Origin of the sequence: Cumulibacter soli (genome assembly GCF_004382795.1) — a bacterium.
In the GTDB taxonomy this organism is placed as follows: Bacteria; Actinomycetota; Actinomycetes; order Mycobacteriales; family Antricoccaceae; genus Cumulibacter; species Cumulibacter soli.
The window spans coordinates 115,344-230,686 of the sequence record NZ_SMSG01000005.1; the positions used below are offsets into that span (position 1 = coordinate 115,344).

98 protein-coding genes, 3 tRNA genes and 2 pseudogenes (2 of these 103 cut by a window edge) are annotated in these 115,343 nt (G+C 63.4%); 59 read left to right on the forward strand and 44 right to left on the reverse strand.

Translation table 11 applies throughout. The annotated features are described in order from the left end of the window. The 8 genes from E1H16_RS12010 to E1H16_RS12040 all read left to right on the forward strand — a co-directional run. Nucleotides 1–402, forward strand: partial view of a hypothetical protein gene (locus tag E1H16_RS12010; protein ID WP_134324124.1) — the 3' portion only. 387 nt of this gene lie to the left of the window's left edge; only the last 402 of its 789 coding nucleotides appear in the window; the start codon falls outside the window, past its left edge; it ends in the stop codon at nt 400–402. 41 nt (nt 403–443) lie between these two features. Continuing rightward, the gene (locus E1H16_RS12015) at nt 444–1,118 is read left to right on the forward strand and encodes a hypothetical protein (protein ID WP_134324125.1); all 675 of its coding nucleotides are present in this window, start codon (nt 444–446) and stop codon (nt 1,116–1,118) included. A gap of 302 nt (nt 1,119–1,420) precedes the next feature. Next, the gene (gyrB, locus tag E1H16_RS12020) at nt 1,421–3,355 is read left to right on the forward strand and encodes a DNA topoisomerase (ATP-hydrolyzing) subunit B (RefSeq protein ID WP_243837836.1); all 1,935 of its coding nucleotides are present in this window, start codon (nt 1,421–1,423) and stop codon (nt 3,353–3,355) included. A gap of 222 nt (nt 3,356–3,577) precedes the next feature. Beyond that, nucleotides 3,578–6,061, forward strand: coding sequence for a DNA gyrase subunit A (gene gyrA / locus E1H16_RS12025; protein WP_243837837.1), 2,484 nt, complete (start codon nt 3,578–3,580; stop codon nt 6,059–6,061). Then, complete coding sequence (locus tag E1H16_RS12030; protein ID WP_243837838.1) at nt 6,062–6,781, forward strand: DUF3566 domain-containing protein; 720 nt, start codon at nt 6,062–6,064, stop codon at nt 6,779–6,781. A 154-nt stretch (nt 6,782–6,935) separates the two neighbouring features. Continuing rightward, nucleotides 6,936–7,009, forward strand: a tRNA-Ile gene (locus tag E1H16_RS12035). Nucleotides 7,010–7,038: 29 nt separating this feature from the next. Next, the gene (locus E1H16_RS18800) at nt 7,039–7,158 is read left to right on the forward strand and encodes a DLW-39 family protein (RefSeq protein ID WP_243837839.1); all 120 of its coding nucleotides are present in this window, start codon (nt 7,039–7,041) and stop codon (nt 7,156–7,158) included. A gap of 8 nt (nt 7,159–7,166) precedes the next feature. Further along, nucleotides 7,167–7,239 (forward strand) — tRNA-Ala (locus E1H16_RS12040). Between the two features lie 110 nt (nt 7,240–7,349). Here the strand turns inward: E1H16_RS12040 and E1H16_RS12045 are convergent. From E1H16_RS12045 to E1H16_RS12055, 3 genes are all read right to left on the reverse strand, one after another. Then, on the reverse strand, nt 7,350–8,198 hold the full coding sequence (locus E1H16_RS12045) for an NmrA family NAD(P)-binding protein (protein ID WP_134324127.1): 849 nt from the start codon (nt 8,196–8,198) through the stop codon (nt 7,350–7,352). Beyond that, nucleotides 8,195–8,761 (reverse strand): TetR/AcrR family transcriptional regulator, encoded by a 567-nt coding sequence (locus E1H16_RS12050; protein WP_134324128.1) that lies wholly within the window; start codon nt 8,759–8,761, stop codon nt 8,195–8,197. The genes E1H16_RS12045 and E1H16_RS12050 overlap by 4 nt, the downstream gene beginning before the upstream one ends. 87 nt (nt 8,762–8,848) lie before the next feature. Further along, the gene (locus E1H16_RS12055) at nt 8,849–9,781 is read right to left on the reverse strand and encodes a restriction endonuclease subunit S domain-containing protein (RefSeq protein WP_134324129.1); all 933 of its coding nucleotides are present in this window, start codon (nt 9,779–9,781) and stop codon (nt 8,849–8,851) included. A 936-nt stretch (nt 9,782–10,717) separates the two neighbouring features. Between E1H16_RS12055 and E1H16_RS12060 the strand changes: the two genes are divergently transcribed. Both E1H16_RS12060 and E1H16_RS12065 read left to right on the forward strand, forming a co-directional pair. After that, entirely contained in the window at nt 10,718–11,965 is a 1,248-nt protein-coding gene (locus E1H16_RS12060) for a LamG domain-containing protein (protein WP_134324130.1), read from the forward strand. A gap of 45 nt (nt 11,966–12,010) precedes the next feature. Continuing rightward, nucleotides 12,011–12,919, forward strand: coding sequence for a ribokinase (locus tag E1H16_RS12065; protein WP_134324131.1), 909 nt, complete (start codon nt 12,011–12,013; stop codon nt 12,917–12,919). Nucleotides 12,920–13,178: 259 nt separating this feature from the next. Here the strand turns inward: E1H16_RS12065 and E1H16_RS12070 are convergent, their stop codons facing one another. Then, nucleotides 13,179–13,787, reverse strand: a complete 609-nt coding sequence (locus E1H16_RS12070; protein ID WP_134324132.1) for a hypothetical protein — start codon at nt 13,785–13,787, stop codon at nt 13,179–13,181. A 109-nt stretch (nt 13,788–13,896) separates the two neighbouring features. On the opposite strand from E1H16_RS12070, the gene E1H16_RS12075 reads away from it, so the two are divergent. The 6 genes from E1H16_RS12075 to E1H16_RS12100 all read left to right on the forward strand — a co-directional run bounded on the left by E1H16_RS12075 (nt 13,897) and on the right by E1H16_RS12100 (nt 19,505). Continuing rightward, nucleotides 13,897–14,589, forward strand: a complete 693-nt coding sequence (locus E1H16_RS12075) for an LppX_LprAFG lipoprotein (protein WP_166741745.1) — start codon at nt 13,897–13,899, stop codon at nt 14,587–14,589. Further along, nucleotides 14,570–16,381 (forward strand): MFS transporter, encoded by a 1,812-nt coding sequence (locus E1H16_RS12080; RefSeq protein ID WP_134324134.1) that lies wholly within the window; start codon nt 14,570–14,572, stop codon nt 16,379–16,381. Before E1H16_RS12075 ends, E1H16_RS12080 begins: the two co-directional genes overlap by 20 nt. Nucleotides 16,382–16,458: 77 nt before the next feature. Beyond that, nucleotides 16,459–17,424: a L,D-transpeptidase family protein gene (locus E1H16_RS12085; protein WP_134324135.1), complete on the forward strand. Its 966-nt coding sequence runs from the start codon at nt 16,459–16,461 to the stop codon at nt 17,422–17,424. Between the two features lie 40 nt (nt 17,425–17,464). Beyond that, on the forward strand, nt 17,465–18,049 hold the full coding sequence (locus tag E1H16_RS12090; protein WP_134324136.1) for a DUF2020 domain-containing protein: 585 nt from the start codon (nt 17,465–17,467) through the stop codon (nt 18,047–18,049). Nucleotides 18,050–18,191: 142 nt separating this feature from the next. Continuing rightward, the gene (locus E1H16_RS12095) at nt 18,192–18,713 is read left to right on the forward strand and encodes a peptidylprolyl isomerase (RefSeq protein WP_134324137.1); all 522 of its coding nucleotides are present in this window, start codon (nt 18,192–18,194) and stop codon (nt 18,711–18,713) included. A gap of 213 nt (nt 18,714–18,926) precedes the next feature. Continuing rightward, nucleotides 18,927–19,505, forward strand: a complete 579-nt coding sequence (locus tag E1H16_RS12100; RefSeq protein ID WP_134324138.1) for a rhomboid family intramembrane serine protease — start codon at nt 18,927–18,929, stop codon at nt 19,503–19,505. A 48-nt stretch (nt 19,506–19,553) separates the two neighbouring features. On the opposite strand, the gene E1H16_RS12105 is transcribed toward E1H16_RS12100, so the two are convergent. Together E1H16_RS12105 and E1H16_RS12110 are read right to left on the reverse strand one after the other, a co-directional pair. Continuing rightward, nucleotides 19,554–20,054: a CinA family protein gene (locus E1H16_RS12105; RefSeq protein ID WP_134324139.1), complete on the reverse strand. Its 501-nt coding sequence runs from the start codon at nt 20,052–20,054 to the stop codon at nt 19,554–19,556. A gap of 145 nt (nt 20,055–20,199) precedes the next feature. After that, nucleotides 20,200–21,351, reverse strand: a complete 1,152-nt coding sequence (locus tag E1H16_RS12110; protein ID WP_134324140.1) for a MalY/PatB family protein — start codon at nt 21,349–21,351, stop codon at nt 20,200–20,202. Between the two features lie 117 nt (nt 21,352–21,468). On the opposite strand from E1H16_RS12110, the gene E1H16_RS12115 reads away from it, so the two are divergent. The 5 genes from E1H16_RS12115 to E1H16_RS12135 all read left to right on the forward strand — a co-directional run bounded on the left by E1H16_RS12115 (nt 21,469) and on the right by E1H16_RS12135 (nt 26,263). Beyond that, nucleotides 21,469–22,179 carry a rhomboid family intramembrane serine protease gene (locus E1H16_RS12115; protein ID WP_134324141.1) on the forward strand — a complete coding sequence of 237 codons (711 nt, stop codon included), beginning with the start codon at nt 21,469–21,471 and terminating at the stop codon, nt 22,177–22,179. A 132-nt stretch (nt 22,180–22,311) separates the two neighbouring features. Continuing rightward, a complete protein-coding gene (locus E1H16_RS12120) occupies nt 22,312–23,463 on the forward strand; it encodes a thiolase family protein (protein ID WP_134324142.1) in 1,152 nt (383 codons plus the stop codon). Between the two features lie 97 nt (nt 23,464–23,560). Further along, nucleotides 23,561–24,322, forward strand: a complete 762-nt coding sequence (locus E1H16_RS12125) for a 3-hydroxyacyl-CoA dehydrogenase (protein WP_134324143.1) — start codon at nt 23,561–23,563, stop codon at nt 24,320–24,322. A 95-nt stretch (nt 24,323–24,417) separates the two neighbouring features. After that, nucleotides 24,418–25,197 (forward strand): enoyl-CoA hydratase, encoded by a 780-nt coding sequence (locus E1H16_RS12130; protein ID WP_134324144.1) that lies wholly within the window; start codon nt 24,418–24,420, stop codon nt 25,195–25,197. A 154-nt stretch (nt 25,198–25,351) separates the two neighbouring features. Continuing rightward, nucleotides 25,352–26,263 carry an LLM class flavin-dependent oxidoreductase gene (locus tag E1H16_RS12135; protein ID WP_134324145.1) on the forward strand — a complete coding sequence of 304 codons (912 nt, stop codon included), beginning with the start codon at nt 25,352–25,354 and terminating at the stop codon, nt 26,261–26,263. 179 nt (nt 26,264–26,442) lie between these two features. On the opposite strand, the gene E1H16_RS12140 is transcribed toward E1H16_RS12135, so the two are convergent. Then, nucleotides 26,443–27,243: an SDR family oxidoreductase gene (locus E1H16_RS12140; protein WP_134324146.1), complete on the reverse strand. Its 801-nt coding sequence runs from the start codon at nt 27,241–27,243 to the stop codon at nt 26,443–26,445. A 128-nt stretch (nt 27,244–27,371) separates the two neighbouring features. On the opposite strand from E1H16_RS12140, the gene E1H16_RS12145 reads away from it, so the two are divergent. Then, nucleotides 27,372–28,145, forward strand: a complete 774-nt coding sequence (locus E1H16_RS12145; RefSeq protein ID WP_134324147.1) for an N-acyl homoserine lactonase family protein — start codon at nt 27,372–27,374, stop codon at nt 28,143–28,145. A 63-nt stretch (nt 28,146–28,208) separates the two neighbouring features. Here the strand turns inward: E1H16_RS12145 and E1H16_RS12150 are convergent, their stop codons facing one another. The 3 genes from E1H16_RS12150 to E1H16_RS12160 all read right to left on the reverse strand — a co-directional run bounded on the left by E1H16_RS12150 (nt 28,209) and on the right by E1H16_RS12160 (nt 33,332). After that, complete coding sequence (locus E1H16_RS12150) at nt 28,209–30,152, reverse strand: sigma-54-dependent Fis family transcriptional regulator (protein ID WP_134324148.1); 1,944 nt, start codon at nt 30,150–30,152, stop codon at nt 28,209–28,211. Nucleotides 30,153–30,420: 268 nt separating this feature from the next. Next, nucleotides 30,421–31,578 carry an LLM class flavin-dependent oxidoreductase gene (locus E1H16_RS12155; protein ID WP_134324149.1) on the reverse strand — a complete coding sequence of 386 codons (1,158 nt, stop codon included), beginning with the start codon at nt 31,576–31,578 and terminating at the stop codon, nt 30,421–30,423. A 176-nt stretch (nt 31,579–31,754) separates the two neighbouring features. Beyond that, nucleotides 31,755–33,332, reverse strand: a complete 1,578-nt coding sequence (locus E1H16_RS12160) for an ABC transporter substrate-binding protein (protein WP_134324150.1) — start codon at nt 33,330–33,332, stop codon at nt 31,755–31,757. Nucleotides 33,333–33,696: 364 nt separating this feature from the next. Here E1H16_RS12160 and E1H16_RS19040 point away from each other — a divergent pair, with 364 nt between their 5' ends. Then, a complete protein-coding gene (locus tag E1H16_RS19040; protein ID WP_424948526.1) occupies nt 33,697–34,101 on the forward strand; it encodes an Abi family protein in 405 nt (134 codons plus the stop codon). 634 nt (nt 34,102–34,735) lie between these two features. Here the strand turns inward: E1H16_RS19040 and E1H16_RS12170 are convergent. Continuing rightward, nucleotides 34,736–34,972: pseudogene (locus tag E1H16_RS12170) on the reverse strand (recombinase family protein); the annotation flags it as partial. Between the two features lie 493 nt (nt 34,973–35,465). Between E1H16_RS12170 and E1H16_RS12175 the strand changes: the two are divergent. Both E1H16_RS12175 and E1H16_RS12180 read left to right on the forward strand, forming a co-directional pair. Beyond that, entirely contained in the window at nt 35,466–35,693 is a 228-nt protein-coding gene (locus tag E1H16_RS12175; protein WP_134324151.1) for a hypothetical protein, read from the forward strand. 314 nt (nt 35,694–36,007) lie between these two features. After that, nucleotides 36,008–37,489, forward strand: a complete 1,482-nt coding sequence (locus E1H16_RS12180; RefSeq protein ID WP_166741746.1) for a PepSY-associated TM helix domain-containing protein — start codon at nt 36,008–36,010, stop codon at nt 37,487–37,489. Nucleotides 37,490–37,581: 92 nt separating this feature from the next. On the opposite strand, the pseudogene E1H16_RS12185 reads toward E1H16_RS12180, so the two are convergent. Next, a pseudogene (locus tag E1H16_RS12185) lies at nt 37,582–38,621 on the reverse strand (IS256 family transposase); the annotation flags it as partial. Between E1H16_RS12185 and E1H16_RS12190 the strand changes: the two are divergent. After that, entirely contained in the window at nt 38,582–39,106 is a 525-nt protein-coding gene (locus E1H16_RS12190) for a hypothetical protein (protein ID WP_166741730.1), read from the forward strand. The pseudogene E1H16_RS12185 and the gene E1H16_RS12190 overlap by 40 nt on opposite strands. A 141-nt stretch (nt 39,107–39,247) precedes the next feature. Here E1H16_RS12190 and E1H16_RS12195 read toward each other — a convergent pair whose 3' ends face one another. Genes E1H16_RS12195 through E1H16_RS12205 form a run of 3 tightly spaced genes read right to left on the reverse strand, consistent with a single transcriptional unit; the run spans nt 39,248 to nt 41,098 of the window. After that, a complete protein-coding gene (locus E1H16_RS12195) occupies nt 39,248–39,943 on the reverse strand; it encodes a hypothetical protein (RefSeq protein ID WP_134324154.1) in 696 nt (231 codons plus the stop codon). Nucleotide 39,944: 1 nt separating this feature from the next. Further along, the gene (locus E1H16_RS12200; protein WP_166741747.1) at nt 39,945–40,760 is read right to left on the reverse strand and encodes an ATP-binding cassette domain-containing protein; all 816 of its coding nucleotides are present in this window, start codon (nt 40,758–40,760) and stop codon (nt 39,945–39,947) included. Continuing rightward, on the reverse strand, nt 40,757–41,098 hold the full coding sequence (locus E1H16_RS12205) for a PadR family transcriptional regulator (RefSeq protein ID WP_134324156.1): 342 nt from the start codon (nt 41,096–41,098) through the stop codon (nt 40,757–40,759). The genes E1H16_RS12200 and E1H16_RS12205 overlap by 4 nt, the downstream gene beginning before the upstream one ends. 155 nt (nt 41,099–41,253) lie before the next feature. Between E1H16_RS12205 and E1H16_RS12210 the strand changes: the two genes are divergently transcribed. The 3 genes from E1H16_RS12210 (at nt 41,254) to E1H16_RS12220 (ending at nt 42,778) form a co-directional block, all read left to right on the forward strand. Continuing rightward, entirely contained in the window at nt 41,254–41,706 is a 453-nt protein-coding gene (locus E1H16_RS12210; protein WP_134324157.1) for a hypothetical protein, read from the forward strand. A 23-nt stretch (nt 41,707–41,729) separates the two neighbouring features. After that, nucleotides 41,730–42,275 (forward strand): hypothetical protein, encoded by a 546-nt coding sequence (locus E1H16_RS12215; RefSeq protein ID WP_134324158.1) that lies wholly within the window; start codon nt 41,730–41,732, stop codon nt 42,273–42,275. A gap of 176 nt (nt 42,276–42,451) precedes the next feature. After that, a complete protein-coding gene (locus tag E1H16_RS12220; protein ID WP_134324159.1) occupies nt 42,452–42,778 on the forward strand; it encodes a hypothetical protein in 327 nt (108 codons plus the stop codon). Nucleotides 42,779–42,874: 96 nt separating this feature from the next. Here the strand turns inward: E1H16_RS12220 and E1H16_RS18410 are convergent, their stop codons facing one another. Beyond that, a complete protein-coding gene (locus E1H16_RS18410) occupies nt 42,875–43,051 on the reverse strand; it encodes a glycine zipper domain-containing protein (RefSeq protein WP_166741731.1) in 177 nt (58 codons plus the stop codon). A 123-nt stretch (nt 43,052–43,174) separates the two neighbouring features. On the opposite strand from E1H16_RS18410, the gene E1H16_RS12225 reads away from it, so the two are divergent. After that, complete coding sequence (locus tag E1H16_RS12225; RefSeq protein WP_134324160.1) at nt 43,175–43,525, forward strand: hypothetical protein; 351 nt, start codon at nt 43,175–43,177, stop codon at nt 43,523–43,525. Nucleotides 43,526–44,037: 512 nt separating this feature from the next. Here the strand turns inward: E1H16_RS12225 and E1H16_RS12230 are convergent. Further along, on the reverse strand, nt 44,038–45,186 hold the full coding sequence (locus E1H16_RS12230; protein WP_134324161.1) for an RsbRD N-terminal domain-containing protein: 1,149 nt from the start codon (nt 45,184–45,186) through the stop codon (nt 44,038–44,040). Between the two features lie 210 nt (nt 45,187–45,396). Beyond that, nucleotides 45,397–45,666: a cell division protein CrgA gene (locus E1H16_RS12235; RefSeq protein ID WP_134324162.1), complete on the reverse strand. Its 270-nt coding sequence runs from the start codon at nt 45,664–45,666 to the stop codon at nt 45,397–45,399. 65 nt (nt 45,667–45,731) lie between these two features. On the opposite strand from E1H16_RS12235, the gene E1H16_RS12240 reads away from it, so the two are divergent. Then, the gene (locus tag E1H16_RS12240) at nt 45,732–46,520 is read left to right on the forward strand and encodes a DUF881 domain-containing protein (RefSeq protein ID WP_134324163.1); all 789 of its coding nucleotides are present in this window, start codon (nt 45,732–45,734) and stop codon (nt 46,518–46,520) included. A 19-nt stretch (nt 46,521–46,539) separates the two neighbouring features. On the opposite strand, the gene mgtE is transcribed toward E1H16_RS12240, so the two are convergent. Beyond that, nucleotides 46,540–47,898, reverse strand: a complete 1,359-nt coding sequence (mgtE, locus tag E1H16_RS12245) for a magnesium transporter (RefSeq protein ID WP_134324164.1) — start codon at nt 47,896–47,898, stop codon at nt 46,540–46,542. A 409-nt stretch (nt 47,899–48,307) separates the two neighbouring features. Here mgtE and E1H16_RS12250 point away from each other — a divergent pair, with 409 nt between their 5' ends. From E1H16_RS12250 to E1H16_RS12255, 3 genes are read left to right on the forward strand one after another with little or no spacing between them, the layout of a single operon-like run. Continuing rightward, nucleotides 48,308–49,087 (forward strand): class E sortase, encoded by a 780-nt coding sequence (locus E1H16_RS12250; protein WP_134324165.1) that lies wholly within the window; start codon nt 48,308–48,310, stop codon nt 49,085–49,087. A gap of 1 nt (nt 49,088) precedes the next feature. After that, entirely contained in the window at nt 49,089–49,244 is a 156-nt protein-coding gene (locus E1H16_RS18415) for a hypothetical protein (RefSeq protein WP_166741748.1), read from the forward strand. A 20-nt stretch (nt 49,245–49,264) separates the two neighbouring features. Next, on the forward strand, nt 49,265–49,948 hold the full coding sequence (locus E1H16_RS12255) for an anthranilate synthase component II (RefSeq protein WP_134324166.1): 684 nt from the start codon (nt 49,265–49,267) through the stop codon (nt 49,946–49,948). A 237-nt stretch (nt 49,949–50,185) separates the two neighbouring features. Here E1H16_RS12255 and E1H16_RS12260 read toward each other — a convergent pair whose 3' ends face one another. From E1H16_RS12260 to E1H16_RS12295, 8 genes are all read right to left on the reverse strand, one after another. Beyond that, nucleotides 50,186–50,860: an HpcH/HpaI aldolase/citrate lyase family protein gene (locus E1H16_RS12260; RefSeq protein WP_134324167.1), complete on the reverse strand. Its 675-nt coding sequence runs from the start codon at nt 50,858–50,860 to the stop codon at nt 50,186–50,188. A gap of 96 nt (nt 50,861–50,956) precedes the next feature. Beyond that, nucleotides 50,957–52,912: a Stk1 family PASTA domain-containing Ser/Thr kinase gene (gene pknB, locus E1H16_RS12265; RefSeq protein ID WP_134324168.1), complete on the reverse strand. Its 1,956-nt coding sequence runs from the start codon at nt 52,910–52,912 to the stop codon at nt 50,957–50,959. After that, nucleotides 52,909–54,468, reverse strand: coding sequence for a protein kinase domain-containing protein (locus tag E1H16_RS12270; RefSeq protein WP_134324169.1), 1,560 nt, complete (start codon nt 54,466–54,468; stop codon nt 52,909–52,911). The genes pknB and E1H16_RS12270 overlap by 4 nt, the downstream gene beginning before the upstream one ends. Then, complete coding sequence (locus E1H16_RS12275; RefSeq protein WP_134324170.1) at nt 54,468–55,946, reverse strand: peptidoglycan D,D-transpeptidase FtsI family protein; 1,479 nt, start codon at nt 55,944–55,946, stop codon at nt 54,468–54,470. Before E1H16_RS12275 ends, E1H16_RS12270 begins: the two co-directional genes overlap by 1 nt. Continuing rightward, nucleotides 55,947–57,596: an FtsW/RodA/SpoVE family cell cycle protein gene (locus E1H16_RS12280; RefSeq protein ID WP_243837840.1), complete on the reverse strand. Its 1,650-nt coding sequence runs from the start codon at nt 57,594–57,596 to the stop codon at nt 55,947–55,949. A 2-nt stretch (nt 57,597–57,598) separates the two neighbouring features. Beyond that, nucleotides 57,599–59,065, reverse strand: coding sequence for a PP2C family protein-serine/threonine phosphatase (locus tag E1H16_RS12285; protein ID WP_134324171.1), 1,467 nt, complete (start codon nt 59,063–59,065; stop codon nt 57,599–57,601). Continuing rightward, the gene (locus E1H16_RS12290; RefSeq protein ID WP_243837841.1) at nt 59,062–59,550 is read right to left on the reverse strand and encodes an FHA domain-containing protein FhaB/FipA; all 489 of its coding nucleotides are present in this window, start codon (nt 59,548–59,550) and stop codon (nt 59,062–59,064) included. The genes E1H16_RS12285 and E1H16_RS12290 overlap by 4 nt, the downstream gene beginning before the upstream one ends. After that, nucleotides 59,547–60,467, reverse strand: coding sequence for an FhaA domain-containing protein (locus tag E1H16_RS12295; RefSeq protein ID WP_243837842.1), 921 nt, complete (start codon nt 60,465–60,467; stop codon nt 59,547–59,549). Before E1H16_RS12295 ends, E1H16_RS12290 begins: the two co-directional genes overlap by 4 nt. Nucleotides 60,468–60,837: 370 nt before the next feature. Between E1H16_RS12295 and E1H16_RS12300 the strand changes: the two genes are divergently transcribed. Both E1H16_RS12300 and E1H16_RS12305 read left to right on the forward strand, forming a co-directional pair. Then, nucleotides 60,838–62,094 carry an ammonium transporter gene (locus E1H16_RS12300; protein WP_134324172.1) on the forward strand — a complete coding sequence of 419 codons (1,257 nt, stop codon included), beginning with the start codon at nt 60,838–60,840 and terminating at the stop codon, nt 62,092–62,094. Between the two features lie 403 nt (nt 62,095–62,497). Beyond that, a complete protein-coding gene (locus tag E1H16_RS12305) occupies nt 62,498–63,754 on the forward strand; it encodes an MFS transporter (protein WP_134324173.1) in 1,257 nt (418 codons plus the stop codon). A gap of 40 nt (nt 63,755–63,794) precedes the next feature. Here the strand turns inward: E1H16_RS12305 and E1H16_RS12310 are convergent, their stop codons facing one another. Continuing rightward, nucleotides 63,795–64,427, reverse strand: coding sequence for a TetR/AcrR family transcriptional regulator (locus E1H16_RS12310; RefSeq protein WP_134324174.1), 633 nt, complete (start codon nt 64,425–64,427; stop codon nt 63,795–63,797). 144 nt (nt 64,428–64,571) lie between these two features. Here E1H16_RS12310 and E1H16_RS12315 point away from each other — a divergent pair, with 144 nt between their 5' ends. The 3 genes from E1H16_RS12315 (at nt 64,572) to E1H16_RS12325 (ending at nt 69,432) form a co-directional block, all read left to right on the forward strand. Further along, nucleotides 64,572–66,365, forward strand: coding sequence for a flavin-containing monooxygenase (locus E1H16_RS12315; RefSeq protein WP_134324175.1), 1,794 nt, complete (start codon nt 64,572–64,574; stop codon nt 66,363–66,365). A gap of 122 nt (nt 66,366–66,487) precedes the next feature. Then, a complete protein-coding gene (locus E1H16_RS12320; protein ID WP_134324176.1) occupies nt 66,488–68,287 on the forward strand; it encodes a flavin-containing monooxygenase in 1,800 nt (599 codons plus the stop codon). After that, on the forward strand, nt 68,287–69,432 hold the full coding sequence (locus E1H16_RS12325) for a serine hydrolase domain-containing protein (RefSeq protein ID WP_134324177.1): 1,146 nt from the start codon (nt 68,287–68,289) through the stop codon (nt 69,430–69,432). Before E1H16_RS12320 ends, E1H16_RS12325 begins: the two co-directional genes overlap by 1 nt. A 60-nt stretch (nt 69,433–69,492) precedes the next feature. Here E1H16_RS12325 and E1H16_RS12330 read toward each other — a convergent pair whose 3' ends face one another. Beyond that, nucleotides 69,493–70,626, reverse strand: coding sequence for a hypothetical protein (locus tag E1H16_RS12330; RefSeq protein WP_134324178.1), 1,134 nt, complete (start codon nt 70,624–70,626; stop codon nt 69,493–69,495). Between the two features lie 360 nt (nt 70,627–70,986). Between E1H16_RS12330 and dctP the strand changes: the two genes are divergently transcribed. From dctP to E1H16_RS12345, 3 genes are read left to right on the forward strand one after another with little or no spacing between them, the layout of a single operon-like run. Next, on the forward strand, nt 70,987–72,072 hold the full coding sequence (dctP, locus tag E1H16_RS12335) for a TRAP transporter substrate-binding protein DctP (RefSeq protein ID WP_134324179.1): 1,086 nt from the start codon (nt 70,987–70,989) through the stop codon (nt 72,070–72,072). A gap of 44 nt (nt 72,073–72,116) precedes the next feature. Continuing rightward, a complete protein-coding gene (locus tag E1H16_RS12340) occupies nt 72,117–73,448 on the forward strand; it encodes a TRAP transporter large permease (protein ID WP_134324180.1) in 1,332 nt (443 codons plus the stop codon). Nucleotides 73,449–73,452: 4 nt separating this feature from the next. After that, on the forward strand, nt 73,453–74,034 hold the full coding sequence (locus tag E1H16_RS12345) for a TRAP transporter small permease (RefSeq protein ID WP_134324181.1): 582 nt from the start codon (nt 73,453–73,455) through the stop codon (nt 74,032–74,034). An 87-nt stretch (nt 74,035–74,121) separates the two neighbouring features. Here the strand turns inward: E1H16_RS12345 and E1H16_RS12350 are convergent, their stop codons facing one another. After that, nucleotides 74,122–75,174 (reverse strand): lysylphosphatidylglycerol synthase transmembrane domain-containing protein, encoded by a 1,053-nt coding sequence (locus E1H16_RS12350; protein WP_134324182.1) that lies wholly within the window; start codon nt 75,172–75,174, stop codon nt 74,122–74,124. A 220-nt stretch (nt 75,175–75,394) separates the two neighbouring features. On the opposite strand from E1H16_RS12350, the gene E1H16_RS12355 reads away from it, so the two are divergent. The 7 genes from E1H16_RS12355 (at nt 75,395) to E1H16_RS12385 (ending at nt 83,973) form a co-directional block, all read left to right on the forward strand. Then, complete coding sequence (locus tag E1H16_RS12355) at nt 75,395–76,669, forward strand: NAD(P)/FAD-dependent oxidoreductase (RefSeq protein ID WP_134324183.1); 1,275 nt, start codon at nt 75,395–75,397, stop codon at nt 76,667–76,669. Then, nucleotides 76,663–77,418, forward strand: a complete 756-nt coding sequence (locus tag E1H16_RS12360) for a DUF1365 domain-containing protein (RefSeq protein WP_134324184.1) — start codon at nt 76,663–76,665, stop codon at nt 77,416–77,418. Before E1H16_RS12355 ends, E1H16_RS12360 begins: the two co-directional genes overlap by 7 nt. Nucleotides 77,419–77,602: 184 nt before the next feature. After that, complete coding sequence (locus tag E1H16_RS12365) at nt 77,603–79,147, forward strand: molybdopterin-dependent oxidoreductase (protein WP_134324185.1); 1,545 nt, start codon at nt 77,603–77,605, stop codon at nt 79,145–79,147. 171 nt (nt 79,148–79,318) lie between these two features. Continuing rightward, nucleotides 79,319–79,999: a fasciclin domain-containing protein gene (locus E1H16_RS12370; protein WP_134324186.1), complete on the forward strand. Its 681-nt coding sequence runs from the start codon at nt 79,319–79,321 to the stop codon at nt 79,997–79,999. 21 nt (nt 80,000–80,020) lie between these two features. Beyond that, complete coding sequence (sigK, locus tag E1H16_RS12375) at nt 80,021–80,632, forward strand: ECF RNA polymerase sigma factor SigK (RefSeq protein ID WP_134324187.1); 612 nt, start codon at nt 80,021–80,023, stop codon at nt 80,630–80,632. Continuing rightward, a complete protein-coding gene (locus E1H16_RS12380) occupies nt 80,629–81,492 on the forward strand; it encodes an anti-sigma factor domain-containing protein (protein ID WP_134324188.1) in 864 nt (287 codons plus the stop codon). The genes sigK and E1H16_RS12380 overlap by 4 nt, the downstream gene beginning before the upstream one ends. 537 nt (nt 81,493–82,029) lie before the next feature. Further along, a complete protein-coding gene (locus E1H16_RS12385) occupies nt 82,030–83,973 on the forward strand; it encodes a VaFE repeat-containing surface-anchored protein (RefSeq protein WP_166741749.1) in 1,944 nt (647 codons plus the stop codon). On the opposite strand, the gene E1H16_RS12390 is transcribed toward E1H16_RS12385, so the two are convergent. Both E1H16_RS12390 and E1H16_RS12395 read right to left on the reverse strand, forming a co-directional pair. Beyond that, nucleotides 83,970–86,354: a sensor histidine kinase gene (locus tag E1H16_RS12390; protein ID WP_134324190.1), complete on the reverse strand. Its 2,385-nt coding sequence runs from the start codon at nt 86,352–86,354 to the stop codon at nt 83,970–83,972. The two genes, E1H16_RS12385 and E1H16_RS12390, sit on opposite strands and share 4 nt — an antisense overlap. Before the next feature lie 304 nt (nt 86,355–86,658). Continuing rightward, nucleotides 86,659–87,333: a response regulator transcription factor gene (locus E1H16_RS12395; protein ID WP_134324191.1), complete on the reverse strand. Its 675-nt coding sequence runs from the start codon at nt 87,331–87,333 to the stop codon at nt 86,659–86,661. A gap of 467 nt (nt 87,334–87,800) precedes the next feature. Here E1H16_RS12395 and E1H16_RS12400 point away from each other — a divergent pair, with 467 nt between their 5' ends. Both E1H16_RS12400 and E1H16_RS12405 read left to right on the forward strand, forming a co-directional pair. Continuing rightward, nucleotides 87,801–90,446 carry an Ig-like domain-containing protein gene (locus E1H16_RS12400; RefSeq protein WP_134324192.1) on the forward strand — a complete coding sequence of 882 codons (2,646 nt, stop codon included), beginning with the start codon at nt 87,801–87,803 and terminating at the stop codon, nt 90,444–90,446. A gap of 211 nt (nt 90,447–90,657) precedes the next feature. Further along, nucleotides 90,658–91,662: an aldo/keto reductase family protein gene (locus E1H16_RS12405; protein WP_134324193.1), complete on the forward strand. Its 1,005-nt coding sequence runs from the start codon at nt 90,658–90,660 to the stop codon at nt 91,660–91,662. A 75-nt stretch (nt 91,663–91,737) separates the two neighbouring features. Here the strand turns inward: E1H16_RS12405 and E1H16_RS12410 are convergent, their stop codons facing one another. Then, on the reverse strand, nt 91,738–92,376 hold the full coding sequence (locus E1H16_RS12410) for a TetR family transcriptional regulator (RefSeq protein WP_134324194.1): 639 nt from the start codon (nt 92,374–92,376) through the stop codon (nt 91,738–91,740). A 64-nt stretch (nt 92,377–92,440) separates the two neighbouring features. On the opposite strand from E1H16_RS12410, the gene E1H16_RS12415 reads away from it, so the two are divergent. The 3 genes from E1H16_RS12415 to E1H16_RS12425 all read left to right on the forward strand — a co-directional run bounded on the left by E1H16_RS12415 (nt 92,441) and on the right by E1H16_RS12425 (nt 96,629). Then, nucleotides 92,441–93,349: an ABC transporter ATP-binding protein gene (locus E1H16_RS12415; RefSeq protein WP_134324195.1), complete on the forward strand. Its 909-nt coding sequence runs from the start codon at nt 92,441–92,443 to the stop codon at nt 93,347–93,349. Next, nucleotides 93,346–94,989, forward strand: coding sequence for an ABC transporter permease (locus tag E1H16_RS12420; RefSeq protein WP_134324196.1), 1,644 nt, complete (start codon nt 93,346–93,348; stop codon nt 94,987–94,989). The genes E1H16_RS12415 and E1H16_RS12420 overlap by 4 nt, the downstream gene beginning before the upstream one ends. Before the next feature lie 86 nt (nt 94,990–95,075). After that, the gene (locus tag E1H16_RS12425; protein ID WP_134324197.1) at nt 95,076–96,629 is read left to right on the forward strand and encodes a molybdopterin-dependent oxidoreductase; all 1,554 of its coding nucleotides are present in this window, start codon (nt 95,076–95,078) and stop codon (nt 96,627–96,629) included. 75 nt (nt 96,630–96,704) lie between these two features. Here the strand turns inward: E1H16_RS12425 and E1H16_RS12430 are convergent, their stop codons facing one another. The 3 genes from E1H16_RS12430 to E1H16_RS12440 form a co-directional block, all read right to left on the reverse strand. Then, entirely contained in the window at nt 96,705–97,241 is a 537-nt protein-coding gene (locus E1H16_RS12430; RefSeq protein ID WP_134324198.1) for a hypothetical protein, read from the reverse strand. Between the two features lie 146 nt (nt 97,242–97,387). Then, entirely contained in the window at nt 97,388–99,403 is a 2,016-nt protein-coding gene (locus E1H16_RS12435) for an ABC transporter ATP-binding protein (protein WP_134324199.1), read from the reverse strand. Continuing rightward, complete coding sequence (locus tag E1H16_RS12440; protein ID WP_243837853.1) at nt 99,403–101,124, reverse strand: ABC transporter ATP-binding protein; 1,722 nt, start codon at nt 101,122–101,124, stop codon at nt 99,403–99,405. The genes E1H16_RS12435 and E1H16_RS12440 overlap by 1 nt, the downstream gene beginning before the upstream one ends. Nucleotides 101,125–101,577: 453 nt before the next feature. Between E1H16_RS12440 and E1H16_RS12445 the strand changes: the two genes are divergently transcribed. After that, nucleotides 101,578–103,554, forward strand: coding sequence for a glycoside hydrolase family 15 protein (locus tag E1H16_RS12445; protein ID WP_208379033.1), 1,977 nt, complete (start codon nt 101,578–101,580; stop codon nt 103,552–103,554). A gap of 237 nt (nt 103,555–103,791) precedes the next feature. On the opposite strand, the gene E1H16_RS12450 is transcribed toward E1H16_RS12445, so the two are convergent. Beyond that, the gene (locus E1H16_RS12450; RefSeq protein ID WP_243837843.1) at nt 103,792–104,253 is read right to left on the reverse strand and encodes a MarR family winged helix-turn-helix transcriptional regulator; all 462 of its coding nucleotides are present in this window, start codon (nt 104,251–104,253) and stop codon (nt 103,792–103,794) included. A 62-nt stretch (nt 104,254–104,315) separates the two neighbouring features. On the opposite strand from E1H16_RS12450, the gene E1H16_RS12455 reads away from it, so the two are divergent. After that, a complete protein-coding gene (locus tag E1H16_RS12455) occupies nt 104,316–105,767 on the forward strand; it encodes an MFS transporter (protein WP_208379034.1) in 1,452 nt (483 codons plus the stop codon). Nucleotides 105,768–106,381: 614 nt separating this feature from the next. Then, nucleotides 106,382–106,467, forward strand: a tRNA-Leu gene (locus tag E1H16_RS12460). 575 nt (nt 106,468–107,042) lie between these two features. On the opposite strand, the gene E1H16_RS12465 is transcribed toward E1H16_RS12460, so the two are convergent. Genes E1H16_RS12465 through E1H16_RS12495 form a run of 7 tightly spaced genes read right to left on the reverse strand, consistent with a single transcriptional unit; the run spans nt 107,043 to nt 114,118 of the window. Further along, nucleotides 107,043–107,885, reverse strand: a complete 843-nt coding sequence (locus E1H16_RS12465) for a MaoC family dehydratase (protein ID WP_134324201.1) — start codon at nt 107,883–107,885, stop codon at nt 107,043–107,045. A 35-nt stretch (nt 107,886–107,920) separates the two neighbouring features. Next, the gene (locus tag E1H16_RS12470; RefSeq protein ID WP_134324202.1) at nt 107,921–109,468 is read right to left on the reverse strand and encodes a class I adenylate-forming enzyme family protein; all 1,548 of its coding nucleotides are present in this window, start codon (nt 109,466–109,468) and stop codon (nt 107,921–107,923) included. Further along, a complete protein-coding gene (locus tag E1H16_RS12475) occupies nt 109,458–110,537 on the reverse strand; it encodes a branched-chain amino acid ABC transporter permease (protein ID WP_134324203.1) in 1,080 nt (359 codons plus the stop codon). The genes E1H16_RS12470 and E1H16_RS12475 overlap by 11 nt, the downstream gene beginning before the upstream one ends. Beyond that, nucleotides 110,530–111,387, reverse strand: coding sequence for a branched-chain amino acid ABC transporter permease (locus E1H16_RS12480; protein ID WP_134324204.1), 858 nt, complete (start codon nt 111,385–111,387; stop codon nt 110,530–110,532). Before E1H16_RS12480 ends, E1H16_RS12475 begins: the two co-directional genes overlap by 8 nt. 4 nt (nt 111,388–111,391) lie before the next feature. Further along, nucleotides 111,392–112,627, reverse strand: a complete 1,236-nt coding sequence (locus E1H16_RS12485; RefSeq protein ID WP_134324205.1) for an ABC transporter substrate-binding protein — start codon at nt 112,625–112,627, stop codon at nt 111,392–111,394. Between the two features lie 22 nt (nt 112,628–112,649). Then, the gene (locus E1H16_RS12490) at nt 112,650–113,369 is read right to left on the reverse strand and encodes an ABC transporter ATP-binding protein (RefSeq protein ID WP_134324206.1); all 720 of its coding nucleotides are present in this window, start codon (nt 113,367–113,369) and stop codon (nt 112,650–112,652) included. Beyond that, a complete protein-coding gene (locus tag E1H16_RS12495) occupies nt 113,366–114,118 on the reverse strand; it encodes an ABC transporter ATP-binding protein (protein ID WP_134324357.1) in 753 nt (250 codons plus the stop codon). Before E1H16_RS12495 ends, E1H16_RS12490 begins: the two co-directional genes overlap by 4 nt. A 116-nt stretch (nt 114,119–114,234) precedes the next feature. On the opposite strand from E1H16_RS12495, the gene E1H16_RS12500 reads away from it, so the two are divergent. Beyond that, on the forward strand, nt 114,235–115,122 hold the full coding sequence (locus E1H16_RS12500; protein ID WP_134324207.1) for a TetR-type transcription factor C-terminal domain-containing protein: 888 nt from the start codon (nt 114,235–114,237) through the stop codon (nt 115,120–115,122). Between the two features lie 3 nt (nt 115,123–115,125). Then, nucleotides 115,126–115,343, forward strand: the 5' end (the start) of a protein-coding gene (locus tag E1H16_RS12505) for an SDR family NAD(P)-dependent oxidoreductase (RefSeq protein WP_134324208.1). The gene runs 505 nt beyond the window's last position; 218 of the gene's 723 nt are visible here — the first part of the coding sequence; its start codon is at nt 115,126–115,128; its stop codon lies beyond the right edge, outside the window.

The following is a 115,343-nucleotide window of genomic DNA, read 5'->3' on the forward strand; positions in this document are numbered from 1 at the left end:
TTCGTGGCCTTCGATGCTCTGGATGATTCCCGGCTCGGGCGAACCGTGGGGCATTGCTTCACCGCAGTACCCACGATGGTCGAGTTGCCGCCGCTGCGCGTGTTGCCGGCGCGATACATGACCGGGCCGTCGCGCGGTATGCAGGTGTTCCCGACTGTCGACCCGATCTTCGATGCGCGATTCAAACTGCTTGCCGCCAATGGTGACGACGAATTGGCGGCATTCACGATGCTGATGACGGATGAAGTTCGCTCGGTGTTGAGTGCGGGCGACGATCGCGAAGAGATCTGGACGATCGAAGGGCATGTGGTCGTCAGCACGTCGCGTGCGCACGACGAAGAACTGCTTGCCCGCCATCTGGAGATCTGCGGCGCGATGTTACGAGCAATTCGGGGCGCGTGATGGTGTTCGGCGGACCCTCGTTCGGCGGCCCAGGTTTCAGCGTGGGTCGCGGACCGCGGTACGGACGCCGACGGCGCGGAGCTAATTGGGGCTCGCGGTATGACGTCGACCAAAGCAACGTTCCGCACTATCGGCAGGATCGCCACGCGACGACGTCGCTGAGTGAGATGGCGCGATCGAACAACTGGCAACTGTTGCAGACGATGCCGGCGTACGACGATGGCAGCGCGCTCGATCTGTCCGGTGGCCCGTTTGCGCCGGGCAGGTACACGCCGATTCCACCCATCGTGCAGGGGCAAGCCGGGTACTGGGTGTTTTGGGCGGCCACCGTGCGGGCGATGACACGCGGCGCACAGATGCGGCCGTACGCCTTGACGTTCATGCAACTATCAGGGCTCGTGCCATACGTGCATGTATATCCGGAGTCGTGGCGGGCATCGATCACCTCCGTCACGCCCGAGGTTCACCTGGAGTCGGGGCTATTCAATGACCGGTTCGCGACGTTTAGTGATGACCCGCAGTCGGTGTACGCGCTGTTGAACCCGAGAGCGATGCAAATGCTGATCGATTCGCCGCCGATCGACGAGATCTGGACTGCTGGGCAGTTCGTGTGCATTTCGCGGGTTGATCCTCACCATGGCGAGGCACTTGGCGCCCACCTGACGTTGCTGACCGCGATCGCCGGCGGTATCCCGACCAGTCTGTTCGAGCGGTGAGCGATCGCTAATTGCGGCGTTCACGGCCGCACCCGAGTGCCGGGCTACTGATCGCGGCCGTCACGGGCCGTTTTACGGCATTTTGCGGCGTCAACCTGTGGAAAACCGGGGCATATCCCACGGCTTCTGACTCAGTAGGCATAGAATAAGTAGGTCCGCGGGCTTAACTTTGGCCTGAGAGCCTCACTGAGCGACGTTCAGTGCTTCGCCCTACCTGACCCGCCGCGCCGAGATGCGCAATGTGGCGTCAGCCGGACCGGTCGCTCGTCGCGGCCGACGCGAGACGAAAGGCGCACCCCAGCGTGGCTGAAGCGAAGAAGAACTACGATGCATCGTCCATCAAGAAACTTGAGGGACTCGAGGCGGTTCGCAAGCGCCCCGGAATGTACATCGGCTCGACGGGTGAACGCGGTCTGCATCACCTCATTTGGGAGATCGTGGACAACTCCGTCGACGAGCATCTCGCAGGATTCTGTAATTCGATCCACGTCACTTTGTTGGCGGACGGCGGGATCCGCGTGGTCGACGACGGCCGTGGTATCCCGGTCGGCACCGCGAAGGGCCAGACGAAGTCCGGTGTCGAGATGGTGCTGACGGAACTGCACGCGGGTGGCAAGTTCGACGGTGAGACCTACGCCGTCTCCGGCGGTTTGCATGGTGTGGGTGCGTCCGTGGTGAACGCGCTGTCGACCTCGCTCGATGTCGAGATCAAGCGCGACGGATATGTGTGGACCCAGACGTTCGTGAGCGCCAAGCCGTCTGCGCCGTTGAAGAAGGGCGCCGCTACCAAGGAGACCGGTACGACGATCACGTACTGGGCGGACGGCGAGATCTTTGATTCACTGCACTACTCGCTGGAGACGATCACCCGCCGCATGCAGGAGACCGCCTTCCTGAACAAAGGTCTGTCGATCACTGTTCGCGATGAGCGACACGAAACCCCCGAGGAGCAGGTGTACCACTACCCGGGCGGCCTGCGGGACTTCGTCGCCCATATCAACGCATCGAAGCAGCCGATCCACAAGACGATCGTGCACTTCGAGGCCGAGGAGAAGGGCATCGCCGCCGAGGTGGCGATGCAATGGAATGAGTCGTACGGCGAATCCGTGCGTACCTTCGCAAACATGATCAACACGGCCGAGGGTGGCACGCACGAGGAAGGCTTCCGGGCGGCGCTGACCACGGTAGTCAACCGGTACGCACTGGATAAGAAGCTGCTGAAGGAGAAGGACAACCGCCTGTCCGGCGAAGACATTCGCGAGGGCCTGTCGGCGGTGGTTTCGGTGAAACTGACCGAACCGCAGTTCGAAGGACAGACCAAGGCGAAACTGGGTAATGCCGAGGCAAAGACGTTCGTACAGCGGGTGTGCAATGACTGGCTGACGGACTGGTTCGAGCGCAATCCGCAGGAAGCCAAGACGATCATCGGCAAATCGGCGGATGCTGCTCGCGCCCGACGGGCAGCGCAGGAGGCTCGCAAGCTTGCACGTCGCAAGTCGGCGATGAACTCCAGCGGAATGCCGGGCAAGTTGATGGACTGCCGCAGTAACGATCCGACCAAATCGGAACTGTTCATCGTCGAGGGTGACTCCGCGGGTGGTTCGGCTCGGTCGGGTCGCGACTCCTTGATCCAAGCAATTCTGCCGATCCGCGGAAAGATCATCAACGTTGAGAAGGCACGCATCGATCGCGTGCTCAAGAACAACGAGGTCCAGTCGTTGATTACGGCGCTGGGTACCGGGATCCACGATGACTTCGACATCTCCAAACTGCGCTATCACAAGATTGTGTTGATGGCGGACGCCGATGTCGATGGACAGCACATCCGTACTTTGCTGTTGACGCTGCTGTTCCGGTTCATGCGTCCGCTGGTCGAGGCCGGGCACGTGTACCTGGCGCAGCCTCCGCTGTACAAGTTGAAGTGGGGCGGCAAGGTCGGTGAGGAGTACGCGTACTCCGATCGCGAGCGCGATGCACTGATTCAGAAGGGATCCGAGGAGGGTCGCCGTGCGCTGAAAGACGGCGACATTCAGCGTTACAAGGGTCTCGGCGAGATGAATGCGAAGGAATTGTGGGAGACCACGATGAACCCGGAGACCCGGTTGCTGTTGCAGGTGTCGCTGGAAGACGCTGCCACCGCGGACGACTTGTTCAGCGTATTGATGGGTGAGGACGTCGAAAGCCGCCGCAACTTCATCAACCGAAATGCCCGCGACGTGCGTTTCCTAGACATATAGGGCGAATGTGGGAGCGTGAGCGGCCACATGAGCCTCGCAAGCGGTCGTCGAGCAAGCGACACCGTGACGGCGGAGCCCGTGCAGACGTCGCAGGCCGAGATTGTCCCGGCCACGATCCTCAACCGACGGGCACGTTGCGAGTTGAGAACCTCGCGGCCGCAACTACGTTCCGCACGTCGACAAACTGACTCAAGCAAGAACATGACTCCGGAGATATAACTCGTGACTACACCAACGTCAGACGGCTCGCGCGTCGATATCGTCGACATTCAGGACGAGATGCAGCGCTCGTTCATCGACTATGCGATGTCGGTCATCGTGTCTCGTGCGTTGCCCGACGTCCGCGATGGACTCAAACCGGTGCATCGTCGTGTCATCTATGGCATGTACGACGGTGGTTATCGGCCAGATCGCCCATATGTAAAGTGTTCGCGCATCGTCGGTGACGTGATGGGTAACTTCCATCCGCATGGCGACTCGGCGATCTACGACGCGCTCGTACGTCTGGCGCAGCCGTGGTCGTTGCGTTCGCCGCTAGTCGACGGGCAGGGCAACTTCGGATCGCGCGGTAATGACCCGGCGGCGGCGATGCGGTACACCGAGGCACGGATGTCGCGTCTCGCGATGGAAATGGTCGCGGGCATCGACGAGGACACCGTCGACTTCATGCCGAATTACGACGGCAAGGTCAAGGAACCGACGGTGTTGCCGTCGCGGTTCCCGAATCTGCTGGTCAACGGATCGGCCGGGATCGCTGTGGGTATGGCCACGAACATGCCGACCCACAACTTGCGCGAGGTCACCGACGCGATTGTCTGGTACCTACAGCATCCGGACGCCAGCGAGGAAGAACTGCTCGAGGAGGCGATGAAACGCATCCCGGGTCCGGACTTCCCGACGGCTGCACTCATCGCCGGCCGGCAAGGCATTGAGGACGCGTACCGCACCGGTCGCGGTTCGGTGCGCATGCGCGCGGTGGTGACGGTTGAGGAGGGCAGCAAGGGCGGCACGGAACTCATCGTGACCGAGTTGCCCTACCAGGTGAACCCGGACAATCTGAACGAATCGATCGCCACCCAGGTGCGCGACGGCAAACTTCAGGGCATCTCCGACATCAGTGATGAAACTTCCGACCGCATCGGGATGCGGATCGTCATCAAGCTCAAGCGTGACGCGGTCGCAAAGGTCGTGCTGAACAACCTGTTCAAGCACACTCAACTGCAGACGACCTTCGGCGTGAACATGCTGGCGATCGTCGACGGCGTACCGCGCACGTTGCGCCTGGACCAGTTGATCTCGTACTACGTCCAGCACCAGATCGAAGTTATTCAGCGCCGCACGCGGTACCGGTTGATGAAGGCCGAGGAACGCGCCCATATCTTGCGCGGACTGGTGAAGGCCCTCGACATGCTGGACGAGGTCATCGCGTTGATCCGCCGCAGTCCCACCGTGGATGAGGCGCGTACCGGATTGATGGAGCTGCTCGACGTTGACGAGATCCAGGCCAACGCGATCCTGGAAATGCAACTTCGGCGCCTGGCCGCGCTCGAGCGGCAGAAGATTATCGACGAGTTGGCCGAGATCGAGAAGATCATCGCCGAGTTGAAGTCGATTCTGGAGAGCGAAGAGAAGCAGCGCCAGATCATCATCGACGAACTCAGCGAGATCGCAGAGAAGTACGGCGACGACCGACGTACCCAGATCGTGGCGTACGACGGCGAGGTATCGATGGAAGACCTCATCGCGAATGAAGAGGTCGTCGTCACCGTCACCCGCACCGGTTACGCCAAGCGCACGAAGAGTGATTTGTATCGCTCACAGCGACGCGGTGGCAAGGGTGTGCAGGGCGCGTCGCTGCGCCAGGAAGACGTCGTCCAACACTTCTGGGTCGGAAACACGCACGACTGGATTCTGTTCTTCACGAACAAGGGACGCGTGTACCGCGCGAAGACCTACGAGCTGCCAGAAGCGACGCGGAACGCGAAGGGTCAGCACGTCGCGAACATCCTCGCCTTCCAACCGGACGAGGAGATTGCCCAGGTCATCCGAATCAAGGACTACGACGCGGCGCCGTACTTGGTGCTGGCGACGAAGAACGGCCTGGTCAAGAAGTCGAAGCTGACAGACTTTGATTCGCCGCGAAGCGGTGGTCTGATCGCGATCAACCTGCGCGACAACGACGAGTTGGTCGGCGCCGCGCTCATCAACGCTGACGATCAACTGCTGTTGGTGTCGAAGAAGGCGCAATCGATCTGCTTCACAGCAGACGACGATTCGTTGCGTCCGATGGGGCGCGCGACGTCCGGTGTGATCGGTATGAGGTTCGGCGAGGAGGACGAACTACTCTCGATGATCGTCGTACGCGATGGGCTGGATGTGCTCGTCGCCACGGAGCATGGATACGCAAAACGAACGGGGATCGAACACTATCCGGTGCAAGGTCGTGGGGGGAAGGGCGTTCTGACGGCCGATCCCAAGTCGCGCAAGGGCAACCTTGTCGGGGCGCTCGCGGTCGATCTGGAGGACGAGCTGTACGCGATCACCTCTAGCGGTGGTGTGATCAGGACTCCAGTAAAGGGTGTTCGGCACAATAACAACCGTGCGACCATGGGGGTCAAGTTGATGAATTTGCCCGCGGACGTCACTATCGTTGCTATCGCGCGTACGACTGAAGAAGACGCCGACATCGAGGAGCCGAAGAAGTAGATGACCAAAGCCAAGGACACCGCCAGCGACGACTGGTTGTCGGCTCCCGTCGGCAACTCCGGTGCGACCGGGTCGGCGGTCGGGTCGGGCGGCGATGCGGCGACCGAAATGGCGCCGGCTGCGGCCTCGGCTGGGAACTCAGTTTCGGAGTCGGTGACGAGCACGGGATCGAAGTACAAGTCATCGTTCACCAAGAACCTCGCTGGAACTTCCGGATCCCTCTACCCGGGGGCGACAGCTGGCGGCGCGTCCCCCGCGCTCGATGCCGAGCAAGGTCCGGGTCCGGCTACGTCCGTAGGTTTGGGCTCGGCTCCGTCCGTGACCGCGACCGCAGCACCGAGTTCGAAGAAGTCGCGCCGTGCGGCCGCCGGCCCTCGCCGGGCAAAGTTGCAGATTCGCCATATCGACCCGTGGTCGACACTGAAGTTGTCGTTGGTATTGGCGGTGGCGTTCTTCTTCGTCTGGATGATCGCCGTCGCGATCCTGTACGGCGTGCTGTCGACGATGGGCGTATTCGAATCGGTGGACGAGATGTTCGCCGAGCTCGGCGGCGATGCGACGAACATCGTGACGCCAAAGATCGTCTTTGGCGGTGCGGCTTTGATTGGAGCCATCAATATCGTGCTGTTCACTGCCTTGGCGACGATCGGTGCGTACATCTATAACCTGTGCGCGGACCTCGCCGGCGGCCTGGAAATCACCTTGGCCGAGCGACGCTGATCCGTTCGGTCTTCAAAACGCCCCGGAGCGATCCGGGGCGTTTTGCGTTTCGGCGGTCCTCGGGTAGCCGGGGCGATCTATGTCACCCGGACTTTCCCCGGGCGAGCTGCTCTGTGTACGATGGAGCGGTTGTTCCGAGCACAGAGATGCTCGAGCGCCTGTAGCTCAGTCGGTTAGAGCGCATCCCTGATAAGGATGAGGTCGGAAGTTCGATTCTTCCCAGGCGCACGCACAATCCCGCTCGAGAGGGGCACCCGATGGGCAAGTTCATGCTCGCATTGCTGGCCATCGGTGGGGTGGTCTTCGCCAAGCGGCAGCAGGAAGCGAAGAAGGACGCCAAACTCTGGAGTGAGGCGACCGGCGGCGCAGTAAGTTAGTATCACGCGGGGCCATAGCTCAATTGGTAGAGCGCCTGCTTTGCAAGCAGGAGGTCCGGGGTTCGATTCCCCGTGGCTCCACAAATATCGCAGGTCAGAGACCCTTTTCGGATGACGAGAAGAGTCTCTACTCGTATGTCGGTGCGTTCGGTCCGGGTGGATCTACCGGGACGGTTCGTCGCAGTGCGCCGTCACTCACTGCGAAAGGCGGACGAGTTCTCCCTCGCGAAATCACGGAAACTGCGCGCCGGACGGCCGAGTAGATCCGGTACTGCTGACGACACAGCCGCGGCTTCACCTCGGGCGTAGTGCGCGTAGTCCTCGAGCAAGCCTTCGACCTGCCAAGCAGGCAGGATTCCAGTGAGCATCTCGCCGAACTTATGTGGCGGGATGTCCTCGAAGCGGACCTCGGTACCGGACGCCTCGGACAGGCTTTCGGCTAACTCGAGGTGCGTCAGCGACTCGGGTCCCGTGAGCGTCTGAATACCCAAGGGGGTATCCGAGGTCAGGGCCGCGGCGGCTATGTCGCCGATGTCCTGGACGTCGATAAGGCTTACGCGGGCGTTGCCGATCGGCGCGGGCAGGATCCGTGCCGACCGCACGATGTTCGAGACGGCAAGCATGCCCTGCATGAATAGGTTCGGTCGCAAGGCGGTGATCGCCAGCCCGGACGCGAATGCATGCTGCTCCACGGCGGCGTGGTAGCGCAGGAAGCGTACTGGGGAATCAATGACGGATCCGAGTTGCGACAGCAATACGAGGTGCCGTACGCCGGCTTCGGCCGCGAGATCAATGAACCGCTTCTGTTGGTCCTCCGCGTTCTGGGTCGAGGGTGTCACCAGGTATGCGGCACGTACGCCGTCCAGGGCCGTTCGTACACTGGCCGCGTCGTCGAGGTCGGCTCGTACTGCGAAGTCCTCGGTTGACGGGTGTCTGGACATGGGACGGAACGGTATCCCGCGTGCGGTGAGCGCGGCAGCGGTCGCGCGACCGGTTGCTCCCGTGGCGCCAGTGAGGAAGATCGTGGGCGTGGTCGTCATTTCTTCCCTTTCGCCGCGTCGGGGTGGCGTAGACCGTCGGTGAGAATTCGAGCCCATTCATCGTCGATATCCGTGATTGCTGACGTCACGACGAGATGGCAGAGCTGTCCGTAGGCGATGAACCGCTGGACGTCGCCGTCCTCGGCCCCGGAGCGTTCCTTCACGAAGTGGGTAATGCGCGCGAGCCCATCGCGCAATGCGTCGCCAATGGCCGGGATCGAGGCAACCGACTGCGCGTGCACCTGAATCTGTAGCAGCGTGCGGTCCGCGATGAGGTCGGCGTACGCGCCGCCCATGGCATGGAGGGTCTCGGCGGGCGTCTCGCGTGTTCCGACCGCGGCGAGTGTGTGCTCGATCCGCTCGAAGCATTGATTGAGTGCTGCGACAAAGAGCGCTTCCTTGCCGCCGAACAGTTTGAGCACGTAGGCGCTTGATATCCCGGCTTCGCGCGCGATGTCGCTGATCGTGGTTCCTGCATAACCGCCTCGCGACAGCGCCGTGAGTGCAGCGTCCACGATTACGGGCCGGCGGCCGGCCGCGGTGGAAAGCGAACGTGGTGTCATGTGAGTGACTGTACACTCACTCTCGTGCGTGTTGTCAGAGTGCGTGTTGACGAGCTGGCTCGCCAATCAGGAAGAGAGCGTCTCTGTCTACGGCAGCGGCTTATCGAATACCGACTTCAGCAGCGCATCTGCCTCGTTGGCTCGCGCGCGGAGGGCATCCCGTGTCGACGTGAGTTCGGCGATGGCGTGGAGCAGTTCCGCGGTGGGGACTGGCACCGGGAGATTCCGCGAAAACCTTGGGCCGGCGTCGCCGCTGCTGCCTCTTGCGGCCCGGTCCGATCGGAAGAATGAAATGTAGAAGTCGCGTTCAGCGCGCTCGAACGGTTCTCGCTCGCGTAGTACGAAGACGCCGCGGCCTGCTGCAACGCCCGCGTGGGCATCGTCTACTTCGATAACGCACCAGCCCTGGTCGCTTCGGTGACCTCTAGCCAGGAGGAGGTCGCCGCTCTTGAGCGGGACAACCGCGCGTTCACTCCTGGTGGCGCTGGCGGGATCAGGGTCCAAGATCTCGAAGGCGACGTCCTCGCTCGTCAACGCTGGATCACAGGAGATGTCGAAGTCGGCGGAATGGGTGAAGCCGGTGCGAGGGCGCGCGACCAAGATCTGAAATAGGTCATCGAGTGGGACTGACGTGTCGTGGTTTGCTATGTCAGCGCGGGTCGGTGGGTAATACGTCTCGGCGCGCCAGTCGCGGGTGAACGAGTCGCGTGCGACGAACCCCCAACTCGTGGTGCCGTTACTGGTCTTGAGCAACTTATCGAAGTCGGATAGGACGGCGCGGTGAACCACCGGCGAGTGGTCGTACGCCGAAGCATCAGCAGGGATAGCAAAGTAGCGACACGCAACTATTGGACCGTCACTCGATCGCGGCACCAACGACACCATGGCGAGCTCCGCAGAAGCACCGTGTCCGGGAATGGATGCCGTACCGGTGATCACGGTTTCGGGCACCCATCGTTGCGCCAGTTGAAATAGCCCGTCGGGTCGTGCCCGTCTCAGGCGCAAGGCTTGCTTGGGCACGATAACGATGAGCTGGACCCTGTCGGCGGCCCAAGTTTGCACCCTACCGAGATCGCGTGCGGACGGAGGCGACGGCCACCGCGAGGGAGGGCAAACGATGGCAGGCTCGACGGGCTGGCACTCCTCGAGACCTGTCTCGAACGGGATCGCGCGGGCGGTTGGGAAAGATGACGTCGCCTGGGCGTCGACGCTGTCCGCGGCGGCTACGTAAGCGATGTCTGAATAGTTCTTCGTCGATACAAAAGCATCAATCAGCTTTAGGAACAGCGCGCGATGGGAGTTGTCATGCCGCATCTCACAAGCCTAGATAGTCGCGCTGGGAGCGTAAACCGCACAAACGACGGCAACGACCGTGGCATTCGCCCGGGTATGGAAGCACGCTCCCGGATTTCGATGGTGTCGACGTCGATCTGATCTGGATCCCGGGTGGAGGCGACGGCGGTACCGATGCCCGGCGGTGCGCGACGCGTCAAATGCGCCGCTGCCGGTTGGTGTAGTCCCCGGGTTGGCGTCGATGGGTGAGCCATCTTAGGAAGCCGTCGACGTGCTGATCCACTCCGCACCCCACCGTCGCGGGCATACTCGAGGACGACCGCGACGACCTCCACGCATTCGTGGAGTTCCCGCGCATTGTCTGTAGCTGCGGGAAATCACCCACGCTGCGCGGGATTGCTTCCGCGCACCGGGCCCAAGCCGGAACAGGTCAGTGCAATCGCCCCCGCGACATCAAGCCCGACCTGGATGATTGATTCGGTTTGGTGACCATCGGCGTTCGCGCCGGGTTAGGCGGAGACGACTTGGCCGGGAGGTTCCCGACGAGGGCGATCGCGCGGACGTGCGATCGCGGTGTGGGCGACGCGCCCGTTCGGTAACAACACGTCAACAGGTGGGCCGAACACGCACCGAATCGGCGCGAACTGGTCAAGAATCGACTCCATGAGTTCGGATGATCCGCAGACGCCTGATGACCACCGGGGCGATGCCACCGAACTCGAGGCGGATTCCCCCCAGGACGGTGCTCAAGTCCAGCCCGATAGCGGCGAGTCTGGCGACGGCACGAATGAGCGCGACGTCGATGCCGATCGCGTCGATGCCGATCGCGATGATGCCGAGAACATTGATCCCGGTGCCGTGGTTTCTGGTGCGGACAGTTCTGGTGCGGTCTATTCCGGTCTCGACCAGGCGGACGGCTCTGGTGCGTTTGACTCCGGTCTTGACGAAGACGCGGACGATGAAGACGAGGACGACGACGATGATTCGTTGTGGATCTCCGATGAATCGGACCAGGGCGGCTACGTGGAGATCAGCCGGTCAGGCCCAGGTTGGGCGATGTCCCGCTGGATCATCAGTGCGGCAGTCGCCGCCGTTGTCGTGATCGGGTGCTTTGTGCTTATCCCGCGCATGTTCAGCCCGAGCGACTCGCCAGCGAACGCTGGAAAGTCAGGCGCGCCGGCGAGCGAGGGTTCACTGTCTGCTGCGCCGAGTTCGGCGGCGCCGACGCTGACGTACCCGGAGGTCGTGGCGCAGTCTGGACCCGTGCATTACTGGCAGTTCGAACTAGAGGATGCCGGCGGCGATTCCGTCGGCGAGGCTCAACTCGAAATAGGTGCCGAGGCCGCCGTACTCGGTTCTTCGGCGTACGTCGGTGGATCGGGATCGGTCGATTGCAGTGGCACCTGGGGATCACGCGCGCCATCGACGCTCGCCGAGACGCCAGCCGGTGATTTCACGATCGAGGCGTGGATCGACACCATTTCAAACCGCGGCGGGCCGATAGTCACTTTTGCGAACCCGATCACCGGCATGATGCCGGACCGCGTGCTGTACGTCGGTGCCGACGGTCGCGCGTACTTCGGCGCGCTCGATCAGTTCGGCACGCCGTACTTCGCGATGAGTCCCGACACCGTGAACACAGGTTCCTGGCACCACCTGGTCGCCACCATGTCGAGCACCACCGGACTCACCCTCTACATCGACGGAAATCCGGTGGCCAACGAGCCTGCTGGAACCACCGTGAACAGCGTCGAGGGGTACTGGACCATCTGCGGTGACGCGCCGTCAGGATGGCCCTCCGACACCGGTCAGTCGGCATTTACCGGCACCGTCGATGACGTATCGGTGTATTCGAAGGCGCTGTCGCCGGAAGAAGTTAAGGCCCATTACGACGCCGCCGAGACCTCCTAGGTACGACGGGCCCCCTGGCGAGGACCGTCCTGCTAGGTTCGCGGGATGAGCGTGGTCGTCCTTGGTAGCGCGAATGTAGACGTGGTGATCGAACTCGATCGAATTCCGCGCCCCGGCGAAACAGTGATCACCGAGCGCTCCGCGCGCGGTCGAGGCGGTAAGGGCAACAATCAGGCAGTCGCGTCAGCTCGGGCAGGCGCCAGCACCACCATGATCGCCAGCGTGGGCGACGACGACAGCGGCGATTTTCTCATCGATGGAATGCGCGATGCCGGGGTGCACACGAGTTTGGTGCGACGCGTGCCGGATGAGACCAGCGGAACGGCGTACGTCATGCTCGATACGGAAGCCGAGAACGCGATCGTGGTTGTCGCTGGGGCGAACGCCGAGATGACCGAATTGCGCGAGGCCGAACAGCGAGCAATCGCCGATGCAGACGTCCTACTTATGCAACTGGAAATCCCAATGGCTACCGTCGTGGCCGCTGCGCGGCTCGCGCGGACGCACGGCACGTTCGTCGTCCTCAATGCCGCGCCCTACGCAGAGCTGCCGGATGAGCTCGTTGATGCGCTGGACCTGTTGATCGTGAACGAGCATGAAGCCGCGCTCGCCGCTGGCTCGTCGGGTCCTGCCGAGCAACTGGGCGCGAAGATCAACGAGCGCGTGAACGCGGTCCTGATCACGCTCGGTGCCGCTGGATCAATGCTGTGCCGATCTGGCGAGGAGCCGGTGAACGTCACTGCGCTGAAGGTAAACACCGTGGACACGACAGCCGCCGGCGATGCGTTTGTCGGCGTGTATGCGGCGGCGAAAGTGGCCGGTCACCACGAACGCAAATGTATCGAGCTCGCCTCCGCCGCTGCGGCGCTCGCCGTACAGCGCGAAGGTGCGGTGGCGTCGATACCGTCCCTTCCAGAAATTCTCGCCGCCGCGGAGCGCTACCCCACCGGCTGATGTGCCTACCCGCGTGGTCGCAAAAGACGCAGGAAAATCGGGTAGGCATCGCGCAGAGGCGGATGCCTAGCCATTTTCTCTGCGTTTTTTGCGGAGGTACGCCCGGGACCCAGACTTAGCGGAGGGGGCAACCCGGTAGGCGTCAGATCCGCGGCCGAGCGGCTGTTTGGCGTCAGGTACCGCGGCCGTGCGGCTGTTTTGCGTCCGATTCCGCGGCGGAGCGGCCGCGGATACTCGTCGATGAAGTTGGTTGGCGTGCTTAGTTTCCGTCCGCGTCGTCCTGGTTGGGCAGGGTGCCGTTCTCGCCCGGGAACCCCCCACCGTTACCGCTCGTGGTGCTCGCGTCGTCATCCCCGCTGGGTGCGTCCGAATCATCGGTTGTCTCGTCATCGTCGGTGGCGTCACCACCGCCGGTGCCGCCCTGGTCGCCGCCTTGGTTCCCACCCTGATTCCCGCCTTGGTTTCCGTCCTGATTGCCGCCTTGCCCGCCACCGTTCTGGTCACCGCCGGAGGGCGCATTGGGCAAGCTGGGGAACGGAATACTTCCCTGACTGGGGCCCGGTTCCGTCGTTTCGGTTCCTAAACCACCGCCGTCGGTGCCAGGTTCGCTGTCGGTGGTCTCCTCAGATGAGGATTCAGACGACTCGGACGACGAGGAGTTCGACGGTGGCGGCGCCGGGTCGTCCTCGGTGAGTTCGGTGACCAGTAGGTAGCCGCCGCCGATCAGTAACAAACCCACGACGAGACCGATCACCAGCGCCGCCCAGGACGGCAGTCCGGCACCCTTCTCCTCGCTGGGAGGTTGCTCGTCCTCGCCGGCGTCGACGCGCACGGGCGGCATCGAGCGCGTCGGGTCCTGGTTGTCCATGGTCAGCGTCCTTCTGAAGATGAGTGATCGGTTCTGCAGTTGCGAGCGATTGCGGCGTCCCAAGGTTCCCTGCACACCGATCCGTGAGCCGACAGACTACGCTGACCTTATGCGACGGCGATCCCTATTGATGGGTGTTCCGGTAGTCCTCGTACTGGCCGCCTGCAGCGGTAACGACGACGGATCGGTGCCGGACGGCGATCCGAACGAACTGGTTGCACAAGCCTCGACGTTGTTCGCGGACGCCGGATCGGTCGCGTTCAGCCTCAGCAGCGAGGACGTGCCAGACGATGTCAACGGCGTCAGCGCCGCCGAGGGATCGGGTGTGATCGATGCGCAGGAGCCGAAGTTCGCCGGCACGATCACCGGGCGGATCCAGGGGGTCAACGGAACGGTCGACATCATCGCGATCGGCACCGATACCTGGGCCAAACTCTTCACGCCTTCCTACGAGCCGATGGATCTCGTGGATCTAGGTGCACCGAACCCGGCGATGTTCTTCCATCCCACCGACGGGTTGCCGTCGCTGTTGGAGGCAACCACCGACCTTGCGATGGCGAAGCAGATCCGGGACGGGTCGGCGATCCTTACCCAGGTGACCGGCGCGATCGACGCGGCGCCAGTACATGACCTGCTGTACCTCGGCGATGACGACGGCGAGTACGACATCACCTTTGGCATTACCGAGGACGGCGATCTACGCACGATCACGTTGGTCGGTGACTTCTACGGAGATGGTGATTCGACGTACGCGGTAACGATGACCGACTACGGCGAGCCCGTTGACATCACCGAGCCGTAACGCGCTGCTGGCGACCGCGTCGATCGCGGTCGCACTGGCCGCCGCGGACACCTACGTCGTGGTGCTCGCGCTCACCGACATGATGGCCGGCGTCGGTATCGGCATCGATGCCTTGCAGCGTGCGACACCGATCATCAGCGGATTCCTGCTCGGCTACATCGCTGCCCTTCCCCTGATCGGGCGCATCAGCGACCTCATTTCCCGTCAGCGCGTGTTGCTGTGGTGCATGGCGATCTTCATAGCCGGATCGGCGCTGACTGCGCTCGCCCACGACTTACCTACGCTCGTTGCAGGACGGGTGATCCAGGGCGTTGGTGGTGGTGGTTTGATCCCGGCAACCCTGGCGATCGTGGGTGGGCTATGGCCGGCCGAGCGTCGGGGTGTGCCGCTCGGGATCGTCGGTGCCGTGCAGGAACTCGGCAGCGTGCTGGGGCCGCTGCTGGGCGCTATCGTCCTCGCCGTTGCCGACTGGCGAATGATTTTCTGGCTTAATGCCGTCCTTGGGGTCGCGCTCGCCGTCGTGATGGCGCTCCTCGGCGGCGTCGGGCGACGTGCCGCCGGCTTCGCCCCGGACTCCGCCGGCGGCGCAACCGGCCTGGACTGCACCAGTGCGGATGCCGACGCGGACTCGGCCAACTGCGGCGCTGACCTGGACTCCGGCAGCGGCGATGCTCGGCGCCATAGCGAACGGCGAGTCCTCCGGTGGATTGCGGCGATGCTGTGGCTCGTGGGCTGCGCGATCAGCATGCTCGCCTTGATCGCGCCCGAGTCGCTGGTGACCTCTGTCGCGTACGGCGCCCCCTTTGTTCCATTTGGCGACGCGGACGCGCGGCTACTCACCCCGATCGGCGTGGTGGGCATGGGTGTGCTCGCGATCGCGGCACTCGTGACGGCAATCGGCGCGCGGCGAGTTCTGGCGCGCGCCGACATCGTCGGCGCGCTCTTGATCGGAGGCGCGCTGGGCTGTGTCATCCTCACCTTCGCCACCGCCGAGCCCGAAACCGAGATCGTCTCCGATACCGGATATGCCTTACTTCCGGTAGCGGTGTTGCTGGCGCTTGGTTACCTTCTGCATCAACGCCGCGCGGCGAACCCTGTTGTTCCACGTGAAACGTTCACCCGCCGCACTGTGCTGGCGCTGCTGGTGAGTTTGTTGGTGGGCGTGGCATTGGTTGCGGTCGTGGTTGATGTCCCGCTACTCGCTCGCCTTGGTTACACCGACGACCAGGTCGCTGCGGCTCTCGTGCTGTTGCGGTTCTTGGTTGCGGTTCCGGTGGGGGCACTTATCGGTGGTGTATTCGTGCGCCGCTTCGCGGACGGTGTGGTGATCGCTCTGGGGCTCGTGATTGCTGCGGGATGCTTGTTCGCGATGACAGCGTGGAGTGCCGAGACGTTGGCTACCGCTACCTCGTACGTGGTCCTCGTGCTTCTCGGACTGGGCATGGGCCTGACTCTCGCGCCGATCAACAACATTGTGCTGGCCCGTACCGCGCCAGAACTGCACGGGACGGCGTCGGCCATGGTCGTGGTCGCGCGGATGGTCGGCATGGTCGTCGGACTGGCTTTATTGACCGGGATCGGGCTGAATGCCTACTACCGCGAAGTCGCCGCGTTGCCCGATGCCACTGATGCCGATGCGCTACTGGATGCCGGGCTGGTGCAGGTCCATGCGGTCCTGTTCGGTGCCGCCATTGCGGCAGCGGTGGGTGCTGCGTTGGCCCTCGTCATGGGCGTAAGAAGCCAACGGCGCGGCGATTCCGAACCGGACGTCGTTACCGCCTCCATGCTGTGACGTTGCCATTTCGTGCTTGTCGTCGAGGCAGCGGTGTTGTTGCATGAACATGACTACTTAGCACAGGAGCCACATTCATGACAGCCACCCGCTCTCGCCTTGCGCGGCTGACCGCTACTTTCGGCACGATCGCCGTACTGCTCGGCGCGAGCGCGTGCGCCACTGACGCACCACAGGAGAACGCGGCTCCGAGCACCACGAGCAGCGCCCCCGCGCCGACGACGAGCGAGCCGGCGCCGACGACCTCTTCAGCGCCGAAGACGTCGGAGAAGAAGTCCGAGACGAAGAAGTCTGAGGCGCCCAAAGAGACTGTCACCTATATCGGTGGGCCAGAGTCGATCGGTCCGGGTGAGGAGGCTTACCTGTCGTTCACGGTCGAAACCCCGCACGAGGGTGTGCCGAACGGGAAGCTCACGTTGATCGTGGACGGTAGCGAGTACGCCACCGAAGCTCTCGACGATGGCGGCAACCTTACCTTCGCCGTCACCGACCTCGGCCCTGGCGAGCACACGTATCAAGGCAAGTTCCAGGGCAACAAGGCGTACAGCGCGAGTGACAGTAACACCGTCAGTTTCACCGTGCTGACCGCCGAGGAGGTTGCTGCGGCCGAGAAGAAGGCGGCCGAAGAGCAGGCAGCCAAGGAGGCCGCGGAGAAGGAAGCAGCTGAGTCCGCCGCGAACAACCCATGCCCACCGACCGCTGACGCCTGTGTCGATTTGACGAACAACACCACCTGGCTGCAGGAGAACGGCAAGATCACCGCTGGTCCGTACGCGCAGATCGCCGGGCGGGAAGGTCACCGCACGCCGCCGGGAAGTTTCACCGTGTTCTGGAAGAACATCGACCACAAGTCGACATTGTTCGACGATGCGCCGATGCCGTACGCGATCTTCTTCAACGGCGACATCGCGTTCCACGTTGGCGCGCTCGATGTCCCCTCGCACGGGTGCATTCACCTCAGCGAGTCCGCGGCGGTCACGTACTGGGATGCGCTGCAGGAAGGCGACACCGTGTACGTCTTCGGCGAAGCGCAGACCTACTAATCAACAGCGCATACCCACCAACTAGCAGAGACCGACAACCTTGAGCATCAACACGCGGCGTCTGGTGTCGTTGCTGCTACCGGTCGCCGTTTTGCTCGGTGCCTGTAGCAATGCCGACGATGCCACCGAGCCGTCCGATTCACCCGCGTCCGATTCACCCGCGTCCGCGTCATCCGGCGCCGCCTCGTCCGACGAGCAGTCGACCGAGCAGGCGTCGCCGACCGAGGTGCAGACCTCGACCGCGGCCGGTGAATGTCCGTATCTGTCGACTGAGGATGTCGCGGGCATCGTCGGTCAAATGATCCTCGAAACACTCGTCACCACGACAACCCCACCGACCGGACCGCTGCCCGGATGCACGTTCCGGACGTACGACGACGAAGCGGCGGCAAGCATCGAAACGCTCACTATTGAGGCCGGGACCGGACTTGAGCGCGCCCTCGAACTCGTGCCCGGCGGCAATCCGGTGGACGTCGGAGAAGGCGGGTCGGTACTGGTGCACCAGGGCCAGGCACAGACTCAACTCGCGGCGTTCGCCGGTACGACGATGGTCACGGTGACGATCAATCAAGAGAGTTCGCTCGAGGCCGAGGAACTGGCCAAACTCGTGCTCGCCGCCGGGTAAGCAACGCCCGGTCGTACCCCTTGAGCGAACATCTGCGGCGCGCAGTCGGCGCCCGTGCAACGATGGACCCAGACGCCGGTAGCGCTGCCCCCGGCCTGCTACGTGATCGTGCGTCGAAGAATCCAACACCGAAAGGCGACATATGTTCGCAACTCTGCACACTTCAGCTGGCGATGTCCGCATCGAGTTGTTCCCGAACCACGCTCCGAAGACCGTCAAGAACTTCGTCGAGCTCGCTGAGGGCGCCCGTGAATGGACCCATCCCGAGACGAACCAGAAGACCAGCGACCCGCTGTACAACGGCGTCATCTTCCACCGCATCATCAAGGGCTTCATGATCCAGGGTGGTGACCCGCTCGGTCAGGGCTTCGGCGGACCCGGGTACACCTTCGATGATGAGATCCACCCGGAGTTGCAGTTCAACAAGAAGTACCAGCTCGCGATGGCGAACGCCGGCAAGCAGGGTGGCCGCGGCACGAACGGCTCGCAGTTCTTCATCACCACCACGGCCCCAGACTGGCTCAACGGCAAGCACACCATCTTCGGTGAGGTTGCCGATGACGAGTCGAAGGCCGTCGTCGATGCCATCGAGGCAGTGCCGACCGGTGCTAACGATAAGCCGCTCACCGACGTGGTGATCAACTCGGTGACCATCGAGAAGTAGGTGTCACAACCGCCGTCTGCTCCAGCGCCGGGACCCGCTGAGGTTCCCGGCGCTGGCACGGTTTGCTACCGGCACCCGGATCGGCACACCGGTCTGGCCTGCACTCGTTGCGGTCGTCCGATCTGCCCCGATTGCCTGACCCCGGCCCCCGTCGGATTCCACTGCCCAGCGTGTGTGGCCGAAGGTCGTGCCTCGGTACGGCGTCCTTCGGCCATGCAGTTGCTGCGTCCGCGCTCGCGACCGGTCGTCACGTACGTGCTGATAGCGCTGAACGTGCTGCTCTACGTGATCACGGCCGCGCAGGCGAGCAGTTTGACCAGCAACCAGAACTCCGAGGTGTTCGTCGACCTGGCGATGCTCGGCATCCTCGTGGAGCACGGGGACTACTGGCGGCTGATCACCGCCACGTTCTTGCACTTCGGCTTAACCCACCTTGCGGTCAACATGCTGTCGTTGTATCTGATGGGCTCCAGCGTTGAGCAGGCGCTGGGCCGATGGCGCTATCTGGCCGTGTACCTCGTGTCGGGATTGGGCGGTTCACTCGCCGTACTGCTGTTCACCCCGAATGTGTGGTCTGCCGGTGCGTCCGGTGCCGTGTTCGGTCTGTTGGGTGCAGCGGCCGTGCTGATGATCCGTAACAAGCAGAATCTGAATGCGTTGATCGGAATCTTGGTGCTGAACCTGGCGATTTCGTTCATGCCCGGCATTTCGATGGCGGCGCATCTCGGTGGCTTGGCGGTAGGTGCCGCGCTTACTTATGGATTGGTCGCAGGTAAGAAGCTCCGCCGTTAGTTTCCGAGCGGGCAGCGATGATCCCGGGTCGTCCTCAGTCGGCGCGTCTCATGCTGCGCGGTGCCGTTGCCACTGCGCGGTGAGGCGTCGTCGTACCAATGTCAACGCATACGCCGTGACGTGACTTGCGACGTCGGGACCAACGAGGTGACGGGACTCGGCGAGCACGCCATCCTTATCCGCGACCGCGAAACACACCCGTCCCGACGGGTGGCCTAACGAGTCCCGCGCGCCGGTGACCGCCACGCAGAGGTCGCCGGCGAACAACGTGCGGGCGGCGGTGGCCATCTCGCGAGCGGCCTGTTCGCTGACGACAGACGAGGCGCGTACGCCGAGCACCTGCCGCTTGACCTGCTCGGTATCGGCGACGATCCCGCCGACATACCAATCCTGTGCGTGCCGCGAGTTGCCCATCCGCGACGAGATCCGTCCGTTGGTGAGGCATTCTGCGCTGGCGACTCGCACGCCGAGTCGCCGCGCGAGATCGCTGACCAGAGCCGCGAGGTTTATCTCCTCGCGCTCGCGTAATTCGTTGTCCACAGTGTTCATCGCGAACCGCCTTACCTTGGCGATCAAGGTACCCGCGATCGACGGTAAATGTAACCACCATCACAACCTGGTTCAATTCGAACCCAGCACGACCCCCGGCGTGCGTCGTCCGGTGACGTCGGTGGTCATCAGGTGGGTGAAGTTCTCAGGTGATGGACCCAATGCGGCCCATGGCTTCGCGCAGCACCTGCGGCGAGCACGCGAAGTTTATGCGCACACAGCCGCGCCCGGTCTGTGGTCCGAATCGCGGCCCGGCGTTCAGGGCTACTCGGGCGTCGGCGAGGATCCGCTGGTTTGGCGAGTCCCCCCAGCCGTACGCCGACACGTCCAGCCACGCCAAGTACGTCGCCTGCGGGGCGATATACCGCGCAGCCGGCAGGTGTTCGGAAATCAAGGAACCGAGTAGGTCGCGGTTCGCTGATAGTTCGGCGACAGCCTGATCGAGCCAGGTGCCACCCTCGTTCCACGCTGCGATCGACGCGAGCTGACCAAGGTGACCGGTCGACTCGAAGGTGTGCACGTGGATCTTGCGCACGGCGGAGTGCATCCGCGAACCCGCGGTGACAATCTGCGCGCACTTCAGCCCAGCGAGGTTCCAACCCTTGCTAGCGGCCAACACGCTGACGCCGACTTCTCGAGCCGCCTCGCTCACGGTCAGGAACGGCACGAACTGCGCGCCATCGAGCGCCAGCGGTGCGTGAATCTCGTCGGCGATCACCAGGACGCCGTACTCGGCGGCGATTTCGGCCACCGCGCGCAATTCGGCGATGTTCCAGGCACGCCCGACCGGATTCGCCGGATTGCAAAGGAGGAATGCGCGCGCGCCGGCGGCGAAGGCAGAGCGCAACCCGTCGAGATCCAGCCTCCACGACCCTTCCCCGCGCACCAGGGGCACGTCGACCAGTTCGCTGCCCACCGCGCCGGTCCAGATGTAGAACGGTGGATACACCGGTGAGCAGACGACGACACGGTCGCCGGGTTCGATGTTCTGTCGCAGCACTTCGGTCATGCCGACGCCGACGTCGGCCGCGGGATGGACTTGGGCGGGGTCGATCTGCCATCCCCATCGCGCGGCGGCGTACGACGCGAGCGCGTCCGGGAGTTGGCGATCCAGCGTGGGATAGCCTGTGTCGCCGATCCTGATTGCCTCGGCCAATCGCGCCGCGATCGGGGGCGCGAGGGCGCAATCCATCTCCGCAACCCACAGCGGCAGCACATCCGCGTCGTACTGCTGGTATTTCACACTTGAGCGGGAACGTAATTGCGGTGAATCGAGGTCGAAAATCGCGCTACTCATAACCCCATCATCGCGCGAGTGTTCGCCCGACGACGCACCCGGCGGGTGTCGTGCGCCCCTCGGCGGTGTGGGCCGATAGAGTGAACCGAGCACATTTACCGTGAGCAGGACGCCTGAATGACCTCCGCCGAACATCGCGTGGTCCGTAATGAGACCCGAAACTGGCTGCATCGGCCATGGATTCTTTCCGTTTCCACCGCCGTTGTGCTCACCATCATTTATGTATGGAACGCGATCTCGGGGCACTCGACGGTTAATGATCTGACCCCCGCGCCTGCCCTGTCGCGCTTTGCGTTGGTGCCCGAACGGGTGATCAACGGCGAGGTGTACCGGATGTTCACCGCGAACTTCCTGTACTCGAGTGTGTGGTCGTTGCTGGCCTCGGTGCTCACCCTGCTGGTGGTCGGCACTGCGGTCGAAGCCCGGTGGGGCGTACGCCGGTTCATCGGATCGGCATTCATCGCCTGCCTGGGCGCGACGATCCCCGTGCTCATCTTCGAGCCGACCGTCTCGCGGTGGGCGACCGGCAACGGCGCGGTGATGGCGCTGATCGGTGCGGCACTCATGGTGGCCTCGCGGGCCGGATACAACCGGTGGGCGATCATCATCGTCGCGCTGGTCGACGCCGTGGTCTACGTCTGGTTCACCCCGGAGTCGAGCGTGTTCGCGCCGCTCGGCGGCGTGTTGACCGGCGCGATCATTGCCGGCCTGCTGATGGCTGCCCCCGACGATCGGCGGCGCAACAAGATCCAGGCGATATCTATGGTGTCGTTCGGGCTCCTGCTGTGCATCATCACCTTGGTGTTCATCCTGACCGTCGACGCGTGAGCTGCCCCCGCGCGCAGTGACGTCGGTAGTGTCCCGCGTCACGTTGCCACGATATAGGGCCTATTGGTGAACATGACACACGTGTCATATAGTCGCGAGTGGATCTCTATTTCCAATCTGGAGGCACCTGTCATGCGTGACGCCGTCATTGTTGAATCTGTCCGTACTCCGGTCGGGAAGCGCGGCGGGGGTCTCTCCGGCGTCCACGCCGCCGACCTGTCCGCCGTCGTCCTCAAGGCCGTTGCTGAGCGCAGCGGCGTGAGCCCCGAGCTCATCGACGACGTCATCTGGGGTTGTGTTTCGCAGGTAGGCGAGCAGACCGCTGACATCGGCCGCAACTCGGTGCTGACCGCCGGCTGGCCCGAGTCGATCCCCGGCGTGACCGTGGACCGTCAGTGTGGTTCCTCGCAGCAGGCGCTCGCGTTCGCTGCGGCCGGTGTCATCGCCGGCCACTACGACATCGCCGTCGCCGGTGGCGTCGAGATGATGTCGCGTGTGCCGATGGGTTCGACCGCCGTGAAGGAGTTCGGCCAGCCCTACTCCCCGGCCTACCTGGACCGCTACGACCAGACCCGCCCGAACCAGGGCATCGGCGCTGAGATGATCGCCGAGAAGTGGAACCTGAGCCGCACCGAACTCGACGAGTTCTCGATCCGCTCGCACGAGAAGGCCGCCGCCGCGCAGGACTCCGGCGCCTTCGAGTCGCAGATCATCCCGGTGGAGACTGCCGATGGCATCGTCAAGGCTGACGAGGGCGTACGCCGTGGGTCGACCGTCGAGAAGCTCGGTCAGCTGCCTGCAGTATTCAAGGAGGACGGCGTGATCCACGCCGGTAACTCCTCGCAGATCTCCGATGGCGCATCGGCCATGCTCGTGATGACCAGCGAGAAGGCCAAGGAGCTGGGCCTGAAGCCGCTCGTTCGCGTGCACACCACCGTGCTCGCCGGCGGCGATCCGATCATGATGCTGCACGTGCCGATCGCCGCGACCCACAAGGCGATCGAGCGCTCCGGCCTGTCGGTCGACCAGATCGGCGCCTTCGAGGTCAACGAGGCGTTCGCTCCGGTTCCGATGGCGTGGCTGAAGGAAACGGGCGCCGCTGAGGAACGCCTGAACCCCAACGGTGGCGCGATCGCTCTGGGTCACCCGCTGGGTGGCTCGGGTGGCCGCCTGATGGCGACCCTGGTGCACCACATGGTGAACAACGACATCCAGTACGGCTTGCAGACCATGTGCGAAGGTGGCGGCCAGGCTAACGCCACCATCCTCGAGCTCATCAAGTAACTTTCGATCCGCGGCGGGCGCGGGCCGGCTATTCGCGAGATAGCTATCCCGCACCCACCGCAGATCGCCAGTAACACTCACTACGCCAAGGAGAAGTATGGATATCAACGGGAAGGTCGCCGTTGTCACCGGTGGCGCGTCGGGTCTCGGCCTGGCGACCACCAAGAAGTTTGTGTCGCTCGGTGCCAAGGTCGTCATCATCGACGTCCAGGACGATAAGGGCGCCGAGGCCGTTAAGGAACTGGGCGACGCCGTCCGTTTCGTGAAGACCGACGTCACCAAGGAAGACGACGTCAAGGCTGCCCTCGACGTTGCTGACGAGCTCGGCGAGCTGCGCGTCGCGATCAACTGCGCCGGCATCGGTGGCTCCAAGCGCACCGTCGGCAAAGAGGGACCGTACCCGTTCGACCACTTCAAGCGCGTCGTCGAGGTCAACCTGATCGGCACCTTCAACGTCATCCGTCTGGCTGCTGAGCGCATGCTCAAGCACGATGCGATCGACGGCGAGCGCGGCGTTATCGTCAACACCGCTTCGGTTGCGGCGTTCGAGGGACAGATCGGCCAGGCGGCGTACTCCGCATCCAAGGGCGGCATCGTTGGCATGACGTTGCCGATCGCCCGTGACCTGAGCTCGATGATGATCCGCGTGAACACCATCGCTCCGGGCCTGTTCCTCACCCCGTTGCTGATGGGTGCTCCGCAGGAGCTGCTCGACTCGCTCGGCAAGCAGGTACCGCACCCGCGTCGCCTCGGTGACCCGAAGGAATACGGCATGCTGGCCTCGCACATCGTTGAGAACGCGATGCTCAACGGCGAGACGATCCGCCTCGATGGCGCGATCCGGATGGCGCCGAAGTAAATAGCACTCACGATGGGCAAGTCCTCCCCGGACTTGCCCATCGTCGCTAACTAGCCTTTTCGACCTGCTGTTACTCCCCTGCGGAAGGAACCGACATGTCCGAGACCGTCCTGACCGGCATCGCCGACGGCATTCTCACCATCACGATCAACAAGGCGGACCGCCTGAACGCGCTCGACGCGGCGACGGCCCGGACCATCTACGAGGCGCTGCTGGATGCCGACACGAACCCCGACGTACGCGTTGTCGTACTGACCGGCGCCGGTCGCGGCTTCTCCGCGGGCGCGGACCTGCAGCGCGACAAGGACGCCGAGGCTGATCCGAGCCTGGGCAACCTGCTCGATTACTGCAACCTGACCACCACGCTGATCAGCCGCCTGACCAAGCCGGTCATCTCCGCGGTGAACGGCGTTGCCGCCGGCGTCGGAGTGTCGTACGCGCTCGCTGCTGACATCACGATCGCGAAGGAGTCGGCGAGTTTCTTGCTGGCGTTCAGCCGCATCGGTCTGATGCCGGACGGCGGCGCGAACCTGTGGGTCGCCGCCAACATCGGCCGCGCTCGCGCGATGGATATGGCTCTGCTGGCCGAGCAGATCCCGGCACCGCAGGCGCGGGACTGGGGCATGATCTCCCGTGTCGTGGCGGACGACGACTTCGAGGCCGAGGTCGCCAAGGTCGCCGCGAAGTTGGCGAGCGGACCGACGCGTTCGTACGCGCAGACCAAGGCCGCGATCAACAAGGCGGCGCTGACTCAGCTCGACGTCACGATCGAGCGCGAGGTCGCCGGTCAGACGCAGCTCCTGCAGACCAAGGACAACGCTGAGGGTGTGGCTGCGTTCCTGGAGAAGCGTCCGGCGAAGTTCACCGGTCAGTAGGTTTTAGTCGTGCGCGCGGCGTACTCGGCGGGCAGGTCCCGTCGGGTGCGCCGCGTTCGTCTTGCCTGTGGATAACGCAGAACTACACGTCTGTAGTTATCCACCGTAGTTATCCACAGTGTGCATAACTACAGCAATGTAATTCGGGGGATTCATGAGGATTGGCATCACATTCGGCCGGGATCAGGACCGGACGGCGATAGAGGCGGTACGGGCCGAGGAGGCCGGGTTTGACCTGGTTGCCTCTGGCGAGCACATGTTCTTCCATGGCCCTGTCGCCAACGGGCTGATTCAGCTCGCAGCGGCCGCGGGAGCGACCTCTCGGATCCGGTTGCTCAGCGCGCTGACGATCGCGCCGCTGTACCAGCCCGCCGTACTCACCAAACTCGTGACCACTCTCGATCAGGTCTCCGGTGGACGCTTCGACCTGGGCATCGGCGTCGGTGGCGAGTACCCGCCGGAGTTCGAAGCCTCGGGGGTGAACGTCAAACAGCGCGGCTCGCGCACCGACGAGACGCTCGAGTTGATGCGGAAGCTGTGGAGCGGGGACGAGGTCTCCTTTGACGGCCGTTACGTGCAGGTCCCCGGCCTGCGGTTGCAGCCCGGCCCGGTGCAGCCCGGTGGGCCGCCGATCTGGCTTGGCGGCCGCAAGGAGGCAGCGATCCGTCGCGCGGCGCGATACGCCAGCGTGTGGATGCCATACATGTACTCGCCGGAGCAGTTGCAGCGTTCGTTGCAGCAGGTGCGAGAGGCGGCCAGCGAGTACGGCCGGTCGCCGTCCGCCGTCGCTGGTGCGGTGTACCTGTGGGGCGCAGTGGATAACGACGGCTCGCAGTCGCGACAGTGGGCCATCGACTACGTGAGCAAGGCGTACCAGCAGGACTTCACGCCGTTGGCCGACAAGTACCTGGTGCACGGATCACCGCAGCAGGTCACCGACCGGATCGGGCAGTACCTGGACGCCGGCGCCGAGACCGTCATCTTTGCCCCGGTCGGGGACGAAGCGTTGCGCTCGCAGATCGTGGACACCTTCGCCGAGGCTGTCGTCCCCCACCTACCCCGCTAATCCCAACCATCCGGATAACCCCGAATCATCCGGTCGCCGAAGGCGACTGGATCGGTCGTCGAGGGAGCGAGTAGAGCCACCGCAGGCCGAGCGTGTCCGTTATTCGCGCAGGAACCCGCGCGCTTCTACCCCGAGTACGGGGCAAAAGCGCGCGGGTTAATGCGCGAACTGGTGATCGACTAGTTGCCGCTGGCCTTGGCCTGCAGCCGGCGCATACCGCGCAGCCAGCGCTCGCGGTCGTTGGCCTTGCGCGCCATGTATTCACCGACCTCCGGGTGCGGCAGGATCAAGAACTGTTCGTCATTGACGGCCTTCAGCACGATGTCGGCGACGTCGTCCGGCTCCAGCACCGCGCCGGCGCCGGTGACGACGCGCGCGCCGACCGACCCGGACTCGGAGTCCTGGTTAAGCATGGCGGTGTTGACGCCTTGCGGGCAGAGGCAGCTGACGCCGATGCCGCGGTCGCCGTACGTGATGGACATCCAGTCGGCGAAACCCACGGCCGCGGCCTTCGTGGTCGAGTACGCCGCGGCACCGATCTGACTCAACAAGCCTGCCGCCGATGCGGTCGCGATGAAGTAACCGGAGCCACGCTCCAGCCATTCCGGCACCAGGAGGCGGGCCGCGCGCACGTGCGCGAGCGTGTTGACGTCAATGGTGCGCAGCCAGTCCTCGTCGGAGTCGCCGAGATCGCGCGGGCCGATAATGCCAGCGTTGGCGAAGTAAAGGTCGACCGGGCCGAAGGTCGTGCGGGTGTGCTCGATCAACTCGGCGATCGCCTCGCTGTTGCTCACATCCGCGGTACGGCCCGATACGCGGTCCGCCTTGTCACCGAGGTCGGCGATGGTGGCGGCGACGCCGGCTTCGTCCAGATCGACGGCCGTCACGCGCGCGCCGGAGGCGACCAGTTTGCGGGTGAGGGCGGCACCGATGCCACTGCCCGCACCGGTGACGATAGCGACCTTGTCCTTGACGTCCATTCGTTCAGCTCCTCATCTGCCCAACTCCGGGCTCCTGGCCGTACGTGCTGAACCTACGGTAAGCCGTAAGGCGAGCGAAACCCCGGTACGCTGCGCAGCATGAGGTCTGCTCGAGAGGGGTACGGCGGATGCGACTGACTTCCCTGCATTGCGGCACGATCACCAGCACTATGGGCGATCCACCCGACCCGCTTCAGTTGCCGATCATGGCGTTCGTCATCGAAACCGGCGGCGAGGTGGTTCTGTTCGACACCGGTATGCATCCGCACGTGCGCACCCATCCGATCGACTATTGGGGGCGCATCGCCAAACGTCGACTGGTTCCTGATCTACCCGAGGGCGCCGACGTCGTGAGCCGACTCGCCGAGGCTGGTTACGGCCCGCAGGACGTCACCGTGGTGATCAACTCGCACCTGCACAACGACCATGCGGGTATGAACCGATTCTTTCCGCATAGCCGCATCGTCGTCCGCCGGCGGGAGTGGGACTACGCGATCACCCAGATGGACGCCGATTCCAGTGGGTTCGTGCGTAACGACTTCTTCGATGAGGGCGCGCCCCCGGAGTTCATCGAGTACGACGATGAATGCGATCTGTTCGGGACCGGTGATCTGGTGCTCGTGTCGACTCCGGGCCACACGCCAGGGCACCAGAGCGCGAAGATTCGATTCGGCTCGGGATCAACCCACGTGTTGACCGGCGATGCGGTGTACGCGTACGACGACATCGCGTTACGCCGTCCGCCGGGGGTGACGACCGATCGGGAGGCCGCTATTGCGTCGATCGATCGGTTAGCCGATCTAGAAGCCGACGGCGCCCGCATTCACGTGTGTCACGATGCCGGCCACTGGGCGCACGTGCAGCCGACCGCCGTCGTGCACGAAGAGCCCACCACCAGCTAGTCGCCCGCCAGTACGGAGTTGACGTCTCGGCGCGATCGGACCGCGCCCGTCGCGCTGCGCGGATCAGAACGCGGGGGTGCTGTCGATCTTCAGCGCGCGTAGTTTGCGATACAAGGTCGAGCGGGCGAAGCCGAGCGCAGCCGCTGCGGCGAGTTTGTTCCCGTCGGCGTCCGCCAGCGCCGCGAGGATCGCCTCGCGTTCTGCGCGTTCGATCGGCGTCAGTTGGCCCACGGATTGCTGCAGCGACTCAGGCAAATGACGTTCGAGAAGTTCGGATCCGATACACGATTGTGCGGCGAGCGAGAGGGTCATCTGCAACTCGCGGACGTTCCCGGGCCAGTCGTGGCGTTCGAGTGCAATCGCCGCCGCCGGATGTAACCTCAGCCCGCGATTCGGTGCGATCTTCGCCAGCAATTCAGCGGCCAACTCGCGCACGTCGTGTGGGCGCGAGCGCAGTGGGGGTATCGCGACCGCATCGCCGAACACGCCCGCGAGCCGCGCCGGGTCGGCTGCGGTGGCCGCCAGCGGAATGCCTGTGGCCTCGGCAATCTCGACCACGTGACGCAGCGCGTGAAGTGTCGCCGCCGTCGCTTCATCACAGTGCCGCACCAACACCGCACGCCCGCCGGTGATCGCCGAGTTCGCGAGTTGGTCCCAGCCTGCAGAGGTCGCGTCGAGCAGAACGGGTACCGCGTCAGGCGCTCGAAGGTTCAGCACCGCGAGCGCGGCCCGGCGTCGTCCGCTGCCGGGTTCGCCGGTGATCACCACGGAGCGACGCGTGGCGACGACTCGCGCGAGTGCATCGCGAGCGGCGAGCGCCGGCGCTGACCGGCCGGTCACGCAGGTCGCGGACGAACTGCCCTCTTCGGGTGGGGGCTTATTGGGTCCGCGCTTGTCCGATCCAGTGCCGGCGGCTCCGGGTCGTGTGGATCGCAGTCGTGTGGATTGCAGTTTTGTGGATCGCAGCTGTGCGGCGTGGGGTTTGGGGGCTTGGGGTTGTGCGGATGGGGGTTGCGTGGCTTGGGGCTGGGCGACCTGGACGGCTGCCGCGATGTCGTGAGAGGTGCTTGATATGTCGCTGGGCATGGCGTCGAGGACAATCAGCGCGCCGGCGGCGCGCCCGCGCTCGCCGATCCGGGCTGCGTTCGCCCGTACGACCTGACCGTCGGTGAGAGTGAGCCGCTCGCTGACGGAATCGTGGGCTTGCAGCGCCGGCGCAGCCCAGAACCACAGCAGGTCGCGATCCGCGCGCTCGAGCAGCGCGGAGGCGGCCGGGTTGCAGATGAAGACGTCCACCCCGACAGCGACCAGCGGGCGGGAGGTCCGTTTCGAGCGCGAAACGAAACTGTCCAACACCATCCGCTCGGTTTGCGATGCGGCCTCGCGCAGTCGTTGCTCGATGTCGTGGATAGCGCGCGTGAGCACTGAGCGCGCGAACGGGCTGTATTCGTCGAGACTGCACGTGAGGTTCAGGCCGCCCTCGATCGTGTTGTGCACGGGATGACGAATGGGCGCGGCGATACACACGAACGATTGCAGGCTGTCGCGGAAATGCTCAGCACCGCGCACCTCGAACAGTCGCTCCTCCTCAAGGGCGCACCCGATCCCGTTGGTGCCGACGTACTCCTCAGCAAACACGAATCCGGGTGCGACATTGTGCCGATCGAGGTTGTGCATCCAGGAACGCGTTCCGACGCGGCGGTCGACGATCCGCGCGTCGCTGTCCGCGAGTAGCACCGTGCCGTTCGTATCGGCCAACTCGTCGGCGAGCGCATCGAGGATCGGGCTGGCGGCAGCAAGCAGGCGTCGTTTGGTCGGGCCGTCGGTGACGTACGGCAGGTCGATTCCGGTGGGCTGTACGCCGCCGAGGAGCGAACGCTGCCAGGAGTTGACGATGTCCGGACGAGGCAGCCGAGGGTGCCGTGCCTCGCGATCACGTGTTTGGAAGTCGCGTGCTGCGAGGTCCTCGAGCAAGAATTGTTCGCGTGTCCTCCGCATGTCGTTCATATGCGTTGGTCCTCGGATCTCAGGGCGCGCACATCTCAGGGGCTATACAGCCGGGAGCGCGCTAATGTGATCGGCATCATACCTCGCTGGATGTCGTTCCGAAGCCTTGCGAGCAGGACGGTGCCGATGATGAGCGATTCCCGCGCGGTTGTGCCCCGACTACGGGGCTGAAGGGCGCTACTTAATGCGCGAACAAGTATCTGCGTGTCGTGCTCGGTGGGCCGCTGGGTGAGCGATGCGCTCACCCAGCGCGCCACTTCTATGCCGACTATTCCTTCTTGCCGAAGTGCCGTTCGCTGGCCGCCGCGAGTGCCTTCTCCACCCGTCCGTCCAGCGACTCCCAGTCACCAATAGCTCGTTGCTCGGCCTGCACCAGCCGACCGGCGGTGCCCTGAAAGACGGGTTTGACGTGGTTGGCGATCAACTCGTAACTGCGTTTCATCGCGTCCGGGCGGGCCCACTCGTTGTGCATGATCAGGTAACTACCGAACCCGCCGTTGGATTGCTTCTGCAATCGCTCGATCTGGGCAATCGCGTCGTCCGGTGTGCCGATGACGCCGAGGCCGGTCTCATTAACCCACGCGATTCGTTCCTCGAAGGTTTCACCAGCCGCGCGGAAGTGCGGTACGGCGAGGATTTTCTGCGTGTAATGAGCCCAGTCCATCAGCCCGTACCTGACGTCCTCGATCGCCTGTTCCTTGGTCTCGGCGATGTGCATAGGTCCGACTAGGCGCCAGCGGGAACGGTCGGCGACCGTACCGAACTCCTTCGCGCGTTCCTCCACGACGTCCCAGTGCATAGCAAGCATGTCGAATCCGGCGGCCGCGGTCGCACCGACAGACAGCATCCCGAGGCCGTGCTTGCCGGCGATTCGTGGGCCGGTGGGAGAGGCGATGGCCGCGACGCCGATCTCGAAGTCGGTGTACGGCGTGTACTGCGATTTCGCCTCCCGCAATCGGTACCGGGGGGTTTCGACGGTCAGCGGCTCATCGCTGCGCAGCAGGTGCATCAGGACGTCGGTGTCGTCCTCCAGAGCGGTGCGCTGCTCCTCGATCTCGATCCCGATCATCTGTGCGTCGCCGGGTAGCGCGCCGGGGCCGAGGCCGAGCATGAACCGCCCGCGGGTCAGGTTGTCCAGGAAGATGGCGCGATCAGCCACCCACAGAGGGTTGTGGTACGGCAGCGACAGCACGCCTGTGCCCAGGTTGATGTGGCGGGTCTGAGTTGCGCAGTGCGCGATGAAGATCATCGGGTCGGGAATGATCTCGGTACCCGCCGAGTGGTGTTCGCCGATCCACGCCTCCTCGAAGCCGAGTCGATCGAGGTGCTGGATCACCTCGAGATCACGTTGGTAGGCGCTGATCGGATCTTGACCGGCCAAGGGGTGGAACGGCGCCATGAAGATGCCGAACTTCATTCGTGACATGAGCGGAAGCCTTTCGCGAGACATCGATAGGCCAATGGTGAACGCTCGGGAACGCGCGAGGTGTCCGATTTTGAGTCACACGTCACAACCGGTGCGGTGACGATACGTGGGCAAGAACGACGGAATGGACCGCTCGCGAGGCGAGCGATCCATTCCGTAGCAGCAAACTGGGTGGCCTACGCTGCGAGTGCAGCGTGACGCAGGTCGAGTACGCCATCCGGCAGCATTTGGACGCCCGAGATGTCAGGGCTGACGGCGGCGGCCATGTGTGCGATGCAGATCGGGATGACGTGCGGTGGGTTCGCCACCCACGCGTCCCAGTACTTCTCGTAAAGCGGCTTACGCTCCGCCGGATCCAGCGGCTCCGCCGCGGCGGTCGCGGCCGCATTCAACTCGGTGAAGTCGACCTCACCCGGGTTCAGCAGCGCATCCGGCGTCAGCAACCGCCCGTGTACGGCTTCCGGGTCGTTCAGCACGGTTGCCTGCGACACCCATGATTCGACTGATTTCTGGACGGCGAACTCTTCGACCATCTGTGCCGGGGGCTTGGGCTCGATATTCATCGTCAACCCGACTTCGCCGAGTTCCTGCTGGATCACCTCGGCAATCTTCTGGTAGATCGTGATGTTCGGCGGCACGGCCGTGAACTCGGTACCGGTCGCGCCGGCGTCCTCCAGGATCTTTGCCGCGGCCTCGGGGTCGTAGCCGAATACCTCGGAGCCGTCGCCCAACTTCTCGCTGTAACCCGGGCTCGTAGATCCGAACATCTGCACGCTGGGCGTGCAGTGTCCGTCGTAGATGCCGTCGGAGATCGCCTTGCGATCGATCGCCATATTCAGCGCCTTGCGAACCTCCGGGTCATCGAATGGGGGCTTCGCGGCGTTCACGATCATGTAGAGGAACAGCGGGCTTTCGCGGACGACGACCTGCATCCCGGCACCCTCTGAATCATTCAGCTGGTCGGGGTTGATCTGCGCGACGTCGATATCACCGGACTGCAGTGCGTTGAACCGGGATTGATCGTCGGCCATCAAGGTGTAGGTGATGGAGGCGACGTTCTGTGCCTGCGGATCCCAGTAGTCGGGCGACTTCTCCAACTCGACGGTGGCGCCGGGATTGATCTTCGTCGCCTGATAGGCGCCGATACCCACGGGCTTGGTCGCGAGCGTGCCGGCGTCGGCGGCCTTGGGCGAGACCATGATGCCGCCGCGGGACGCCAGCGACACCGCGAGCGTGCCTAGGCCTCCGTCGACATGAATCTTCACCGTTGACGCATCCACGACCTCGACGGAGGAGATCATGTTGAGTTCACCGGCGATCGCGCTGCCCTCCGCGATATTGCGCTCCAGGTTGAACTTGACGGCGTCCGCATCGAATGGCGTCCCGTCCGAGAACGACAAGCCCTCTTGCAATGTCAACACCATCGCGCCGTTGTCGTCGGCGGGTTCGAACGATGTCGCGAGCATCGGCTCGACGGCGCCGTCATCGCCGGTCATCAGCAGACGGTCGTAGACCGCGGTGTACGTCGTGAAGTCGGCGTTCGTCGTGCTCTCGGTCGGATCCCAACTCTGCGGAAGAACCGTGAACCCGGCATCGAGATGAGCGTCCGGATCGAAGTCAGCGGCGAGGTCGATCGCGTGGGGATACTCCTGGGTGCTCTTGTCCGGCGTCTTACTGTCAGCTCCGGAACAGGCAGTGAGCAGCAGACTCACCGCGGTGAGTGCAGCGAGCGGTAGGGCGGCACGAATCCGCATGGGGCCTCGTTTCAATACGACTGCGACGCGCGCTCAGGCGTCGGAGCAACTGGCAGCGATGTCTGGCCAACATCGCCGGTCGGCGCTCCGCAGAAGGGGCGCACCACCGGCCGCGCCGTCCGAAATGCGGAGTACGCGCAGCCTGTAGCAACGCTAGCGCCACGGCGTACGGCGCCGACATTGACAAACTCGAAAAGTTCCTCCGGCCAGCTTGGTGAAATCCACCGACAGGTTGATCGACCACCCGGCAGGCGATCCTCCGCCACCGGACCCTCGCCGGCTAGTGCGTCTCCACCGGCCGTTGATCGACATGTTGGCGATTTTGTCAAGTGGGCAGGGGTGAGGCGCCCGCTCTCGGTAGCGAATCGGGAGTGGGTGCCTCGGCCAAGGATCATCGACCGATCGAGGGGAGGAACGAACCCGAGCGCGCGGGCTCAGAGCGCCGCAGCTGACGAGCTGGCTCAAGGCGTTGTATCTTGTGCGCAACACTTGTGCTCATCACGGGCGGTTGTTCAATCGCGTTCACACGATCGCGCCGAAGCTTCCCAACCTGGGGCTCCATCCCGACCTCGACGCGGCTTCGACGGAATGGAACCGTACTTTCGCCCGACTTACCCTCGTCCAGTTCCTGTCGGACCGACTGGGCGTGGGGCGAAGCAGGATGCTCCCCGCTGTCGTGAAGAGCTTTCCTGCGGTGACGATCGTCCCGATCGCCCATATGGGGGTCCCTGACGACTGGCGGGCAAATCCACTCTGGGCAACGACCTGAGAGTGGTGTGAGCCAGACCGCCCTACGTGTGGCGACGTGGTGGAGTTCCGCCGCAACGTGCGACCTCGACGACAGATGGAGGATTCCCTGTGACCCATCATTCCGACTTGCCCGCGAGCGGGAGACGTCTGGGGGTCTGCCGTCCGGACGAGGTACTTGCGTCTCGCAGACGTCTCCATGATGAGACGAGAACCGACCACCGGCTCTGCACCGGTGATCGGGTCTCAGAATCTCTGTCTCGTTCGGCTGAGTCTCAGCAGGGGGTTTCTGCGATTCCTGGCTCTGTGTCGTCGAGGATCTCGAAGACTCGCTGTCCCGTCAGCGTGCCATGCTCGAGCAGCTCTTCGGCGTCCGCCGCGGGGCTCTGGTCAGCGGAAGCCGAGTGGCGGTAGGTCAGCTCCACGAGAAGCCCGCACACGGTGACGACCGCCAGGGGTAGGCCTCGTCGAAGTCCCAGTTCCGGTACAGGACGGTGAGGCCGTCGAAGCCGGACGTCCGCGGGCGCAGCGTGGTGTGCCGGAAGCGGCGCCTCATCGTCCACAGGCCCCAGCAGTACCCGGCCTCGTGATGGGCGCGGATGCAGTCCTAGCTCGGTCCCTCGTAGGTCATGCTGACGCCCACTGACGGTAGTAGGTCACCTTGGACCAGCAGACGGTCTTGGCCGCCTCGGCGACGTCAGTCCCTCGGTCTCGACCAGGTGCTGCACGGTGCGGACCCTTGCACGGACCTCGTCAAGGTCCACCGGTGGCCTGCCAAAGTGCACCCCGTGCGCCCTCGCTTCATCGACGCCGGCCTGGACGCGCTCCTGAATGAGTTCGCGCTCGTACTCGGCAAATGTCGCCATCAGGTTGAGCATCAGCCTGCCCTCGCGGGTGGACGCCCGGCAGGAGGTGCTCGAGTAGCGTGTTGTGGCGGTCCCTGAACCTTCTGGACTACTATGCGTTGCCTATTCTCGCACTGTGGGCTCAGAAGTTGGCGCCGCACGAGACGCCGCCGTCGCGAGCGGTTCACGACGTGCTCGTCGAAGCGGGTGCATGTCGTGCGCAGGCTTGCGGGTGAGAAATCCACCTCGGGTCCCTTGCTCACTCGCGTGCAGAACACTGGTCCGAATTCTGGATCGTGGACGTCGATCATCGGGGAACTTGACATACCCTTTCCAAGGCGCCACCGCGATCCTGGCGAGTCAGGTTCGGCAAGTTCTATTCGACTATCCAGCCTATTAACTGTAGTTACGCCGCAGCGGAAGTATTCGCCATACAGTTCGACGTGGCACTGTCAGAGTCAAGCGGTCGTGTCGTGTACGTAATAGCTGGACCAGCAGTGCCGGCTTTAATCGCAGCGGGAGCCTGGAACGTCCCTAGAGGGTGGAGTCGCTCGGCGTCGAGGTCGACTCGGAGTCCGATGTCGTTTCCTGGGTAGCGGTCGGTTTTCGTCACGTCGCACGCGATGAAGACCAGGGACCGATGGAGGCCCACTGGCAAGGATTCACCCTGTTACCGCGGGACCTCACCGCGCAACGCATCAACCCACCAGACGGGTACGCAGATCTCAACGGCAAACCAGTCGAGTCATGGCAACTACCTGGGGCTTAGGACAGGGCTGCAAGTCGGCGATGATCCGCAGCCGATAGTGGCCGGAGACGAAATGGATCGACGGTGGCTCATGAACTCAGGCTTCTCCTTGTCCTGATGTGCAGGTCAATGCTTGGCACTCCTGGTCTCAGCGCTGCGCACGGCAACCCGTGCCGATCTAGGCATTCTCCGATACTTCGATGATGCAGCGATCGGTCAATCCCTCTTCCCGGGAACTAATGCGCTGTCGGCGTCGACTGTCTTTGTGACGCCAGCACCGATCAGGCCCTTCCCAGATGCTGCCGAAGGTGCGCTTTGACCGAAGGACGTGCCCGTTGAACGATTCCAGTCCCGCACGCGCCGGCTCCACTGGTGGTTTGTGGCCGCTTGTTCGCCGGATTCACTTCTATGCGGGGATGTTTGTCGGACCGTTCATTTTTATTGCGGCGCTAACTGGTGCCGCGTACGCGCTCTCGCCGACGATCGAACGCATCGTCTACGCGGACCTACTCACGGTCGACAGCGTCGAGGACCCGGCACCGCTCGAGGAGCAGATCAATAATGCCCAGGCTGTACACCCGGATATGCCGATCGCTCAGGTGTGGCCGGCGACGGAGCCGGACGATTCCACCAGGGTCCTGCTGGTAGACGAGTCCCTTGAGGACGGGCGACTGCAGAGCGTTTTCGTCGATCCCGCATCTGGTGACGTTATTGGGGATGAAGCGAGCTACTCCGGTTTGGGGGAGCTTCCGGTACGGAAGTTCATTTCCGAGACTCACCGAGATCTGCGCCTCGGTGAGCCGGGACTGCTCTACACGGAGTTGGCCGCTTCCTGGATGTGGTTCGTTGGCCTCGGCGGACTGATCCTTTGGGTCGGTCGCACTCGCTTGCGCCGAGCACTGATCGGCGTACGTACATCTCGCCGGGACCGTGCTGCTCGAAAGGCAGCTCGGGCTGCGGGTGGAACAAAGTCTGCCAGCCGCAAACGCTTCGTCAACCTGCACGGTGTCACCGGTACATGGCTACTCGTTGTGATGTTGGGAATTTCTGCCACCGGTCTCACGTGGTCTACGTATGCGGGTAAGAACGTCACCACAACCATCGATGCCCTCACCGAAGAACCGCGCGCGATCAACACGTCGTTAACCGGAGCCCAGGATCATTCCGACGGCGGCGAGCACGCGAACCATGGGCCCGCCTCCGGCGATGCAGCGGCCCCGGTGCCATCGCAGGACATCGCCGCCGAAGCACAGACCGTCCTAGACACAGCACGCGAAGAAGGGTTAACAGGGCCGCTGATCCTGTATCCACCGGCCAGCAGCGACCAGGGGTGGCAGGCCAGTGAGCGTTGGGTGGAATGGCGTGTGAGCGCTGATGCTGTCAGCGTGGATGGGCGCACCGGTGAGGTCATTGATCGTTTGCCATTCTCCGAGTTGCCGTTCTTCAGCAAGCTCACGAGCTGGGGCATCTATCTCCACATGGGCATCATGTTCGGTCTGCCGTTGCAAATCCTGCTGTGTCTATGTGGGCTCGGCATCGCCGCGCTCGTTGTGATGGGTTATGTGATGTGGTGGAAACGTCGGCCTACGCGCTCAGGGATCGCCGGGGTGCCGGGGCCGAACCGCTCATTGAGTTCAAGCGAATGGAGCGTGGTCGCGCTGTTCCTCCTCACGGCCGGAACCTTCTTGCCGTTGCTGGGAATCAGTCTGTTGGTGATGCTCATCGTCGATCGTGCCCTGGCTCGACGGCTCAACTTCACCCCGACCGCGCCTCGATCTGAAGCTAGTGAGAGACCTCGCGAGACGGCTGATGCCTGACTTTCGTGAGCGAGTTTCGTGAGATTCAGGAATCGCGTGCTCTCTGAGGATGCTGGCCGAGCTTGTCAAGCTTACTGTGTAAGCGTTGGGTGTTAGAGGCAGGGGTTGATGCGTTCGGGGTAGGCCGCGGTGAGTTGGGCGAGTGCTTGTTTCCAGTTCGTGACGATCTGTCCTTCGACGAGGCGGCCGGACGCTTTTCGTGTGTGGGCGGGTTTGCCGCGTTCTATCTCGCGTTCGGCGGCTCGTTTGCCTTCGATGTTGCAGATGGCCAGTCACAGCAGCTTGACAGTGGACTGGGTGCTGGGAAAGTGGCCGCGGTTCTTGGAAATTTTGCGTAGCTGGTAGTTCAGTGACTCGATCGAGTTCGTCGTATAGATCACCCGCCGCAGCATCGGCGGGAACGCCAGGAACGGCGTGAATCGTTCCTATGCCGCCCTCCTGGTCGCGATCGTCTGCGGATACTTCGCGCCCCACGGGCCGCGTTCGAGCTCCCCGAGTGCCTCAAGGGCGACGTCCTCGTTCGGCGCGGTATAGATCTTCTTCAGCTCGGCGGCGACCTTCTTGCGGTCGGTGTAGGCGATGAACCGCATCGACGCGCGGATCAGATGCACGGTGCAGGTCTGCACCAAAGAGTTCGGCCAGGTGGCCTCGATCGCCGCCGGTAGGCCAGTGCCCCATCGCAGCAGACGATGAGCACGTCACGCACGCCGCGGTTGGCCAGGTCCGCGCACACATGCGCCCAGAACGCCGCGCCCTCGGTGTCTTGGACCCAGATCCCCAGCACGTGCTTGATGCCATCGAGGTCCACGCCCACGGCGATGTAGGCGCTGCGGGACACGACGCGGTGATCCTGACGAACCTTGATGCGGATCGCGTCCAGATACATGATCGGGTAGAACTCATCCAGCGGTCGCTGCTGCCATTCGAGCACGGCATCGGCGACCGCGTCGGTAATCATGCTGATCGTGCCTCCCGACAGGTCCGTGCCCAGCATGGAGCGCAGGTGGTGCTCGATCTCGCGGACGGTCATCCCGCTGGCATACAGGCTGATGATCATGTCATCCAGGCCACCCAGGCGCCGCTGGCCCTCAGGTGTGGGTCGAGCGCAGTGAGCACCTGCAGCGGGCCGAGGCGGCAGAGCAGTGCAGCGAGGCCGCGATAGCGGCATCCATGAAGGCAGCCGACGACTACGCCGAGCACGGGAAAGTACGCGCGGGTCGCGGCCGGGCGAAGGCCGCGTGGGAGGCCGAACGAGCCCGGCTGCACGAGCGGATGGTGGCCACTCGTGATGTCGCGATCGAGGCCCGCGTAGCCGCCGGCCTCGCGGCCGATGGCGTACCGCCGAAAGAACACTGGGCACAAGCCCGCGCCGAGGCAGACGCCGAACTCACCCGCCACCGCGACCTCCTTGATCAGGCCCGAGCCGCCGACAAGCACGCGCGCTCAACTGCGCACGACGTGGCCGCGCGTGCCGCGCACGCCCGAGCCGGTCACCAGAAACAACTTGAGCAGATCAGCGGCGCTATCGCGGCACACCACGGATCTGAACCGCGTCAGCAGCACGAGTACGACGCCCCGGCGCCCAGGTTGGGGCCAGAGCCTCGGATGGAGAAGTAAGAGGGAATCCGCGCATCCGGGTCCGGTTGCAGTATCCGGTGTAACCCTGCCGGATCCGTACGCGAGGGCGTGCGCCAGACCGGGGAGCGGTCGACCGATGCGCTTCGGGTGCGCCGATCGCGGGGCTGACCCGATGCGGTTTCACGCCGCAGCGGAGGTCGACAGATAGCGGTCTGGCGGATGGATTCGTAATCGAGCCACCGACACAACAGCGCACACGATCCCGAGTGATAGCAACGTCAGCACGCCATGACCGATTCCCCCGGCCAGGTAGCTCGATGCTTCTTCATCGATGGTGTACGTCGCCACCTGTCGCACGGACCAGAACGGCATCACCTTCGCGAGCGATCCATCTGGATCCGCGATCATCTGGGTCGCCAAGATTGTCAAGAGGACCAGCGCACCCTCGAGTTCGCGACGCAGCAGCATCCCGATTACGACACCTAGTACCGAACCGATCGTGATCGCGCACAGCATCATGACGCAGATCGCCCAGAGCCGATCGAGGTCCTGGTCGATCGCGACAATCACGAAGTACGCGGCGGCCAGAACGAGACCGATGAATACGAGTGCAGCGAGCCGACCACCGATCAGTGTGCTGATGCGATACCCCGCGACTCGCAATCGACGATCTAGGCCCAGGCTCGCGACAGTGGTGAACAACGCGAGCGTCGCCACCGCCCACCCGAGCCCGAGTACCAGCATCCGCACGGCTTGCCCGGAGACCTCATGTCGGGCCAGATAGAACGCCAACGGCAGAATGATCAGTGAGATGCCCACGGACCGGCGGCGCAGTAACTCGCGCACCGTCAACCGGGCAATCGTCCACGCCTGCATATCAGTCCTCCTGTGGCGCTGCGAGTTCGACGACCCGATCAACCCGATGAAGCTCGCCCAGCAGGTGGGTCACCATCAGCACGGCCGTGCCGGTCTCTCGCCACCGTTCGATCTGATCCCACAGATCGAGGTAACTGCCCTGATCGAACCCTTGATACGGCTCATCTAGAAGCAGCAAGTCGGGACGGTTGAGTTCACCAAGTACGACGTTTAGTTTTTGCCGGGTACCGCCGCTGAGTTCGGCAGCGCTCTGTCGTCGCCGTGGTCGCCATCCCAGCGCGGCGGCCAGCCCCCTGCCCGTCGCGACAGCCCGTTCGCCCGAAACTCGTTCGGCGGCGCCGAACAACTCGAAATGCTCATCCGCAGTCAGGTATTCAGTGGTGCCGCCGAGTTGTGGCACCAGCCCCACCCGGCGTGGTCGCTCCACTCGACCGGCAGTGGGTGGCACCATACCGGCACAGATCTGCAACAGCGTTGACTTCCCCGCACCGTTCGCGCCGACCACCGCGACACACTCGCCACGGCGCACGGTCAGGTCAATCGGGTGCAGCGCGATCCGGCGCCGATACCGCTTCGTCACACCGCTCAACCGCAAGAGATCCCCCGCGGGGGCCTCTTGCGGCAGAGTCGGGGCTATTGGTATCCGCAACGCACGGGCAGCCTCGTCGGCGTACACCGTCGCACTGCCATACAGCGACTCAGGCTCGACGCCGCCCGCTGTGGCCTCGGCCAGTGCATCGCTGACGAGTTCGTCGACGCGGGCGCCTTCGATTCCGCGTTCGGTCAACGCGTAGCGTAAGTTCCGTTCCCAGTTCACGTCGCTCCCTTCGAGATCGCCAGTAGGGCATCGATGCGCGCGCCAAAGGCGATCCACTCGGTACGCCGCTCACGCAAAGCTCGACGTCCGGCCGCGGTCAGCGCGAAATATTTGCGCGGCGGGCCGGATTCGGACGTGCGGCGCTCCGAGGTCACTAATCCGGTGGTTTCCAATCGCAGCAGCGCCGGGTATAGCGTGCCGCCGGGGATCGTCCCGAGTTCGGCCACCTCTAGTCGCGCCATGAGGTTCAGCCCGTAGTCCGCCCCATCGGCAAGCATTCCCAGCAGGCACAACTCCAACAGGCCGTGTAACCACGGTCGAGATACCGAAGTAGACATAGTATGCAGAGTATCTGATAACCAGACTGTCTGAATACCTAAACCGTCTGACCAGGGCAATGGCGAGCACTTGCGATCGTCCGCGACGTCCTGCTAGGGAGGAGAGAACAAAACTATGAGCGCATGAACCAGACTGGGTGATAGGAGACCGACAAATGCGAAAGATGCGGAAGCTGGTAGCAGGATTCGCCGGAGTGCTGACGGCAGCAGGCGCATTGATAGCGTCGCCGGCAATGGCGGCGGCAAGTGGTCCAGCTACGGGTTCTCAGCAACTAGAAGCTGCACTCATCCCACCTAACTGCGGGGACACGGTCAGTATTATTTCTAAGCAATCCTCCCCGGATTCGATTACCTTCACGATGGCCTGGACGCAGATGGAGACGTGGGTTGGAACCGGTAAGTTCGGCACATCCGGCCTCTATTTCACCGTTCCGTCGACAGGACAAACCTTGTCCACCTCACGTTCGGTATCGGGAGATGTCACTGATCCCACCTCATACACTTTCGACGTGGTGGACTACGGCGATGTTCTCATCGACGTGACCGTAAGAGACGGCGGTGGAACAATTAAGTGTGAAAGTTTCCTCAACACTGGCGATCCGATTTGATAGAGAACCCTCATCCCCGGTTCTTGCCATATGCTCCCCCGTTTGTCGTATATGCAGCGCAGGTAGACCCGCCGTTAAAGCAAGAACTGCATATCTGGAACCAGGACTATCAGACTGAGTCATTGCAGTACGTCATGATGGCGACGGGACCGCGGACAGGATTGCCAGTCACGATCCAGACAGCAACGCGCCCGATCGTCGGGACCCCTGGCGCCTACAAGGGACTCCCGGTAAATGGAACTCCCGAGCAAATCGCGTACGAGGATGCTGCATCAATCGCCGAAGGAGTCCTTCATGCCCGGATTCCGGAGATGGATATTCAAGAAATCGGGACGTTGCTTCCGCGACCATACGTCGAGGAACCGCCAAATCCACCGGATACCATCGCAATAGGTGTCGATGGTATCCAGGTCCGGTTCGCTTATGCCCGCAAGAGTTCCGGTTGGGCGGCTGTCGGTCGCCTGAAGGAATCGTTCATAAGCATCGCTTCTTCATCTGTCGAGATCGAGGACGTGTATGTGACGCATATCGAACCCACTTCCCTCCCGTACCGGTCTTACGACACGTAAAACCCCTACGCGACCTCCCCAAAGGGGCACCCCGCGGCGTCTGCGATAGCGAGCAACACCACGCGCCCAGTCGATTCGCACACGACGGCACCAGACCTAGCCGAGCACGGATCCCGAGAGAGCGCGCTAGCGAACGCGCTCCCAGCACTCACCGAAGCAGCTCGCGTCGTTGGTGATTGGGCCGAAACAGCGACACTGGCGCTGGCTGGCGCTGCGGCGATCTCGGCGGCATCGAAAAGGTCCTCGCCGGTCGGCCAGGGATTGTGGGAGGCCGCGGGCCTGCGATCACCGCTGTTTCCACCGCCGGGGAAGACGAAAGCGAGTTGTGGCGGCATCGCACCGAACCTGCGCCCATCAGCCTGGCCGATGCGCTCGACGACCTGGACGAGCAGGCCGCGGCCGAGGACGTCGCAGACGCAGCGATCGATGCCGCGCGTGCACCAATCAGTCCACGATCGGTGGGTAAAGCGCAAGATCATGGTTCGCACAGATCCACCAGTTAAGGTTCAGCACCTCGCTACAGCAGGCGCGGTCCCCGGTTCGCATCGCGGGTTGAGAAGACGTCAAAGCGCCAAGTTCCCCATTCGCTGGCGGGTCGTTTAGTCGCGACTGGTCGCAGAGCCGATCGCTACGCCGAGGGCGAGGCCAACCGCTACTCCGATCGCAACATTGTCCAAAAGGATGCCGCCAACCAGCGCGCCGATCGCGATACCGATGGACATACATACGCCGAGCCGCCGGTTGCGGCGAACCGTGTCCGGGCTTTGCTGGGGCATCCCCTGATGCTACTCACCAGCACGTGCAGGGCGAATCAAACGCGCGATGCTAATCGACGGGGAACTCCACGACGGCTTCTGCCTCGGTTACGGGCGCGTGCGGGGGCGCGGAGAGTGTCCGAAATGGGTCCACGCTTTCTCGAACGCGGCGCGGGTTTGCTGCTCGCTGTTCGCGGTCGTGCCGATCAAGGTCGTCTGCCCACCCACTTACTCACCCCGCAGCGCATCGATCAACTCGTATGCGAGCACCTCGACCCCGCCGACTACCCCGCCCGCCCCACCGAACTGATCGCCGCGCACGAGGCGCCGTGTGTCGAGGCCGAACGCCTCGGGGAACGCACGGCCGCGCTAGCTCCCCGCGGCCCACACCTGTTCGAAACCGAAAGCTCCGAGGCCCGTACGCACTACAGCGCGATCGAGACCCTCGATGCGCGTATCAACGCCCTCGAAGCCCAGATCACCGCGCGACTGTGATACTCGGCTTTCATACGGGGCCGGACGCGTGGCGGCACCGTGCAGCGGACACGGAAGCTGGGGCACGCACGCTGCTGGCCATCAAAGCCGCGGACCACGGTGACGCTCATCGACTCGCTCGGTTTGCGGCGGGAGCAGGCAGGCTGGCCACCCACGAGCAGATGCGCATACGACGGCGTCAATCTCGCCTGAATCAACTCGCCAGTGACGCCGTCGCGACCGACCGCGCATGCACGTCAGGGCCAACACCCGTACGCTCTGTGAATACCGGGCCTCGCACAATGTCGGATAGGTCGGGCAACGGGACTCTTGTCCGGTCACCCACGGATCTTGCGCGGGAGGACCCGGCCTGCAACCCCGCCACCAGAACGTGAGTCACCACATACCGTCTAAGCGGGCGCCCTGCTGCGTCTACGTCGGCCGTCGACCCAGAAAGACCGCGACGAAGGAGCAGGACGAACGCGTGGAGACGACCCAGGACCCGAGAATCCCCAGCCACAACGCCCCGGCGTCTACGCGAGGTCGGGCTGCGGGATGTCGGTGTCCTGCAGCGCTGCGAGCGAACTGAGCAGACCGTGCACGGTGAACACGTCCCAACCTGTGAGCTCGCGCCAGCGGGTGATCCGGTAGCGCGCAGTGTTCGGGTGGATGTGTAGCGTGCGGGCCGCCGCGGAGATGGAGTATCCGTTGGTGGCGAACGCGACGACGGCATCGGCGATGTGCCGATCTCCGGCAGCGGCGATACCGGGGGCGAGTAGTTCACGCATCCGGGAGCGATCGGCGTACAGCACGGTCAGCGGCCACTCGCGCTCGAACTCGCGTACGTCCGCGCCCGATCGCGGGAGGTCCAATAGCCGCATCCCGTCGACGAAACTTTCCCGGATGCCGCCGGCTCCGCTGCGGGCCAGACCGACGGCTATCGGCCCACGCATCCCCGAGCGACGCAACAACTCGACCCCGTCCTGGGCGCTTAGCCCCTGCGCGACGACGGCAGTGAATTGGTCAACGGTCGCCGAGTAGACGACCGAGTCCAGCGCCGCCAGGTCCGTGTTCAGCCGGGCAACGCCATCGGGCGGGCGAAGGGTGGTCACGAACGCTCGGAACGGCCGGGCCAGGTCGTAGCCGAGATCGACAGCTACGTCGTCCAGATGCGCACTGGTACCGCCAGCGGTACTTGCCGAGAGCAACTGGCGAAGTGAATCGGCTCCGGTAATTGCCCGGGTACGCGTCGCGGCGACGTACTCCTCGGCGTACGCCGACGAAATGAGATGCAGCCACCCCCAGACCCGCCCGACCTCAAGCGGCAATTGGCTCTGCATGACGGGATCCGGGCCGGTACGGCGTACGACTTCGGCCCACAATTCACGGAAACTGATGTGGTATCCGGCGATCGCGTGATTCAGCGGAACGTTGTGTTCGAAACGGACGCGAGCCATCTGTCGGGCGTGCTCGAGGGCCTCGGCGGACGGATCCTCACCGGCCGCGAGCGCTCGCAATTGCATGGACAGGCTCACGACGTTATCGCGGTGGTGTATCTCGTACGGGAACTGGTACTGCGGCACCTCGGCCCGAAATGTGTGGATGATCTGAGCGGTGTAGTTGTCGATATCGGCGAGGATCTCCTGGTACACCCGCTTGATGCCGTCGGGCGGTGGGTTCATGATCCCTCCCGGAACGGGTCCTCGCGCGCTGATACCTCAGACTACGGCTGGCGACATGCCCACAGCGGCCGACGTCCGGCCAATCCCGACGTCAGCGCCCTGATGGCCTGATTTGTACCGCAGCGATTCGTACCGTAGCGATTCGAGCCGTAGCGATTCGAGCCGTAGCGGCGGGCTATCGGCGAGGGTCGGCGGCAACGTGCGGTCCGACTAGGTCCACTTCATGGCCATCAGCAGGCCGATCACGATGGGAGCAAAACCGACCGCGTAGTTCCATGCGCCGAGCGAGACCATGAACGGAATCTCGTTACCGCGCACGTAGAACAGGATGATGTAGACCAGACCCGCGAGCATCAGCAGCAGCATCACCGGCGCCCACCACGACGGGCTCGGTTCATTGACGGCGGCGCGGCTGGAACTTGCCGGAGAATCGGCCGGGGGCGTGTAGACCGACTTCTTGCGGACCTTTGACTTGGGCACTTGAAACGTTCTCCTTGGCTACGAGTCCTACCAGCGTACCTGCCGGGCACGGGCACAATGGCGATATGCAACCCGCTGCCGAACTCAAAGCGCGATTCACCGGTGTGCTGCGTCGCCACCGCCGTGCCGCGCCGAGCCCGTGGCAGGTGCTCACCCCCATAATCGCCCTGATCGCCGGCCTACTGTTCGCGATCTCCTCGCAGACGGCGCGAGGCAGCGATCTGCGTAGCGATCGCGAGGAGATCACCCAGGTCATCCGGGCTCGGGTCTTGGATATCAGGGCCCTGGAGGAGCAGCGCAAACAACTCGCTGGACAGGTCGATTCGCTGGCCGCCGCGGCCGCGCAGAACGACAACACGATCGCCGCAATCGAGCAGCAGAGTGAGCAAGCAGCGCCGTACGCCGGGCTCACGCCGGTGCATGGTCCGGGCGTGAAGGTCACGATCACCGACGCCCCGCTCGGACCGAACGGTGAACTGCCCGCCGGGGCGCGACCGGACGACGTGATCATTCACCAGAGCGACGTACAGGGGATCCTGAACGCGATGTGGTCGGCCGGAGCCGATGCGGTCATGGTGCAGGGCCAGCGGATCATCAACACCACGGCTGTACGGTGCGTCGGGAACACCCTGCTGCTGCTCGGCGAAACGTACTCCCCGCCATTCGAGATCGTGGCGATCGGCAACCAGGACGCGATCGAGCAGGCGCTCGCCACGGCCCCCGGAACTCAACTATTCCTGAACGCGGTCGACGTCTTCGGCCTCGGCTACGACGTCCAGTTGCTCGACGATGTAGACCTACCGGCGTACGACGGGTCCCTCGGCATCAGCCACGCAAAGGTGCTCGGCGACTAGCGGCCGGTAGTCGCCGAGCCTAGATCTGCAGCACCATTCTCGCGATCAGGAAGTAGATCACCAGCCCCGACGCATCGACGAACGTGGTGATGAACGGGTTGGAGAACACGGCTGGATCGACCCGAAGCGCCCGGGCGATCATGGGCATGATCCCGCCGATCGTGGCGGCCATCGAGCAGACCGCGAGCAGCGTCAAACCGATGACCAGTCCGATACGTGGCTCGTAGATGGTCGCGGTGATGATTCCGCCCAATAGTCCTAGGAGTGCCCCGAGCGCGACGCCGACTCCGAGTTCGCGCGCGAGGACCCGAGGGAGGTCCGGTGGATTCACATCGCCCAGGGCCAGCGCGCGGGTCACCGTGGTTGCGGCCTGGTTACCGGTATTGCCGCCAGTGCCGATCAGCAGCGGGACGAAAAGCGCCAGCACAGTCACCTGTTCGAGCGTTGCCTCGAACACGGACAGCACTTGAACAGTAAGGGTTGCGCCCACCGCGAGAACCAGCAGCCAGACGATCCGGGACGTCACCAGTGAATGTATCGGCGTCGCGAAGTAGGGGCGCCGTAGTGGCTCGACCCCGCCCTGCCGGGCGGCGTCCTCGGTCTCTTCGGCCTCCAGGATCCGGACCGCATCGTCGATGGTGAGCATCCCGACCAGTCGTGCTTCCTTGTCGACGACCGGCACTGCGAGCAGCCGCAACCCGGTGCAGACTCGAGCCCCCGACTCGGCTTCGCGATATGCGGTGACGACGTGCGCGGGCCGCATTACATCGCCCACCACGGCGTCGGGATTGGCGCGCAGCAGGTCGCGCAGGCTCACCACGCCCACAACGTGGCGAGCGTCGTCGAGGACCGGCAAGGTGTATACCGTTTCAGCGTCGTCCAAGCGATCGTGCACGCGCCGTAACGCCAACTCGACGCTCGATTCGGAGCGGACGGAGACATACTCAGGCGTCATCCGATGCCCGACCGAGCCCTTCGGGTAGCCGAGGACACCCGCGGTGAGTTGGCGCTCTGTTTCGGAAAGGCCGTGCAGCAGCCGCGGCGCTACGGCGGCGGGCAGCTCGTCCAATAGCCAGACACGGTCGTCGGGGTCGAGGTCAGAGAAGATCGCCGCTACCTCAGAGTCCTGCAGACCACGGATGAGGTCACCTTGCAGGCCTGGTGACAGGCGCTCGAACACGTCAAGTGCACGGTCTTTGGGCAGAAGCCGATAGACCACGGCGCGTTGCTTCAATGCGAGCCTCGTGACCAGCGCGACCAACTGATCTGTTGAGGCGGGAGTGACGGCATCGAGAACCGCTGCCAAATCGCCCTTTGCTACGCGGTTCTGGATCGTGTCGAGCAGGTCATCGAGATCAACGATCGGGGTGGAGTCCATACGTCTGGGCCTTTCCAGGAACTGATAGCGCGCACCAATCCGAAAAGGGAAAAGGACGGCGCTGCGTGGATCACCACGCCCACAAGAACTCGGGTTCAGACCAGACGAAAGGAGCCGCCGGGCGAGACGGGCGTGGTGCACATTCGATGACTCGAACTGTCACTACTCACTGCCCTCACCTCGCTTCCGAACTCGGCTACTTAACCAACGCAGCAATCTACCGCAGCGTAGGGGTTTGAACCGCCGCTGACCCCAAATGGGGTCCGAAATCCGGCTGGTTGGTGTGCGACCGCCGGTACTCGGGTTGAATAGTTGATAATCACTACAGACCTGGCATGGGGTGCCGGTTAATGGGCCTACGAAAGGGCATTGGATGGTTACGCAGCCGGACTCGCCGCTGGGTGATCTCATGACGGAGACCGAGTCTGGACCGCGACATGCCGCGAAACCCGGCGATTCTGGACTACGTAAGACGTTCCGCGGCATCGGGCAGACGCTGATCACCATGGGTGTCGTGGTTCTACTGTTCATCGTGTACGAGGTCTACATCACCGATCTGTTCACCGCTCAGCGGCAATCGGCGCTCAACGAGGAACTCCACGACGCGTGGGACGATCCGACTATCCAGCAGGACACCAACTTCGCCGATCTGCCACTCGGGGAGGCCTTCGCGATCATGCGGATTCCAGCGTTCGGCGCCGATTACGCGCAGGTCGTGCTAGAGGGCACGACTGCGGAGGTCCTCGAACAGGGGCCCGGCCACTACGCCAGTACGGCGATGCCCGGGGAGGTCGGAAACTTCTCGATCGCCGGCCACCGCGTCGGCAAGGGCTCACCGTTCCTGAATCTCGACAAGCTGACTCCGGGTGATTCGGTCGTCTTCGAGACCAAGGAGAGCTGGTATGTGTATCGGGTGATCGGCGATACTGACTCGGGCGAGTTCACCGATCCGGATTACCCCGGGATCGCAGGGCAACGCATCGTGCTGCCGAGCGAAACCGATGTGATCGCGCCGGTTCCGGACGGGCAAGGCGGCGAGCCGTCGCACGCGCTGTTGACGTTGACGACCTGTCATCCGAAGTTCTCGGCCGCCGAGCGCATGATCATCCACGCGTATTTGGACGGCGAACCCCTCTCGAAAGCGGAGTATCCAGAGCCCGCCGATGTCCCGGCGCTGAAGGGGGCCTGACGTGTACAGCTGGATCTGGCGGCACCTACCGGGAGGCGCGCCGCTGAAGGCGTTGCAGGCGACTATCCTGTTCCTAGCCGTCGTGGCACTGCTTTTCTTCGTGGTCTTTCCGTGGATCGAGCCGCACCTGCCATTCAACGACGTGACCGTGGACTGAATCAGCGAGGAGTGGCGTCGATGAGCACGAAGGTTCTGGTTATCGACAACTACGACAGTTTCGTCTTCAACCTCGTGCAATACATCGCCGAACTCGGCGCCGAACCGGTCGTGGTCCGCAATGATGTCGTCGAGCCGACGTCCGCCGGCGCGCGAGCGCTGTTGGAGGAGCATGCGCCGACGGGGGTGCTGATCAGTCCAGGACCGGGCACCCCGGCCGAGGCCGGGATATCGAACGAGATGGTGCGGGCCTGCGCGGATTCGAGGACGCCGCTGTTCGGCGTGTGCCTCGGACATCAGTGCATCGGCGAGGTGTTTGGCGGGGATGTCGTCCACGCCCCAGAACTGCTGCACGGTAAGACGTCATTGGTCGAGCACGACAACACCGGCGTACTGCGCGGGTTGCCCTCGCCGTTCGTTGCTACGCGCTATCACTCACTGGTGGTGGACTCCGCGACGTTCCCGAGCGACCTGATCGCGACCGGACACACCGACCCCTCGCTGGTGATGGCGTTGCGGCATCCGGAGTTACCGATTGACGCCGTACAGTTCCACCCGGAATCGGTGCTCACGCAGACCGGCTACCGGATCGTGGCGAACTGGTTGACGTCAATCGGCTGCGCGGAGGCCGAGTCGCGGTTCGCTGTGCTGGACGGAGCGCTGGACGACGTCCGCGCGGCCGCGCATTTTTCTTCACTTGACTAGCCCCGTCGCAGGCGGGTGAGGGGCAAATAACGCAGCAGATCCGGGCAGGCATCGTCGTTACAGCGATGCCCCCTCGATATTTGTGCGTTTTTGGCGGAGCAACGCGAGTCGGCCAGGTGTTGCTCGCGGTTCCGGGCTGTCGTCGCTAGGAACGATCGAGCGTTCTGGCCCTAGGGACGTTCGATCGTTCTGGCTCCAGGGATGATCGAGCGCGCGCCCTTGACCTGCCGTTCCTAGTTACCGATTCGCGTAGAAGGTGTTCACGACCGGCGCTTGATCCGCCCCGAGGATGATTTTCCCGGTGTGGCCGAGTGCTCCGGCACGCTGCAACGCACACCGTAAGCCATCGACGTGTCCGGCGTACGGACCGTCCACGATGTTGCGCACCCCGGCCGCCCGGGCCGCGAACGCCATCCGCGCTCGCGGGTACTGCAGCTCACTCTCATCGGGAGTTGCGGCGAGCCCGACGTCGGAGCGCAGATCGTGCGGCCCGAGCATGATCGCCTCGATCGGCGCTGCTGCCAGTAGTTCGGGCAGGTTCTCCACGGCGTACGCCGATTCCAGCAGCAGCGATATCGTCCGTTGAACCTCGCCCGCGCGCAGTGCCTCATCGACGAGCTCGACGTCCGCCGCACTCGAGGCCTGCGCGAGCAGGACGCCGTCCACCCACGGCGGTAGTACGGCGATGTCCTCGAGCCGATTGGTCAGGCCAGGTCTGATCCTGCACAGCACGCGTACGTCGTTGCCGGTGGGTTCGCGGCGCAGGTTCGCTACGGCTTGCGCGCGCGCCTCGGGAGGGACGGAATCTTCCAGGTCGATGATGATGACGTCCGCGCCGGTTGTGCCGGCGAGCGCTTCGATGACGGCGTCGTCGTGGTGGCCGGGAACGAGCAGGTAGGAGCGTGCGGGCATGTGCTGCGCTTTCGTCGGTTAGGTGTCGGGGGACGGCCGCTGAAGAGCAGGTGCGGGCCGCCGCCCTGGGTGCTCACGCAGCCCAGGGCGGGGCGACTAGTCCTCGGACGGCGAACTCGGTGATTCCGAACCGGACGGCGAGCTCGGTGATTCCGAATTGGACGGCGGCGGGCTCGACGTCTCGGTCACCTCCTGCGCGATCGTCAATTCGATCTGCGTGTCGACCGAGGCGGCTTCGCCGACCGGTGCCTGGTCGACGACTGTGCCTGGATCGTGGTCCTTGGAATCGGCTTCGCTGGCCGGGTTGGCGGCCACGTTCTCGAATCCGGCCTCATTCAGCGCCGCTACCGCCTCGTCCTGGGACATCCCTCGCACGTCCGGTACCTCGACATTCCCGGTACTGACCGTGATAGTGACTGTTGTCGATTGGTCAACCTTGGTGCCGGACTCCTGATCGGCGGCGATGACGGTTCCAGCAGCTTCCTTGCTGTCCTGCGTCTGCGCCGAGACCTGCAGTCCGGCGTCCTTGAGCGCCTTCTCGGCGTCCGCCTGCGCCATACCCACGACGGCCGGGACCTCGACCATGCCGTTGCTGACGAAGATCGTCACGGTGCTTGATTCCGGGGCAGAGGCGCCCGCCTCCGGGCTGGTGCTCACGACCGTCCCCGCAGGCTGCTTGCCGTCTTGCTCGATTGGGTTGACCGACAATCCTTCGGCTTCAAGAAGCTGCGTTGCCTCTTCCTGACTCTTACCCACCACGTCCGGAACGGAGACCTGAACGGGTCCGGCGCCCACCGACAAGTCGATGGCGGTTCCCGGGGCGACGGGGTCGTCGGCGCCCGGATTCTGCGACAGGACCTTGCCCTTCTGCTCCACCGAACTCGGCGTCTCTTCGACGTCGCCGACAGCCAGATCCTTCTCTTCGAGCGCGGTGGTCGCTTCTTCCAGCGTCATTCCGCTGAGCGAGGGCACGGGGACGTCCGGCACGGCTTCCTTCTCGTCGCCGCCGAGCAGTTTCGGCACGAGCAGGAACGCTGCCACGAGAATGACAGCCACCAGCGCTGCGAGCAGCGCCCAGGTCCGCTTGGAGACCCCGGACTTCTGTTCGTCGGTTTCGTCGACTGGCGCCGAGTCCGGGCTTGGTGGTTCCATCATGCCCGGGATGGCCTTGGTGGCTTCTTCTTCAGACAACACCGGCGCAGCGTGCACGGGCTCGCCCATGATCGCCCGGTCCAGGTCGTCCTGCATTTCAGCTGCGCTTTGATAGCGGTTGGCCGGATTCTTGCTCAACGCCTTCATCGTGATCGCATCGAGCGCGGGCGGTACGGCGGAATTATTCGCGCTAGGCACTCGCGGAATCTCGCGCACGTGCTGATAGGCGACCGCCACCGGTGAGTCGCCGGTGAACGGCGGGCTTCCGGTGAGCAGTTCGTACAGCACGCAGCCGGCGGCGTACACATCAGAGCGAGCATCGACGTTCCGTTCGCCGCGGGCTTGCTCGGGGGAGAGGTACTGCGCCGTACCGACGACGGCGGCGGTCGCTGTCATCGTGGCGGCGGTGTCCGAGACAGCGCGGGCGATACCGAAGTCCATGACCTTGACCCGACCCGCGGGCGTGATCATCACGTTGCCGGGCTTGACGTCGCGGTGCACGATTCCATTGCGGTGCGAGAAGTCCAGCGCTCCGCACATTTCGGCGACGATCCGCATCGCCTGCGGTGGTTCGAGGACCTCCTCCTGCCGCAGTAGGTCGCGCAGCGTCTGGCCCTCGACGTACTCCATGACGATGTACGGCGTCGGCGGGTCCGTGGTCGGGTCGGTTCCGGTGTCGAACACGGACACGATCGACGCGTGGTTCAGCGACGCGGCTGACTGACCCTCGCGCCGGAACCGGACCTGAAAGGTGTGGTCGCGGGCGAGGTCGGATCGCAGGATCTTGACCGCTACGTCGCGGCCGAGCCGGGTATCGCGTGCGAGATGGACCTCAGCCATGCCGCCGTACCCCAGCAGCCGGCCAACTTCGTATCGGTCACCGAGGATCGATGCGCTCATCGCAGGCTCTCCTTCAGCTCGGTGTGCGTGATGGTCAAGTGGGCGCTCCCTTGAGGCTCGCCGCTGTCGTCGGTCACCAGTACGAGGGTGATGGCGATAACTGCTGCGACGAGCAGTACGCCGAGGGCGATCCAGTACCAGGCCAGTGCGCGACGCTGGTTGCCCGTGGCGATTGCGGGCGGCGGCTGACGCACGACAGGCGGGAACATTCCGGTGCCGGTCTGCGGAGTCTGCTGCCTCGCGGCCGGTGGATGACCGGGTTGGCGCGCGGAAGAAGCATTACTCGGTGAGGACGCTGAAGCATTAAGGCCCGCAGGTACGCCCGGCGCGGGCGCGCTCGCCGGCGGACCTCCGGCCGGCGGTTTGCCGCCCGATTGTGCTGGGGGCATCGGGGCGGGTTGTCCGGACGGGCGCGGCGCCCTGGGCGGTTGCGCCCCGCCTGGGGGCGCGCCCGCACCCGGGCCGCCCGCACCCGGGCCGCGCGGCGTGACGGGCCGTGCCGGGTTCGGTGCTCCCGCGCCAGGGGGGCGGGTGCCACCACGTGTAGCGCCGGGACCTTGCGTGGCAGAACCTGCGGGGTTCGGCGTTTCCGGTGTCGGTACTGCAGTCGCCGTGCCGTGCTGCGGCGGGCCTGATTGGGCCGGCGGACGTAGCGGAGTTCCCGGCAGCTGTGTGCGTGCGGGTGCGTTCGGTCGAGGCGCGCGGATAACCGGCGGTGGTGGCATGTTCCCGGCCTGGACGGCGCGGATCACCGGGATCACGGTCGTGCCGTCGACATACCGCGCGTTCGGGTCCTTGCGCATCAGGACCTCGATCAACGTGCGGACGTGCGGCGGTACGTCGGCCGGTAGTGGGCGTGGATTCTCCCTGATCTGCGCCAGCGCGATCGCGACGGAATTGTCGCCGTCGAACGGGCGTGAGCCGGCCAGGCATTCGTACCCGACGACGCCCAGTGCGTAGATGTCGGAGGCCGGTTGGGCGGGCTTGCCCTCGGCCTGTTCCGGGGCGAGGTACTGCGCGGTGCCGACGACGGTGCCGCGTTCGGTCAGCGCGACTGAGTTCGCGGCGCGGGCGATGCCGAAGTCGGTGATTTTCAGGACGCCGTCGGGTCGGATGATCAGGTTTCCTGGCTTGATATCGCGGTGCACGATGTTCTCGCGATGCGCAGCGGCCAGCCCCATCGCCGTCTGCTCCAGATAGTCCAGCGTCCGATCGGGGGTGAGGCGGTGCTCGCGGGTGAGGATGTCGACCAGTGGCTTGCCCTCGACTAACTCCATGACCAGATAACACAGCCGCTCGGTGTCGTGCACCTGCTCGCCGTAGTCATACACGCTCGCGATGTTCGGATGCGAGAGCGATGCAGTGTTGCGCGCTTCGGCGCGGAACCGCTCCAGGAAGGTTTCGTCGCCGGTGAACTCGCTACGCAGGATCTTCGCGGCTACGACTCGGTGCAGGGTGGTGTCCTCGGCTCGCCATACCTGTCCCATGCCGCCGGTTGCGATCGGCGCGAGCAACTGATAGCGCTCACCGAGTCGAATTCCAGGCTTCACGCTCATCAGCCACCTCCCTGCTGGGAGTTCAGGTAGGCGGAAATGATCTGCGAGGCGATCGGAGCGGACATTTCGCCACCGGTCCCGCCGCCGTTGCGGATGAATACCGCGACCGCGATCTTCGGATCATCGGCGGGTGCGAATCCGGTGAACCAGGTGTGGTCGTTGACGCCTTCGGCTACCTCGGCGGTGCCGGTCTTACCAGCGACCGTGACGCCGGGAACCTGAGCTTGAGTACCGGATCCCTCCTGTACCACGCTGATCATCATTTCGGTGATGTCGTCGGCGATGTCCTCCGATACCGCCGCCGGGCCGAACTCCTCGGGCTCGGTCTTATCCAGCACCGACAGATCGGGGGCCTGTGTCTCGGCGACGAGATACGGCTTCATCAGCTGGCCGCCATTGGCGATGGTCGCCGACAACATCGCGCCCTGCATCACCGTGAACCGGACGTCACGCTGCCCGATTGCTGACTGCGCCAGTGACGCGTCGTCGGCGATCGGGCCGAGGGTGCTGCGTGAGACCGGCAGCGGCATGGACCAGGGCTCGTCATTGGCGCCGAACTTCGTCGCCATCTCCCGAAGGTTGTCCACGCCGATGTCCTCGACGGCCATTTGCGCGAACGTGGTGTTGCACGAGATCGCGAACGCGTGCATCAGCGTGGTCGTCCCGCTCGGCGAACACGACGAGTTGTCGAAGTTGCTCAGCGTCGTCTCGGTGCCCGGCAGCGTATAGAGGTCCGGGGCCGGGACCTGGTCGGTGATCTGCATGCCACCGTCGAGCGCCGCGGCCGAGTCAATGATCTTGAAGATCGAACCCGGGGGATAGTTCTCCGCGGTTGCCTGGTTGCTGCGCGGATCGGTGTCCATATCGCTGAGTTGCTGGGAGTACGCGCGGATGTCCGCCGAGGCATGCGAGGAGAGTTTGTTCGGGTCGTAACTTGGTGTGCTGACCAGGGCGAGGATCGCGCCCGTCTTCGGGTCGATCGCGACAGCGCCGCCAACTGCGGGTTGGCCATCGACCGTCAGTTCGGACAGTGCGTCGTACGCGGCTTGCTGCGCCGCCGGGTTGATCGTCAGGATGACGTTGCCGCCCTGCGGGTCGCGACCGGAAAACAGGTCTGACAGGTTGTTCCCCACGAGTCGATCGTCGGTGCCGGCGAGGACTTCGTTCTCGGCTTTTTCGATGCCGTCCGTGCCATAGATCATCGAGTAGTAACCGGTGATGGGGGCGTAGAGAGCGCCACCTGGGTACGTGCGCAAGTACTTCAGTCGACCTTCGGTCGGCTCGGACACCGCGATGGGCGTTCCGGCGACGACGATCGACCCCCGCTGATTCTGGTATTCGTTCAGCAGCACCCGGGTGTTCCCCGGGTCTTTCAGTAGCGCTTCACTGCGCACGACCTGCAGGTAGTTGAGGTTCAGCAGCAGCGCGCCGAACAGCAGCAGCGTGAAGAAGGCGAGTTTACGGACGGGCTTCTGCATCTACTCGCCTCCCTTCGCGGTGTCGGTTGTCTCGTCGGTGCCTGTTGGCTTCTCGGTTCCGGCCGCTGCGTCGGTGGTTTTCGACGCAGCGGTACCCGTTGGGCCGAATTGTGGTTGGCCCGCGGCGCCGCTCTGGAGGTTCGTTGAGGGCGTGGTGTTCTCATCCAAGAACGCGTCGCGGTGCCCTTGGGCGGCGCGGGCGCTGCGTTGGGTGCCGATCCGTGCTGCGTCGACCTGAGCCAACGCCATCGTTTGCTCGCTGATCGATCCGGCCGCGGCCGACTGCGTCGCCGGACGTCGGGCAGCATCCGATATCCGCATCAACAACGCGATCAATACAAAGTTCGCGACCAGTGATGATCCGCCGTACGACAGGAACGGCGTGGTCAGGCCGGTCAGCGGGATCAGGCCGGTGACGCCGCCGACGATCACGAATACCTGAAGGCCGACGGAGAAGGCCAACCCCGCGGCCAGCAGTCGGCCGAACGAGTCGCGCACGAGCAGCGAGATCCGGAAACCGCGCTCGACAATCACCACGTACAGCAACAGCAGCGCGGTGACGCCGACGAGCCCGAGTTCCTCACCGAGTGCGGCGACGATGAAGTCAGACTTGGGTAGCGGGACGTTGTCGGGGTGCCCGTTACCCCAGCCGGTGCCGAAGATTCCGCCGGTGCCGAATCCGAAAAGTGCCTGGCGCAGTTGATAACCGTCGTCGCCGGAGCCGAACGGGTCCAGCCACGCGGTAACGCGCTGTTGTACGTGGGTGAAGAGGGTATGTGCGACGACCGCGCCGCCGAGGAACATCACCAAACCGATGATGACCCAGGAGATCCGCTCCGTGGCGACGTACAGCAAGGCCACGAAGATGCCGAAGAACAGCAGGGACGAACCGAGATCTTTCTGCGCCATCAGCACCAGCAGGCTGAATGCCCAGATGATGACGATCGGTCCGAGGTCACGCATCCGCGGGAGCTCGAGGCCGAGGACCTTCTTGCTGGCCAGCGACAGCACGTCTCGCTTGGCCACGAGATAGCCGGAGAACGTGATCAGTAGGCAGATCTTCGCGAACTCGCCCGGTTGGATCGAGAATCCGGCGACCCGGATCCAAATCTTGGCGCCGTTGATCGTGGGCGCGATTGATTCGGGGAGCACCGCGGGCAGTGCCAGGAGCACCAGTCCGAGCGCGCCAAGGGTGTAGGTGAATCGGCCGAGGGTGCGGTGATCGCGGTAGACGACCAGCAGCGCACTGAACAACAGCACGCCGAGGATCATCCAGGCGATCTGCGGATTCGCGTCCGCACCCGGGTCGGGCAACCCCTCAGCGGCGGCGAACGTCTGCTCGGCGGAGTCCAGCCGCCGGATCATGACGAGGCCAACACCATTGAGTAAGGCCACGCTCGGCAGCAGCACTGGGTCGGCGTACGGCGCGGTGATCCGCACGACGATGTGCGCGACCCCCCAGACGGCGATGAATCCGAGGGCGTACCAGATCAGGTTCGGGTCGATCTGGTCCTCAAGGGTGAGGTCGGTGGCGATCTGCGCGGCGATCACGATGACGGTCGCGAACACCAGCATGAGCAGCTCGGCGCCGCGACGCTTGTGCATCGTCGGCGTCGGTGCGCCGGGGGGTCGGGTAGCGGTGGCGGTCACGATCACGCCCCCGGCCGGCAGTCGGTCGGTTGATTCTGGCCGTCCGCGGACGTGTTGGCATCCGCCGATGTCGACGCGGCTGATCCGGATGACGCGGCCGCACTGGATGAGGTGTTGCTGGCATTGGTGCCGCTTGAAGCGGCATCGCCGGAACTCGACGCGGAGGACCCCGACGATGACTGGTTGGCCGAAGACTGCGGCGCCGATGAACCTGACGTCGCCGATCCGGACGACGTGGCGGAATCGTCGTCCTCATCTTCTGGGCACAGCGGCAGTAGGTACTGGTCGAGCCGTTTGACGATCGCGCGCGCATCGTCGAGCGAATCAGCCGACACGCCGGCCTCGATGTCCCCGCGGGTGGCCTGCTGGAGGTCGCTGAGCTTGTAGTCGGTCGTCTCGGCCACCGAGTAGAGGTTGACCGGGCCGAGTTCGGCGTCCACCCCGTTGTAGATGACCACCTTGTCGCCGTCCGCGCCGACGAAGTACTGCGAGGCCACGTATGCGCGGCCGGTCACCGCGGCGGCGATCAGTACGGCGAACAGCGCGAGCAGAATCCACCAGCGCCGCCGCCGTCGCGGCTTCTCGGTCGGTTCCTCGTCATCGACTTCAGCGGGCTGCTCGTCCGGTTCGTCGCGTTTACCGATCAGGGCGGCGCGAGCAGCAGGGGAGTCGGCGCGGTCTTCGCGCTGGCTTTGGTTGCCACCGACAGCGCCGTCCACCACCGGGACGCCGTCGACCGTGTCCGATTCGTGGTCATCGACGAGGTCGGCGACGATGACGGTGACGTTATCGGGTCCGCCGGCGCGCAGCGCGAAGTCGACCAGTGCGTCCGCCGCCGGGCCGGGCGCCTCCGACGTACGCAGCACCTTCTCGATGCGTTCGGCCGAGACAAAACTAGACAGGCCATCACTGCACAACAGGTAGCGATCGCCCGCGCGTCCCTCGCGGATAGACAGGTCCGGGTCGACGTCCATTCCGTTGAGCGCGCGCAGGATGACCGAGCGCTGCGGGTGTACGTCGGCTTCTTCCTGAGTGATGCGGCCCTCGTCGATGAGCGCCTGCACGAACGTGTCGTCGTGGGTGAGTTGGTGCAGTTCATTGTCACGGAACAGGTAGGCACGGCTGTCGCCCACGTGACATACGCCGATTCGGCGTCCGTTGAACAGCATTGCGGTAAGCGTCGTGCCCATACCGTCAAGCTCGGGACGCTCGGCAACGGTCTCGCGCAAGATTTCGGTGCCGGTGTCGACTGCGCCGCGTAGCGCTTCCAACATGTCGCCGCCGGAGTCGTCCTCGTCCAGATATTCGATCGCGGAGATCACGATCCCGCTGGCGATCTCGCCGCCCACGTGCCCGCCCATACCGTCGGCGACCGCGAGCAATCGCGGACCGGCGAACACGGAGTCCTGGTTGTTGCTGCGTACCAGCCCGCGGTCAGAACGAGCGGCGTAGCGCAGGTACATCGTCATGCGCGAAGCTCGAGGACAGTCTTGCCGATGCGAATTGGTACGCCCATCGGCACGTGCAAAGGCGAGGAAACCCGCTGGCGGTCCAGATAGGTTCCGTTGGTCGACCCGAGGTCTTCGACCAGCCATTCGCCGTCACTGCGACGAGTGAGACGGGCGTGCCGGGAGCTGGCGAAGTCGTCGGTCAGGACAAGAGTCGAGTCATTAGCGCGGCCGATCAGAATCGGTGCCGTGCCCAGGTTGATTCGAGTGCCCATGAGCGCGCCCGCGATCACGACGAGCTGCTGCGGGGTGTTGCGGCGGGCAGAATTCGGCGCCTGCCGCGAGGCGGGCGGCGGCGTGTTTCCGCGCGGCGGAGACTGGATTGCCGACTTCGGCCGCGCCTCAGTGAGGTCGGCGCGGACCAGCCGGAAAATGAAGTACAGGAACAGCCACATCAGCGCGAGGAAACCAAAACGCATGATCTGGATGACGATCGCCGGGGTCACGTGGCGTCCTCCGGCTCGTATCGATAGACCAGGACGCTGCGGCCGACGCGGATCACGTCGCCGTGCCGCAATGCGGACCGGGAAACGCGTTTGCCGTTGACGAGCGTGCCGTTGGTGGATTGTAGGTCGATGACGGTGGCCAGCACGCCGTCCGTCGTGATCTCCGCGTGCTGGCGCGAAATGCCGGTGTCGGTGACCCGGACGTCCGCGGCCGAGCCGCGTCCAATGACGTTACGCCCCGGATGCAGGGCGACTCTCTTGTTCTCGGCGTCGATCACCAGCATGTGCTGGTAGGTGCTCGCCGAGCGCTGCGGCGGATTGTCCCGGCGCGCGGGTACGGATGGGCGGTAACTCGCGGCCGCCGGTTCATAGCCCGCTTCGAACCGGGGCGATGGCGGCGGCACAGGTGGCAATCCGGACGCCCGAGCAGCCGGCGATGGTGCCGGTCGGGAGTCAGGCGGCGGCAGATAGTCGTGCAGCGGGATGCTCGGTTCGGCGTCGTCCACGCGCGACTCGACCTGGAAGATCCCGGTGCGCAACGACTGGCTTTGCGCGAACTCGACCTTGACCGCGCCGTACGTCGAATAGCCCTCGGACGTGAAGTGCTCGCGGCAGATATCGCCGAGGCTACGGGTGAGCTGTCGCTCCCACTCTCTGAGGTGCGAGTAGTCGGTGTCGCCGAGCCACACGACGTACCGGTTGGGAACGAGCGTGCGTCCTTTGGCGATCTTGGTCGCGTTGTCATCGGCGTCCTGCTGCAATGCGCGAGCGATCTCGGCCGGGTGCACCTTGCCCTTGAACATCCGGGCAAACGCGTTGCCGACGCCGTGTTCGAGGCGCCTTTCGATACGCGAGAAGACTCCCATCGGGTCGGCGTCCTCCTTTTCAGCATGGTCGTCGGCGAGTGTCTGGGACACTAATGCCCGGTGGGTCGACGAGGCTCGCCGACCTCGCGGTGCCGGTAGTGTCTCGCGATCCACGACACACCGGCCTACATGGTATCCGGGCCGAGGATGCAGATCAGGGAACCGGCGTACTCCTCGCACTACCCGTCGCGCGGTGTCGTCCGCTAATCATTGGCCCCATGGACGGGTGTCCGCACGCGCAGCGCATCCGCGATCGTGCGCGAGAACACTCTCCGGCGGGTCCTTTCCCGACGCGGTGTTTACGTGGATGAAACGTAGCGCGCTGTGCTGGAACCTCCCGGTTACCTGCCTGACCTCATTCGACAACTCAGGAATTCCAGAATCCTTCCGAAGCTTGTCACTCGACCCGAGGAAGATTCCCATGGAGATAACACCCGGCGCCATAGGGTTTGGCGTCATCGCCACCGCCCTGGTGCTTTTTATGACACCCGGTCTCGCGTTCTTCTACGGTGGACTAGTCCGCTCCAAGAGCGTCATCAGCATGATGATGATGAGCTTTGGATCCATGGGGCTGGTCGCCGTGCTCTGGATTCTCTATGGCTACAACATGTCGGCCGTCGAGACGCCTTGGGGCTTTGCCGGTAACCCGTTCTCCGACTTCGGACTGAGCTCGCTGGCTTCCAGCGCGACCGCCAACGTCGACCTCGTTGGAGTCGGGTTCGGTGCGACGTTCGCGATCATCACCATCGCGCTGATCTCCGGTGCGATCGCCGACCGCGCGAAGTTCTGGTCGTGGATGGTGTTCGCAGGCGTGTTTGCCACGCTGGGCTACTTCCCGATCGCTTCGTGGGTGTGGGGCGGCGGCTGGATCATGAACCTCGGCGAGACGCTCAACCTGCCGGAGGTCATTGACTACGCCGGCGGTACGGCCGTTCACATCAACGCTGGCGCGGCAGCGCTCGCGCTCGCATTGGTTCTCGGCAAGCGGGTCGGATTCGCCAAGGGATCGCACAAGCCGCACAACGTCCCGTTCGTGATGCTCGGCGCGGCCATCCTGTGGTTCGGCTGGTTCGGATTCAACGTGGGCGCTGAGTGGCTCAACGGGCTCGGCGGTGCCGGCCTGATTGCGGTGAACACGCTGGGGGCGACCGCCGCAGCGATCGTTGGCTGGGTCGTCGTCGAGAAGTTCAAGTCCGGTAAGGCCACCAGCGTCGGCGCCGCCAGCGGTGCGGTTGCCGGTCTGGTCGCGATCACCCCGGCGTGCGCCAACCTCAGCCCTGGTTGGGCATTGCTGCTCGGCGTCATCTCCGGTGCCCTCTGCGCGGTCGCGATCGAGTTGAAGTACAAGCTCGGATTCGATGATTCGCTCGACGTCGTGGGCATCCACCTGGTCGCAGGCATGCTGGGCACCCTTTACCTGGGCCTGTTCGCGATCGATACCGGCCTGTTCACCGGTGGTGACTTCGGTCAGATGGTCGTGCAGTTCATCGCCGCGATCGTGGTTCTGGTGTACGCGTTCGTGCTGGCTTACGTCATCGGCCAGTTGATCGAGAAGACCATCGGCTTCCGAGTTACGGACGAGGATGAACTCGCAGGTGTCGACAAGATCGTGCACGGCGAAGAGGCGTACGACTACGAGTTCGACTTTGAACGCGAGAAGGAGAAGGTCGGAGTCTGATTTCACCGCCACGGTGCAGCCGGTCTCGTGCAGGTCTAGTGCGCGAAACCGGCTGCACCGTGTTTCGGGTCGGCACGGAGTCGCCCGAGCCACCGACGAAGCCTGATTCGTACGCGACCACGACAGCGGCGTGCGGTCGCGTGCGCGAGCGGCGGTCAGCCTGCTGAATACGCAGAGCAGGAGCCTACTTGTCGGCGATACGTGGATGAGACGCCGCTGAGACAGCGTCTTCAGCGAGCAAACCCCTGCCTCCGGCGCGTGGACGTCGACACGGGAGTCAGGAATCTTGATTTGCCTGGTGACCGCGGGCCTAGGATGTGGTCGAAGCCCGGCGTTCACGGGCGACATCGACGGCCAAATTGAGCCTATCGGCAGAAGCTGGCCGATTAGTGGAGGCGCCAGGGTGCCGAGAGAGCAACGTGGCCCGGAAGCCGCGGGCCCGTCTCGCCCTTTCTACGGCTGGTGGATGGTGCTCGCCTGCCTGGTCATCGCGGTCGTCGGCTGGTCGTTGACCATCTTCGGCATGGGTGTGTACATCCATGTTCTGGCCGACGAGCGAGACTTCTCGATCGGATCGGTCTCCTCGGCCGTGACGATGTCCTACCTGGTCAGTGCGTTGTGCCTGATGAGCGTGGGCGCGGCGGTTGCTCGATGGGGACCGAAACCGGTCATCGCCTTTGGTGCGGTAGCCCTGGGTTCGGCCGTTCTCGCCTTGTCGTTCGTCAGCGAGATCTGGCACGTCTTCGTTCTGTTTGCGTTTATGGGGATTGGGCAGGCATGTCTGTCCACGACAGCGATCAGCACAACGCTCGCGCCCTGGTTCGACCGACATCAAGGCCGAGCAGTATCCACCGCGCTGTTGGGCGCGAGCATCGGTGGCATCATCGGCACTCCGCTGTTGTTGTCTGCCGTCAGCGCCCTCGGCTTTCAACGCGCGCTATTAATTGCCAGTCTCTGCCCGATCGTCATCCTGATACCGATTGCGATATTTGTCCTGAAGAAGACTCCTCAGGAGATTGGGCTCTTGCCCGATGGTGACGGGCACTCGCAACACACCACCAGCAATGCTCAGCCGCGATGGACGCGACGAGGCGCGATGGCAACCCGACAACTACGTACGCAGACCTTCGCGTTTGCGATCGGGCTCTTCGTGCAGGTCGGTTTCTTGAGCCACCACGTCCCGATGATGGCGCCGACGCTGGGCGAGGCGGGAGCGTCGATCGCGGTGTCCGCGGCAGCCGTGTCGGCTTTTGTCGGGCGTGTGGCGTTGGCCCGATTCGCGGATCGGATCGACGTGCGATTGACCGCGGGCGGCGTCTTGGCACTCGCGGCGTTATCACTCGCGCTCATGGCCGTCGTGACGTCACCGGCAGGCCTGCTCATCGCGAGCGTTTGTTACGGCCTGACCACCGGGAACGTGACGACCCTTCCGCCGTTGATTGCTCGCCGTGAATTTGGTGCCGCCTCGTTCGGGGCCGTGTTTGGGGTTGCATCTGCGATGGTGGCGTTCGCGATGGGTTTCGGGCCCGCGTTCTACGGAGTACTGCGGGATGCTTTCGGTAGCTACGGTGCGGTGTTGGCCATTGCCGCAGTCCTGGACCTGATCGCCGCGGGAGTTGTCATCTGGGGTGGGCGCAAGCCGCTGACTCCCGCCCGATAATCCGCAAGTCGAAAGCCCAATGGTCCGACCGGTCGAGAACCTAGGAACGTGCGGTAGCGGGAATCAGCGCTGCGTACGGCGCGGGATGATAGCCCTGTAGGCAGTGCTCAATGGTTCCGTCCAGCAAGCCCCGGAGGTCGGCGTCCGGGGTATCGATCCACCACGCGACTGCGCCGGTCAATTGCATCAGCACGGTGTACCCGATCAGTTGTGGAGGTAGCGGCGAGTGCAGTTCTCCGCGCTCGCGGACTGCTGTGATCACGCCGATCGCGACCTCAAGCGTCTGTGCGAATACTCGTCGTGACGGCCGGGCGATCGAGCCTGACTCACGACCGATCGCCAGCATCCCCGCGCTTGCGTCGGCCCACATCGCGAATAGTCCGTCACCGATCGCGCGCAGCAACTCCGGCAATCCGATGTCGTTCGAGACAGCATGCCGACCCACGTCCAGTCCGAGCTGGGATCGGACGTCGGCTGCCACCCGTACGTCGACCTCTCGGATCAACCCCGTTTTGGTCTCGTAGTACCGGAAGAACGTTGCTCGGCCGACGCCGGCGGCCGAGCAGACGTCCTCGACGGATGTCGCGTCGTACCCGCGCTCGTCGAACAGCGCCACGGCGGCATCGAAGATCGCCGCTTGAGTCAGACGCCGCCGCTCGGTGTGCCGCGTCACAGGCGCTCCGCCAAATCGGTAGCCATCCGTGCTCCATCTCCATCAAAAGACCGTCAGAGTGTATTGACCGCTCCACCAAATATGAGACAGAATCTCATAAAACTTCCGCTCGCGGGCCGAGCACCCAGGAATGAACGGTGAACCATGACCAGCATCAAAGACGAACTTGAGTTCGATATCGAGGAACTCCGTGAGAAGTACGCCGTCGAGCGTGCCCGGCGTATCCGTGAGGACGGTTCGGCGCAGTACCTCGAGGTCAGCGGTCAGCACGCGAAGTACGACGAAGAGGACCCGTACGCCGACGCGTCGTACCGCCGCGATCCGATCACCGAAGAAGTCGAGGCGATCATCATCGGCGGTGGCTTCAGCGGCCTGCTCGCCAGCGCGCGCCTGATGGAAGCAGGCGTAGAGGACTTCCGCGTCATCGAGGCCGCCGCCGACTTCGGCGGCACCTGGTACTGGAACCGCTACCCGGGCGCGCAGTGCGATATCGAGTCGTACTGCTACCTGCCGCTACTGGAAGAGCTCAACTACATGCCCAAGGAGAAGTACTCCTTCGGCGACGAGATCTACGAACACGCACAGCGCGTCGGACACCACTACGGGTTGTACGAGCGCACCTACTTCCAGACCCGCGTGCGCGATATGACCTGGAATGATGAGCAGCAGCGCTGGCTGGTCACCACCGACCGCGGCGACGATATCCGAGCCCGGTTTGTGATCAACGCCGTCGGCCCTGCTAGTCGCCCGAAACTCCCCGGCATCCCGGGCATCGACGACTTCGAGGGACATTCGTTCCACACCAGCCGGTGGGATTACAACTACACCGGCGGCGATGCCAACGGCGGTATGACGAAGCTGAACGACAAGAAGGTCGCCATCATCGGCACCGGCGCTACCGCGATCCAGTGCGTCCCGCGGACCGCGAACGACGCCGAGCACCTCTACGTTTTCCAGCGGACGCCGTCCGCGGTCAACCCGCGCGGGAACAAGCCGACCGATCCTCAGTGGTGGGCCAGCCTGAAGCCAGGCTGGCAGCACGAGCGCCGCGACAACTTCGGCGGCATTGTGATGGGTGAGCAGCGCGAAGTTGACCTGGTGCAGGACGGCTGGACCGACATGGCCGCCAAACTGCGCCAAATGCCTAAGGCGGAGTCCAAGGAAGAATTGGCGCTGCTGTTGGAGATCGCGGACTTCCGCAAGATGAACGATGTACGCGCCCGGGTCGACGAGGTCGTCACGAATCCGGTGATCGCTGAACAGCTCAAGCCGTACTACAAGTTCCTGTGCAAGCGCCCGACGTTCAACGACGAGTTCCTGCCGGCGTTCAACCGCGACAACGTCACCCTGGTGGACGTCAGCGACTCCAAGGGAGTCGAGCGGATCACCCCGAAGGGCGTTATCGCGAACGGCAAGGAGTACGAGGTCGACTGCATCATCTACGCATCCGGCTTCGAGATCACCACGCAATTCAAGCGTCGCATCGGTTACGAGGTCATCGGCCGGGATGGGCAGTCGCTGCTGGATGAGTGGACCGAGAACATGCGTACGCTGCACGGGTTCATGTCGCGTGGCTACCCGAACTGGTTCTACATCGGCCTGACCCAGAACGCGTTCAGCGTGAATATGACCTTCATGTTCGACGAGCAGGCCAGGCACATTGCGTACTTGATCGCCGAAACGAAACGGCGCGGTGCCTCGTCCCTCGAGCCGACCGAGAAGGGCCAGGACGACTGGGTGTCGGTCATCGAAGACGTGCAGCTGGTCGACAACTACTTCGATACCTGCACGCCCGGGTATTACAACGATGAAGGTAAAGGCCCGGGCCGCGGCACCGGACGTTTCGGACCTGGAATCGTCAAGTTCAATGCGCTGCTTGAGGAGTGGCGCAACGAAGGGTCGATGAAGGGCATAGAACTGCATAAAGCCCATGGCTGACCCGCGCACACCTTAGACCTCTCTCGGGGATCGGACTGGATAATCCAGCCCGATCCCCGAGCTTGCGTTGCGTGTCCTGTCGATACGGACGGCAACCGGCCCAGTAGTAGTAAAGGCGGAAAATGAGCACGACCACACCAGATAACGACTTTGACTTCGACGTCGAGGAACTGCGCGCCAAGTATCGGCACGAACGTGATCGCCGGATGCGTGACGACGGCTCGGACCAGTTCCACGAAATGGTCGGGAGCCGACTGAAGTACCACGAGCACGACCCGTTCGCAGATCCGAACTTCACTCGTGATCCCGTCACAGCGGACGTCGAAGTCCTGATTATCGGCGCCGGGTTCAGCGGGCTCTTGGCGAGCGCCCGTCTGATGCAACAAGGTATCGAAGACTTCCAGATCGTTGAGGCCGGCGCCGACTTCGGCGGCACGTGGTACTGGAATCGCTACCCTGGCGCGCAGTGCGACACCGAGGCGTACATGTACCTGCCGCTGCTGGAAGAGCTCGGTTACATGCCGAAGGAGAAGTACGCCTACGGCACCGAGATCATCCAGCACGCGAGCCGCGTTGGAGAGCATTTCGGGCTGTACGAGCGCACGCATTTCCAGACCCGAGTCCGTGGGCTGCATTGGGGCGAGCAGGCGAAACGCTGGATCATCGAGACCGATCGTGGCGACGACTTACGTGCCCAGTTCGTGATCACCGCGATCGGCCCGGCCAGCCGTGCTCGACTTCCCGGAATCGACGGAATTGAGGACTTCGAGGGACATTCGTTCCACACCAGCCGATGGGACTACAACTACACCGGCGGGGATACCACCGGCGGAATGAGCAAGCTGAACGATAAGAAGGTCGCGATCATCGGTACCGGCGCCACAGCGGTACAGGTGATACCGCGCGTCGCTCAGGACGCCGAGCACCTCTACGTGTTCCAGCGGACGCCGTCCGCCGTCGCTGAACGGATGAACAAACCCACCGATCCCGACTGGTTCGCCAGCCTCGAGCCCGGATGGCAACGCAAACGCCGCGCGAACTTTGAAGCGATCCGATCCTTCAAACCGGTCGAGGAGGACTTGATCCAAGACGGCTGGACCAGGCTCGCGGCTAAGCTCCGTTCGATGGGGGACGCGAGTGATCCCGAGCAGGCCCGAGAAATGTTCGAACTCGCGGACTTCTGGCGTATGGAAGAGATCCGCAACCGCGTTGCCGAGGTGGTCACCAACCCGCACGCGGCCGAGGCGCTGAAGCCGTACTACAAGTTCTTCTGCAAACGCCCGACCTTCAACGACGAATTCCTTCCAGCGTTCAACCGCGACAACGTCGAGTTGATCGACGTGTCCGATGCCAAGGGCATCGACCGGATCACCCGCAAGGGCGTCGTCGCGAACGGTAAGGAATACGAGGTCGACTGCATCGTCTACGCGTCTGGATTCGAACTCACCTCGAAGTTCAGCCGGCGGATCAGCTTCGACGTACTCGGACGCGACGGTCAGTCGTTGGTGCAGGAGTGGTCGACGAAGATGCGGACCTTGCACGGGTTCATGTCGCGCGGCTACCCGAACTGGTTCTACATCGGTCTGACCCAGAACGCGTTCAGCGTCAACATGACGGCCATGTTTGACGAGCAGGCTCAGCACATCGCGTACATCATCGCCGAAACCAAGCGCCGCGGCGGTGTGACGATCGAACCGACCGAACAAGCGCAAGAGGACTGGTTCGAGGAGGTTAAGCAGTCACAGTTCATCGACACCTACTACGACGACTGCACCCCGGGCTACTTCAACGACGAAGGCCGCAGCAAGGCCTCACGCGGCACCGGCCGATACGGAGCCGGATTCGACACGTTCAACCAAACCATTGAAGACTGGCGCAACGAGGGATCGATGGCCGGTATGGAAATTCGTAAGGAGTCCTGATGCCTGAGATCCACGGCCGAGTCGAGCCTGGGTTCGAAGCAGTACGCGACGCGTTCGCCAAGAACTTCGAGCTATATGAGGAAGTTGGCGCCTCGTTCTGTCTGTACAAGGACGGCGCACCGGTCGTCGATATCTGGGGCGGTGTAGCAGATAAGGAGACCGGACGCGAGTGGGGCGAGGACGCTGCAGCGGTCGTCTTCTCGACCACGAAGGGTGCGGTCGCTATCTGCCTGCACCTGCTCGTGCAGCGCGGACAGATCTCCTTGGACGAGCCGGTGTCGACGTACTGGCCGGAGTTCGCGACCAACGGTAAGGCGGCGGTGACGGTGCGGCAGTTGGCCTCGCACCAGACCGGTCTGTTCGCGATTCCGGAAGGCGTGACGCTGGAAGGTCTGTACAGTTGGGATCCGATCGTCTCCGCGCTCGCCGCAGCCGCGCCTGCCTGGGAACCGGGTGCGGCCCACGGCTATCACGCGCTGACCTACGGCTGGCTGGTCGGCGAGGTCGTACGACGGGTCAGTGGTCGTAGCATTGGTGAGTTCTTCGCCGCCGAGGTGGCCGCTCCGCTCGGTCTGGATTTTTGGATCGGACTGCCGGAGGCCGAGGAACCGCGCGTGGCTGTGCTCGACTTCGCGCCGCCGCCGGACTTGCCGCCGGAGCAGGCCGAAGCGTTGGCCAAGGTGCTCGGCCCAGGATCGCCGTTCTGGTTGGCAAGCGGCCGCGGGTTGCTCGGTCAGCCGTCGTACAACACAAGGGAATTGCGGGCAGCACAGGTACCCGGAGCAGGGGGAGTGGGCACCGCCCGCTCGCTCGCCCGGATGTACGCCGCGACCATCGGCGAGGTGGACGGCGTACGGCTGTTGGAACGCGCGAGTGTCGATGTTGCGCGCACTGAGGTTTCGTCCGGAGCCGATCAGGTGTTGGCGATGCCGACGAACTTCGGCACCGGTTTCATGGTTCCGGGCGGGTCGTTCATCCTGTACGACGAGCACTCGTACGGGCACTACGGCGCCGGGGGGTCGGTGGGCCTGGCCTCACCGGAAGCCGGGCTGGCGTTCGGATACGTTCCGAACCGAATGACGTCCAGCCTGATCGGTGATCCTCGGACGCAATCGTTGTTTGCCGCGGTCCGCAGCAGCCTGTAGTTCGTCGTAGTGTCGCGCGTCGAGGTGATGGTGCGACGCGCGGCCACGGCCGCGGGGCAACTACTGCTTGACGAACGGTAAGTCGTTCTCCATAAGCGCGTGGTATGCGGTGATGGGTGCACCCGCATCGCCTGGGCCCAGCGTCAGTACGACGACCGACCCATCGGCCTGCGCGTCCTGCAGGGAGTAGAAGTCCGACAGCGGGGCGCCGGAGACGATACTCGACGCGTTCGCGAACATCTCCTCGAAGACCGGTACAGCGTCGCTCGCGTCCCCATCGCCGGTGAAGGCATACGCCACGGTAATGACGGGATCGCCGCCCTCGGCCGCCCAGCCGATCCCGACCGTGTCGAATGCGCCCGCCGGAATCATCCCCGCTAGTTCGTCCTTCATTGCCGACGTCCCGCCCGGCACTGCGGAAAGATCCTCGATCGAGTGGATTGCTCCGGAACTCAGGACCGCCGACACCGAGCCGGCGTCATCCAGCGCCGCGGCGACTGCCGCGAGTTCGGGGTCGTCGGCGAGGGATTCGTCGGGTCCGTCGAGCCACTGCGTGAGCTCGTCGGTGGATCGACCGGCCGCGATGGACGAGTCTTTGGTCGCCATCCGTAGTGGGATGCCGAGCGGTCGGGCCATCGTCGGGTTTGCGATGTCCTGGGCGTGATCGTCACCTTCACCGGCGGTGACGACTCCGTCGGCGACCTCGGGCAGACTCTCCGGGAAGGTCGATGAATCGAAGTCGCCGGTGACGACGGTCAACAACTGGGGAAGCGTCTGTCGTTCGGCGAACGTAGCCGCGTCGAGGACGCTCCATCCGACTTCTTCAGGAAATGTTGGCTCCATGGGCGACATCAGGTAGTCCACCTGGAAGCCCTGAGCCACAGGCACGAACACTGGCGCGGGCTCGATGCTCTCGTTGGCGACGCCGGTCAGCGGATAGAGCCACGCGACGAGGCCGTCGGTGTCATCAAAACTTGTCGGACGCTCCAGGCCGGATTGCTCGGTCGCGGCGTCCAGGTCTGCGGTGACCACCGTGATCAGTTCGTCAGATTCGAGGGCCGGCAACGTGCTCAGCGCGTTCTGTACGGAGTAGCCATCGGTAGCTGGCGGCGCTCCTGACGAGTCGCTCGATCCACTCGAACCGGTGCCGTCGGTCGTGTTGCTGCAGCCGGCGATTCCAAGCAGAAGTGCCATTCCGTACCCGCCGACTGCGGCACGACTACGCGTATTGGATCGAACCGATGCTCGCATACACAGATATTACCTAGACGGACCGGCGCAAAGCGATACGTATTGACCGGTGGAGGTGCCGACTGGACGATCGTTCAGTAGTGATAGCGTTCCTGCTCACGGGTTGTCACCGGTGTCTAGTTGGTGCGGCGAGCTAGTCGATGCGAACGGGGCCGGCTACCCGACAAACCAAGAACGTAATGCGGAGTCAGCGGTTGACTTGGGATGCCGGGGAGCAACGCCACCCGCGCAGCGCCACGGTCGTCCGTCACTACGCATGCCGACGTCAGGGCAGGAATTGTGAGACGAAGAAGGTGGGCTGCGATGCTGGCCGCCCTGGTCATGACATTAGGCATGACCAGCGCCTGCAGCAGTTCGGTAGTTAATGAGGACGGAACCATAACGCTGCGGCTGGTGTCCGGGTTGAGCAGCCAGCACGGCTGGTATGTCGGCACGGTCGAGCCGTGGATGGATCGGGTCGTAGAGCTGACCGACGGCAAGGTGGAGTTTGAAACCTTCACCGGCGGTGAGTTGATCGAGACCCCCGAAGAGAGCGAAGCGATCATGAATGGCGCGGCAGACGTCGCGTTGATGATGCCGATCTACTCCCCGGATCAATTCCCGCTCAGCGAAGTGACGATGCTGCCGCTGCAGTACTCCGATCCGATGATCATGACGACAGCCTGGCAAGCCCTGCTGCAGAGTGACGTGGAACTGGACAACGGCAAGACCTTCTACGAGTCGATGTTCGGCGAGAAGGGTATGAAGGTGTGGCCCGTCGGCGAGGGTGGCGCGTACGCCATCTCGACCACTGGTAAGACACTGGAATCTGTCGACGACGTCGAGAGCCTGGCGCTACGCACGCCGTCCCGGATTCAGGAGATGTACGCCGCCAACACCAACTTCTCCTCGGTCACCATGCCGGCGGTTGAGATGTTCGATGCGTTGAGCAAGGGCGCTTTCGATGGCGCGTTCTACAGCATCGCCGATTGGTCCGGCTACGGATTCCAAGACCTCTTCACCTACACCGTCACAGATATCAACTTCGGTCACTTCAACGGGCTGATCGGGATGTCCGAGGAAACCTGGAACGAACTGCCCGCCGACGTACAGGACGCGATGGAGCAGGCGTTGCAAGAGGTGATCTTCGATGGCGCGCAACTGTGGGTTGACCGGCAGGCAGAGATGATCGAGTACTCCGAAGCCAACGGTGGCACGTTCAAGTCCTTCCATGACCTCCCCGCGGACGTCCAGGACAAGATGCTGGGCGGAATCAACCAGACGTGGACCGACTATGTGACCACTCTGGAGGACCAAGGCGAACCAGGTGAGTCACTGGCGAAGTTGTGGTCCGAGCTCATCGTCGAGGCCGGTGGCGAAGTTCCGGAGGGTATCGATGTCCTCCAATAACCAGCACTCGGGAATATGTAATGGAAAGCGTCCGGAGGTGACCCATGGCTGAGGGCGTGGTCATCACCATCGTTGTAGTGGGATTCCTGTTGCTGCTGGCATCGGGCTACTACATCCACTCCGTGTTGGCGATCGCCGGCGTCCTCGGATTGCTCCTGCTGGACGGCGCGGAGATCTGGGTCGGTCTCGTCGGTCCCGGCCCGTTTGGTCGCACCGCCGCCTATACCTTGACGACCATCCCGCTATTCGTATTGATGGCGCAATTCGTACTTCAGGCGGACGTCGTCAAGGACCTCTTCTACGTCGTCAACAAGGTCTCGCGTAATCGTAAGAGCGTCCTTGGATCGCTCACGTTGGTTGCGGGCGCCGGGCTCGGTGCGGTGTCCGGTTCGGGCACGGCTTCGGCGGCTTCGCTCGGTCAGGTAGCCGTACCCGAGTTGGAACGAAGCGGCTTCAAGCCGGCGTTCGCCGGTGCGCTCGCTGCTGCGGCCGGCGCGATGTCGGGCATCATTCCGCCAGCCATCGGGTTGATCTTGTACGGCGTAGCCACCGAGACGCCCATCGGTGAGTTGTTCATCGCGGCGATCATCCCAGGCATCCTGTGCACCGTCGTGTTCATCCTCGCGATGATGTTCTACCTGCGACGTGCGAAAAGGGAAGACGCGAAGGCGGCAGCGGGCGGCGAGGAGATCGCCGAGTCGGAACTGCCGGAAGCGATCGGCGTACGCCGCGTCAGCGTGGCGATCGCCGTGAGTGTGCTGATCATCGCGGTCGTCTTCGGCGGAATCTACTCCGGGACGGTCACCCCGACCGAGGCCGGCGCAGTGGGGTCGTTGGTGGCCCTGATCGCCGCATTCGTGCTCGGCAAGGTCAATCTGGCGTACCTGAAGCGAAGCTTCTTGGAGACGATCAAGGTCACCGCCATGGTGATGCTGATCCTCATCGGCGCGCAGATCTTCGGCAAGTTCGTTTCGCTGTCCTTGATCCCCCGCAAACTGGTCAGCGGAATGGAGCCGCTGATGGATCAGAAAGCACTCGTGCTGATCATCTTCGCGCTGATCTTCTTCGTGCTGTTCATGTTCATCGAAGGCGCCGCCGTCGTGCTGATGACCGTGCCGGTCATGCTTCCGGTGATGCAGACAATGGGTATCGACCTCATCTGGTTCGGTGTGTTTGTTTCGGTAATCGGGATGATCGGCATGATCACGCCGCCGGTCGGATTGAGTGTGTACGCAGTATCCGGCGCCACCGGAATATCGTCCGACCGCATTTTCAAGTACTCACTCGGGTTCGCGGTGATCGCGACGATCGTGATGACGGCCTTGCTGGTCATCTTCCCCGAGCTGGCTACCTGGCTACCGACATTGATGGGATGACGTGATGACTGACGAAAATCTCAGCTCCGAAACCGACGCGTCGCGGGAGTCCTTCGACAAGTGGTATTCGGTGTGGGGCCACGTGAAAGTCGTTGGCGCGGTGATCAGTGGGCTTGCAGTGTTCGGCATGATGCTGCTGATCGTGGCCGATGTGATCGCGCGGAACTGGCTGGGCGGATCGATCTCGGGATCCTTTGAGTATGTGCAGAACTACTTCATGCCGTTGGCCGTGTTCCCGGGGCTGGCGTACGTGTACGGGTCCGGCGTACTGCCGCGGATGGACCTGCTCAAGGAGAAGATGAGGGGGAAGTTTGGCTCGGGAGTGACCTACGCGCACTTGGTGCTGGAACTCCTGCTCTTCGGGATTCTGCTGTACCTGACGTTGGGTCATTCGATCGACGGCGCTCAACGTGGGGTGGCGTTCTCTGCGGGCGGTGACCTGTATCCGCTGTGGCCGGTGTACTTCTTGGTGCCGCTGTCGATGTTGATGATCCTGATCGAGACGGTGTTCGTTTTCGTACGGAACGTCCGTGCCGACGGGCCACCTGAACTATCGGTAATTTCGCATGAGGCGGAGGGCGTCTAGCTCCGCTTGCTGATTGTCCCGTGGAAGACGCGTTAGCGCGTATTCCACGGGACTTTCGCATGTCGGCGCGAGTCTCGCCGGCTCGAGTTACGGCGCGAGAGCCGCACGCTGTGCGTCGGCCGTACGCTCACGCCGCATCAGCCAGACGAGTGGGCCGACGCCCAGCAACATGGGTAACCACTGCGAAGCCAATCGGTACAGCAGCACGGCGGCCGCTGCCGGACCCGCTGCGGCGCCCTGCACGATGAGCGCGGAGGCGAGCGCGACCTCGACGATCCCGACACCGCCGGGGAGGATCGTGATCTGCCGGGTCACTTGCACGGTCAGATAGGCGATGACGGCGTCAACTGGTTCAAGGTTCAGACCCACGGCGGCGGTCATGCACACCAGGCACGCGATGTCGAAGACCCAACGGAACGCGAGCACGATCGTCGTACGGATCAGGACCCGCGTGTGCAAAGTCTTCAGGTCGCTGATCATGGACCGGACGGCGGCGGCCATCCGGCTGAGCCATCCGGCGATGGTGCTCGGCGCTCGGCGGTGGATGCCTCGAGCCAGTCGGCCGAAGACTCCGCGTCCGGCGACAAAACGGACGGCAGCAATGATCGTCACGACAATTGCGGTGTAGCCGAGGGTCCCCTCGACGTGATCGGTGAGCCATGGGACCCAGATACTGATGAGTCCGATGAGTCCCATGACGCAGAGCGCAATGATTGAGAGTGCGCCGGCGATCACCGCGACTGCAGTCGCGGTGGCTGCGCTGATCCCGCTAAGCGCTAGCCAACGGACGGTGAATGCCACCGAGACGGGGCCGCCGAGTGGCACGGCGGTCGCGATCGTGCTGCCTGCCGATGAGATCAGGACGGAGCGGGTGAGCGTAAGTTCGCCGCCGAGGGTCCGGGTGAGTACTTGCTGACCGAGCGCCGATGCAACGAGCGCTCCGCCTGCGGCGAGCAGACCCCCGCACACCAGGAGAGGGGACGCCGAGCCGAGCGCGTCGACAATGTCGGCCCAGGCCGGCAGCTTATCGATACCAAAGAACACCACCGCTGCGAGCAGGCCGAGAACCACGAAGAGTTGAACGATACGTCGGGTGGTGTGTTTCTTTCCACCTACCTCTTCGGGGGCCGAGGAGGTCATCCGCGCGACCGAGGCATTGGCGGGCGTCCCGCAATCGCGGTGGGCGCCATACGACTACCTCCCGGAGATGCCTCGTGATCTACCTCAGAACGGTATGGGCTTCGGCGTAAGCCGCGCAACGTACCGCGAGGCGATGTGACGGGGTCGACCAAACCGCAAGGTGGTTTGCGCCGAATCACGGACACGACCCAACCGCGATCAACGCAGCAAGAGGAGGCCTATGCCGGCGACTAATCGTCCGAGCGTAGCGGTCATCGGATCGGGTGTGTCCGGTCTGAGCGCCGCGTATCTGTTGAGTCGAACTCACCGCGTGAGCGTGCTGGAGTCAGATAGCCGGGTCGGCGGTCATGCGCATACCCACCAGGTGTCGGGCAGTCGCGGGCGACCGCTCAGCATCGACACCGGCTTTGTCGTGATGAACCAGGTGACCTATCCCAACCTGACCCGACTCTTTCGTGAGCTCGGGGTGCGCACCCGTCCTGCAGAGATGAGCATGAGCATCACCTGTGGGCAGTGCGGTCTGTCATACGCCGGTGGCAGCGGGATCGGCGGCATCCTGGCGCAACCCGGCCGGCTTCGCGACGCTCGCTTCCGCCGGTTGCTTTCCCAAGTCCCGCGGTTCCATCGCGACGCGCGTCGGCTGCTGGCCAGCGCTCGGCCCGAAGACCGCGAGTTGACCTGGGGTGAGTTCCTGACCCGGCGCCGCTACGGGGCGTACTTCGTCCAGCATTTCGCGATCCCGCTCGTGGCGTGCGTGTGGTCGTGCGGCCACGATGACGCGTTCGCGTACCCAGCGCGTCATTTGTTCCAGTTCCTTGAACATCACGGAATGCTGCAGATTACTGGGTCACCGACCTGGCGCACGGTCGTCGGCGGATCACACAGTTACGTGTCCCGAATCGTCGCGCAGTTGTCGGACGTACGAGTGGATTGCCCGGTCACCGCGGTGCAGCGCCATGACGACGGGGTCGACGTACGCACGCCGGTGGGTGTCGAGCGTTTTGATCGAGTCGTGGTGGCCACGCACGCGGAGCAGGCGGCCGAGTTGCTCGCCGACGCCACACCTCAGGAGAAGGATGACCTGACAGCCATCGGTTACTCCTCGAACGAGACCTGGCTGCATCGAGACGAATCGGTACTGCCGGAGACTCCGCGTGCGCGAGCATCGTGGAACTACCGGCTGTCGAGCTGCCACGGTGGATCAGAAGGAGTCACGGTCAGCTACTGGATGAACCGACTACAAGGCCTGGACGACGATGTCCAGCACATTGTCACGCTCGGAGCTGACGGACGAGTCGATCCCGATCAGGTGAGTGCGCGAATGACTTACGCTCATCCGATCTTCACCGCGGAGGCCGTCGAATCGGCACGTCGGTTGCGCGCGGCCGGTGGCGATCGCCTTGCCTTTGCCGGCGCACACCTGGGCTGGGGGTTTCACGAGGACGGGTGCCGGTCAGGCGCCGCGGCAGCAGCAAAGTTTGGTGTCGCATGGTGACTATTACGGGCTTGCCACCGATCCCGGCTCTCGTCGTCGGCGAAGTCATCCACAGCCGTCGTACGCCCATCAGGCACGCCCTCCGCCATCGCGCGTACCAGTGGCTCGTCGACATCGACGACCTACCGAAGTTTCCGCGGTGGCTGCGGCCGCTCACGCGCTTCCGCGCAGCAGATCACCTCGATGGTGGCCGCCTCGGCGGCGGAATGCGCGGTGATCTGACCCGGTTCCTTGGTCGGCGCGGAGTCCGGTTGCGCCCGACCGACCGCGTGCTGATGCTGGCGAACGCCCGTGTGCTCGGGCATGTGTTCGACCCGCTGTCGGTGTTCTGGTGTTTGAGCGAAAGCGGCACCATCCGGGCGATCGTATTTGAAGTACACAACACCTACGGCGAACGGCACGCGTACCTATTGCGGACCGATAGTGCAGGGCGCGCCCGTACAGACAAAGCCTTCTACGTCTCACCGTTCAATGACCGCTCGGGTCATTACGACGTCCGGCTGCGGCTGGCGCATGACCGAGTCGACGTCACTATCGGTCTGATGCGTGACGGTCAACGTATCTTCACCGGGATCTCCCGCGGGATTCCGCGGCCGACTACCCGCGGCGCCGTGTTGCGAGTCACCGGCACCCACTTGTTCATGACGCAGCGCATCAGCGCGCTGATCCGACTACACGGCATTTGGCTCTGGTTGCGAAGGCTGCCGGTCGTTCCTCGGGTTGCGCACACCGAGGAGGGCGTTCGATGAACAGCGCTGCGTCGCTGACTGGCCGCCGATGCTGGATCGTCGGTGGATCCAGCTGCGTCGGCGCAGTGCTGGCGCGTGACCTGACGTCGCGTGGCGCACGAGTTGCTTAGCCCTCGGGCTTTCGCGCCGCCAGGATTGATCAACGGCGGTCAATCCAAACCATCGTGGGTTTCGAACTACCGGTATGAAGAACTGGCGATATGCGGCGGCAGGTCTGGTATCGGGACTCGCAGGACTCGGCATCGCGCAACTCGTCGCGGTCCTGGTCAACCCGGGATCGTCGCCGGTGCTTGCGATCGGAACGACGGTCATCGACCTCACGCCACAGCCGGTCAAGCAGTGGGCGATCACGACGTTTGGCAGCGCAGACAAGGTATTTCTGCTGAGCGTGATCGGCATCGTCGCCGCGCTGCTGTTCGCCGCGGCGGGGCTGCTTGCCCGGCGATGGATCGGGTGGGGCTCAGGTGTTATCGCGGTCATCGGGGCCGTGTGCATCGCCGCCGCGCTACTTCGGCCGAGCGCCAGCCTACTTTGGGCGATCCCGTCGCTCGTCGCGATTACCGTTGCGATCGGGGTGCTGATCGCGTTGACAAAGGCGTTGGCAGTTGTTGACCGCAACGGCTCTGCAGCTACCGATCCCGCCGCAGATCGGGACGATTCCGCGCATCGGTCGAGTCGCCGCTCCTTCCTGAAGCTTGGTGGTGCCGCCGCGACCGTCGGCGCGGTGAGTCTGCTGGCAGGTCAGTGGCTGATCGCGAATGCGCAGAAGGCGGTGAAGATCGCGCTGCCGCGCGCCGCATCTCCGCTGCCCAAACTGCCAACTGGACTGGAAGAGAAGGTGCCAGGGATCAGCGCGTTTCGCACCCCGAGCAACGATTTCTACCGTGTAGACACCGCGTTGATCGTGCCGTCAATCGACCCCACCGACTGGAGTCTCACCATCGACGGCGACGTGGACAACCCGATGGTGCTCAGCTTCGAGGACCTGACGTCGTACGAGGTCATCGAACGCGACATCACCATGACGTGTGTGTCGAATGAGGTCGGCGGTCCGTACGTCGGCGCGGCACGCTGGTTAGGAGTGCGGGTCAGTGACGTGCTGGCCGACGCCGGCGTACGCGACGGTGTCGATCAGATCTTGTCGCAAGACGTCGACGGAATGACGATCTCCACGCCGATCGAGGCACTCACCGACGACCGAGAGGCACTACTGGCGTTCGGGATAAACGGCGCGCAGCTTTCCCGTGAGCGGGGGTTCCCCGTCCGGCTAGTGACTCCGCGCCTGTACGGCTTCGTCGGTTCGACGAAGTGGCTGACCTCATTGACCGCGACGACGTACGCGAAGCAGCAGGCCTACTGGACCGAGCGAGGGTGGGACACCGACGGAACGATCCACACGCAGGCGCGGATCGACGTCCCGAAACCGCTCGCGGAGGTCACCGTCGGCGAGCCAGGCTTTGTCGGTGGCGTCGCGTGGGCACAAGGCCGCAGCATCGCAAAGGTAGAGGTAAAGGTCGGCGACGGTCCGTGGCAACAGGCCACGTTGGGTCCGGACGCAGGCATCGACTACTGGCGCCAGTGGTATCTGCCGTGGACGCCGGAAAGCGGTTCGCAACGCCTGCAGGTGCGGGCTACCGACGGGACTGGTGCGGTGCAGACCGACCAGAAGGCGCCGCCGTACCCCTCTGGGGCAACTGGACAGCAGTCGCTCATCGTGAAAGGCGTCTGAGGGCAGCCGGATCAGCAGCGGCTCATGATCCGGCTGCGCGCCCGAGCATCGCGTCGCTGCGAAAGTTTCTGTTTTTCTTGCGAGTTTCCAATCCGCGCAGCACTCGGCGTCGAACTCCTTGTGTAACCGATGAGGCACGAGACGACGTCTCGACGACGAAAGGGCACGATCATGAAGCGAACCCTCCGAGGGACTGCTGCTGCGGCAATCGTTGCACTTCCCCTGCTACTGACCGCCTGCGGGAGCGATTCCGACAGCGCGGATACGAACGGCTCGTCTCAGGACACTTCGTCCGAGCAGGACTCGGACATGGGCGAGGATTCCTCGGACGAGGCAATGCCCGAAGAGAATGGCGCCGATGAGGACGGTGCCGACGCGGCGAGTATGCCGTTCGGCCCCGGATGCGCAGCGGTCCCCGAGGATGGCGCGGGTTCCTTCGACGGTATGGCGGCCGATCCGGTCGCTACCGCAGCCAGCAATAATCCGGCCCTGTCCACTCTGGTGTCGGCAGTCCAGGCGGCTGACTTGGTTGACACGCTCAACTCGGCGGAGGACATCACCGTGTTCGCGCCGACCGACGACGCGTTCGGCGCGGTGCCGACGGAGACCTTGGACGCCGCGATGGCTGATCCGAGCGGACTGTTGACGACGGTGCTCACCAACCATGTGGTGGAGGGGCGCCTGGCTCCGGACCAGCTTGCCGGCGAACACGAGACCCTCGGTGGCGGCACGATCACGGTGACTGGATCCGGCGAGGACTTCATGGTCGGTGAGGCGAGCGTCGTTTGCGGCAATGTGCAGACGGCGAACGCGACGGTGTACATCATCGATCAAGTACTGCTTCCCGCGTAACGGCGTGCGAGCATCTACGTAATGATCTTCGAACCAAGAGGCGAGCGGGCGGCGCACGATAGCGCCGCGCGCCCGCCGGTCGGAGAAGAGGAATTGGCGCAGGAGTTACTGCGTCGATCCAGTCGCGGCGATGAGGCTGCATTTGCCGAACTGTACGACCTGTTCGGCGCGCGAATCTTCGGGCTGATAGTGCGAGTAGTTCGAGACCGAGCTCAGTCCGAGGAGGTCACTCAGGAAGTGTTCCTGCAGGTATGGCGCAACGCTGCTCGGTATCGCTCGCAGAGCGGGTCCGCGACGTCCTGGATGCTGATGATGGCGCATCGGCGCGCGGTGGACCGAGTGCGTTCTGCCGAGTCGTCGAGGCGCCGCGATGATGAGTATGCCGTCGGCAGTGTCGATCGCGAGAGTGACCAGACCAGCGAGACGGTCGAGCGGACAATGGACGGCCAGCGCGTCGTACGAGCCCTGGACACGCTGACGGAGGTGCAGCGCTCCGCAATCGAGTTGGCGTACTTCGGCGGGTACACACATAAAGAAGTTGCCGCTCTGCTGGATCTACCGTTAGGTACGGCCAAGACGCGGATCCGCGACGGGCTTATACGGCTTAGAGACGCATTGGGGGTGGCGCGATGAAGGACGACGATCGTCGCCTGAGCGGCGCGTACGCCGCCGACGCCGTAACCGACGAAGAGCGCGCGGCGCATGAGGAACTCATGCGGGAAGACCCCGAGCTTGCCGAGGAGACCGAATCGCTGGTCGATGCCGTATCCGAACTGAGCAAGATCAGCGAGCAATCGCCCCCCGCGTACCTTCGTGATGACGTGCTCAACGCGATCAAGTCTGTGCGTCCGTTGCCTCCGTTGGCCGATGACGAGACTCCGCAGCGCCCTGTTGATGAACAGGTTCAGAGTGTCGACCCGGAAACAGCTGCCGCGCCACGTGCGAGCGCTGGTCCACAGGACGTCCCCGATCCGAGCGAGGGAGTCGATCGGGGTGGGGCTGTCGATCCAAGCGAGGCCGCCGGAACCGTCGACCTCGGCCGCCGGCGCGCGCGTCGACGGGGTGCGTGGATGGGCGCGATTGCTGCGGCCGCCGCGGCGCTCGTCGCGGTCGTGGTCATCCTCGGGCAGCGCGATGGCACTCCGACGAATCAGGCGGAGGCGGTAATCAGCGCCTCGGATGTCACCAGCCAGACAGCGAACGTCGACGACTGGACGGCGACACTGTATTTATCGCAGGTGCAAGAGAAGGCAGTTATCTCGAGTGAGCAGATGCCCGACGCGCCGGAGGGTAAAGACTTCCAGGTGTGGCTCATGCACGACGATGAGGCGATTACGAGTGCTGGTGTCATGCCTCGCACCCATGGCGAGGGGCAGGAGTACGTAGTCAACGGCGTTTCCGGCCAGGTCACCGCGATCGCGATCTCCGAGGAACCGGCCGGAGGGTCGCCGGGACCGACTACCGACCCCTTCATCGTTGTCGACTTGGCATGACAAAGACGCGCAAACGATGACAAACGTGCCAGGGTCAGGTGGTCAGGTGTCTGGCCGTTCGGCACGGCGGCACTGTTGCCAAGGGACCTTTCACGCTTGAGTGGAATGCGCCGACGTAATTAGGCGGTACCTTTTCCTTCCGCAACATTCGTTCGATTCACTTACTGGTACCCCCCTTTTGGGGGTCAGTTTCACTAAATTGCGTAAAACCCGGTGTCGAGAAGCGTGAAACGCGGTGAACTATAGGCCTAGTTACATGGATTTCACTTACGCGGCTGTGATCGGCCTCGGCGCGAACCCCTGAAGCCACCCACTTATGGGCTGCGTGAATAACGCGGTGCGGCGGTCAGAACGCGCGCCCTGAGCAGCCCGTAAGCGCCCTTGTAGCGCAACACGTTGGCCCTCGCCAACGATAGTTATCACGCGCGTGAGTCCACGTTCGTGACCGGGATTTGCAAGGAGAAGTTGATGTTGCGTATTGGTCGATCGGATGTGGGGAGACGGGAGGTGCTCTACGCCCGGCGAGTAGGTACTTCGGTGCGGCGATGGCTTGCGGTCGCGTCCGCCGCTGTGCTCGCGTTTGCTGGCGTGCTGACCTCCTCGATGGCCGCCGGCGCCGACATAGAGGTCGGCGATGAGGTCTGGGTTGGTCATTCCTCGGCTAATCAAGGTTACGGTGGCACCGCGCTCTTTCCCATCTACAGCCCGGTTCCGGACGATCTGAACAATCCGGGTGAGCCAGATCTGTGGGCCTACTGCATCGAGCACAACGTGGAGGCAGGTTGGGGCCGGGAAGGCGTGGTCCACGATGTAGCTGACTACCTTGGCGACAACAACTTCACGGACCCCGCTGTCCAGCAGATGGTGTACTGGGTGCTCGCACATAGCTACCCTGCAATGAGTCTTGAGGAGTTCGGTGCGGCAGCCGGGGTACCCGGCATCTCGGCCAATGATGCGATTGAGGCCACCCAGTATGCAATTTGGCGCTACACCGACCTCAGCTATGACGCGCCGTGGGCCTGGGAAACAGCTGACTCCGAAGCCGCGTATTGGTACTTGGTAAACGGCGCCAACGCGAGCGGCGGTGGCCTGCAACTGGAGGATATTCAACCGACCGTCTCGATCACCGGACCGACTGAACCACAAGAAGAAGGCACCCTCGTCGGCCCGTTCACGGTGTCGACCAACCAGCCGAGCGCGAGTGTGCACGTCAACCCGACGTTTACCCTCGCGGACGCGAGCGGGGACCCGATTGACCCCAGCAACGTCGTCGACGGCCAGCAGTTCTATCTCGACCTGCGCAGCTACGGCGCTGAGGGATCCGCATACCTCACCGCATCTGCATCAGGTTCGTCCTCGACGGGCAAGATTGTCAACATCGTTCCGGGTGTGGATGACGATCCGCACGCTCAGACGATCATCCTGGTCACCCCGCACACTACGACCGTTGACTCCTCGGTGACAGTCAGCTGGACGGGTAAGTCCAGCCCTGTCCTGAACCCGTCGATCGGCACGTCACTGGTTGACCAGGCTGATGGTGATCGGGTGTTGCCGGCTGAGGGTGGGACGGTTGTTGACACGGTCACCTATGAGCAGCTGCAGCCGAATACTGAGTACACGTTGACGGGTGAGTTGATGGATAAGGCGACCGGTGAGGGTACGGGTATTACCGGTTCCACTACGTTCACGACCACTGGGTACTCAGGTTCGGTGGATGTTGAGTTCACGGTTCCGGTTGGGTTTGCCGGTAAGTCGTTGGTGGCCTTTGAGTATTTGACGTTGAACGGTGAGCAGGTGGCTTCGCATGAGGACATCGATGATCCGGCTCAGACGGTGACGGTTGAGGCTGAGGTTGTGTTGGTGCCGTCGATCGGTACGTCGTTGGTGGATCAGGCTGATGGTGATCGGGTGTTGCCGGCTGAGGGTGGGACGGTTGTTGACACGGTCTCCTATGAGCAGTTGCTTCCGGATACTGAGTACACGTTGACGGGTGAGTTGATGGATAAGGCGACCGGTGAGGGTACGGGTATCACTGGTTCGACGACGTTTACCAGTAGCGCTACCGGTGCGGGTTCGGTGGATGTTGAGTTCACGGTTCCGGTTGGGTTTGCCGGTAAGTCGTTGGTGGCCTTTGAGTATTTGACGTTGAACGGTGAGCAGGTGGCTTCGCATGAGGACATCGATGATCCGGCTCAGACGGTGACCGTTGAGGCCGAGGATGCGCCGACAACCCCCAACGAGACTGAGGCGCCGACCGATGGGGACGGCGACTCCCCGAGCGATGGCTCTCCGAATGAAGGCCCGAGCGAAGGATCGCCGAACGATGGTTCGTCGGATGATGTAGTTCCTTCGGACGATGTTCCTTCGCCCGAACTCGCTCAGACTGGCTTCTCGCTCGCACCGATGCTGTCGGTTGCAGGCATACTGCTGGCCGCTGGACTCGGCGCGGCGTTCATCGGACACCGCACCCGAAACAGCTAAATAATAGCAATCGAGCGGCTCTGGTACTTGCCTCTGGGAGGTACCAGAGCCGCGCTGTTGTTCTTCGGAGCAGCGCCGCTACTGCCGGGGAACGCCGCGTCGTCCGCCGTGCGTAGCTGCGCTTGGGCGAGCCAGTGACTGCCACGAACGCCCCAATCGACCCGAATGCGATGCAACTCCGCAGGTTTACCGACCACGTCGGCAAGTGCTGCGGGCCCGACGAATGTGTAGTACGGATTCTGAGGCGTGCCGAACACGCCAATGACCAGACTCGAACCCCGGGGGCAACGCGCGACGGCGCCGAGCAGTAGTCGCCCCATCTCCACTGCGGCTCCGGCGTCCGGTACGTCGATGGCGCCGCCGCGCACGTTCACTTCGATATTCCGCGACCGCGCACGGGTGATGGCCGACGCGAGCCACGGCCCTATATGCACCAGGTCAGGATCGATCGTCAGCATCGCGCGTAGGTGCGCCTCGCTGATGCCACAACGTCTGCGTAGCGCGGGATTGCCGACATCAACGGTGCCGTCGGCAACCTGACGCAGCAGATCAGCGCTATCGCGGACCCCCGCCACGATCCAGCGTCGACGCGAGGCCATAACGGTGTTGCGTGTGGCGTTGGCGATCGCGAGTTCGACCGCCTCGTTGCGGGCCTGAGATTCGCGCCGGGTGATATCGGCGAGCGTCGGCAACATCACCAACCAGCATGCGAAGAGCGCGAGATGCGGACCGACGGCGACCACCGGCACGAGCGCCCATCCGCCATCAGAGGACAGCGCGAATAGCCCAGTTACGGCGGTCAAGGTGGTGAGCGTAATCCAGAGCCAGATCCGCGAATGGGCCATGACCAGCAGCACGACTAGCGGGGGAGCCAGCAAGATGCCGTACGCCGCGACGAGTGGTACCTCACCCGATTGAACAGCCGCGAAGGAGAGCGCGAATATCGCGGGTATGCCGATGCAATGGAGTGCTGAGGCCCACCACGGCAACGCGAGACGATTCCGGCAGCACCGCCACGAAATACCGCACAGGACAACGCTTACGACGATCGCAAGCCAACTCAATGGAGCCTTCGCCCCGACACCAAGAATCTGGGTGACGACCGCCGAGGCGAGGATGCACCCGGCCCAAGCCCAGCATCCGGATCGAAACACTGACGATACTGGCGCGGTTGGTGCCTGAGGGGGCACCGCCGCGTCTGGTTGTCCCGCCGATTCCAGTTCCCAGGACAGTGACACGCGGGTTCCTCGGCCCGGCGCTGACTCGATCGACGCCGCGACACCGACTTCGTTGCATCGCTGCAAGATGGATGTCTTGATGCCACGAGCGTCGCACGCATCGGGATGAAACCCGATACCGCAATCGGACACAAGTACCTCGAGCACTGGTCCGGACAGAGCTATTTCCAGTGAAACGCGATCGACACCCGCATGTTTCTCCGCATTGCGGATCGCTTCGTACACCGCGCCACAGATCGCGCGCAGGTGAGCCGGTGGCACGAGCGTTTCGAACCGTTTCAACGACTTCATCGACGGGGCGTCGACCTCGACGGCGAGTGGATACCGCGCCTCGATCAGCGCGCTCAGCGTATCTCGCTGTGGGTGGTCGGACTTGTTGGCATTGTCGGTGCGGATCTGACTTGCCGGCGCGTCTTCGAGTTCGTGGCGGTCTAGGTCGAGCACGCCATCGATGTCGCTGAGATCCTGCAGGCACCGGTCTCGAACCCAGGAGACATCGCGGGTCGCGATCCGACCGTTGGCGAGTGCGCCGAGAGTGTTGATCAACGTATCGTGCAACAAGCGGTCGCCATCAGCGATCCCTCGGCCTGCCTGCTGGGCGACTCGCTCACGCACGCGGGCGCTCTCCTCGTGTTGTGCTGCCTCGTCGGCTGTTTCGGCTGCTCGGCGCATCGGCGCCACCACCAACTCGGCCACCCACGTGAGCGTGGCTGCGGAGACGAGGGCGACCACTCGAACCTCGTACGGCCAGCCCGGATGCAGTACGAGTTGCATTGCGATCGCAGCGACGGTGATGCTGAATCCAAGCAAGAGAGCCTGGCTGCGCGACATTATGAACGCCGGCGTTGCCGCGGTGACGCTGACCGTCCAGATCGCGCCGTACGCCAACGCGCTCGTGTGGTCGTTTGCGGCGGCGAGATCGAGGAATGCCGCTCCGTAATTCAGCGCAAGGAGCCATACGGCGGGCATGCGGCGGGCAATTCCGAACAGCGAACCGCCGACAACTGCTCCGTGCGCAACTACCACCGGAATGGTCCAGTGGCGGTCCGGCGACGCGAACACGGCGGCGACCATGACGAGATGCCACGCCGCGAGCCCACCGAGCGCCGCCTGGTTGAACGTGGCGCCCAGCATCTGGGTCATCCGTGCTCGATTCGGAACCAGCACGTCTTTTGTCCGCGCGAATAGAGGGATGCCAAAGGACTGTGGTTCTCGTGGGCGCTCACTCATAGTTCCGGCCGACATCCCCAGCGTTACCACACGAATATCTAATCTCATTACGTGAGGCCATGAAGCGGTGGGGTGGCCTGCTATATCGGTCACGGGGCGGCCGCGCTGATCTGCGGGTTAGCCGCGGTTCATGTCGAGAAAGTGATAGCACTGTTCCTGTCGAAAAACTCACGCTGGGTGCGTCTTTCAGAAGCGATGGTGACGCTCTGTACGGGGGTTATGACTCTGGGGTGACGATCGGTACGGGGATGTCAAGGTAGCCATCCTCGGCTGCTGCCCGGTGCAGTTCGATTCGGTTTCGGGACGGTCGGCCGAGTGCGGCATACTTCTCGCGTACGCGCTGAATGTACTTCTTGGCAGTGTTCTTTTGCACGCCAATAGACCTGGCGACTGTCTCAATGGAACAGCCTGACGCATAGAGGATGAGCGCCCGCTCTTCCTGGTCGCTGAGGGTTGGCCGCTGCGCTCCGCGGGCGGTGACCGTGGCGAGTTCCGGTGTCATCCATACCTCACCGGCGAGTATTCGACGCAATGCATCTACGACGGTTGACTCGCTGTCGCGTTTGCCGATGATCCCATTCACACCTGCCAGGATCATCCTGCGAACCAGGGGCGGGGAGCTGAGTGCGGAGAGTACGACGACGAGGTACCCGTCTCTGACGAGTTGTCGAACGGTGTTGGGGTCGGCGCTGGGTTGATGGTCCACCAGAAGATCGAGCACGATGAGGTGCGGACGCGAACCCGGCGAGGACTTACCGAGCCAGGTCATGAAGTCGGGGAGTGTCTCGCCGCTGAATACGACCCGCATATCGGGTTGACCGGTGAGTAACTTCTCGGCGAATCTGCGCTGTAAGAGGTGGTCCTCGATGAGCGCGATTCGATGATGATGCATATCAACTTTTCCTATGCGACTCTGTCCGCAATATCGGCCCGATGTTACCCGCGTGATGACACGGTGAACGATGCGCTGTTCGAGATGACCCCCGATTAGGGGTCACGAATACGATGCGCGGATTGTTGACGCACCGGAGTCGCGATCCGGTCACCTAATGGGCGTCAATTAACTAGGAACTGACCCCTCACGGGGGTCATCCACCCTTCCCCTATTCACGAAGCCCTCACTCGCCCCTAACGTCACTGGTGCCCTCGCGCCGGGCGTCATGTTCGCGATGCGCGGTGAGGCGCCCCACGGGTCCGGGAAACCTCCCGTTGTCACGAATTACCACTCCAGCCAACTGGTGGATCACGCCAGGGAAGGACATGCGTTCTATGCACAGGCGACCAACCGACCGAGCGGGATCTGCAAAGCGCCGGCGCGCTTGCGGATTCCTGCTCGCCAGCGCACTCGTGGGGAGCTCGATGTTTATCGGGACCACCGCCGCGCATGCCGACACCACAGTAATCACGGTCACGAACCTTGGTCTCTCAGGCGAGGGATCGTTGCGCGCTGCCCTCGAGCAGGCGAACACATCGGCCAATCCAGACGGCGTCTCGATCGTGTTCGACGAGTCCCTTGCCGGCGGCACTATCGAGCTCACCGGTGGTGCTGACAACAGCATGTACACCGAGCATGTGGGCAACCCGGCTGGCCAGGTCAGCGCCACCATTGGCCAGAACGGCGCGCGGTTCTTGGTGAACTCGACGGTTCCGGTATCTATCGATTTTGGCGGGATCTCGATCACCGACATCGATGGGTCAGCCACCGCGGGGATTTATGTTGCCTCGGACAATGTGTCACTCTCGAATCTCGGTAACGTACTTTCGGCCGAGGCTGCAATCGCGGTAAGCGGCGACAATGTAGCGATCGAGAACGTCAGCATCACCGATAACGAGTCCAGCCAGATGGAGGCGGGCGTCGCACTGCTCGATGGAGCGGACGGTACGACGATTTCCAACGCCACCATTCAGAGCGCATACTGGAGCAACATCCTCGTCGACACAGACGCGACGGTCAGCAACACCACCATCACCGGCTTGAACAGCCGCGGTGCCCAGGGATATGGGCACATCATCGTCGAGGATGGGGCCAGCATCGATGGCTTCACAGTTTCTGAGAGCGTCCTCGGTGATCCCGGCGAGGTCTCCCCGCAGCCAGGCTTCTACTTCAATCCGGGGAACGTGGTCAGTAACCTGACGCTGGAGACTTCGACGTTCCAGTCGCCGGGGCAGTTTGGCTTCTACTTCGAGGGCGACAACCAGACCTTCACCAATACGGTGATCGACGGAAACACCTTCGGCGGCAACGAGGGTGCACCTATCAACCGCGTCGTCGAAAACAGTGGCGCTACCTGGGACGGTTTGCAGTTCACGAACAACGATGTTTCGTTCGCGGCGTCGACCAACTTCATTGGCACGGTGTCGAACGCCAACTTCAGCGGCAACTCGTTTGAAGACATCGACGACGGCGGTGCGCCGGTGCTGAACGTGGGCAATGAGTCTGCCGACGTCACCATCGAGAACAACACGTTCAACCGGAACTGGACCCTTGACCAGATCCGCATTAGCGGTACGTCGGCCACTAACGTGGTTATTCAAGACAACGACATTCGCAATCTGATCGCGAGTGTGAGCGCAGTTGGTATCCGTACTGACGCACCCGGATCGGGCAACGTCATCCAGAACAACCAACTGATCCAGGAAATCGATGACCCGACGCTCCCGGACCACGTTGATAATCACTGGGCCATCTACAACTACGCGGACGCTGCCACTGCTGACACGGAGGTCGGCTGGTCGATCCAGTACAACCACATCGACGGATTCGGCGGCAAGGACCGCTCACAGGCACCGATAGTGCACGACGGCACTGGAAAGCTCCCGGTGATCGGCAACACCTTCGGACCGAACACCCGCGGCAGCCTCGATCCAGAGACGGAGGAGGGCCCGTTTTGGTTCATGCTCAACCGGTGGGACACCCTCAGTAATAACACTGTGCAGACCTACCGCGCGACCGAGGTCGTCTACACCGGCAGCGAAGCCCAGTTCACCGCTACTGCGCCCGAACCTGAGATCGGCAACAACCCCGCAACTGCGCCGGTTACGTTGCACGTCTACTGGACCGCGAGCGATAACGCCGAGGAATACCTCGGCTCGATCGAGGAGGTCAGCCCGGGACAGCGTGTCGCGATCCCGACCGATCACACCGATGGCGTGATCCGCGTGCAGACTGTGGACGCGAATGGGTACACCTCACAGTACTCGTCCGTCGATCCCACCCCGCCGGTCGTTGATCACGACGTCCCAGCGCCGGGCGACATCGTGCCGACGGAGGATGGCGCGTCGGGTACCGGTGAGACTGGGTACAACGTCGTCATCCGCGACGCAGATGGCAACCAGGTGGCTGAGGCCGAGGTTGGTGAAGACGGATCTTGGTCGGTCGATGGGTTGCAGTGTGGCACCGACTACACCGCTGTTCAGGTTGAGACCGCACCTGAGGTGACGCCGCTGGCCGTGGGTGATGAGAGTGATCCGGTTGAGTTCACCACCGCCGATTGTGCAGTCGAGACTCCGGCCGCGCCGGGCGACATCGTGCCGACCGAAGATGGCGCGTCGGGTACCGGCGAATCCGGTGCGACGGTAATCGTGCGTGACGCCGAGGGCAACCAGGTGGCTGAGGTCGAGGTTGGCGAAGACGGCACGTGGTCCGTATCCGGCCTCGAATGTGGCGTCGAGTACACCGCCGTCCAGGTCGTTGATGAAGTTGAGGGCGACGCCGCCACCTTCACCACCGCCGCTTGCGACGACGGTGCCGGTAACGGTGACGACGATGGTGCCGGTAACGGTGACGACGATGGTGCCGGTAACGGTGGCGACGGCTCGAACGCTGGGTCGGATGACGGTACCGATGGTGGTTCGGCTAGTGGCTCCGACGACGGAAGCCTCGCCAACACTGGCGCGGTCGTGTCGGCCGGTGTGCTGGGTGGCGCGGTCCTTGCGGTCGCCGCGGGAACTGGCCTGCTGTACATGAACCGCCGCCGTACGGCTGCCTCGACTGACCTCGAGTAACGCCGAAGATCTCGCTGGACTCCAGCGATAGCAACAGGTCGGCCCCGCCGATGACGCCGCTCGCGTCGTCGGCGGGGCCGACCCATGTCGCCACGTAGCGCACGACCGACAGCCGCCGATAGGGTGGAACTGGGGCGCGGTCTTCGGTATCCGGTCGCTCCGACTCACGTCTCGAGCAGTTCCTGTATCGCTCACAGAAGGGCGGCAACTTATGGAGTTTCGTTTTCTCGGCAATTCGGGGTTCAAGGTCTCGGAGGTCACCTACGGCAACTGGATTACCCACGGCTCGCAGGTTGAGGCGGACGTCGCTACCCAATGTGTGCATGCGGCGCTGGACGCCGGTGTCACATCGTTTGACACCGCGGATGTGTACGCCAACACCGCTGCCGAGTCGGTGCTCGGCAAAGCACTCGCCGGTCAGCGCCGCGAGTCGCTGGAGATCTTCACCAAGGTGTACTGGCCGACAGGTCCGCGCGGTCACAATGACACGGGCCTCTCGCGCAAACACATCATGGAGGCGATCAACGGATCGCTGACCCGCCTCGGCGCCGACTACGTCGACCTGTACCAGGCGCATCGCTACGACTTTGAGACGCCACTGGAGGAGACCATGCAGGCGTTCGCGGACGTGGTTCGCCAGGGAAAAGCCCTGTATATCGGCGTTTCCGAATGGACGGCTGACCAGATCCGGGCGGGTCACGCGCTCGCGAAGGATCTTGGTATCCAGTTGATCTCCAATCAGCCGCAGTACAACATGCTGTGGCGGGTGATCGAGACCGAGGTGATTCCGGCCAGCCGCGACATTGGCGTCTCGCAGATTGTGTGGTCGCCGATTGCACAGGGTGTGCTCACCGGTAAATACAAGAGCGGCCAGCCGCTGCCCGAGGGGTCTCGCGCCACCGACGAGGCCGGTGGTGCGGCCGCTGTCCAACGATGGCTCAACGATGAGAACCTCGACGCAATCGCGAACCTGGAGCCGATCGCGAACGATCTCAATCTGACGATGGCGCAACTCGCGGTCGCGTGGACGCTCGCGAATGACAACGTCGCATCCGCACTGGTCGGCGCGTCGCGTCCGGAGCAGATCACCTCCAACGCGAAGGCGGCCGGAGTGAAACTCGAAGCCGACGTGCTGGCGCGGATCGATGACGTGGTCGGTCATCTCGCCGAACGTGACCCGTCGAAGACAAAGTCGCCACGCCACCGGCCGGCCTAAGACCCTTATTCTGCGGTGGTTTCGCCTACGGTGACGGTGTTGTAGCGTGCGCGGAACCACCGCAGATTCGCAGATTCAGCTCGACCAGGCAGGACGAACCAGTTGCAACGCGTCGGCGACGACCGCTAACAGGTCGCCGTCGTTGCCGTTGCGGTGCCAATTCTCGATCGACGCCACTAATGCCATCACGGCCGCAGAACACACGACGTATGCCGCGTCGAAGTCCAGATCGTTGTGGTCAGATGCCGCCACGATCTCGGCCAGCCGGTGACTCGTCTCATCGACCAGTAGGTATCCAGCGGCCTTGAGAGACGGCGTCTCCAACCATAACTTCGTTCTGCGCTGCGCCAATTGGTCCTCGCGCGACATGAGGTTGCTGTCTGCGGCAACCTCAATAGCCCGTGACAAAGCAGTGAACACGTCCCCTGATTCCATCAGTGCCGGCGCGAGGGTCAAGATCTGCTCGTCGTACTCATCGCGCAGTACGAGGTAATCCTTGGTGCCGAAGTAGCGGTATACCGTGCGGGGCGAGACCCGCGCAGCTTCGGCGACTTCCTCGATGGTGACGTTGTCGAACCCGCGTTCGTCAAACAGATCGAGCGCCACCTGCTGAAGCCGCCGCATAGTCGCCGCCTTCTTGCGGTCCCGCGCGCCCATCTTCGGCGCGCCGGGCACCGCCTCTGAAAGGTCGACGATGGCATCCGGGTTGGTCACTTGGTCATCGTACCCATCTGGCAGTCACTGTCATAATTGTCCATCGGAGCGTACCGTGGGCGGTATGAGTCAGTCACTGCCAGATTCTCTCGTTCAGGCCGCGGGCCTTCAGAAACGGTTCGGCACCACGTATGCGCTCGACGGTTTGGATCTGGAGGTGCACCAAGGCGAGGTGCACGGATTCCTCGGTCCGAACGGCGCGGGAAAATCAACCACGATCCGTGCCATCCTCGGTCAACTACACCTCGATTCCGGTGACCTGCGGGTGTTCGGTCGGCATCCGATCCGCGACGCTGTTGCCATCCACGCGCAGCTGGCGTATGTACCCGGCGACACGGTGCTATGGCCGAGTCTGTCCGGCGGCGAATGTATCGACATGCTAGGGCGATTCCACGGGGCGCTCGACCGGGCCCGTCGCGACGAACTCATCGACCGCTTCGAACTCGACCCGACCAAGCGTGCCCGCAGCTACTCCAAAGGCAACCGCCAGAAGGTGGCACTCATCGCGGCGCTGTCCAGTGAGGCCGACTTGTTGGTACTGGACGAACCGACCTCCGGGCTGGATCCGTTAATGGAAGCCGTGTTCCAGCAGACCGTTCGTGAGCTCCACGAGCAAGGCCGCACCGTGCTGCTCAGTAGCCACATCCTCGACGAGGTCGAGGCGTTGTGCGATCGGGTGACGATCATCCGGGGCGGCCGGACAGTACGCACCGGAACCTTGGATGACCTGCGCGCTGGTACGAGCACGACGATCCGAGCCACCACGGTTGAACCGATCGCCGGGCTTGAAGCATATGCTCCCCGGTCCGAACGTTCCGGGGAGCAATGGCACACCGAACTCACCCTCACGCGCGAACAGGTGCCGGACGCCGTGACGATCGTCGCCGCCGCGAACCCCGATGCGCTCGTCGTGCGACCGCCGTCGCTGGACGAACTGTTTCTCAGCGAGTACGGCGAAACGGCCCCGCGATGACCACCGCGATTGCCGACGAGGCCCCTTCGCGTACTACGGAACCGAACGGGCGTAGCGGGGCCCGCTCGTATGCGGCCACCGGCGTCCTGACCCTGATCCATCTGCGCACTAGTTGGCGGCGTCTGATTGCGTGGACCGTCGCGCTGGCTGGAGTTGTCGTGATCACCGCGTCGAGTATCGCGGCGCTATACCCCGACGCGCAGGCACGCTTGAGCTATCAGCAGTCCGTGGGATCATCGCCCGCGGTCGCGATGTTCAACGGACGCGGATACGACCTTGACACGCTCGGCGGAATCAGCGCGTATGAAGTCGGCGCGATGGGCCAGTTGCTGTTTCCGCTCGTCTTCGCACACCTCGCGATTCGTATGACACGTCGCGAGGAGGACTCGGGTCGGATGGAGTTGATTCGCTCGGGTGTCGTCGGTCGTCTCGCACCACTTGCTGCGGCTGTCCAGGTGTTAGCGCTGGTAACCGTCGGTGCCCTGGTGCTCATCACGTTCGGGCTCATCGCGGTGGGACTCCCGGCGTCCGGATCCCTGCTATATGCCGTGTCGCTAGTCATGTATGGCTTCGCCTTCGGCGCGCTCGCGTTGTTGATTGCCGAGATCAGCAACGACGGTCGCACCGCTTTGGGTTTGAGCATGCTGTTGGTTCTTGTCGGCTTCCTGGTCCGCGCGGTGATCGACGGGCGCGGTTGGGACTTGGTGTGGCTGAGCCCGGTCGGATGGCTCGCAGAGGTGAGACCGTGGGGCGCGACGCGTGCGTGGCCGTACGTCGCTTTCGCGATTGCCGCGGTACTCTGCATCGTTGCCGCGGTGATGATTTCGATCCGGCGGGACGTTGGCGCTGGTCTGATCGGTGGTAGCAACGGCCCGGCGACGGGGCGCGCCGGACTTGGTACGCCAGTGGGGTTCGCCTGGCGCTTTACGCGTTCGTCGTTCTACAGCTGGTTAGCCGGTTTGATTGTCTTCGGTGTGGTGATCGGATCACTGTCGAACGAAATGACCGAACTGATCGAGCAGAATCCGACGATGCGTGAGGTGCTCGGGCTGGATCATCCCGAGCAGTTGATGACTGTCATGGCGGTACTGCTGTCTGCGCTTGGGGCGGCAAGCCTCGGCGTACAGGGCATCGCTCGGCTGGCGCGTGAGGAGGACGCGGGACGGTTGGCGCTGGTGCTATCGCGCACGGTCGGTCGGACCGGGGTATGGATCGCGTGGGTGGGTGTCGTCATGGCGCAGGCGATCGCTGCGCTATTTGCCTCGACGATCGCGGTCGCTCTCGCGACCTGGGCAGCCACCGCAGAGAGAGCGACGCTCGGGCCGAGCCTGGAAGCGGGCGCCGCAATGTTGCCGGCGGTGCTGTTCATCATCGGTGTCGCGAGCGCCGTACACGCGATCGTTCCGCGCCTGATGGCCCTGGCATGGGTGCTGGTGGGCTGGGCAGCTGTCGTGGGGCTGCTCGGCGGCGCACTGGATCTTCCGTCCTCGGTGAGTAACCTGTCGCCGGTCTTCGCGGTCGGTAACGTGCCGCTCGAGCCGGCGAACACCCTGGCCCTGGTCGTGCTTGGGGCGGGTGCTGCGTTGTTCGTCGCCTTGGGCTCAGTCCGATTCGCCCGCCGGGACCTGCTCGCCGGTTGACGAGGTTACCGTCCGCGCGCGCGGAGAACTCTTACGAGAATGTCACCGAACGCCGCCCGTGGTGATCTGCGGACGATGATGGTGCCATGACCAATGTCAGGGAGGTCGCCTCCACCGCGACCGCGCACACCTCGCGCGCGCTGGCGGCGCTGCTCGGGATCGTCGCGGGCATCACCGGCCTAGGTGCCGCGCAACTCCTTGCTGCGTTCATCGAACCTGAATCCTCGCCGCCGCTGGCCGTCGCGGCGGGGGTCGTGGACCTGACACCTGGCGCGGTGAAGCAGTGGGCGATCAGCACGTTCGGTAGCGGCGACAAACTCTTCCTGATGATCGTCGTCGGCCTTGTCGCCGTCGCAATAGCCGCGCTCGCGGGTCTGGTGTCGCGCTGGTCGCGCACGCCGGGGGCCATCGTGTACGTCGTCCTCGGCGTCGTTTGTGCATCGGCCGCGCTCGCTCGACCGGTCGCCACGATGCTCTCGGCGCTACCGTCAGTGGTCGCGACCGTGGTCGCGATCGTGGTGCTGCGGGCGCTGTTTGCGCACCGCGAGCGTCTGGCCGACTCGCAGGGCGAGGAACACCAGCTGACCCGGCGGCGATTCCTGCAGTTGTCCGGAGCTGCCGCGGGGCTCGGCGTTGCGGCCGCCGCGACCGGGCAGTGGATCATTGCATCGGCGCAGCGCGCGGCGACGATCGCGCTCCCGAAGCCGCTCAAGCCGCTGCCACCGCTGCCAGATGGACTCGAGCAGCAGGTCAACGGGATAGCGCCGTTCCGGACCGGCACCGACAGCTTCTACCGGGTCGACACTGCGCTGACTGTGCCGTCGGTGAATCCCGATGAATGGACGCTCGAGATCGACGGCGAGGTGGACAAACCGCGCACGCTCACCTTCGATGACCTGCTGACGTACGAGATCATCGAACGCGATATCACCATGCTGTGCGTGTCCAACCCGGTCGGCGGACCGTACATCGGATCGGCGAGGTGGCTCGGCGTACGCGTCAGCGACATTCTTGACACGGTCGGGATTCGCGATGGTGTTGACCAGATCCTGTCGACGGACGTCGACGGTATGACGATCTCAACCCCGGTACAGGCGCTCACGGATGAGCGTGAGGCGATGCTCGCGATCGCGATGAATGGCGAACAGCTTCCGCGTGAGCACGGATTTCCGGTGCGGCTGGTGACGCCCGGGCTGTACGGGTTCGTTGGCTCGACGAAATGGGTCACCAAACTGACCGCGACAACGTACCAGAAGGACTCGGCGTACTGGACGGATCGCGGGTGGGTGATTGACGGGCGGATCTTGCCCTCAGCGCGGATCGATACACCGACGGGTAACGCCCTGTTGCCGGCCGGAAAAGCGACTCATATCGGCGGAGTCGCGTGGGCACAGCAGGTCGGTATCGCGAAGGTAGAGGTTCGTGTCGACGAGCAAGAATGGCAGGAGGCCACCCTCGGCCCGGACGCGGGAATCGACTACTGGCGCCAGTGGTACGTCGATTGGACGCCCTCGAAGGGGTCGCACGATATTCAGGTGCGCGCGACGAATGCCGACGGTGAAACCCAAACAGAGACGGTGGTGTCGGCGCTCCCGGGCGCCGCGACGGGATGGCACACCATCATCGTCAACGCCGAGTAGTCCGTAGTCGTTGACATTCTGTCCAAGACAACCATTGAGCGTGGGGGCATCGGGATAATCCACTCGCCTGGCCGCTCAGCGGCTGTTTCGAACAGTATTATTCCGTGGCTGGAATCCAGTGGGCGGCGCCGGAGGAGTGAACCCCGGGGGTAGCGGACCGTCCAGCACCGGACCGAACGAGGCGACCTGGGTGAGCTCGCGTTTGCGTTGCTTCGCCCTGCCCCAACCGTGCACGCGCTCGCGGTGGACGCGACCGGCGTTGTCCCGCGCGTCGACCCCGACCGGGATGACCCCGCACAACCGCAGCAGTACGGCGAACGGCATCACGATCCACTGTGCGAGTGACTCAATCAGGAACAGAACGGTCATCACCGCCGCAGGAATCATCAGCGGTAGGCAAAGGATGAACCTGATCATCGCGAGAATCGACGAAAGTTCGTCATCTCCGCCGCTCTTGCCCCATGAGGGAATCCAGTCCCAGGTCTCGGCAAGCCACCCGCGGGTGCGACTGCGCCATGGCAACCACGCCCGTCCCGCCCGGGTGCGTCCGGACGTCGATCCGCGCTCGGCCCGCGGATACTGGCCCGGCGTACGTGGGCCGGTTGGCTGCATTCCTATCTCCTAGTCAATACGTGTGGACGGCGCGCATCGGTGCTGGGACGTGGATCCAGCGGCGCCGGTTGCGAGATCGTCGTCACCGCGAGGGCAGGCGCTCAGATACCCGGACTTTCGCTGAGATCCACGACGTTGGGCAGCGTCTAGATTGGCTGCTCCTCCAGTGTTTCGTCGGCAACCGGCGCCGTGAATTGCGCGTTGTACAACCGCCAGTACGGCCCGCGCTTCTGCAACAGTTCATCGTGCGAACCCTGCTCGACGATATGCCCTTCCTCCATCACCAGGATCAGGTCGGCATCGCGAATCGTTGAGAGTCGGTGCGCGATCACGAACGAGGTCCGATCACTGCGCAGCGCCGACATCGCCTGCTGGACCAGCAATTCGGTACGGGTATCCACCGAGGACGTCGCCTCGTCCAGGATCAGTAGCGACGGCTGCGAAATGAACGCCCGCGCGATGGTGATCAACTGCTTCTCACCTGCGGACACGTTCGATGCTTCTTCGTCGATCACCGTGTCGTACCCGTCGGGCAACGAGTGTACGAACCGGTCGACGTACGTCGCCTTTGCCGCGGCCAGCACCTCGTCCTCGGTCGCATCCGGTTTGCCGTAGGCGATGTTGTCGCGAATCGTGCCGCCGAACAGCCACGAGTCCTGCAGCACCATGCCGATCCGTTCGCGCAGCTGCTGGCGTGGCAACCCGGCGATATCGACCCCGTCGAGGGTGATCCGGCCGGAGTCCAATTCGTAGAACCGCATGATCAGGTTGACCAACGTCGTCTTGCCGGCACCCGTCGGGCCGACGATCGCGACCGTCTGACCTGGTTCGGCAACCAGCGACAGGTTCTCGATAAGCGGTTTCTCAGGCACATACGAGAAGCTGATGTCTTCCATTTCTACCCGACCGGTGCCGGGCTTGCCGACGTAACGATCCGGTTCGACCGACTCCTCAGGCGCGTCCAGCAGGCCGAAGACCCGTTCGGCGCTGGCCACGCCGGACTGCATCAGGTTGGCCATCGATGCGACCTGCGTCAGCGGCTGGGTGAAGCGCTGAGAGTACTGGATGAACGCCTGAACCTCACCAAGGGTGAGCGCACCCGAGGTGATACGCAGGCCACCGATCACCGCGATCGCGACGTAGTTCAACTGGCCGATGAACATCATTAACGGCATGATGATGCCGCTGATGAACTGCGCGCTGAACGATGCCTCGTAGAGTTTCTCGTTGGTCTCCTGGAACTCGGCAGCGACCTCCTTCTGGCGACCGAACACCTTGACCAACTCGTGGCCCGTGAATGCCTCTTCGACCTGGCCGTTGAGTTTGCCGGTATTGCGCCATTGCGCCACGAACTTCGTTTGCGAGCGCTTGCCGATGAAAGCGGTGAGCACGGCGGTGATCGGAATCGTGATCAACGCGATGACCGCCAGCAGCGGTGAAATCACGAACATCATCACCACGACGCCGACCACCGTCAGCAGCGAGGTGATCAGCTGCGACAGGGTCTGCTGCAGCGTCTGCGCGATGTTGTCGAGGTCGTTGGTGACGCGGCTGAGAATCTCACCGCGCGGCCGCTTGTCGAAATACGCCAGTGGCAGTCGGTGCAGCTTCGCCTCACACTGCGCACGCATCCGTTGGATGGTCCGCTGTACGGCCTCGTTCAGTAGCCATCCTTGTAGCAGTTGGAAGAACGAGCTGAATACGAACAGTGCGAGACACACCAGCAGTACCGCGCCGAGGTCATCGAATTGGATGCCCCGACCGGGGACCAGCGGCATGGTGGAAATGACGTCCGCGAAGGCGTCATTACCGGCGGCGCGAGCGCTCTCGATGATGTCGGCGCGCGACAGCCCGACGGGCATCTCTTTACCGAGCGATCCGGCGAAGATGATGTCCGTGGCACGGCCGAGGACCAATGGCCCAAGCACTGACAGAACGACGCCCGCGACCGCGAGAATCAGGGTCCAGATCGTTCGGGTGCGCTCCGGCGCCAGTTGCCGGATCAGCCGCTTAGCCGACGGCCAGAAGTTCAGTGACTTCTCCACCGGTGCGCCGACCATGCCGGCCGGGCCACCGCGGGGTTCGGCGTGAACGGCGTCCGGGTCGCGCTCTGGACCGTCTGACGGTTGCTGAGCGGGGGTGGTCGTGGTGGATTCACTCATCAGGCCACCTCCACAGCCGCTTGGGATTCAACGATCTCGGCGTACGTCGGGCATGAGACGAGCAAGTCCTCGTGTGTGCCGTGGCCGACAACGGCGCCATCGTCCAGCACGATGATCTGGTCGGCGTCGATGATGGTGGACACTCGTTGGGCGACGACGATCAGCACCGAATCGCGGGTGACCGGACGTAGTGCTGCCCTCAGCCGCGCGTCGGTGCCTAGGTCGAGCGCGGAGAACGAATCGTCGAACAGGTAGATGTCCGGACGCCGTACCAATGCGCGGGCAATCGATATGCGTTGTCGTTGGCCGCCGGATACGTTCGTACCGCCTTGCGCAATCTTCGTCTCCAGCCCACCGAGTTCGGTGACGAAGTCGTCGGCTTGGGCGATCGCGAGCGCCTGCCAGAGTTCGTCGTCCGTCGCGTCCGGGTTGCCGTAGCGCAAGTTGGAGGCGACGGTGCCGCTGAATAGGTAGGGACGTTGCGGGACGAGGCCGATGCCGTTCCACAGCACTTCCGGATCGAGTTGGCGAACATCGACCCCATTGATCCGCACCTCGCCCCCGGTTACGTCCACGAGTCGGGGGATCAGGTTCAGCATGGTGGTTTTGCCCGCGCCGGTGGAACCGATGACGGCCGTGGTCTGACCGGCCTGGGCGGCGAAGGTGAGGTTACGCAACACGGGTTCGTCTGCGCCGGGGAAGGCGAACGACACGTTCTCGAGTTCGACGCTGGGCGCGCCGGGCTGTGGCCGCACTGGCGAGGACGGCGGAACTACCGAGGATTCGGTATCGAGGACCTCTTGAATACGTTCAGCGCTGACGGTCGCGCGTGGCAGCATCATCATCATGAAGCTGGCCATCATCACTGACATCAGAATTTGCATCAGGTAAGCCAGGAATGCGGTGAGCGAACCGACATCGATATTGCCTTCTTCGACGCGGTGTCCACCAAACCAGAGCACGGCGACGCTGGACACGTTCAGCACGAGCATGACTACGGGGAAGATCATCGCCATGTAGCGTCCGGCGCCGATCGCGACGGTGGTCAGTTGCTGGTTGGCGACGGCAAATCGGTCGGTTTCCTGTTGTTCGCGCACGAACGCTCGCACCACGCGAATGCCAGTGATCTGTTCGCGCAGAACACCGTTGACGTTGTCGATTAGTTCCTGGTTGCGACGGAACAACGGCACCATTCGTCGGATGATGAGCGTGACCGCTATGCCTAGGATCGGCACGCTGACCAGCATCAACCAGGACAGTCCGACGTCCTGCTTCAGCGCCATCACCACGCCGCCGACCATCATGATCGGCGCCATCACCAACAGCGTGGCACCCATGACGACCAACATTTGAACCTGCTGGACGTCATTGGTGGAACGGGTGATGAGTGAGGGAGCGCCGAACTGGCCGACCTCGCGGGCGGAGAATTCGGCGACCCTGTTGAAGACGGCGGCACGGGTATCGCGGCCGAACCCCATTGCGGTACGGGCGGCGAGGTAGGTCGCGGCGATGCTACAGATGACTTGGAGGGCGGCGACGACGAGCATCCAGCCGCCGATCCGCCAGATATAGCCGGTATCCCCGACAGCGATGCCCTTGTTGATGATGTCTGCGTTGAGACTGGGCAGGTACAAACTCGCGATGGTGCCGACGATTTGCAGTACGACGATTCCGACGAGGAGCGAGGTGTACGGACGAAGCCGGTCTCGCAGTAGGCGCATGAGCACGAACGCTCTCCTTTACTGACCTTTCGAGGTTAGGACTCGGTAGTTACATCTGGAAACGAATTTCGCGCCGAGCGGACGATTCGCGACATGACCTCACTGGGGCCTCACGGGTTTTCACGTGACCTCACTGGGGCTCGCGAGGGCCTCACGGGTCTCACCAGGCTTCACGTGACTTTGGGTGATCTCGCGTCATCTCGCGCGATCTCGCGGGCGGGGGAGCGCGGTCGGGGTCCGTGCGAAGCGAGCGCGTGCGTCGCGTCAGCATTGGGCAGGTCTGTGCGCGGTGAGTTCTGCGCGCGGTGAGTTCTGCGTGGCGAAACGCCTTGTGGACCTCCGGGGCGTCCATACCGGGGGTCTTGGTGTTCGGCGCGACGTACAAAGAACGTTGCACGCTGCTCGGCGAACGACTCGGGCCGCGTCGGATCGGTCGCCGAGTAGCCTGCAGGAATGGAGCGGATTGAGGATTATGCGCTCATCGGCGACCGCCGCACGGCGGCCTTGGTGTCGCGACGCGGAGCAATCGATTGGTTGTGCCTGCCGAGTTTTGACTCTCCGGCCTGCTTCGCGGCGTTAGTGGGTCAGCCGGAGAACGGATACTGGCTGCTTGGGCCCGCCGAGGACGTGACGTCGACCCGCCGCTACCTCGACGGTTCGACGATCCTGCAGACAACTCACCGCACCGCGACCGGTGTCGTCACCGTCACCGATGCCATGCCGATCAGTGATGATCGATGCGATGTCGTACGCCGGATCGAAGGGGTCAGCGGAACGATGTTGTTCCGGCACGAGTTGGTGATCCGGTTCGGGTACGGCGCCATCCTGCCGTGGGTTTCGCGCGAACAGGACGGAGGCGTCCGCAATGGCGCCGCGGCGCATGACTTGGAGAACGCATTCGGGCCCGCCGTCGAGAATGGCGCCGGGAACACGTTCGAACGTGGCATCGGGAACGGGGCTGGTGACGCCGTGGGGAATGGCGCAGAGAACGCGCTCGAGAATGACGAGATGCTGGTGGCTGTCGCCGGTCCCGATCGGCTGGTGTTGCGCGGACCACGGATCCCGAAGGCCGACGCCCAACGGCACGTCGATGAATTCGTAGTGACGGCCGGGGATGTGCTGACCTTCGAACTGACCTCGACCCGCTCGTACGAACCGATCCCGGCGCCGATCGATGTCGCTAGCAGAATCCGGCGCACTGAGATCGAAGCCGCCAACTGGCTGCGGAACTGCGAGTACGAGGGTCCATACCGCGACGCCGTACACCGTTCGCTGGTCACGTTGCGCGCGCTCACCGATATCGAGACCGGCGGGATTGTTGCTGCCCCAACGTGTTCGCTACCGGAACAGATCGGCGGCGAGCGGAACTGGGATTACCGATATTGTTGGCTTCGCGACGCCTCATTGACTCTCGAGGCATTACTCATGGCTGGCTACCGTGGGGCCGCCATGGCCTGGCGGAACTGGCTGGTGCGTGCAGTTGCCGGCGACCCGGCCGACCTGCAGATCATGTACACGATCGATGGTGGGCGCGAGATGCCCGAACGGACACTGGAGCACCTGGCGGGGTACGAGAACTCGTTGCCGGTGCGGATTGGTAACGGCGCGGTCGGCCAAAAGCAGTCCGACGTACTGGGCGAGGTCATGATCGCGCTCGCGATGGCGCGCGATCACGGACTGCGAGAGACGGCCCAGTCGTGGCGGATGCAGTGCGCGCTGCTCGAGAAGCTGTGCCAGAACTGGCAGGAACCTGATCACGGATTGTGGGAGATCCGTGGACCGAAGCGTCACTTCACCCACTCTCGGGTCATGGTGTGGGTCGCGCTTGACCGATCGATCGCCGCCGTTGAGCGACATGGCCTGGACGGCGACGTACGGCGCTGGCGTGCGGTGCGTGCCGCCGTACGTGAGGAGGTTCTGAGTCGGGGGTACGACGCGACGCGTGGCAGTTTCACCCAGCATTACGACACAGATGAGGTGGACGCATCGTTGCTGGTGATGGCGGACGTCGGCTTCATCGACGCCAGTGACGAACGGTTCGTCGGGACAGTACGGGCGATCGAGCGCGACCTCATGCGCGATGGTCTGCTGCTGCGGTACCGCACGCAGTCGGGTGTGGACGGCCTCGATGGGCAGGAAGGTTCGTTCTTGGCGTGCTCGTTCTGGCTGGTGTCGGCGTACGCGTTGATGGGTAGGGAACAGGATGCGCATGCGTTGATGCGTCGCCTTACTGCGCTGGCGAATGATGTTGGGCTGCTGCCGGAGGAGTACGACCCGCAGGCGGGACGAATGCTGGGCAACTTCCCGCAGGCGTTCTCGCACCTGGCGTTGGTGATCGCGGCGTACGACCTGCAGGCCGCCGATGCGCAAACGCGGACGACTCGTAACCGATCCGCATCGCCGAGCACTAAGGAATCGCGCGAGTCCTAGCGAACCGCTCGAATACTAGCGAGTCGGATTCGGCCGACCCTGACTAAGACGCAGCGCAACAGACGACTTATCTCGCATACGTGGATGTCGAGCCGCTAGGGCCGCGTTTTCAGCGGCGGGACTCTATGTTGCCGGGACTCTATGTTGCCGGGACTCTATGTTGCCGGGACTCGACAGTGGCGGGACTTGATGACGGTGGCGGGACTTGATGTTGCCGGGACTCGACAGTGGCGAGGTTCAGAGCGGGTCGGTTCGGGGCCAACCGCGTCCGGAACGTTCTTCGACCGACTTATTGAACTTCGCCAGAAGCGTGGCGAAGGCTTCGATGTCCGCATCGGCCCAGTCGCTGACCACTCGGCCGAGGCCGGCGATGTTGTCGTTGCGTTCGGTCTGTAGTCGTCTCTTGCCGGTCTTCGTGATGCGGAACTTGCGGGCGAGGCCGCCGTCGGGATCGGGGATTCGCTCGACCAGGTCTGCGCGCATCATCGCGGCCGTTTGCCGATTAAGGGTTGAGGCGTCCAAGCCAAAGGCGTCACTGAGCTGCCCGATTGACATCGGGCCTGTGGCCTCGAGGCGGGTCAGTAGTGTGTAGTGGCTGCGCTCGAGAACGCTGGCGCCGTCCGGCAATCGCCGCGCGGGGGCCATGTGCCGCCCGAACAGCATCGCTTCCAGCTCGATCGTGGCCAGCGTATCCCGCACGAAGATCTCCTCAATAGATGGTCGATTGTGCACTATACACATGATGTGTATAGTGCATCTACGTGTCAAAATCTTCCGCCGAGCAAGCGCCGGCTCCCAACGCAGTAGTCGCCGTACTCGCGGCCGGTGGCATCACCGCCGCCCTGATGCAGACGCTCGTGGTCCCGCTGATCGGCGAGCTGCCGACGATGCTGAACACGACCGCGTCCAACGCGTCGTGGGTCATCACGGTCACCCTGCTGGTAGCGGCCGTGGCCACACCGGTTTCGGGTCGTCTCGGTGACCTCTACGGCAAACGCCGGATGATGCTGCTGAGCACGGTGGCATTGGCGGCCGGATCCGTGGTGTGCGCGCTGTCCGAATCGGTGATCCCGATGATCGTGGGCAGAGGTCTGCAGGGCTTAGGTATGGGTCTGATTCCGCTAGGCATCAGTGTGATGCGTGACGTGATTCCCGCTGAACGATTGGGTACGTCCATTGCGTTGATGAGCGCCTCGATGGGCGTCGGTGGGGCGCTTGGCTTGCCGATTGCCGCGGCTGTGGCGATGTACTCGCAGTGGCAGGTGTTGTTCTGGGGGTCGGCCGTGCTCGCGGTGGTTATTGGTATCGCCATGGCCAAACTGATCCCGCGCACCCCGCCGGTCGCCACCGGAAAGTTCGACCCCATTGGCGCGATCGGCATCGGCATCGGCTTGGTATGTCTGTTGCTGGCCGTGTCGAAGGGCGCCGACTGGGGCTGGGGGAGTGCGACCACTTTGAGTCTGCTGATCGCCTCGGTCGTGGTCTTTGGGATCTGGGGCTGGTACGAGCTACGCATCGACGCGCCGCTGGTCGACCTGCGCGTCACTTCCCGCCCGGTCGTGCTGCTGACGAACGCTGCCTCGATGGTGCTCGGATTCGCGATGTTTGCGCAGTCGCTGATTTACCCGCAGCTCCTGCAATTGCCTACCCAAACCGGATACGGGCTCGGGCAGGACATGTTGCAGATGGGGCTGTGGATGATGCCCGGCGGGCTCATGATGATGGTGATGTCGCCGCTGAGCGCGAAGCTGTCCAAGACTCACGGTCCGCGAATCACCCTGGCGATCGGTTCGGCCGTCGTCGCCCTCGGCTACCTGTTGGGTGTGTTCCTGATGGGTTCGACGTGGAGTCTGCTCGTGTCGATCATCGTCGGTGCGAGCGGCGTGGGTCTCGCCTACGGTGCGATGCCGGCGCTGATCATGGGTTCCGTGCCGCTGTCGGAGACCGCGTCGGCGAACAGTTTCAATACGCTGATGCGCTCGGTTGGTACGTCGGTTGCGTCGGCCGTGGTCGGCGTCGTACTCGCCAATATGACGCTCGATCTTGGCCCTGTCCAGGTGCCCAGCGAGGCGGGATTCGTCACCGGTCTGCTGATCGGCGGGGGTGTCGCCTTGGCCGCATCGGTTCTTGCGTTGCTCATACCGGCGAAGCGCCCCGTTGCGCAGTCGGCGTCCTCCGACGGGACCGAGCCGCTGGCGGCCACGACCAAGTAGCGGCTGCCTGGCGTACCGGCCGCGAGTAGTAGCCGCTGAGTGGCCTAACGGCGTTGTGCGGGGCCGCCGGGTCTAGTGGTGAGCCGCGCGAGCTAGTGGCGCACCAGGCCTGATCGCTGATGGGCTTAAGTGGCACGCCGAGCCCTGTGGCATCGCTGGCTTAGGTGGCGCTCTGGGTTTTGTCGCACACCGCGTAAGAGTGTGGTTCCGGGGCCTGTCGTCCTTAGGATTTCGGTGGCGCAGAGAGTTCGAGTGTTCTGCGATTGAGCGGCGTGCTGGAGTTGGGTGTCGATCAGGCGTGGGTGGCGTGCCCGAGTTTAAGCGTGGTGCGGGTGTGGTGTACCGGGTGTAGGCGCCGCCCTCGGATTGAGTGTCGCGACGGAGATGGGGGGTGACCGTCCTGCCAGCCTGAGCGGCGTGCGGGAATTGGGGCTGTGCAGGCTTATCTGGCGCACCCCGAGGTCGGGGTGCGTCACTTATGTACCTGACGCCCGATTCTCGATTGCGTCAGCATGTCGGGTACCCGTGTTCGCGCGGCTACAGGCGGCCGTGGTCTCCACCACCCTGCGGCTGAACGTTGCGTGACACATGGTAAATTTGTACGTCGCAGTCAGGGGCAAGTGGCGGAATGGCAGACGCGCTGGCTTCAGGTGCCAGTGTCCGCAAGGACGTGGGGGTTCAAGTCCCCCCTTGCCCACCAAGAACCGCCCCGGTTCCGGAGTTTTCCGGAACCGGGGCGGTGTCGTTTACCCACGATCCCCGGGCTTCGGCGAAGCTGGGTTAATGGCCAGATCGTGTATGGAATCGCTGAATTCTGGCTCGTGACCTGCGGTAACGACCACTCGAACATGCTCTGGAAGCTTGGCCATTAACTCGCGAAGCTGCTGCCAAGAACGAAACCGCGGCGGGAACGAACCAGTCGCAAATGACAACGACACTGCAGAAACCTAGGCGCCGCAAAAAACGCAGCGAAAATGGCTAGGCATTGCACAGAGCGCGATGCACCCCCGATTTTCGTGCGTCTTTTGCGGGGTTCGGCGCCGCAGGCGTGCCCGGAGGGTGCCGATACTTGTGGGGCGGCACATGTGATCCGTGGTTTTCAGCCACCTTGCAACGGTGCGATGCCGCCGATCGATCCGAAGCGGGCATTAGGAAGGCGACCGGGTCGTCGAGCCGCACAACTGTTATGCGATCGGCGCGCCCGTCGAATCAAGCTGTGGCTAAACGCCGCAGCCGGCCTCGTCCAGGTGAGCTAGACCGGCTGCAGACTTCTCGTTATTGATCCCGCAACGATGCGTTGCCAATCGCGACGACATCGTCCCGCTGGTTCTTCACTGTCAGTTTCAGGCCTGCATCATTGCCTTCGACGACGGTCTCGAGACGATCGCCAGGGAAGGCCGCCGACAGGAACTTTGCCGACAAGTGTCCGCGACGCAGGAAGTCCGGACCGAGGTGGCTCAATGCCGCCTCGGCGAGCCATGCGTAGTGCATTCCGGAATGCGCGATGATGTCGGGAAGTCCGACCGAACGCGCATACGCCACATCGGTGTGCGCATTGATCGGCGGCTCTGACTGGATGCCATCGAAGCGCTGAACATATTGGCTGGCAAACTTCGTTTCCTGCTCCAAGGTGACGGCACGACCGGGGCCGTCGGGTGCGAGCGCAGACGGCACCGAAGCGTCGTCCGGGACCGGTTCCGGAGTGTCGTCCTGGGGGCGGTCGATGCTTGACGTCATTTTGTGGGTGACGAGCACCTTCCCATCGTTCACAGCGCTGTATCGCATGACCCAGAAATCCCGGCCCTTCCGCTCGTACAGATCAGCGATCTCAGCGTCGATCGTGAGGTGCATTCCAGCTTCGACCGGCGCGTACAGATCGGTCTCGTGCTTGGCGTGCAGTCCGCTAGCCAAGAATCCGTACGTCGTCGCGAACAGTCGGAGATAGTCCGTCTGCGTGAACGTGGGTGGCGCTGCTGAAGCTGGTAGTGCCGCGACCGCATTCGGATTGTTGAACTCCACGGCCTCCTTGAATGACCCGATGAGGGTCTCATCGACCGTGTAACTGACCGGGCCAACCTTGGCGCCGAGCTTGAGTTCATCGAACCGAACGTTCTTCATAGTTATCCTCTTGTTGTATAGTTGAGATTTCGTGGCTAGGCGTCGCCATGACGTGCGGTCGTGAATAGCGATCCGTAGGTGTCGCGCAGCACGTTCTTACGGACTTTGCCAACGGCGTTGCGAGGCAACTCGTCCACGAAGATCACCGAGCGTGGCGTGTTGTATCCCGCGAGTTCTGCCCGTACGAACTGTTGGATCTCTCCGGCAAACTTCGTGTGCCGGTCCTCCGGCAGGTCGGTCACAATGACCGCGGTGACCGATTCTTCGTATATGGGGTCCGGTAGACCGATGACCGCGGCCTCTAACACGTTCGGGTGTTCGAGCACCCGGTCTTCGATCGCTTTGGAGAACACGTTCTGGCCGCCGGAACGGATCACGTCCTTCTTGCGATCGACGACGTAGTAGAAGCCATCGGAATCGGTTTGCATGACGTCGCCGGTTGCCAGCCACCCGTTGACGATGGTCTTTGCGGTGTCATCGGGCCTGTTCCAGTACTCGGTCATCATCGGTCCGGTGAACCAGAGTTCGCCCGACCCGCCGGCCGGCACGGGCTCGCCAGCGTCGTTGCGCAACTCGGCCCGGATACCTGGAAGCGGGCGGCCGACCGATCCCCAATGCGCTTCGATGTCTTCTGGTTCGCACAGCATGACGAACGGTCCGCCCTCGGTGAGTCCGAAGGTATGCGCCATCTCGCATTCGCCGCGCGGCACGCCGAGTGCATCGCCGATCCTGCGCATGATCCCGCTGGGGTCGTAAGCCCCGTAGTACAGCATCCGGATGCTGGAGAGGTCCGTCGTCCTGAACGAGGGCTCCTCCATCAGTGAATGAAGCATCGTGGGTACGCCGAGGATGACGGTGACCCGTTCCTCTTCGATGGTTTCCAGTGCGATCTTCGCGTCGAACTGAGTCTGCAGAATCACCCGCGCCCCCACGATGAGGAACAATTTCATGTGATCCCAGTTGCCTACGTGGAACGGCGGGAAGTAGTTCAGGAAAGTATCCGTCGAACGCGGCCGGAACCCGGAACTCATGTTCACGCCATCGTCAACTGTGCGGCGATGCGATAGCACTGCACCCTTGGGCCGACCTGTGGTGCCCGAGGTGTACAGGATCATGTGCGGATCGTCGTCGTAGACCGGCGAGGCTTGCGGCGCTGATTCCTCACTGCCAGCAAGGAAGTCCGGCCAGTCGTGATCGCCGTCGTCATCCGGTAAGGCGATGACGCGCAGGCTTGGCTCTAGGGTCCCGAGGCTCGACCGCAGGCTTGCCTCAGTGAACAGCAGCACCGGCGCGCAATCCTCGAGTACGTATGCATGCTCTGATTCACGATGCCAGAAGTTCAACGGCACTAGTATCGCGCCAACGCGCGCGGTCGCGAAGTACAGCAGGAAGTACTCGATGCAATTATGCGATAGGACGGCGACTCGGTCTCCTTTGGCCACGCCCGCGGCCAGCAGTGCGGCGGAGACGTCGTCGATCTGGGCACCTAGCTGTCCGTAGGTAAACCGTTTGGCTCCGACGACCAAGGCCTCATCATTCGGCCGATGGATCGCATGGTTGCCGACGATTTCATCAACCAGCATTCTGTGTGTCACTTCCCTTACTTGTCTTTTGTGCCGTTGCAGTGGCGGTCTCAGCCGACCGCGGGTCGGATACCGAGTCCCTGTCGGGGATCCGCGATCTGCCTGTGAAGTAGCGTCTGAACAACTGTCCGAAACCAGGCACTAGGCCCATCGGTAGCAGCACCATGACGACGAGCAGGCCCACACCATAGAAGATCGGGGTGAGGGTGGGTTCGAAGTCGAAGACCTGCGGAATACCGGTGACGAATGCTGCGCCGAGGACGGCGCCCCAGATACTGCCAGGACCGCCGATCGCCACCATGACGAACGCGGGGAAGGATGCCAGGAAGAAGCTGAAGGGATCAGGGCTTACGTACCTGATGAACCACGCATAAACAACTCCGGCGATCGCCGCGACCACGCCCGAAAGGACGAACGCGATGACGCGCTGAATCGATACCGAGAACCCGAGAGACTTCGCGAGGAGCTCGTCGTCGCGGGCCGCGACCAATACCCGAGCGATCTGCGAATGTTGGAAGAGCGCAGCGCCGATGAGGACGACGATCAGGATGATAAGAGTCAGCCAGAAGAAGCCTTCGGTCTTCGCAGTATCGATGCTCAGAAAACCAAGATCGATCGGGTCTGGGCGCGTAATGCCAGCGATACCGATTGAACCGTTGGTGACCGATACCCAGTTCACCAATACGTCAGAGACCAGCATTCCGATGCCGAGCGTCGCTACGGCGAAGTGCAACCCGCGTGTTCGAAGAATTATCGGCCCGAGAACTGCCGCGACTACAGCTGCCAATAGTGGTAGAACGACCAGCGATAGCCACGGCGACCACTCGGTATGCGTCTGAATGAACGCCGCTCCGTATGCGCCGATAGCAAAGAAGGCGGCAATTCCCAGGTTTATCAGGCCCGAATAGCCCATGACCATGTTGAGGCCCAATGCCAGCATCGCCCAGATGGCGACGACGGTGGCGACGGTGATGAGGTACTGATCGGCGCCAGAGATGATGCCGCTCAGAATCAGCAATACAGCGAACGGCAACAGCATGAGGAGACGTCCACGAGCGTTCTTAGTCACGAGCAGCACCTACTCCGAACAGTCCTTGAGGCTTAACGAGCAGCACGATGATCAGGAATACGAAGGCAAATGAGTTGATGTAGCCGCTGCTGATGAAACTGCCGCCGAAGGACTCGACGAGTCCCAGCACGAGGCCGCCCACCAAAGCGCCAACCGTCGAGCCCATACCTGCGAAGATGATGATCACGAAGGACTTCAACGCGATCATCGCGCCCATCGACGCCGAGACTGGATTGACTGTCCCCAGCAGCACGCCTGCGATACCGGCTAGCGCCGAGCCAACCCCGAAGACGACGAGGTAGGTCTTGAGGGTTTGAATGCCCATTAACCGAGAAGCGAAGGGGTTCAGAGCTACCGCGCGCATCGCCAGACCGCTCTTGCTTCGACGCAGCCAGAAATGCAAGGGGACGAACAGCAGCAACGCGACGCAGAAGACGATGATCTTCATCCAGGAAATACTGGTCCCTGCGATCGACACGGTGGCGTTGATCCCGCCGGGAATTACTCGCGGGCGGTCCCCGAAGATGAGTGCGGCGACCGCTGCAGTGATCGTGACCAAGGCCAGCGCCACGATCAGCAGATTGGTCTCCGAGTAGTTGCGCAGTGGATAGAACACCCCAGCTCCGACGACGAGCCCGTAGGCGATCGCAGCGAGTACGCCTGCCAGCATTCCCAACAGCAGAGGCCATCCAAGGTTCTTGGTGGTCACCAAAGCGACCATCCCGGCTAGCATCAGGGATTCGCCATGAGCAAAGTGGGGTACGCGCACAACACCGAAGATGAGCGTCAGTCCGACGGCGGCAAGGGCGTAGACCGACCCTTGCATCAAGCCGTTGAGTAGTTCGGTCATCCAACTAACCCGCGTCAATGAAGGAGACGGTCTCGAACTTGCCGTCGTGCCACTCGCGTACTGCTTGTGCGAAGTAGGCCTGGTGCTCGGCGAAGATCAGGTCGCCGTCCTGTGGCACGACCGCCTCAACTAACTCCGGGACGTCATCCAGGGTCAGCGAGTCCAGCGCTTCTCGGATGGCCGCGACGTCGTCCACGGTGCCGGCTTTTTCCATCGCGGCCGCGAGGATGAAGATCCCGTCGTACGCACTCATCGCGGTTCCGGCCGATGGTTCATTGAACTCTGCCTGGTAGTCCTCTTCGAACGCGGTCGCCTGTTCGGCGTTCTTGCCGCCTTCGATTAAGTCTTCCGGCAGGGGAACATAGATGTCCGTGACACCTGCCATCTGGTCGGCTGCTTGCGCGTCCTCGACATCGGCGTTGGTGATACCCGAACTCGTGATTATCGGTCCATCGAATCCTGCCTGTCGGGCCTGCTTGATGGCGCGGGCGACGTCGCCCGGGAAGCCGCGCAGATTCAACGCCTCCGGATCCTTGGACAGCATGTTTGACAACTGAGTGTTGAAGTCGGTATCGCCGAATTTGTAGCTCTCGCTCGCTACCGTTTCGGTCCCGTTCTCCTGGAGCCGTTCGATGAGCGGATCGGTTTCCTCGACGAATGCGGCGTGCTGCGAATCGGTGAGGATCGCGTACGTCTTGTATCCCTGATCCTGAACGTACTTCACGGTCGCATCGGTGTACTGGGCGAGCGTGACCCGCGGTCGGTAGACGGAGAGATGGTCGGTCAGGCCCGAACTTGCAGCGCCGACGATGATGGAGATGAACTCCTCATTGTCGGCGATTATCGGGACGTAGGCGCCGGCGACGGCGCTGCCGTTGGTCCCGACCATGAACTTGTGCCCGTCGCTCAAGAACTTCTGTACGGCGGTGACACCGGCGGTCGGGTCTGATTTGTCATCCTGAGTATCCAGCTCAAAGGTGTAGTTCTCACCGTCGACGTCAACGCCGCCCGATTCATTGAGCTGCTTGACGGCGAGTTTTGTGGCGTAATCCTGGGAAACGCCGACGCTCGCACCGGGGCCGGTCAACGATTGCAGGGATGCGATGTCGATGATGTTGTCGCCGGAATCGCCGTCTCCGTCATCGCCGCAGGCGGTCAGGAGGCCGATGGTGAGCGCGGCGCAGACCGCAACGCTGCTCAGTTTGATGGAACTGCGGCCGTACGTCTTAGAGGTTCTCATTGTGATTGGTTCCTTTCGAACTTCAGGATGTAGACCCGAGGAATGCCTGCATCAACTCGTCAGGATCGTCGGGAAGTTTGTCGCCGTTCTGCACGATCTGGCCTTCACGCATGACGTAGTACCGATCGCAGAGGTCCTTCGTGAGGTATGCGTTCTGCTCGACGACCAGCAGTGACGTCTCGAAGCTTCTGCGGATGCCCATAAGGCATTCGAGGACGTCGTCGACGATGACGGGTGCCAGACCGAGCGTCGGCTCGTCCAGCATCATGACCGAAGGGTTGCCCATGAGACCCCGCCCGATGGCGAGCATCTGTTGTTCGCCGCCAGATAGGGTCTGCGCATCTTGACCCTGGCGATCACGCAACTTAGGGAAGGTCTCGAAGACTGACTCCAGTCGTTCGGCCGCACCGTCAGGACGCGCATACGCCCCGAGCTTCAGGTTCTCCAACACTGACATTTCGGGGAATACCTGGCGGCCCTCGGGGACCTGGATGAGCCCAGCAGCGACGCGACGGTGAACGCTTGTCGCGGTGATGTTGCACCCGTTGTGCTCGACCGAGCCGCGTCGACACGTCAGCAGGCCGGAGACGGCCTTCAGCAGCGTCGACTTCCCAGCTCCATTGGGACCGACCAATGCCACTGATTCGCCCGACGAGATGTGCAGACTAACGCCATGACAGATCGTCGAATCGCCGTATCCGGTGACGATGTCGGTGAGATCAAGGGCCTTGCTAGCGCTCAACTCGCTACCTGTGCTTTCTTGCCGAGATACGCCGCCTGAACCGCCGGGCTACGCCTCGTCTCGTCGGGTGTTCCGGTGAACAAGGTTCTGCCGCTGTCCATGACATGTATGCGGGTGGCCATCGTCAGCAGAGCCTCGATGTTGTGCTCGACGATGCCTACGGCGATTCCCCGTCGCTGCAGAGTCACGATGTGTTCGGAGAGTCGCACGACGTCATGCGAATCGACACCGGCGAACGGCTCGTCGAGCAGAACTACCTTCGGGTCACATTGCGCGACGAGCGCCAGGTTGAGCACCTTTCGTGCGCCGTACGGAAGATCACCCGCGCGGACGTCAGCGAATGTGGTGAGTCCGAACATTTCGAGGAGATCCTCGATGCCGTGAGGTTGTGCAGAGTTACGCACTCGCGGAGACTTCGCGCCCAAACGCAGGGCAGAGCGCGTGGTCATCGTCTCGAAGCTGCGGGTCTGCTGAAAACTGCGGAGCAGCCCAAGGCGAGCACGCTCGGCTAGGCGCATTCGGCCGAGCGAACGACCGTCGAGAAGCACGTCGCCGGACGTCGCGGGATACAACCCCGTCATGACATTGATGAGCGTGGACTTCCCGGCGCCATTGGGGCCGATGATCCCGAGGATCTCTCCGTAGTCGATCTCGAGAGTGATGTCCTCGAGGGCCCGCACACCGGAGAAATGCTTGGAGATTCCGTTGATGTGCAGCGCGGCCGAACCAGATGAGTTACTGTGAGCCATGTCGCGAAGCCAAACAGGTGTTAGATAGATTGTCAAGCGTGAGAGCCTGAAGCCCTGGTGTCAAATGCAACGGTTGTACTGGGTGCGGCCACATTCAGATAGGGAGCGAGGGGTAGATGGCAAGCAACGACGACGACGTACTCGGTAAGCCGGTGAGTCTGAATCACGATCAAGAACGCCGACGACGTAACAAGAGCCCACGATGGCGGATCATCCTGGATTCGGCAGCCGAGATATTCGCAGTGAAAGGGTATGAATCCGCGACGGTTCGGGATATTGCCGATAAGGCAAACATTCTGGCCGGGAGCTTGTATTACTACATTCGCGAGAAGCAGGACATCCTGTACGCGCTGATCGAGGACTTCCACCATGAGGGGCGCGCTGCGATCGACGCGGTGCTGGAAGAGGACATCGCAGATCCGTTCGAGCGACTACGTAGAGTGCTCGAGGCGCACGTGCGTCTGAATGCCCGGCAGCTGACTAAGACCGCGGTCTTCTATCAAGATTTCCGTCACCTGGATCTCGAGCGACGTAAGGACATCCTGGCCGATCGCCGACTTCAAGAGACACGCATTGCTTCGTTGATCGACGAGGCTCAGCAGGCTGGCCTTGTAACGCCTGACGTGGATCCGAAGTTTGCGGCGCTGTCAATGCTCACCTTGCTCAACGGAGCACATGCCTGGTATCGCCGCCATCCAGAGCTCGCGGTCGAGGATTTTGTGGCGATGCAACTCAATCTGTTGCTGTTTGGACTTGCGACCCATAATCGCCAGGAGCGTTCTGAGGTGCTCGCTGCGAAGAACGATGACTCTGCCGCGAAGAAACGCGGTACCAGCCGAGAAACGGCGCGCGCTAAGGACACAGGCAATACAAAAAAGTCTGCATCCATGAAGAGCGCGAGTGGTCCAATGAAGCGCTCTGCGGTGAAGAAGGCGACTGCAACATCGGCAACGCGGCGTAAGGGTCGGCCAAGCGATGGAGGAAAGACCACCAGTGAGGACTGAGATGTGAAGCAGGCCGCGCTCATTACCGGAGGTTCCGGCGCTATCGGACGCGCCCTGTGCCGCGAAGCCGCTGCACGTGGTTTCGATGTCGTATACACATACAACACGACGTCCGCTCACAACGAAGGCTTGACTCAGGACATCTCCCGACTCGGTCGGCGTTGCCTTCCGGTCAGGTGCGACCTTGGCGTGGCTGGCGATTTGGAAGTGCTCGTGAGATC

Bases quoted from the DNA above. Each gene is read 5' to 3' on its own strand.
- E1H16_RS12150 (WP_134324148.1), bottom strand. From the start codon at position 30,152: ATGAACGACATGCGGAGGACACGCGAACAATTCTTGCTCGAGGACCTC.
- E1H16_RS12365 (WP_134324185.1), top strand. From the start codon at position 77,603: ATGAAGAACTGGCGATATGCGGCGGCAGGTCTGGTATCGGGACTCGCA.
- E1H16_RS12085 (WP_134324135.1), top strand. From the start codon at position 16,459: ATGACAGCCACCCGCTCTCGCCTTGCGCGGCTGACCGCTACTTTCGGC.
- E1H16_RS12260 (WP_134324167.1), bottom strand. From the start codon at position 50,860: ATGCCCGCACGCTCCTACCTGCTCGTTCCCGGCCACCACGACGACGCC.
- E1H16_RS12125 (WP_134324143.1), top strand. From the start codon at position 23,561: ATGGATATCAACGGGAAGGTCGCCGTTGTCACCGGTGGCGCGTCGGGT.
- E1H16_RS12100 (WP_134324138.1), top strand. From the start codon at position 18,927: ATGCAGTTGCTGCGTCCGCGCTCGCGACCGGTCGTCACGTACGTGCTG.
- E1H16_RS12045 (WP_134324127.1), bottom strand. From the start codon at position 8,198: ATGACGACCACGCCCACGATCTTCCTCACTGGCGCCACGGGAGCAACC.
- E1H16_RS12230 (WP_134324161.1), bottom strand. From the start codon at position 45,186: ATGAACCCACCGCCCGACGGCATCAAGCGGGTGTACCAGGAGATCCTC.
- E1H16_RS12325 (WP_134324177.1), top strand. From the start codon at position 68,287: ATGCCTGAGATCCACGGCCGAGTCGAGCCTGGGTTCGAAGCAGTACGC.
- E1H16_RS12065 (WP_134324131.1), top strand. From the start codon at position 12,011: ATGAGCGTGGTCGTCCTTGGTAGCGCGAATGTAGACGTGGTGATCGAA.
- E1H16_RS12465 (WP_134324201.1), bottom strand. From the start codon at position 107,885: ATGAAGAACGTTCGGTTCGATGAACTCAAGCTCGGCGCCAAGGTTGGC.
- E1H16_RS12445 (WP_208379033.1), top strand. From the start codon at position 101,578: ATGGAGCGGATTGAGGATTATGCGCTCATCGGCGACCGCCGCACGGCG.
- E1H16_RS12210 (WP_134324157.1), top strand. From the start codon at position 41,254: ATGCGAAAGATGCGGAAGCTGGTAGCAGGATTCGCCGGAGTGCTGACG.
- E1H16_RS12140 (WP_134324146.1), bottom strand. From the start codon at position 27,243: ATGGACGTCAAGGACAAGGTCGCTATCGTCACCGGTGCGGGCAGTGGC.
- E1H16_RS12030 (WP_243837838.1), top strand. From the start codon at position 6,062: ATGACCAAAGCCAAGGACACCGCCAGCGACGACTGGTTGTCGGCTCCC.
- E1H16_RS12440 (WP_243837853.1), bottom strand. From the start codon at position 101,124: ATGCGCCTACTGCGAGACCGGCTTCGTCCGTACACCTCGCTCCTCGTC.
- E1H16_RS12330 (WP_134324178.1), bottom strand. From the start codon at position 70,626: ATGGCACTTCTGCTTGGAATCGCCGGCTGCAGCAACACGACCGACGGC.
- E1H16_RS18800 (WP_243837839.1), top strand. From the start codon at position 7,039: ATGGGCAAGTTCATGCTCGCATTGCTGGCCATCGGTGGGGTGGTCTTC.
- mgtE (WP_134324164.1), bottom strand. From the start codon at position 47,898: ATGGACTCCACCCCGATCGTTGATCTCGATGACCTGCTCGACACGATC.
- E1H16_RS12205 (WP_134324156.1), bottom strand. From the start codon at position 41,098: ATGTCTACTTCGGTATCTCGACCGTGGTTACACGGCCTGTTGGAGTTG.
- dctP (WP_134324179.1), top strand. From the start codon at position 70,987: ATGCTGGCCGCCCTGGTCATGACATTAGGCATGACCAGCGCCTGCAGC.
- E1H16_RS12135 (WP_134324145.1), top strand. From the start codon at position 25,352: ATGAGGATTGGCATCACATTCGGCCGGGATCAGGACCGGACGGCGATA.
- E1H16_RS12130 (WP_134324144.1), top strand. From the start codon at position 24,418: ATGTCCGAGACCGTCCTGACCGGCATCGCCGACGGCATTCTCACCATC.
- E1H16_RS12405 (WP_134324193.1), top strand. From the start codon at position 90,658: ATGGAGTTTCGTTTTCTCGGCAATTCGGGGTTCAAGGTCTCGGAGGTC.
- E1H16_RS12250 (WP_134324165.1), top strand. From the start codon at position 48,308: ATGACGGAGACCGAGTCTGGACCGCGACATGCCGCGAAACCCGGCGAT.
- E1H16_RS12380 (WP_134324188.1), top strand. From the start codon at position 80,629: ATGAAGGACGACGATCGTCGCCTGAGCGGCGCGTACGCCGCCGACGCC.
- pknB (WP_134324168.1), bottom strand. From the start codon at position 52,912: ATGAGCGCATCGATCCTCGGTGACCGATACGAAGTTGGCCGGCTGCTG.
- E1H16_RS12435 (WP_134324199.1), bottom strand. From the start codon at position 99,403: ATGAGTGAATCCACCACGACCACCCCCGCTCAGCAACCGTCAGACGGT.
- E1H16_RS18410 (WP_166741731.1), bottom strand. From the start codon at position 43,051: ATGCCCCAGCAAAGCCCGGACACGGTTCGCCGCAACCGGCGGCTCGGC.
- E1H16_RS12420 (WP_134324196.1), top strand. From the start codon at position 93,346: ATGACCACCGCGATTGCCGACGAGGCCCCTTCGCGTACTACGGAACCG.
- sigK (WP_134324187.1), top strand. From the start codon at position 80,021: ATGATCTTCGAACCAAGAGGCGAGCGGGCGGCGCACGATAGCGCCGCG.
- E1H16_RS12270 (WP_134324169.1), bottom strand. From the start codon at position 54,468: ATGAGCGTGAAGCCTGGAATTCGACTCGGTGAGCGCTATCAGTTGCTC.
- E1H16_RS12255 (WP_134324166.1), top strand. From the start codon at position 49,265: ATGAGCACGAAGGTTCTGGTTATCGACAACTACGACAGTTTCGTCTTC.
- E1H16_RS12120 (WP_134324142.1), top strand. From the start codon at position 22,312: ATGCGTGACGCCGTCATTGTTGAATCTGTCCGTACTCCGGTCGGGAAG.
- E1H16_RS12300 (WP_134324172.1), top strand. From the start codon at position 60,838: ATGGAGATAACACCCGGCGCCATAGGGTTTGGCGTCATCGCCACCGCC.
- E1H16_RS12050 (WP_134324128.1), bottom strand. From the start codon at position 8,761: ATGACACCACGTTCGCTTTCCACCGCGGCCGGCCGCCGGCCCGTAATC.
- E1H16_RS12355 (WP_134324183.1), top strand. From the start codon at position 75,395: ATGCCGGCGACTAATCGTCCGAGCGTAGCGGTCATCGGATCGGGTGTG.
- E1H16_RS12500 (WP_134324207.1), top strand. From the start codon at position 114,235: ATGGCAAGCAACGACGACGACGTACTCGGTAAGCCGGTGAGTCTGAAT.
- E1H16_RS12285 (WP_134324171.1), bottom strand. From the start codon at position 59,065: ATGACGATGTACCTGCGCTACGCCGCTCGTTCTGACCGCGGGCTGGTA.
- E1H16_RS12110 (WP_134324140.1), bottom strand. From the start codon at position 21,351: ATGAGTAGCGCGATTTTCGACCTCGATTCACCGCAATTACGTTCCCGC.
- E1H16_RS12105 (WP_134324139.1), bottom strand. From the start codon at position 20,054: ATGAACACTGTGGACAACGAATTACGCGAGCGCGAGGAGATAAACCTC.
- E1H16_RS12155 (WP_134324149.1), bottom strand. From the start codon at position 31,578: ATGTCACGAATGAAGTTCGGCATCTTCATGGCGCCGTTCCACCCCTTG.
- E1H16_RS12240 (WP_134324163.1), top strand. From the start codon at position 45,732: ATGCAACCCGCTGCCGAACTCAAAGCGCGATTCACCGGTGTGCTGCGT.
- E1H16_RS12060 (WP_134324130.1), top strand. From the start codon at position 10,718: ATGAGTTCGGATGATCCGCAGACGCCTGATGACCACCGGGGCGATGCC.
- E1H16_RS12275 (WP_134324170.1), bottom strand. From the start codon at position 55,946: ATGCAGAAGCCCGTCCGTAAACTCGCCTTCTTCACGCTGCTGCTGTTC.
- E1H16_RS12480 (WP_134324204.1), bottom strand. From the start codon at position 111,387: ATGACCGAACTACTCAACGGCTTGATGCAAGGGTCGGTCTACGCCCTT.
- E1H16_RS12430 (WP_134324198.1), bottom strand. From the start codon at position 97,241: ATGCAGCCAACCGGCCCACGTACGCCGGGCCAGTATCCGCGGGCCGAG.
- E1H16_RS12095 (WP_134324137.1), top strand. From the start codon at position 18,192: ATGTTCGCAACTCTGCACACTTCAGCTGGCGATGTCCGCATCGAGTTG.
- E1H16_RS12350 (WP_134324182.1), bottom strand. From the start codon at position 75,174: ATGACCTCCTCGGCCCCCGAAGAGGTAGGTGGAAAGAAACACACCACC.
- E1H16_RS12315 (WP_134324175.1), top strand. From the start codon at position 64,572: ATGACCAGCATCAAAGACGAACTTGAGTTCGATATCGAGGAACTCCGT.
- E1H16_RS12400 (WP_134324192.1), top strand. From the start codon at position 87,801: ATGTTTATCGGGACCACCGCCGCGCATGCCGACACCACAGTAATCACG.
- E1H16_RS12160 (WP_134324150.1), bottom strand. From the start codon at position 33,332: ATGCGGATTCGTGCCGCCCTACCGCTCGCTGCACTCACCGCGGTGAGT.
- E1H16_RS12225 (WP_134324160.1), top strand. From the start codon at position 43,175: ATGGGTCCACGCTTTCTCGAACGCGGCGCGGGTTTGCTGCTCGCTGTT.
- E1H16_RS12360 (WP_134324184.1), top strand. From the start codon at position 76,663: ATGGTGACTATTACGGGCTTGCCACCGATCCCGGCTCTCGTCGTCGGC.
- E1H16_RS12340 (WP_134324180.1), top strand. From the start codon at position 72,117: ATGGCTGAGGGCGTGGTCATCACCATCGTTGTAGTGGGATTCCTGTTG.
- E1H16_RS12425 (WP_134324197.1), top strand. From the start codon at position 95,076: ATGACCAATGTCAGGGAGGTCGCCTCCACCGCGACCGCGCACACCTCG.
- E1H16_RS12195 (WP_134324154.1), bottom strand. From the start codon at position 39,943: ATGCAGGCGTGGACGATTGCCCGGTTGACGGTGCGCGAGTTACTGCGC.
- E1H16_RS12390 (WP_134324190.1), bottom strand. From the start codon at position 86,354: ATGACCCAGATGCTGGGCGCCACGTTCAACCAGGCGGCGCTCGGTGGG.
- E1H16_RS12075 (WP_166741745.1), top strand. From the start codon at position 13,897: ATGCGACGGCGATCCCTATTGATGGGTGTTCCGGTAGTCCTCGTACTG.
- E1H16_RS12115 (WP_134324141.1), top strand. From the start codon at position 21,469: ATGACCTCCGCCGAACATCGCGTGGTCCGTAATGAGACCCGAAACTGG.
- E1H16_RS12470 (WP_134324202.1), bottom strand. From the start codon at position 109,468: ATGCTGGTTGATGAAATCGTCGGCAACCATGCGATCCATCGGCCGAAT.
- E1H16_RS12485 (WP_134324205.1), bottom strand. From the start codon at position 112,627: ATGAGAACCTCTAAGACGTACGGCCGCAGTTCCATCAAACTGAGCAGC.
- E1H16_RS12345 (WP_134324181.1), top strand. From the start codon at position 73,453: ATGACTGACGAAAATCTCAGCTCCGAAACCGACGCGTCGCGGGAGTCC.
- E1H16_RS12395 (WP_134324191.1), bottom strand. From the start codon at position 87,333: ATGCATCATCATCGAATCGCGCTCATCGAGGACCACCTCTTACAGCGC.
- E1H16_RS12145 (WP_134324147.1), top strand. From the start codon at position 27,372: ATGCGACTGACTTCCCTGCATTGCGGCACGATCACCAGCACTATGGGC.
- E1H16_RS12320 (WP_134324176.1), top strand. From the start codon at position 66,488: ATGAGCACGACCACACCAGATAACGACTTTGACTTCGACGTCGAGGAA.
- E1H16_RS12415 (WP_134324195.1), top strand. From the start codon at position 92,441: ATGAGTCAGTCACTGCCAGATTCTCTCGTTCAGGCCGCGGGCCTTCAG.
- E1H16_RS12370 (WP_134324186.1), top strand. From the start codon at position 79,319: ATGAAGCGAACCCTCCGAGGGACTGCTGCTGCGGCAATCGTTGCACTT.
- E1H16_RS12070 (WP_134324132.1), bottom strand. From the start codon at position 13,787: ATGGACAACCAGGACCCGACGCGCTCGATGCCGCCCGTGCGCGTCGAC.
- E1H16_RS12495 (WP_134324357.1), bottom strand. From the start codon at position 114,118: ATGGCTCACAGTAACTCATCTGGTTCGGCCGCGCTGCACATCAACGGA.